General features: G+C 67.2%; 85 protein-coding genes and 2 pseudogenes (1 of these 87 running past the window's edge). 40 read left to right on the top strand and 47 right to left on the bottom strand.

Annotation, left to right across the window (positions count from 1 at the left end):
- Positions 1-2241, top strand: the 3' portion of a protein-coding gene (locus ASD87_RS21000; RefSeq protein WP_235512779.1) for a carbohydrate-binding family V/XII. Its footprint begins 360 nt before the window's first position; the window shows 2241 of its 2601 coding nt (coding positions 361-2601); the start codon falls outside the window, past its left edge; its stop codon occupies positions 2239-2241.
- A gap of 9 nt (positions 2242-2250) precedes the next feature.
- Here the strand turns inward: ASD87_RS21000 and ASD87_RS21005 are convergent, their stop codons facing one another.
- The 4 genes from ASD87_RS21005 to ASD87_RS21020 all read right to left on the bottom strand — a co-directional run bounded on the left by ASD87_RS21005 (position 2251) and on the right by ASD87_RS21020 (position 6696).
- Entirely contained in the window at positions 2251-3441 is a 1191-nt protein-coding gene (locus ASD87_RS21005; protein ID WP_056326149.1) for a hypothetical protein, read from the bottom strand.
- A gap of 46 nt (positions 3442-3487) precedes the next feature.
- Positions 3488-4225: a hypothetical protein gene (locus tag ASD87_RS21010; RefSeq protein ID WP_056326151.1), complete on the bottom strand. Its 738-nt coding sequence runs from the start codon at positions 4223-4225 to the stop codon at positions 3488-3490.
- Between the two features lie 18 nt (positions 4226-4243).
- The gene (locus ASD87_RS21015; protein ID WP_056326154.1) at positions 4244-5971 is read right to left on the bottom strand and encodes an alpha/beta-hydrolase family protein; all 1728 of its coding nucleotides are present in this window, start codon (positions 5969-5971) and stop codon (positions 4244-4246) included.
- A gap of 65 nt (positions 5972-6036) precedes the next feature.
- Positions 6037-6696: a glutathione S-transferase family protein gene (locus tag ASD87_RS21020; protein WP_056326156.1), complete on the bottom strand. Its 660-nt coding sequence runs from the start codon at positions 6694-6696 to the stop codon at positions 6037-6039.
- Between the two features lie 167 nt (positions 6697-6863).
- On the opposite strand from ASD87_RS21020, the gene ASD87_RS21025 reads away from it, so the two are divergent.
- Positions 6864-7628, top strand: a complete 765-nt coding sequence (locus tag ASD87_RS21025; RefSeq protein ID WP_056326159.1) for a class II aldolase/adducin family protein — start codon at positions 6864-6866, stop codon at positions 7626-7628.
- 6 nt (positions 7629-7634) lie between these two features.
- Here ASD87_RS21025 and ASD87_RS21030 read toward each other — a convergent pair whose 3' ends face one another.
- From ASD87_RS21030 to ASD87_RS21040, 3 genes are all read right to left on the bottom strand, one after another.
- Positions 7635-8423: a hypothetical protein gene (locus ASD87_RS21030; RefSeq protein WP_056326162.1), complete on the bottom strand. Its 789-nt coding sequence runs from the start codon at positions 8421-8423 to the stop codon at positions 7635-7637.
- Between the two features lie 166 nt (positions 8424-8589).
- The gene (locus tag ASD87_RS21035) at positions 8590-9051 is read right to left on the bottom strand and encodes an SRPBCC family protein (RefSeq protein ID WP_056326165.1); all 462 of its coding nucleotides are present in this window, start codon (positions 9049-9051) and stop codon (positions 8590-8592) included.
- Positions 9052-9162: 111 nt separating this feature from the next.
- The gene (locus ASD87_RS21040) at positions 9163-10731 is read right to left on the bottom strand and encodes an FAD-dependent monooxygenase (protein WP_056326168.1); all 1569 of its coding nucleotides are present in this window, start codon (positions 10729-10731) and stop codon (positions 9163-9165) included.
- 204 nt (positions 10732-10935) lie between these two features.
- Here ASD87_RS21040 and ASD87_RS21045 point away from each other — a divergent pair, with 204 nt between their 5' ends.
- Entirely contained in the window at positions 10936-13572 is a 2637-nt protein-coding gene (locus ASD87_RS21045) for an excinuclease ABC subunit UvrA (protein WP_056326170.1), read from the top strand.
- Positions 13573-13608: 36 nt separating this feature from the next.
- On the opposite strand, the gene ASD87_RS21050 is transcribed toward ASD87_RS21045, so the two are convergent.
- Positions 13609-14427, bottom strand: a complete 819-nt coding sequence (locus tag ASD87_RS21050; protein WP_235512780.1) for a hypothetical protein — start codon at positions 14425-14427, stop codon at positions 13609-13611.
- A gap of 126 nt (positions 14428-14553) precedes the next feature.
- Between ASD87_RS21050 and ASD87_RS21055 the strand changes: the two genes are divergently transcribed.
- Together ASD87_RS21055 and ASD87_RS21060 are read left to right on the top strand one after the other, a co-directional pair.
- The gene (locus tag ASD87_RS21055; protein WP_056326171.1) at positions 14554-15603 is read left to right on the top strand and encodes an NADP(H)-dependent aldo-keto reductase; all 1050 of its coding nucleotides are present in this window, start codon (positions 14554-14556) and stop codon (positions 15601-15603) included.
- Positions 15604-15819: 216 nt separating this feature from the next.
- Positions 15820-16878, top strand: coding sequence for a polymorphic toxin type 44 domain-containing protein (locus tag ASD87_RS21060; RefSeq protein ID WP_056326174.1), 1059 nt, complete (start codon positions 15820-15822; stop codon positions 16876-16878).
- Between the two features lie 852 nt (positions 16879-17730).
- Here ASD87_RS21060 and ASD87_RS21065 read toward each other — a convergent pair.
- Complete coding sequence (locus ASD87_RS21065) at positions 17731-18552, bottom strand: metallophosphoesterase (RefSeq protein WP_056326177.1); 822 nt, start codon at positions 18550-18552, stop codon at positions 17731-17733.
- Between the two features lie 131 nt (positions 18553-18683).
- Here ASD87_RS21065 and ASD87_RS21070 point away from each other — a divergent pair, with 131 nt between their 5' ends.
- Both ASD87_RS21070 and ASD87_RS21075 read left to right on the top strand, forming a co-directional pair.
- Positions 18684-19088, top strand: a complete 405-nt coding sequence (locus tag ASD87_RS21070) for a lysozyme inhibitor LprI family protein (protein ID WP_056326179.1) — start codon at positions 18684-18686, stop codon at positions 19086-19088.
- A gap of 185 nt (positions 19089-19273) precedes the next feature.
- The gene (locus tag ASD87_RS21075; protein WP_235512792.1) at positions 19274-19828 is read left to right on the top strand and encodes a DNA-3-methyladenine glycosylase I; all 555 of its coding nucleotides are present in this window, start codon (positions 19274-19276) and stop codon (positions 19826-19828) included.
- Positions 19829-19885: 57 nt separating this feature from the next.
- Here ASD87_RS21075 and ASD87_RS21080 read toward each other — a convergent pair whose 3' ends face one another.
- Together ASD87_RS21080 and gvpU are read right to left on the bottom strand one after the other, a co-directional pair.
- Positions 19886-20578, bottom strand: a complete 693-nt coding sequence (locus tag ASD87_RS21080) for a pentapeptide repeat-containing protein (protein ID WP_369818588.1) — start codon at positions 20576-20578, stop codon at positions 19886-19888.
- An 8-nt stretch (positions 20579-20586) separates the two neighbouring features.
- Positions 20587-21036 (bottom strand): gas vesicle accessory protein GvpU, encoded by a 450-nt coding sequence (gene gvpU / locus ASD87_RS27220; protein ID WP_180097963.1) that lies wholly within the window; start codon positions 21034-21036, stop codon positions 20587-20589.
- A 171-nt stretch (positions 21037-21207) separates the two neighbouring features.
- On the opposite strand from gvpU, the gene ASD87_RS21090 reads away from it, so the two are divergent.
- Positions 21208-21579: a hypothetical protein gene (locus ASD87_RS21090; protein ID WP_056326184.1), complete on the top strand. Its 372-nt coding sequence runs from the start codon at positions 21208-21210 to the stop codon at positions 21577-21579.
- 51 nt (positions 21580-21630) lie between these two features.
- Here ASD87_RS21090 and ASD87_RS21095 read toward each other — a convergent pair whose 3' ends face one another.
- Positions 21631-22974, bottom strand: coding sequence for a ParB/Srx family N-terminal domain-containing protein (locus ASD87_RS21095; RefSeq protein ID WP_056326185.1), 1344 nt, complete (start codon positions 22972-22974; stop codon positions 21631-21633).
- 187 nt (positions 22975-23161) lie between these two features.
- Between ASD87_RS21095 and ASD87_RS21100 the strand changes: the two genes are divergently transcribed.
- The gene (locus ASD87_RS21100) at positions 23162-23830 is read left to right on the top strand and encodes an ankyrin repeat domain-containing protein (protein WP_081100942.1); all 669 of its coding nucleotides are present in this window, start codon (positions 23162-23164) and stop codon (positions 23828-23830) included.
- Positions 23831-23886: 56 nt separating this feature from the next.
- Here the strand turns inward: ASD87_RS21100 and ASD87_RS21105 are convergent, their stop codons facing one another.
- The gene (locus ASD87_RS21105; RefSeq protein ID WP_056326970.1) at positions 23887-24993 is read right to left on the bottom strand and encodes a porin; all 1107 of its coding nucleotides are present in this window, start codon (positions 24991-24993) and stop codon (positions 23887-23889) included.
- A gap of 256 nt (positions 24994-25249) precedes the next feature.
- On the opposite strand from ASD87_RS21105, the gene ASD87_RS21110 reads away from it, so the two are divergent.
- From ASD87_RS21110 to ASD87_RS21120, 3 genes are all read left to right on the top strand, one after another.
- Positions 25250-25903, top strand: a complete 654-nt coding sequence (locus ASD87_RS21110; RefSeq protein ID WP_056326188.1) for an NUDIX domain-containing protein — start codon at positions 25250-25252, stop codon at positions 25901-25903.
- A 101-nt stretch (positions 25904-26004) separates the two neighbouring features.
- Complete coding sequence (gene prs / locus ASD87_RS21115; protein ID WP_056326190.1) at positions 26005-26862, top strand: ribose-phosphate diphosphokinase; 858 nt, start codon at positions 26005-26007, stop codon at positions 26860-26862.
- A gap of 12 nt (positions 26863-26874) precedes the next feature.
- Positions 26875-28575, top strand: a complete 1701-nt coding sequence (locus ASD87_RS21120) for a nicotinate phosphoribosyltransferase (protein WP_056326193.1) — start codon at positions 26875-26877, stop codon at positions 28573-28575.
- Between the two features lie 73 nt (positions 28576-28648).
- On the opposite strand, the gene ASD87_RS21125 is transcribed toward ASD87_RS21120, so the two are convergent.
- The 5 genes from ASD87_RS21125 to cyoA all read right to left on the bottom strand — a co-directional run bounded on the left by ASD87_RS21125 (position 28649) and on the right by cyoA (position 33594).
- Positions 28649-29428: an SURF1 family protein gene (locus ASD87_RS21125; protein ID WP_056326195.1), complete on the bottom strand. Its 780-nt coding sequence runs from the start codon at positions 29426-29428 to the stop codon at positions 28649-28651.
- Positions 29428-29853 carry a cytochrome o ubiquinol oxidase subunit IV gene (gene cyoD / locus ASD87_RS21130; protein WP_369818574.1) on the bottom strand — a complete coding sequence of 142 codons (426 nt, stop codon included), beginning with the start codon at positions 29851-29853 and terminating at the stop codon, positions 29428-29430. Before cyoD ends, ASD87_RS21125 begins: the two co-directional genes overlap by 1 nt.
- Positions 29850-30491, bottom strand: a complete 642-nt coding sequence (gene cyoC / locus ASD87_RS21135; RefSeq protein WP_056326198.1) for a cytochrome o ubiquinol oxidase subunit III — start codon at positions 30489-30491, stop codon at positions 29850-29852. The genes cyoD and cyoC overlap by 4 nt, the downstream gene beginning before the upstream one ends.
- On the bottom strand, positions 30484-32487 hold the full coding sequence (cyoB, locus tag ASD87_RS21140) for a cytochrome o ubiquinol oxidase subunit I (protein ID WP_056326200.1): 2004 nt from the start codon (positions 32485-32487) through the stop codon (positions 30484-30486). Before cyoB ends, cyoC begins: the two co-directional genes overlap by 8 nt.
- Positions 32488-32550: 63 nt before the next feature.
- A complete protein-coding gene (cyoA, locus tag ASD87_RS21145; RefSeq protein ID WP_056326203.1) occupies positions 32551-33594 on the bottom strand; it encodes a ubiquinol oxidase subunit II in 1044 nt (347 codons plus the stop codon).
- A 221-nt stretch (positions 33595-33815) separates the two neighbouring features.
- Here cyoA and ASD87_RS21150 point away from each other — a divergent pair, with 221 nt between their 5' ends.
- The gene (locus ASD87_RS21150) at positions 33816-35150 is read left to right on the top strand and encodes an MFS transporter (RefSeq protein ID WP_056326974.1); all 1335 of its coding nucleotides are present in this window, start codon (positions 33816-33818) and stop codon (positions 35148-35150) included.
- A gap of 97 nt (positions 35151-35247) precedes the next feature.
- Here the strand turns inward: ASD87_RS21150 and ASD87_RS21155 are convergent, their stop codons facing one another.
- Both ASD87_RS21155 and ASD87_RS21160 read right to left on the bottom strand, forming a co-directional pair.
- The gene (locus tag ASD87_RS21155; protein WP_056326205.1) at positions 35248-36291 is read right to left on the bottom strand and encodes a histone deacetylase family protein; all 1044 of its coding nucleotides are present in this window, start codon (positions 36289-36291) and stop codon (positions 35248-35250) included.
- Between the two features lie 53 nt (positions 36292-36344).
- Positions 36345-36923 (bottom strand): YdcF family protein, encoded by a 579-nt coding sequence (locus tag ASD87_RS21160; RefSeq protein WP_056326208.1) that lies wholly within the window; start codon positions 36921-36923, stop codon positions 36345-36347.
- A 77-nt stretch (positions 36924-37000) separates the two neighbouring features.
- On the opposite strand from ASD87_RS21160, the gene ASD87_RS21165 reads away from it, so the two are divergent.
- The 4 genes from ASD87_RS21165 to ASD87_RS21180 all read left to right on the top strand — a co-directional run bounded on the left by ASD87_RS21165 (position 37001) and on the right by ASD87_RS21180 (position 41669).
- Entirely contained in the window at positions 37001-37555 is a 555-nt protein-coding gene (locus ASD87_RS21165; protein ID WP_235512781.1) for a sigma-70 family RNA polymerase sigma factor, read from the top strand.
- On the top strand, positions 37542-38543 hold the full coding sequence (locus tag ASD87_RS21170) for a FecR family protein (protein ID WP_235512782.1): 1002 nt from the start codon (positions 37542-37544) through the stop codon (positions 38541-38543). The genes ASD87_RS21165 and ASD87_RS21170 overlap by 14 nt, the downstream gene beginning before the upstream one ends.
- A gap of 227 nt (positions 38544-38770) precedes the next feature.
- Entirely contained in the window at positions 38771-41140 is a 2370-nt protein-coding gene (locus ASD87_RS21175) for a TonB-dependent siderophore receptor (RefSeq protein ID WP_056326212.1), read from the top strand.
- Between the two features lie 127 nt (positions 41141-41267).
- Positions 41268-41669 carry a hypothetical protein gene (locus ASD87_RS21180; RefSeq protein ID WP_056326215.1) on the top strand — a complete coding sequence of 134 codons (402 nt, stop codon included), beginning with the start codon at positions 41268-41270 and terminating at the stop codon, positions 41667-41669.
- Positions 41670-41688: 19 nt separating this feature from the next.
- Here ASD87_RS21180 and ASD87_RS21185 read toward each other — a convergent pair whose 3' ends face one another.
- From ASD87_RS21185 to ASD87_RS21195, 3 genes are all read right to left on the bottom strand, one after another.
- On the bottom strand, positions 41689-42303 hold the full coding sequence (locus ASD87_RS21185; protein WP_056326218.1) for a hypothetical protein: 615 nt from the start codon (positions 42301-42303) through the stop codon (positions 41689-41691).
- A gap of 53 nt (positions 42304-42356) precedes the next feature.
- Positions 42357-42752 (bottom strand): hypothetical protein, encoded by a 396-nt coding sequence (locus ASD87_RS21190; protein WP_056326221.1) that lies wholly within the window; start codon positions 42750-42752, stop codon positions 42357-42359.
- Positions 42753-42837: 85 nt separating this feature from the next.
- Positions 42838-43731, bottom strand: a complete 894-nt coding sequence (locus ASD87_RS21195) for a LysR family transcriptional regulator (RefSeq protein WP_056326224.1) — start codon at positions 43729-43731, stop codon at positions 42838-42840.
- Between the two features lie 108 nt (positions 43732-43839).
- Between ASD87_RS21195 and ASD87_RS21200 the strand changes: the two genes are divergently transcribed.
- On the top strand, positions 43840-44826 hold the full coding sequence (locus ASD87_RS21200) for a TerC family protein (protein WP_056326978.1): 987 nt from the start codon (positions 43840-43842) through the stop codon (positions 44824-44826).
- 175 nt (positions 44827-45001) lie between these two features.
- Complete coding sequence (tam, locus tag ASD87_RS21205; protein ID WP_056326226.1) at positions 45002-45775, top strand: trans-aconitate 2-methyltransferase; 774 nt, start codon at positions 45002-45004, stop codon at positions 45773-45775.
- A gap of 13 nt (positions 45776-45788) precedes the next feature.
- Here tam and ASD87_RS21210 read toward each other — a convergent pair whose 3' ends face one another.
- Positions 45789-46595, bottom strand: coding sequence for a helix-turn-helix domain-containing protein (locus tag ASD87_RS21210; protein WP_056326229.1), 807 nt, complete (start codon positions 46593-46595; stop codon positions 45789-45791).
- Between the two features lie 131 nt (positions 46596-46726).
- Between ASD87_RS21210 and ASD87_RS21215 the strand changes: the two genes are divergently transcribed.
- Positions 46727-47977, top strand: a complete 1251-nt coding sequence (locus ASD87_RS21215) for an MFS transporter (protein ID WP_056326981.1) — start codon at positions 46727-46729, stop codon at positions 47975-47977.
- Here the strand turns inward: ASD87_RS21215 and ASD87_RS26720 are convergent.
- Both ASD87_RS26720 and ASD87_RS21220 read right to left on the bottom strand, forming a co-directional pair.
- A complete protein-coding gene (locus tag ASD87_RS26720) occupies positions 47898-48230 on the bottom strand; it encodes a protealysin inhibitor emfourin (RefSeq protein ID WP_063952390.1) in 333 nt (110 codons plus the stop codon). The two genes, ASD87_RS21215 and ASD87_RS26720, sit on opposite strands and share 80 nt — an antisense overlap.
- Positions 48227-49291: a M4 family metallopeptidase gene (locus tag ASD87_RS21220; RefSeq protein WP_056326231.1), complete on the bottom strand. Its 1065-nt coding sequence runs from the start codon at positions 49289-49291 to the stop codon at positions 48227-48229. The genes ASD87_RS26720 and ASD87_RS21220 overlap by 4 nt, the downstream gene beginning before the upstream one ends.
- Positions 49292-49472: 181 nt before the next feature.
- Here ASD87_RS21220 and ASD87_RS21225 point away from each other — a divergent pair, with 181 nt between their 5' ends.
- The gene (locus tag ASD87_RS21225; RefSeq protein WP_056326234.1) at positions 49473-50108 is read left to right on the top strand and encodes a DUF4375 domain-containing protein; all 636 of its coding nucleotides are present in this window, start codon (positions 49473-49475) and stop codon (positions 50106-50108) included.
- 244 nt (positions 50109-50352) lie between these two features.
- On the top strand, positions 50353-51255 hold the full coding sequence (locus ASD87_RS21230; RefSeq protein ID WP_056326237.1) for a prohibitin family protein: 903 nt from the start codon (positions 50353-50355) through the stop codon (positions 51253-51255).
- Here ASD87_RS21230 and ASD87_RS21235 read toward each other — a convergent pair.
- The gene (locus tag ASD87_RS21235; protein WP_056326239.1) at positions 51248-53353 is read right to left on the bottom strand and encodes a PTS sugar transporter subunit IIC/EAL domain-containing protein; all 2106 of its coding nucleotides are present in this window, start codon (positions 53351-53353) and stop codon (positions 51248-51250) included. The two genes, ASD87_RS21230 and ASD87_RS21235, sit on opposite strands and share 8 nt — an antisense overlap.
- Before the next feature lie 261 nt (positions 53354-53614).
- Between ASD87_RS21235 and ASD87_RS21240 the strand changes: the two genes are divergently transcribed.
- The 5 genes from ASD87_RS21240 (at position 53615) to ASD87_RS21260 (ending at position 58544) form a co-directional block, all read left to right on the top strand.
- A complete protein-coding gene (locus tag ASD87_RS21240; RefSeq protein ID WP_056326242.1) occupies positions 53615-53857 on the top strand; it encodes a hypothetical protein in 243 nt (80 codons plus the stop codon).
- 153 nt (positions 53858-54010) lie between these two features.
- Complete coding sequence (locus ASD87_RS21245; protein WP_235512783.1) at positions 54011-54487, top strand: sigma-70 family RNA polymerase sigma factor; 477 nt, start codon at positions 54011-54013, stop codon at positions 54485-54487.
- An 11-nt stretch (positions 54488-54498) separates the two neighbouring features.
- The gene (locus tag ASD87_RS21250; protein WP_056326244.1) at positions 54499-55500 is read left to right on the top strand and encodes a FecR domain-containing protein; all 1002 of its coding nucleotides are present in this window, start codon (positions 54499-54501) and stop codon (positions 55498-55500) included.
- Positions 55501-55644: 144 nt separating this feature from the next.
- Positions 55645-58128 carry a TonB-dependent siderophore receptor gene (locus tag ASD87_RS21255; protein WP_056326248.1) on the top strand — a complete coding sequence of 828 codons (2484 nt, stop codon included), beginning with the start codon at positions 55645-55647 and terminating at the stop codon, positions 58126-58128.
- 71 nt (positions 58129-58199) lie between these two features.
- Positions 58200-58544, top strand: a complete 345-nt coding sequence (locus tag ASD87_RS21260) for a hypothetical protein (protein ID WP_056326249.1) — start codon at positions 58200-58202, stop codon at positions 58542-58544.
- Between the two features lie 11 nt (positions 58545-58555).
- Here the strand turns inward: ASD87_RS21260 and ASD87_RS21265 are convergent, their stop codons facing one another.
- Positions 58556-60202 carry an ATP-binding protein gene (locus tag ASD87_RS21265; protein WP_056326985.1) on the bottom strand — a complete coding sequence of 549 codons (1647 nt, stop codon included), beginning with the start codon at positions 60200-60202 and terminating at the stop codon, positions 58556-58558.
- A 140-nt stretch (positions 60203-60342) separates the two neighbouring features.
- Here ASD87_RS21265 and ASD87_RS21270 point away from each other — a divergent pair, with 140 nt between their 5' ends.
- The 3 genes from ASD87_RS21270 (at position 60343) to ASD87_RS21280 (ending at position 64390) form a co-directional block, all read left to right on the top strand.
- The gene (locus ASD87_RS21270) at positions 60343-60864 is read left to right on the top strand and encodes a sigma-70 family RNA polymerase sigma factor (RefSeq protein WP_056326252.1); all 522 of its coding nucleotides are present in this window, start codon (positions 60343-60345) and stop codon (positions 60862-60864) included.
- Positions 60861-61832, top strand: a complete 972-nt coding sequence (locus tag ASD87_RS21275) for a FecR domain-containing protein (RefSeq protein WP_056326254.1) — start codon at positions 60861-60863, stop codon at positions 61830-61832. Before ASD87_RS21270 ends, ASD87_RS21275 begins: the two co-directional genes overlap by 4 nt.
- A gap of 95 nt (positions 61833-61927) precedes the next feature.
- Positions 61928-64390 carry a TonB-dependent receptor gene (locus ASD87_RS21280; protein WP_056326258.1) on the top strand — a complete coding sequence of 821 codons (2463 nt, stop codon included), beginning with the start codon at positions 61928-61930 and terminating at the stop codon, positions 64388-64390.
- Here ASD87_RS21280 and ASD87_RS21285 read toward each other — a convergent pair.
- Genes ASD87_RS21285 through acnA form a run of 3 tightly spaced genes read right to left on the bottom strand, consistent with a single transcriptional unit; the run spans position 64387 to position 69009 of the window.
- Positions 64387-65436 (bottom strand): lactonase family protein, encoded by a 1050-nt coding sequence (locus ASD87_RS21285; protein ID WP_056326260.1) that lies wholly within the window; start codon positions 65434-65436, stop codon positions 64387-64389. The two genes, ASD87_RS21280 and ASD87_RS21285, sit on opposite strands and share 4 nt — an antisense overlap.
- 49 nt (positions 65437-65485) lie before the next feature.
- Complete coding sequence (locus tag ASD87_RS21290) at positions 65486-66382, bottom strand: GntR family transcriptional regulator (protein ID WP_056326264.1); 897 nt, start codon at positions 66380-66382, stop codon at positions 65486-65488.
- On the bottom strand, positions 66379-69009 hold the full coding sequence (acnA, locus tag ASD87_RS21295) for an aconitate hydratase AcnA (RefSeq protein WP_056326266.1): 2631 nt from the start codon (positions 69007-69009) through the stop codon (positions 66379-66381). The genes ASD87_RS21290 and acnA overlap by 4 nt, the downstream gene beginning before the upstream one ends.
- 89 nt (positions 69010-69098) lie before the next feature.
- Between acnA and ASD87_RS21300 the strand changes: the two are divergent.
- Positions 69099-70081, top strand: a pseudogene (locus tag ASD87_RS21300) (Bug family tripartite tricarboxylate transporter substrate binding protein).
- 35 nt (positions 70082-70116) lie between these two features.
- On the opposite strand, the gene ASD87_RS21305 reads toward ASD87_RS21300, so the two are convergent.
- Entirely contained in the window at positions 70117-70773 is a 657-nt protein-coding gene (locus ASD87_RS21305; RefSeq protein WP_056326268.1) for a 2OG-Fe(II) oxygenase, read from the bottom strand.
- Positions 70774-70926: 153 nt separating this feature from the next.
- On the opposite strand from ASD87_RS21305, the gene ASD87_RS21310 reads away from it, so the two are divergent.
- The gene (locus ASD87_RS21310) at positions 70927-71616 is read left to right on the top strand and encodes an HAD family phosphatase (RefSeq protein ID WP_056326271.1); all 690 of its coding nucleotides are present in this window, start codon (positions 70927-70929) and stop codon (positions 71614-71616) included.
- Positions 71617-71710: 94 nt separating this feature from the next.
- Positions 71711-72229, top strand: a complete 519-nt coding sequence (locus tag ASD87_RS21315) for an MgtC/SapB family protein (RefSeq protein WP_056326273.1) — start codon at positions 71711-71713, stop codon at positions 72227-72229.
- 66 nt (positions 72230-72295) lie between these two features.
- On the opposite strand, the gene ASD87_RS21320 is transcribed toward ASD87_RS21315, so the two are convergent.
- The 7 genes from ASD87_RS21320 to ASD87_RS21350 form a co-directional block, all read right to left on the bottom strand.
- Entirely contained in the window at positions 72296-73042 is a 747-nt protein-coding gene (locus ASD87_RS21320; protein WP_056326277.1) for an SDR family oxidoreductase, read from the bottom strand.
- Between the two features lie 42 nt (positions 73043-73084).
- Positions 73085-73453, bottom strand: coding sequence for a cupin domain-containing protein (locus ASD87_RS21325; RefSeq protein ID WP_056326280.1), 369 nt, complete (start codon positions 73451-73453; stop codon positions 73085-73087).
- A 174-nt stretch (positions 73454-73627) separates the two neighbouring features.
- The gene (locus ASD87_RS21330; protein WP_056326283.1) at positions 73628-74020 is read right to left on the bottom strand and encodes a VOC family protein; all 393 of its coding nucleotides are present in this window, start codon (positions 74018-74020) and stop codon (positions 73628-73630) included.
- Between the two features lie 60 nt (positions 74021-74080).
- Complete coding sequence (locus ASD87_RS21335; protein ID WP_082586390.1) at positions 74081-75082, bottom strand: formylglycine-generating enzyme family protein; 1002 nt, start codon at positions 75080-75082, stop codon at positions 74081-74083.
- 160 nt (positions 75083-75242) lie between these two features.
- Complete coding sequence (gene alkB / locus ASD87_RS21340) at positions 75243-75902, bottom strand: DNA oxidative demethylase AlkB (RefSeq protein WP_056326285.1); 660 nt, start codon at positions 75900-75902, stop codon at positions 75243-75245.
- A gap of 1 nt (position 75903) precedes the next feature.
- Entirely contained in the window at positions 75904-76617 is a 714-nt protein-coding gene (locus ASD87_RS21345; RefSeq protein ID WP_056326988.1) for a 2OG-Fe(II) oxygenase, read from the bottom strand.
- A gap of 78 nt (positions 76618-76695) precedes the next feature.
- On the bottom strand, positions 76696-78237 hold the full coding sequence (locus ASD87_RS21350; RefSeq protein WP_156403486.1) for a phospholipase D family protein: 1542 nt from the start codon (positions 78235-78237) through the stop codon (positions 76696-76698).
- Between the two features lie 118 nt (positions 78238-78355).
- On the opposite strand from ASD87_RS21350, the gene ASD87_RS21355 reads away from it, so the two are divergent.
- Together ASD87_RS21355 and ASD87_RS21360 are read left to right on the top strand one after the other, a co-directional pair.
- Positions 78356-78931, top strand: a complete 576-nt coding sequence (locus ASD87_RS21355; RefSeq protein WP_056326288.1) for a helix-turn-helix domain-containing protein — start codon at positions 78356-78358, stop codon at positions 78929-78931.
- Positions 78932-78938: 7 nt separating this feature from the next.
- Positions 78939-79475: a GNAT family N-acetyltransferase gene (locus tag ASD87_RS21360; RefSeq protein WP_056326289.1), complete on the top strand. Its 537-nt coding sequence runs from the start codon at positions 78939-78941 to the stop codon at positions 79473-79475.
- Positions 79476-79496: 21 nt separating this feature from the next.
- Here the strand turns inward: ASD87_RS21360 and ASD87_RS21365 are convergent, their stop codons facing one another.
- A complete protein-coding gene (locus tag ASD87_RS21365; protein ID WP_056326291.1) occupies positions 79497-79829 on the bottom strand; it encodes a hypothetical protein in 333 nt (110 codons plus the stop codon).
- Positions 79830-80089: 260 nt separating this feature from the next.
- On the opposite strand from ASD87_RS21365, the gene ASD87_RS21370 reads away from it, so the two are divergent.
- Entirely contained in the window at positions 80090-80905 is an 816-nt protein-coding gene (locus ASD87_RS21370; protein ID WP_056326294.1) for an SDR family NAD(P)-dependent oxidoreductase, read from the top strand.
- On the opposite strand, the gene ASD87_RS21375 is transcribed toward ASD87_RS21370, so the two are convergent.
- Positions 80902-81657 (bottom strand): sulfite exporter TauE/SafE family protein, encoded by a 756-nt coding sequence (locus ASD87_RS21375; protein WP_056326296.1) that lies wholly within the window; start codon positions 81655-81657, stop codon positions 80902-80904. The genes ASD87_RS21370 and ASD87_RS21375 overlap by 4 nt on opposite strands.
- Positions 81654-82070, bottom strand: coding sequence for a hypothetical protein (locus tag ASD87_RS21380; RefSeq protein WP_056326299.1), 417 nt, complete (start codon positions 82068-82070; stop codon positions 81654-81656). The genes ASD87_RS21375 and ASD87_RS21380 overlap by 4 nt, the downstream gene beginning before the upstream one ends.
- A gap of 122 nt (positions 82071-82192) precedes the next feature.
- Here ASD87_RS21380 and ASD87_RS21385 point away from each other — a divergent pair, with 122 nt between their 5' ends.
- Positions 82193-83194, top strand: coding sequence for a LysR family transcriptional regulator (locus ASD87_RS21385; RefSeq protein WP_056326301.1), 1002 nt, complete (start codon positions 82193-82195; stop codon positions 83192-83194).
- Here the strand turns inward: ASD87_RS21385 and ASD87_RS21390 are convergent.
- Complete coding sequence (locus ASD87_RS21390; protein WP_056326303.1) at positions 83118-84518, bottom strand: MATE family efflux transporter; 1401 nt, start codon at positions 84516-84518, stop codon at positions 83118-83120. The genes ASD87_RS21385 and ASD87_RS21390 overlap by 77 nt on opposite strands.
- Positions 84519-84650: 132 nt before the next feature.
- On the opposite strand from ASD87_RS21390, the gene ASD87_RS21395 reads away from it, so the two are divergent.
- A complete protein-coding gene (locus ASD87_RS21395; protein ID WP_056326992.1) occupies positions 84651-85127 on the top strand; it encodes a MarR family winged helix-turn-helix transcriptional regulator in 477 nt (158 codons plus the stop codon).
- Between the two features lie 32 nt (positions 85128-85159).
- Here the strand turns inward: ASD87_RS21395 and ASD87_RS21400 are convergent, their stop codons facing one another.
- The 4 genes from ASD87_RS21400 to ASD87_RS21415 form a co-directional block, all read right to left on the bottom strand.
- Positions 85160-85651, bottom strand: coding sequence for a hypothetical protein (locus tag ASD87_RS21400; protein WP_056326306.1), 492 nt, complete (start codon positions 85649-85651; stop codon positions 85160-85162).
- Entirely contained in the window at positions 85648-86196 is a 549-nt protein-coding gene (locus tag ASD87_RS21405) for a hypothetical protein (protein WP_056326310.1), read from the bottom strand. Before ASD87_RS21405 ends, ASD87_RS21400 begins: the two co-directional genes overlap by 4 nt.
- Positions 86197-86318: 122 nt before the next feature.
- Positions 86319-89057: a cation-transporting P-type ATPase gene (locus tag ASD87_RS21410; protein ID WP_056326313.1), complete on the bottom strand. Its 2739-nt coding sequence runs from the start codon at positions 89055-89057 to the stop codon at positions 86319-86321.
- Between the two features lie 105 nt (positions 89058-89162).
- Positions 89163-90131 (bottom strand): LysR substrate-binding domain-containing protein, encoded by a 969-nt coding sequence (locus tag ASD87_RS21415; protein WP_056326315.1) that lies wholly within the window; start codon positions 90129-90131, stop codon positions 89163-89165.
- A 106-nt stretch (positions 90132-90237) separates the two neighbouring features.
- Here ASD87_RS21415 and ASD87_RS27665 point away from each other — a divergent pair.
- Together ASD87_RS27665 and ASD87_RS27395 are read left to right on the top strand one after the other, a co-directional pair.
- Positions 90238-90578: pseudogene (locus ASD87_RS27665) on the top strand (NADP-dependent malic enzyme); the annotation flags it as partial.
- A 32-nt stretch (positions 90579-90610) separates the two neighbouring features.
- Positions 90611-91276 (top strand): malic enzyme-like NAD(P)-binding protein (locus ASD87_RS27395; protein WP_369818589.1); only part of this gene is annotated, 666 nt, incomplete at its 3' end.

Consider the following 91276-nt stretch of genomic DNA (forward strand, 5'->3'; position numbering starts at 1 on the left):
GGCCGCATGGCCGTCGCCGTGGGGCCGGCCAAGGGCAATCCGACCTACGGCGTCGCGGAATTCTCCGCGCGCGCCGACGTGAACAAGCCCGCCGGGCTGGTGCGCCTGTCAGACATCCGCATCGAACGCGTGCAGGTGCCGACGGCGCCCCAAGAGGCCGCGCGGCTGCGCAGCGAGCTGGAGGCCCGCATTCCGCCCAAGGGCGTGGTCACGCCGCTGGACGGGTTGCAACTGAGCTATGCGCTGTCGCAGAACAACCCGGCCACCCGGACGGTGCCCGTGGACAACACGCCGCCGCGCATCATCTACCGCACCGTCCCGGCGATCCTGGTGCTGGTCGATGGCCCGCCCGCGTGGACGGCGCTGCCCGGCACGCCGGACTGGCGCCGGGTCGTCAACACGCGCGCCCTGATCCTGGGCGACAACGCCGGACGTCTGTACCTGCAGGCGGCAGGCCACTGGTATGACGCGGGCGGCATCAACGGGCCCTGGCGCACCGTGGCGCAACCGTCACCCGCGCTGCTGGCCGCCGCCGACGCCGCACGGCGCGGCCCTGCGGCGGACCCCTTGATGCCGCATGACGGCAAGGCGCCGCATCGCGCGCCCGATATCGAGGTGTCGACGGTCCCGGCGGAGCTTCTGATCACGATCGGCCAGGCCGAGTTGCGGCCGGTGCCCGGGACCTCGCTGCTGTCGGTCACCAATGCCGACCACGCCGTGTTCATGAATCCGGGCGATAACCGCTATTACCTGCTTGTGTCGGGCCGCTGGTTCCGCGGTCCCCGGCTTGAAGGACCGTGGTCGTATGTGCCCGGCAAGGACCTGCCGCGCGACTTCGCGCGCATCCCGGCGCGCGATCCGCAGGGCGGCGTGCTGGTGTCGGTGCCCGGCACGCCGCAGGCCCGCGAAGCCGTCATCGCATCGACCATTCCGCAGACCGCAACCGTGTCGCGCAGCGCTGCCAGGCTGCAGGTCGAATACGCCGGCGGCGCGCCGGTGCTGCGGCCCATCGAGGGCACCACGCTGCATTACGCGGCCAATTCGCAGGTGCCGGTCATCCAGGCCGAAGGCCGTTACTACGCGTTATCGCATGCGGTGTGGTTCGTGTCGGATTCGCCCACCGGACCGTGGCGCGTGGCCGACCATGTGCCCGCGGCCATCTACGCCATTCCCGCCACTTCGCCGTTGCACTACGTGACCTACGTGCAGGTCTATGGCTCGACGCCGCAGAGCGTGGTGTTCGGCTATTCGCCGGGCTACATGGGCGTGGTCGTCGCGCCGGATGGCACGGTTGTCTACGGCACGGGCTATTCCTATCCGCCCACGATCGTGCAAAACACCTGGGTCGGCTATCCGCCCAGCTATGGCTACAACGCCGCCTTCGATTCCGCGGCGGGCTTTGCCTTCGGGTTTGCCGCGGCCGAAGCCTGGGGCGGCGCGGCGCCTTACTGGGGCCCGTATTACGGCGCGCCTTATTGGGGCGGCGTCGACGTGAACAAAGTAGACGTCTATGGCGCATGGGGCGGTTCCGGCACGGTCACCCACGCGGCCGGGTGGAATGGCTGGACGGGCACCGAATGGCAGGGCGCGCACGCGGAAGGCTACAACCCGCAAACCGGCGCCGCCTTCGAAGGCACGCGCGGCGCGGCCTACAACGAATACACGGGCAATGCCGCAGCGGGCCGGCGGGGCGCCTACACCGACCCGGTCACCGGCGCATCGGGCGCGGGCCGGGCGGGCGCGGTCGAGAACGATGACGGCCAATGGGCCGCGGGCCGGCAGAACGTGCGCACCAATGCCGATACCGGCCGCACCACGTATTCCGCCGCCGGCGCGACCGGCACGGCGGGGCAGGGCGCGGACAGCGTCGACCGGCGCGGCGCCACCTACGACCGCAACACCGGCAGCGGCATGGCGTGGAACAACGGCAACGTGTACGCGGACCACAACGGCAACGTGTACGAACACAACGACAACGGCTGGCAGCAGCACACGTCCTCGGGCTGGCAGCCGGTTCAGCCGAACACGCAGTCCAACTACCTGAACGCGCAGCGCCAGGCGCGCGATTATTCGACGCAGCCGGCGGGCGGCATGAACGGCGGCGGGTGGCAGAACCGCATGGGCGAATCCGCGGGCGGCTGGCAAGGCCGTGGCGAAGGCGGATGGCAGGGGCGCGGGATGGAGGGCCGCAGCTTTGGCGGCGGGTTTGGCGGATTCAGGGGCGGCGGATTCAGGCGCTGAGCGTCTCGTTCAGTCCTGCACCAGATACGCCTCGCCGCCCGGCTTCAGGTACGGCGTGAGATCACCGAAAGGCACCTGCGCCAGCGTTCCCAGACACACGCCCGACGCGTGGCCCACGCCGGATACCGACAGGCTCAGCGCGCCGGGCGTCGTGGCGCCCAGCGCAAGGTAGGCCGGCCACAGGTCCCAGCAACCTTCCTTGGAACGGTCCTCGGTCAGTCCGGCCTCGTCGCGCGCGGCCAGGGTTTTCTGCGCCTGGCCGACGAGTGCCGTCAGCGCGGGGCGAGGCTCGCGGCTGCCCGGCTGGTAGGCATCGAACACGCGGTTCCAATCCAGGGTTTCGCCGCGCAGCAGGTCGAACGTGTAGGGATCGAAGTGGTTGTTCGGATGCGCGCCGCCGCAGTCCAGGCTGCCGGATTCGGTCACCGTCATCATGGCGCGGGACAGCCAGGGCACGGCCACGACTTCTTCCTCGTAGTTGGCCAGTGTGCCGGCCGACGGATTGCCGCTGGTGTAGGCCGAGGCCTTGCAGGCCAACGCCGCGTGGCTCATGCGCCAATGGCGTTGCTCGAGCAGGTGATTGACGCGCGCCATGACCTGCGCGTCCGGATGGCGCGACAGGCGCGGATAGCTGAACTGGGTGCGCGGGTCGCGCCACATGCGATATGCGACGGTGGCGCTGCCCACGTCGGCGCCCACGGGCACGGCGTGACCGGCAAGCTTGAGCGTGTCGTAGGGGACGCGGGCCGCGTCGATGTCTTCGTCAAAGCCGATGCTGCCATCGGGCGCCAACGCCCCGGCGTCGTATTGCGCGACCCGCTGCAGCGTGAAGGTGCGCTGCTTGCCCGTGCGCGTGTCGATCCACACGCCGTGATAGCCCTGCGCGTCGCGCTTGCCTTGCCAGGTGGCGGCCGGCTGCGCGCCGGGCGCCGTGGCGGCAGCAAAGGTCATCGGCTCTTGCAGCGCGGCTTCGCTGCCTTTCAGCGGGATGTCCACGCCATGTTCGGGATAGAAGTAGCGGCCCGTCAATTCGTTGCCGGCCGTGGCGCTGTCCAGTTCCATCACGATGTCGCCCACGCCTTGCAGCGTGCCGGTGTAGACGGTGCGTTCGGCGGCGTCGGCATGGCCTGCCTGCCACAGCATGGCCAGCGTCAGGACGCCAAACCGGAACGGACGCGTGCGTGCAAAGGGAAGGGACATCGGCTTTGGGACCCTGAGACGTGGGCCGGTCAATATACCCGACGGGTCAGAGGTCCAGCGCCGCGGGTTGCCAACGGCCGCGCTCGGGGTCCACGCTGACGCGGCGGCCGCCCGCCCACACCGCTTCTTCGTCCAGCCGCGACGCCAGCCCCGGCTCGATATCGAACGCGATCCCCAGCGCCTGCGCCACCGCCGGGTCTTCGATGGGCAGTTCCCAGGTCAGAAAGAGTTGCGACAGATCCCGCGCCGCCGGGAAGTCCGCTTCGTCGTAGCCGCTGGCGTGGCGGGCGATGACGGCGTGGGGCTGGCAGGTGTCGAAGACGATGGCGACGCCGCGCGTAAGCGGGATGCGGTGCCCGGTGCCGGGAAAGTGCACGTCCAGGCCCTTGTCGTCGGACAGGAACAGATTGCAGAACGCGGCGCCGCCGTATTGGCTGCCGTCGTGGTGATAGCGCGCGCCGCGGCAGGCCATGAGCGCCATGTCGCTGGCCGCCAGGACATCGCCCAATCCCAGCGCGCGCGTCCAGTCGCGCATCGCCTGCACGCACAGGCCGAACTCCGGCCAGCGGGCGCGGGTGCGCGACAGCGGCATCTGCTCGACGTCGCCCGGCTCCAGCGCCAGCCGGGTCCGGATCTCGCGGTCCCAATCGGCCGTCAGGCGCGCGGGTGGCGCGGGCACGTCCAGGTTAGCGGCCAGCAGGCGCGCGCTGACGCTGCGGCTGCGCAAGGCGTCATCGCGCGAAAAGAAGAACGACGTCAATCGATCCTGCATGGGGTGATTCATGAGCCGCGCCTGCCGCGCCTAGCCTCCGCGTCCCTCGTAGGCGCCTTCGTCGCCGTCTTCGTCTTCCATTGCCGCCTGCGCGCGCTCCAGCAGATAGGCCTTCAGGCCTTCGAGGGCGTCGGGCGTCCAGCCGGACACGCCGGTCACCGCGACCCAGGCGTCGACATAATGTTGCGGCGCGTAGACGTGTCCATACCCCATCGGCGTGGCGGTGCCCACCGCCATGTCCAGCGCAAGCTGCAACATGGTCACCACGGGATACCAGCGCAGTTCCGGCGACACGTCTGGGCCCATCGGCGCGTTCATCCACGCGGGCGGACGATATAGGTCGCGATAGTCGAAGAACGTGACCGGGTCGCTCGCGTATTGCAGGTAGACGACGCGCATCGGCCCCCACGGCGCGTCGGCCGGCACCGGCGAACCGTTCTGGTTCATGAAGCGCACGAAGGCGCCATCGCGCAGTTCGGGCAGCCAGGCGGGCGAGCCGGGATTGCGGGCATCGGTAATGGTGCGCCAGACGCGGCTTTCAAAGGGCGGGCCGCTCCAGAGCGCGCCCTGGATCGGGTCGCCGATCATCTCGAACAGTTCGGCCGACCCTGCGGAATTCTTCGCGCCCAGGCTCAGGCCGTGCAGGTACAGCCGCGGCCGCCGGTCCTTGGGCAGCGTGGTCCAGTAGCCATACACCGCCTGGAACAGGGCGCGCGCGGCTTCCGCGCCATATTCGGGTTGCGCCAGCAGCGACAGCGGGCTGGACAGGTACGAATACTGCATGGCCACGCTGGCCACGTCGCCGTTCAGCAGGTATTCCAGCGAGTCCGCGGCGGCGGGGTCGACCCATCCCGTGCCCGTGGGGGTGATCACGACCAGCACCGAGCGGTCAAAGGCGCCCACGCGCTTCATCTCGTCCAGCGCGAGCCGCGCGCGCGCCTCGGGGGTGGCCGCGCCGCGCAGACCAACGTAGACGCGGATGGGCTCCAGCGCCATGCGTCCCGACTGCGTCTGGATTTCACTGGCGGTGGGGCCGGAGGCGATATATTCGCGGCCGGCGCGGCCCAGTTCGTTCCAGCGGATCAGCGAGGCGGGCCCCCCTGTCTTCAGGTCGGCGGTGGGCTGCGGGCGTTCGGGCTCGAGCAGCGCGTCGAATTCGCGGAACGACGCGTCCAGCACGTGCAGCGCGCCGCGGAAGAACACGTCGGTCGCCAGCAGCCAGAAGATCAGGATGGCGATGAGCGCGCCCGTCACGTTGGCCACGCGCCGCGGCACGACGCGCCGTACCTGCCGGGCAAGGTAGCGGGCGATCAGCTTGAACAGCCGCGCCAGCGCCAGCAGCACGGCAAAGGTGGCCAGGGCAATCAGGCTGACCTTGATGGGATGGGCGCTGGTCACGGGCTCCATCTGCATCAGCGCGCGGATGGTGTTCTGCCATTCGGCGGCGCGGCCGAGAAACACGATCGCCACCGCCACGCACAAGAGGCCGATGACGGCATTGATGACCCACGCGGCGCGGCCGCGGGGCGAGGGCAGTTCCAGGTAGGTCCATAGCCAATGCCACAGCACGCCCAGGCCATACCCGGCCGCAAGGCAGGCGCCCGCCAGGACGCCCTGGGTGACGTGCGTTCGGGGAATGAGGGTGGGCGTCAGCGCCGCGGCGAAGAACAACGTGCCGAGCATGAGGCCGACGCCGGAGAGGGATTCCAGGTGCGACCGGAAGAAGGAAGGCAGGTGTCGATGCAAAGTCTGCTGCACGGTGCGTCCTCATCGGGGAGGGAATGGCGGGGATTCTCGCATGTTGCCGCGGGGGCGCGGCGTTTTCAGTCGCGGTCGGGCGCGCCCAGCGGAAACAGCGGCCGGTACGGCCGGGCTTCATCGACCGCCCGCGCGAAAGACGGCCGCGCCAGCAGCCGCGCGCGGTAGGCCCGCAGGTGCGGATAGGCGTCGGCGATCGGATGCGTCCAGTCGGCGTAGAAGAGCGCGGGGGCCGCCGCGCAGTCGGCCAGGGTGAAGTCGCTGCCCGCGGCCCACGTGCGCGTGGCCAGGAGCGCGTCGATCCAGGCGTACGCCGGTTCCAGCTTCTGCGCGGTCAGCGCCAGCGCCTCGTCGCGCTTGGCGGGGTCGCCGGTCAGCGCGCCGTTGACTGCGTGCTGCATCCAGAACATGACGTGCAGGTCGAAGTAGCGGTCCAGAAAGCGCACGTCCAGCGCGGCCATCGGGTCGTCGGGAATCAGCCGGACCGGCCCGGGGTGGGCGAGCTGCAGGTATTCGATGATGATGCTGGATTCGGCGATGTTGCGGCCGCCGTCCACCAGCAGCGGAAACTTGCGCAGCGGCCAGCGCTGCAGCCAGTCGGCGCCGTGCTGGGGCGAGTCCGGCCCGATGCCGCGAAATTCGAAGGGCGTCGCGTTTTCGTACAGCGCGACGAGCACCTTCTGGGTGTACGAGGAAAAGGGATGACCGTAAAGTGCAGGCAGCATGCTCGACGTCTCCTGGGGCGTGGCCCACAGGTTAATGGGTCCGGGCCTGTTTCACCAGACGGACGCGTGTCCCGCGCCGCGCTGCGCGTTGCGCGCGAAAAGGAATACAGTGCATGACGGATCCCGGGGCAGTGGCCTCGGGAAGACACCAACAATACGGAGACAGGATGGATACGGCAGGCAAGCAGGGCGCCAGCGTGCGCGAACAGGTCGGCGAAACGGAATGGCAGGTCCGCAAGGATCTGGCGGCGCTGTACCGGCTGGTGGCGCTTTTTGGGTGGGACGATCTGATCTTCACGCACATCACGGCCAAGGTGCCGGGCACGGAGCATTTCCTCATCAATCCCTACGGCATGATGTTCGACGAAATCACCGCGTCCAGCCTGGTCAAGATCGACCTGCACGGCAACAAGGTGATGGAGTCCGAATACGACATCAACCCCGCGGGCTTCACCATCCATAGCTGTATCCATGCGGCCCGCAAGGACGCGATGTGCGTGCTGCACACGCATTCGATCAACGGGGTGGCCGTGTCGGCGCAGAAGGCCGGCCTGTTGCCGCTGTCTCAATTCGCGTTCATCGTGCTGCGCTCGCTCAGCTATCACGACTACGAGGGCCTGGCGCTCAACCCCGACGAGCAGCCGCGCCTGGTGCGCGACCTGGGCGCCAACAACTACCTCATCCTGCGCAATCACGGCCTCTTGACCGTCGGCCAGAGCATGGCGGAAGCCTTCCAGGCCATGCACCGCCTGGAAGCGGCCTGCATGGTGCAGGTGCGCGCGCAGGCGGGCGGCGAACTGACCCACATTCCGGCCGACATCCTGGCGCGCGCGGCGGTGGAATCGCCCGCCGACCGCGCCCGCAAGGCCCAACTTGCGTGGCCGGGCCTGCTGCGCCGGCTGGACCGGCGCAATCCGGGGTATGCCGAGTAAGCGCGCCTATTTTTTCGCGGTCGGGTCGGCGGACAGGAATTCCGCGCAGTCAGGCAGCGGCTTGGACGGCTCGTAGGACGATGTGCCCGGTTGCCACGCGTAGGTCACGGTGTAGCTGCACTGGCTGTCGATCTGCGGAGCAAGCTGGGCCGGGGTCAGCGCGGGGCGCGTGCTGGAATCTTCAAAGCGGCTGGCGCCCGCCGGCGAGCGCGTCGCCTGCGTCTTGACCTGAAGATCGGGCAGTTCCTTGCCCGGCACGGCCTTCAGCGACGCCTTGAACGCGTAGATGTCGCTGCACTGGCCGGCCCGCTTTTGCGGGTCGGCCTCGTTGAAGCACGCGCGGATCGACGCGTCGGCCGTGTACGGCATGACGAGCACCAGGCTGGCGCCGGTCTGTTCGCCCAGGTTGACGTCGTACAGATACAGGTCGCGGCGCGAGAAGCCGCCGCCCGAGAACGGCGTGGACGCCTCGAAGTCCGGCTCGGCCGGACCGACCACGCCCACCAGCGCCCGTTCTTCGCTTAGCCGGATCAGTTCCGGCCACACGGTGAAATCCTTGAAGTCCGGGATCTCGGGCGAATCCCAGAACCGGTAGTCGGCACGCAGGGTCCTGCTGGTGGCAAAGGGACCGTTTTCGCCGAAAGCGCCATCCGTCTTGATGCCCACGCACCAGTCGGTCTGGGCGTTGCAGTACAGCTTGTTGTCCGCGTTGAGCTTCAAGGGCTCGGTATCGGGGGCGGCCATTGCCGCGGCGGGCAGGGCGGCGCAAAGCAGCAGGGCAAGCACTCTTGACACGATTCTTCCTTCTTGTGGGATGCGCGCGGGGCCGTATGTTACGGCCCCGCGCCACGCCCTCCGGGGGCGCGCCACATTTTGTAGGCAGTCGCACCGTTACGCGCGACCTGATGGTGTCAAAACATGAACAAACGTATCGGCGTCGACGCCGCCCGCTGCGGCGGCGTCAGTCGCGCACGGGGCCGTCGGGCGCATCGGACTCGACCAGCTGCGCCAGTTGCAGCAGCGACTCCTGCCAGCCCAGGTAGCACATCTCGGTCGGGATGACCTCGGGTATGCCTTCCTGCACGATGACCAATTCCGTTCCGCACGACACTTGCCGCAGGGTGACGGTGGTGGTCATCTCGCCCGGCAGGTTGGGATCGTTGAAGCGGTCCGTGTAGCGGATCTTCTCGCCCGGAACCAGCTCCAGGTACTCACCGCCGAACGGCTCTTCGTGGCCGGTGGCAAAGTTGTGGAACGCCATCCTGTGGCGGCCGCCCACGCGCGCGTCCAGTTCCTGGACCGAGCAGGTGTAGCCATAGGGCGGAAGCCACTTGGCTATCGCATCGGGCTCGATGAAGGCGCGATAGACGCGTTCGGGGGTGGTGCGCAGGACGCGAAGGTGTCGTACGGTTCCGGTAGTCATGGTGTAGTCCGCCTTGAAATGAGGGTGGGTGCATGACTACGACGAACGGTCGACACCCGAATCGACAAGAATTTTGCTGGGGATTTCCCTAGGTCGCGATGGGCTTTCCCATCAGGCCCGCAGCCGGTCGATGTACGCCGACAACGTCTCGGCGTGCCGCGCGTCGGCGCGCAGGCCGACGTGCCCATCTGCCCGCACCGCCAGCAGCACCATGTCGCCCACGCCCAGCCGGGCCGCCGCGGCGGGGTCCAGGTACGCGTCCACCTCCGTGACCGCCTGGCTGGCGGTCAGGGCCACCACCACCTCGATGATGTGCCCGTCCGACAGCGCCTCCAGGTCGCGGCGCAGGTCCGACAGCGCTTGCTGCGCCGTGCCGGGGCCGCCAATCAGGAGAACGGTGTGTCCGCGCCGCTTGGCATAGTCATGCAGCTTGCCCAATCCGCCAGTGGAATACCGCACGTCGATGTGGTCCGGCAGCCGCTGTCCCGGCCAGATGGCCTCGTGCCGGTCTCCCATCACGATCGGCGATCCGGCGTAATCGATATCGAGTTCGGCCTCCGACACGGCCTCGCGGTGCCGCGCCTCGGGGTTGCCGAAGGCGGCGCGGATAGCCCCGTCGCGTGCGCGCCGCGCCTGCTGGCCATGCGTCATCTGCGCACTCTCGGCCGCATCGCCCGACGCCATCACCATGTCCGCCACGGGCCGCCGTTCCGCGTGATAGCTGTCCAGCAGCGCGGGCGAACAATGCCCCTGGCACACCAGCGCCAGCTTCCAGCCCAGGTTGAAGGCATCCTGCAGGCCGGTGTTCATGCCGTGCCCCTGCGCCGGGCTGCACGTGTGCGCGGCGTCGCCCGCCAGCAGCACGCGGCCCGAGCGGAAGTCGCGCGCGACCTTGGTGTGGCATTCGAAGCGCGCCGGGTGCGAGACGTCGTCAAATTGCGCGCCGGGCAGGTAGCGCCGCAGCGTCGACAGCGCGTCCTCGACCAGGTCCGAGTCCGCCGAACTGGGCCGCAGGTAGACGCGCCAGCGCTCGCCCGGCAGGGCGGTCAGAATGACGGGAATCTCGTCCAGGTAGGCGAAATTTGCCTCGAAGGCTTCAGGCCAGTCTCGGATGGCGGCGTCGAACACGGCCCAAGGCTGGTTGATGTCGTGGCCGTCCTGCGCGATGCCGGTCAGCATCCGCACGGTGCTGTGATGTCCATCGCATCCGACGACCCATTGCGCCAGCACCTGCGACAGCTTGCCGCCGCGCTCCACCGTGGCCAGCACGCCGTCTTCCCGTTCCTGCAATCCCACCAGCTTCGTGGCGCGCGTGACCTTGCCGCCCAGCCGCTCAAGATGGTCGGCCAGCACGGTTTCGGTGACTTCTTCCGAGATGCCGATGTTGAAGGGATAGCGGCTGCCAGCAAGTTCCAGGTCGATCACGCCCAGCTCGCTGCCGTTTGCATGAATGCGGGCGCGCCGCTGTTTCACGCCCGCGGCCAGCAGGGGATCGACGATGCCCAGCGTATCCAGGATTTCCAGGGAACGCGGATGTACGACGGTGGCGCGGTCCCAGTCCAGCGGACGTTCGTGCGCATCGATCAGCAGGCAGTCGACGCCGCGGCGCTGCAGTTCGGCGGCGGTCAAGAGGCCGGCCGGGCCCGCGCCCACGACCAGGACGGTTATCGGGATCACCATGATTTGCCCTTGGAAATGGGGTCCTCGTGTCCTGCCGCATGGGATGCAGCCTGCCCGGCAGTCGGAAGCAGCGCGGTCCCGCCGAACGAGCCGGTAGCCCGGCAAGGGCGGCCTGTTGCGCCGCTCGTGCCCATTCGCGTGATGCGAAATTAAAGCAGCGCGATGCCGGCGTCAATCGCCCTTCGGTCTATTACTATTTGGGCCATGAGCCAGCGCAAGACACCTTCGAAGCCGGGCCCCGATGCCTGCATCCGCGTGCGAGGCGCGCGGGAACACAATCTGAAGAACGTCGACGTCAGCATCCCGCGCGATGCGCTCGTCGTGTTCGCCGGCGTGTCCGGGTCGGGCAAGTCGTCGCTCGCGTTCGGCACCCTGTATGCCGAGGCGCAGCGCCGCTACCTGGAATCGCTGTCGCCATACGCCCGCCGCCTGATCGATCAGGTGGGCGTGCCCGACGTCGACGCCATCGACGGCCTGCCGCCCGCGGTGGCATTGCAGCAGCAGCGCGGCACGCCCAACGTGCGCTCGACGGTGGGCAGCGTGACGACCCTGTCGAGCATGCTGCGCATGCTGTACTCGCGTGCCGGCACGTATCCCGCGCGCCAGCCCATGCTGTACGCCGAGGACTTTTCGCCGAACACGCCGCAGGGCGCCTGCCCGCACTGCCACGGCCTGGGCTATGTGTACGACGTGACCGAGGCGTCCATGGTGCCGGACCCGTCGCTGTCCATTCGCGAGCGGGCCATTGCCTCGTGGCCGCCCGCCTGGCATGGCCAGAACCTGCGCGACATCCTGGTGACGCTGGGCTACGACGTGGACAAGCCGTGGCGCGACCTGCCCAAGAAGGATCGCGACTGGATCCTGTACACCGACGAGCAGCCAACCGTGCCCGTCTACGCCGGCTTCACGCCCGCCGAGACGCGCGCCGCGCTGCGCCGCAAGGCCGAGCCCAGCTACATGGGTACCTACACCGGCGCGCGCCGGTACGTCATGCACACGTTTGCCACCACGCAAAGCGCCATGATGAAAAAGCGCGTGGCCCGCTTCATGACCGGCGCGCCCTGCCCGGAATGCGGCGGCCGGCGTCTGAAACGCGAGGCGTTGTCCGTCACCTTTGCGGGTCTGGACATCGGCAGCCTGTCGCAACTGCCGCTCGCCCGCATCGCCGAGATCCTGACGCCCGCCGCCGAAGGCCGCTTCGACGACGCGGCCGGGAAGGCCGGCTCGACCCGCAGCAAGGCCGCCGGGGTGCGCGCCAACGCGCGGCGCGTGGCGGCGGGCGGGCTGTCGCATGCGGGCAGCAGCGACGTGCGCCGCACGCCGGACGCATCGCCCGAGAAACGCATTGCCGCGCAGCGCATCGCGCACGACCTGGTCGAGCGCATTGGCACGCTGCAGGCGCTGGGCCTGGGCTATCTGGCGATGGACCGGTCCACGCCGACGCTGTCGCCCGGCGAATTGCAGCGCTTGCGGCTGGCCACGCAGATCCGCTCCAACCTCTTTGGCGTGGTGTACGTGCTGGACGAGCCCTCGGCGGGCCTGCACCCCGCGGACGGCCAGGCGCTGCACCGCGCGCTGGACCAGCTCAAGGCGGGCGGCAACACGCTCTTCGTCGTGGAGCACGACCTGGACACGCTGCGCCGCGCCGATTGGCTGGTGGACGTGGGGCCCGGCGCGGGCCAGCATGGCGGACAGGTGCTGTACAGCGGTCCGCCAGACGGCCTGCGCAAGGTCAAGGAATCGGTCACGGCCAAATACCTGTTCGATGTTCGGCCCGCCAGCCGGCGCACGCCGCGCGAGCCCAGCGGGTGGCTTGAGCTGCGCGGCATCCATCGCAACAACCTGCATGGCGTGGACGCGCGCTTTCCGCTAGGCGCGTTCACGGCGGTCACGGGCGTGTCCGGGTCGGGCAAATCCAGCCTGGTCAGCCAGGCGCTGGTCGAACTGGTGGGTGAACTTCTGGGCCAGGAGCTGCCCGCCGAGGAATCCGACAGCGACCTGCCGCAGCCCGGCAACCTGCCGCGCACGACGGGCCGCATCCATGCCGGCGCGCAAGCCATCAAGCGGCTGGTCAATGTGGACCAGAAGCCCATCGGCCGCACGCCGCGGTCCAACCTCGCCACGTATACCGGCCTCTTTGACCACGTGCGCAAGCTGTTTGCCGGCACCAAGGCCGCCCGGTCGCGGCGTTACGGCGCCGGCCGCTTTTCCTTCAACGTCGCGCAAGGGCGCTGCGAGACCTGCGAGGGCGAAGGCTTCGTCCACGTCGAATTGCTGTTCATGCCCAGCGTGTATGCGCCGTGCCCCACGTGCCACGGCAGCCGCTACAACGCCAAGACGCTCGAAGTCGAATGGAATGGCCGCAACATCGCGCAGGTGCTGGACATGACCGTGGACGAGGCGCGCGCGTTCTTCAAGGACGAGGCCGTCGTGTCGCGTCCCCTGACGCTGCTCTCTGAAATCGGACTGGGCTATCTGCGCCTGGGCCAGCCCGCCACGGAACTGTCCGGCGGCGAGGCGCAGCGCATCAAGCTGGCGACCGAGCTGCAGCGCAGCCAGCGCGGCAACACGCTGTACGTCCTGGACGAGCCCACCACGGGCCTGCACGCGGCGGATGTGGACAAACTGATGACGCAATTGCACGGCCTGGTCGACGCCGGCAACACCGTGGTCGTGGTGGAACACGACCTGCGCGTGGTGGCGGGCAGCGACTGGATGCTGGACGTCGGACCCGGCGCCGGCGAGGCGGGCGGCGCGATCGTGGCGGCCGGCACGCCGCAGGCCGTCAGCCGCGGCAACGCCGGCGTCACGGCGCAGTTTCTGCGCCCCTTCTTTGATTGAGGAAACAAGGCGTTCATCTGCCGGCCCTGAACGCGGCTAGGGCTGCTGCCGCATTTCATCGGCCAGCGTGTCCCGCATGCGTTCCATGCTTTCCTGGCCCACCTCGATCAAGCCGCCGCTCGGCTGGTCGATGTCCAGGATGAAGGTCAGCACCAGCGCGATCAGCGCGGCGAACATGCCGGTCGACACGGGCCGCCGCCGTCCATGCAGTCCAGTGCCGTAGGCGATGTAGGCCATCGAACCGGCGGCCACGATGAAGAGCAGGTAATACACCGGCTCCGGCACGTGGTTTTCCAGCGCAACGCGCCGCTTCTCGTTGATCTGCGCCATCTCGTTGATGGCCTGGATGAACATGATGGTGGAGATGGTCGGCGGGTTCTCTGCCCGGGCCGCGACCGCCGCCCGGATCTGGCGTTCGATGCGGCGCGCGGTGGCGTTGGCGGCGGCAAAGCGCGGCGAATCCTGATCGGCCAGGTGGTAGTCCAGCGACGCCGAGGCGTATTCATGCAGCATCTTGGCCACCGCAGGCCGGTGTTCGGCGGGAATGAGCTGCGATCGCCAATAGGCGTTGCCGATGGCGTTGGCCTCTTCCAGCACCAGGTTCTTGCGCGTCTCGAAACGCGTGACCGACATGGCGAACGTAAACCCCAGCAGCAAGGCCAGGAGGCCCAGCAGCGCGGTCTGCAGCGCGGTGATGTGTGTCTTGGCGGCCTCGTCGGCCGGCTTGCGCAGCCGGCGGCCGAGCCGGTAGGCAAGCTCGATGACGGCCAGGAAAATGATGAGCACGACGAAAAAGATGATGACTTCGTCAACTTCCCGCAGCATGCCGTCTTCCCCCGGTTTGGATGTGCGCATCAGCGTAAGCCGATTGCGCGGCGGCGGCAATCGGGCGTGGCCCTGACGCCTCGCCCGTCAGCGAAATGCCAACATCTTGGAGTAAGGTGTCGCTTCCCAACTTGAAGACCCCGCACGGAGCAGAACTTGAAATACCGCAAACTCGGCCGTACCGACCTGGACGTCAGCCTGATCGGGCTGGGCACCATGACCTGGGGCGAGCAGAACACTGAAGCGCAGGCGCACGAACAACTGGACTACGCGCTGGAGCGCGGCGTCAACCTGGTCGACGTGGCCGAAATGTACCCGGTGCCGCCCAAGCCCGAAACGCAGGGCCTGACCGAAACCTACATCGGCACGTGGCTGGCCAAGACGGGCCGCCGCAACGACATCGTGCTGGCCAGCAAGGTCGCCGGCCCCGTGCGCGACCCCAAGCGTCCCGGCCACATCCGCGACGGCAAAACCTTCCTGGACCGCAAGAACCTGACCGCGGCGCTGGACGCCAGCCTGAAGCGGCTGCAGACGGACTACCTGGACCTGTATCAGCTCCACTGGCCCGACCGCACCACGGCCACGTTCGGCCAGCTGAACTACCCGTGGGTCGAAGACGAGCACACCGTGCCGATCGAGGAAACCCTGTCCGTGCTGCAGGACTTCGTGCGCGCCGGCAAGGTGCGTCACGTGGGCGTTTCCAACGAAACGCCGTGGGGCGTCAGCCAGTTCCTGCGCCACGCCGAAAACCAGAACCTGCCGCGCATCGCCTCGATCCAGAACGCCTACAGCCTGCTGAACCGCGTGTTTGAGATCGGCCTGTCGGAATTCACCCACCACGAAGGCGTGGGCCTGCTCGCGTATTCGCCGCTGGCGATGGGCATGCTGTGCGGCAAGTACCTGGACGGCGCCAAGCCGGCCGGCGCCCGCCTGACGGTCTTCTCGCGCTTCACCCGCTACAGCAACCCCCAGGCCGAAGCCGCCACGCGAGAATACGTGGAACTGGCCCGCGCACACGGCATCTCGCCGACGCACCTGGCGCTCGCGTGGGTCAACCAGCGCCCCTTCGTCACCAGCAACCTGATCGGCGCGACGTCGCTGGAACAGCTCAAGGAAAACATCGACAGCGTCGATGTGACCTTGCCGGCAGACGTGCTGGACGCGATCAACCAGATCCACGCGCGGCATCCGAATCCGGCGCCTTGAGGCGTGCAAGGTGTGAAGGGCAGAAAGAATTCAATGCCCTGATCGGACGCTATCGATCTCCGTAGTGGTCTACGTGCAAAAGCTCACTTGCGAAAGCGGTGGGCTTTTTGCTTTGCATGAGGGGAGGCCAATGCGTCGGGCCATTTTCGTGTTTCTCTGATTCAAGCCGCTTTCTTCGGCGCTCAAACTCCGGTGCATCAGCAATTGCCAGGAGCCATGATGACAGGGCGCCCGATCATTCGTGTAGGCGACAAGACAACCCATGGCGGCACGGTGTTGGAGGGATTTTCGTCCTACTCCATCGACGGCCGAGCGGCGGCCGGTCTCGGTCATAACGTGGACTGCCCGAAATGCAATGGCGCATTTCCAATCATCGAGGGCGCACCTAGCTTCGCCGTCGGTGACAGCCTGGTTGCCCTGGAGGGGATGAAGACCGCCTGCGGTGCTGCGTTGATGGCGAGCCAAGGATTCGCGCGGGTGGATCCCGGGCCGGGCGGGATCTTCCGCGATGTTGGCTACGGAATCGGTTTGTCGAAGGGCGTCTCAGCTGGCGCGACTGGGCGATTCCAGCAGTACGCGCAATCACTGCGGCCAGCCATATGCAATCACACCGACACGGCAGTGCCGCTGGCTGAATACATGGTCCGTGAAATGAAGACCAATCCATTTTCCATCGAGGGTAGGGCGATTCTCGCGGCGAACAGCGAGGATCCTCAAGCCCGCCGTGCGCAGTGGCAGCAGTGGCCGTGGTACCTGCGTCTGGGGGCGCCACCCGACTTCGAGGCAGCCGCCGCAGCGCGAAAGGCGGCTGCATATGGGTTATGGACAGAAAGGGTCGCGCCCGGGCGGCCGTGGGACCACAAGCCGGTATTGCGAGAGCGGTTCCTCGGCGAAATTCACCCGCGCTGGCACAAGTACAAGAATCATGATTACTTCTACGACATTTGGTCCAACATTCACTATGGCTATGTGGGTGCGGCTGTTGGTTTCAGCGCGGCGGAATTGATCAATGGCGCTGGTATCGCGCAGGCGCTAGATGACTTCAGAAGAGGTGATCCGCAGCAACATCACCCGGAAAACGGTTCATGGCCTGCCAGCGCCGATGACGTTCCCGATCACATTTCGATCAAGCTTGGCACGGATCTGTACGAGCAAGTAAAGCCATGTGCGTTGACGGTCGGCATTTTGCTGGAGCGTGTTGCGGCAGTGCCCGTACCCTGGGGGAAAGGTAGGGATTGGGCCAAGAAACTGCATGATTGTCGTGGCCCGCGATGAAAACCGGGCCTATCCGGATCGGCTGCGCCACGGTGGCAGGATTGCTTTGCGCGCTGACGCTGTTTTGGTATTTCTGCCGACCGGTCGTGGTTATTCACTATTCGGCTGCGGGAGGTTCCCCGATAGGCTATGTCTACGATACCGACGTATACCTCGCTAGAAGAACGCTACACCCCGGTGAGTCGGCGATGTATTACACCGATTGGCATCACGCTTCCGACTACTGGACCTCGGTCAGCTTGCCAGCGGAAAGCGGAGATTATGTGGAAGTAGACGGCCCGTTCAGCCGAGTGGATGTGTACGTGGGTCCGGATGCGAAGGTGCAACGAACCGCCATTCGACATGGCTTTTTTTCGCGGTTCAGCGAGCCAAGCGAACCCTGCGAGCCTACGGAGCACGAACCGAACGACAACGGTAGTCCGGGTAGATGACGGCGATTAGCGCCGGTTACCCGGGGCGCGTTCTTCTGAAGCTATGTGCCGCCCTGTGTGCTCTATTGGCAACGCTATGCGCGAGTCTTATCCTTTGGGGACTTCTGACGCCTCCTGTAGTCGTTCACTACGCGCAAGACGCCTTAGAGCCGGTGGTGGTTTACTTCAATGACAATCACCGTCTGAGACGAGAAGCCTTTGATCCCGGCGAGTCAGTCAGATTTTCGACCGCGATGTTCGCGTCGCCGGATTCATGGATTGATGTAAGCGCGCCATTCGTCAATCGCCGAGGCTTGGAGATTACAGGCAAGTTCAGTCGCGTCGATGTGTGCATCGATGCGCAAGCACGGTTCAGCGCCCAAACAAGGTACCCGTATTTCGCCCGCTTCACGTCGCCAAGTGAGCCCTGCAATATTGCCGATCACGGGCGGTGATCGGCCGGCACTTCCCACAACTTCCCCGGCGCGAAGCCCTCCTGTTCCCCCTTCTTTGCATACCCCAGCGGATTCGCAATCACCCGGCAGCCGTCCTTCACGTAGTCCTGCGGACAGTGCAGATGTCCGTGTATCCACACGTCAGCCAGCGGCAGCAACCCGTCCAGCGCGTTGCAGAATCCCGCTGTCCCCGGCGTGACCCCGTAGCGCGGATCGGCGCTGGCTAGCGTGGGTGCAAAGTGCGTGATCGCTACCGTCGTGCCGTCGAAGGGCACGCGCAACGCGGCGTCCAGCCATTGTTGGCAGGCCAGGCCCTGCTCGCGCATCTGTTCGGCCATGAAGGGTGCGCCGTGGCGGCGCATTTCGGCCTTTTCCAGATAGAAGTCCGCGGCCCGGAAAGCCTTGGCGCGTTTTTTCAGGACTTCCCCCAGCGCGTCGTCCGGCGCGGCAAGCGCGTCGAAGTCCGTCCACAGCGTCGTGCCCACGAACCGAACGCCGCCGATCACCGTGGTCTCCCGTTCCAGCCATTGGATGCCCAGGGTCTCGCACAGGTCGCGCAGGCGCTCATGCGTCTCGTCGAAATCCACGTTGTCGTATTCGTGGTTGCCCGGCACGAAAAGAACAGGCGTGGGCCAGCCTTGGCGGGGCGAATAGTCGCCCAGGCCGAAATCGTCCCGCTCCAGCCGTGAGCCCTGGCGATACGAACCGATGTCGCCGGCCAGCACCAGCAGGTCGGCCCCGGCCGCAGGTTGTGCCACGAAGGTGGGATCGGTTTCAAGATGCAAATCGGAAAGCAATTGGATCTTCATGGGCCCTATCTTAGGCGACGAGCGGACGCGCTGCGCCGGGCCGGCATCCGTGCGACACTTTCCCCCAAGCATTTGCCGACCCAACGGCAATCACCCAAACCCACCACCCACCGAATTCAGGAGGAACTCCCATGCGTATCGTGTTTGCCGCCGCAGCGCTCCTGCTTGCAGCGGGGGCGCAGGCCCAAGTGCTCAAGTGTGACCAGGCCTCGACCCAGACCGACATGAACCTGTGCGCGGACCAGGCTTATCGCAAGTCCGACGCCGACTTGAATGCCGCGTACAAGGAAGTGACCGAGCGTCTGAAAGACAGCAAGGCTGCCTTGACGCAATTGCAGGCCGCGCAGAAGGCGTGGCTGTTCTTTCGCGATGCCGAATGCGCGTTTTCGTCAGCAGGCGTTACGGGCGGCAGCGCGTATCCGATGGTGCTGAGCCAGTGCCTGGACAAGCTCACGCAGGCCCGCACCAAGGAATTGCGCGCGTACCTCGCGTGCGAGGAAGGCGACACCAGCTGCCCGGTGCCCCGCAAGCCATGAGCGCCGCCAGGCAGACTGGCGGGGATCAGCGCAAGCCGGACCCCGGCAGCCCGGACACCGCTAGCCCAGACGCCGGCAGCCCGGACGCCGGCAACCCCGATGCCGGCAACACCGATGCCGGCAGCCCCGATCCTGGCCTGATCGTCGACGAGTACGGCCTGCCGCGTTGCTTCTGGCAGCCGTCCATGCCGGACTATCACGACCATGAATGGGGCCGGCCCGTCACCGACGACAGGCGCCTGTTCGAAAAGATCTGCCTGGAAGGCTTTCAGGCCGGCATGGCGTGGATCACCATCCTGCGCAAGCGCGAGGCGTTTCGCGAGGCGTTCGACGATTTCGACATGGAACGCGTGGCGCGCTATACCGAGCGCGACGTGGAGCGCCTGATGGGCAATGCCGCCATCGTGCGCAACCGCGCCAAGATCGTGTCGGCCATCAACAACGCGCAGCGCGCGCGCGAACTGGCCGATGAAACCGGGTCGCTCGCCGGCTGGCTATGGTCGCACGAGCCGCAGACGCGTCCGGCGGCCGTGGACCGGCACTACTGGGACAACAATCCCACATCCAAGGCGTCGATCGAACTCTCGCGCGCGTTGAAGCGGCGCGGCTGGACATTTGTCGGGCCAACCACCATCCACGCCTTCATGCAGGCCGTCGGGATGGTGAACGAGCACATGAGCGGCTGCGTCTGCCACGCGCAGATCGAGGCGGCGCGGGCGCGCTTCCGGCGTCCCGGCTGAATCAAAGCGCCGCAACGCCGGCCTGCGCCCGCGCAGACGCGGTGCATCGGAAAGGCGTCACACCACGCTGATGCGCAGTTCAGCCAGCAGCGCCGCCGCCTGGGTCTTGGAGATGGTGGCGCCCGCCAGCCGGGCGGCGGCCGTCAGGTCCAGACCGCCCAGATCCGCCTCGCGCAGGTCCGCGCCTTCGAAGTGAACGTTTTTCAGGGTGGCGTTGCGCAGGCTGCCGCCGTGAAAGACCGTCTCGCGGAAATCGCTGCCCGACAGATCCGCGTCCGAGAAATCGAGCTGGAGCAGGTTGCACTTGCGAAACGACACGCCGCGCAGCAGGGCGCCGACCAGCAGGCATTCCTCGAGCGACCACCCCAGGCACGCAATGCCATCGAAATCCGAGCCCGTCAGCTTGCATGCCCGCAAGCGCGCGCTGGCCAGCCGCGCACGGCGCCAGTTGGCGTTGTTCAGGTCGCAGTTCTGGAACAAGGCCTCGCTGGCGTCGGCCGATGCGAAATTGGCCGATCCGCCGCGGCAGCGCAGCCATTGCGTGTCGGTCAGGTCTGCACCTTGGAACGAGGCGCCGGCGATCGCGCAGCCGCTGAATTGAAAGCCGCGCAGATCCAGGCGCGAAAAGTCCGCCTCCTGGAAGTCGCAATCCACGAATGTCAGCGGGACGCCCGGGGCAGCCTCGATCAGGGCCAGCATCGCCTTGCGGTCGATGTCCTGGCCCTCGATCGGTGGCGGTACGGTTTGCATCATGCGGATCAGGCCGACGCGTCGGACTGCATGCGGCCCAGGATGAATCCGTCCACGGCGCTGGTGCGGCCGCGCCACAGGGTCGGCTGTCCAGCAATGGGCGTGCCGTCAGCGGTGAAGAACAGCGCGTCGGCCAGGTGGATGTAGTTGGGCAGCGGGTCAACGGGCTGCGGCAGGCGGAACACATCGCCCAGCTCGGCCAGCGAAGCGTGCACGGTCTGGCGCGTGTCATCGTCCATCGACGCCAGCGAGCCCGAAAAGCTGGCGGCGAAGGTGTCGAAGTACTCGGCGCCCGAGACGATCGAGCCGGACACCAGCATGCCGCCCATCTGCAAGGTCACGCCAATGCTCTCGATCTGGCTGCCGTTGTTGACCAGGTTGACCAGGAACTGCAGGAACGCGTCCGCGGTGGGTGCGGCGGCAGCAGGCTGGCTGGCGGCGGAGGGGTCGATGCTCATGAGAGGGGTCTCTGAAAGGTTTGCAAGAGGCACAAGATACTCGAAGGACGCTGAAAATGGTCGCGCGGCAATCCCGCGAGAAGCGGGCCGATCGGGCGCCTGACCGGGCCTTCCGGCGGCGCGGGCGGGGAGTATGTTGGCAGCCTGACCGCCATTCCCTTTGGAGCCTCCATGAGCAGCGTGAATTTCCTGGGTATCAATGCCGGCGCCGGCCAACCCGCGTCCGCCCGTAACGCCAACGCCACTGCCGGCGAGGGCTTTCGCGCGGCGTTCGCCGACGCCACCGAGCGCAACCGTTCGGCCATGGGCCGTGGCGTCTCGGGCGCCGCGCAATCCGCGCCGTCGCAGGCCGAGCAGGAGTTCATGGACTACGCCGCGATGTCGATCGAGGACAAGATGTTCTACGCGGCCTTGGCAAGCCTGGGCATTTCCAAGGAAGAGTACGACGCCATGTCGGCCGCCGAACGCCTGGAAGTCGCCCAGAAGGTGTCCCTGGCAATGCAGCAGCTAGCCAAGGCCGAAAATACGAAGGAAGTGCTCTGAGGTCCTGACGGCCCAATGCGAAAAGGCCCGCTTGCGCGGGCCTTTTTCACATCACCATCCCCAGCAGGTGCCCGCCGCCGGCTTGCCGCAGGTGCGGTAATTCACCGCGAACCACAGCTTGCCCGCGCCGCGCGGCGTGCCGTCTGACGTCTTGACGTCGTTGCGCGGCAGTTCTTCCAAGGTGTCGCGCGCGGTCTTGGTGGGCGAGCCGCTGGCCGCGTTGGGCGCCAGCACGATGCGGCCCAGGCTGGCGGCATCGCGGTCCTCGAACACGATATCCGTGTCGTTCAACGCGCTCATCTTCAACGAGGCATCGCGCACGGCGGCGGCGTAGCTGTCGCTGGCGCCGGTCGGCAGGATGTCCTTGTTCAGCGTGCTGACCGCCAGGATCTCGGCGGGCGTGGCCGGCGCCTGCATCTTGTACTGATCCAACCCGGGCAGCTGGCCCGCCGCGGCCTGCCGGCGCAGCCAGTCGCCCCATAGGAATTCCGCAAACTCGGGCAGGTTGCCGTTGCTGTAGGCGATGTCGCGGGTGAAGTACACCAGCGAGCGATAGCGGTCTTCCTGCATGCCGCCGGGTTCCTGCGCATGGGACAGCCCCAGGCGCGTGGGCAGCTGGTCGACGGTGATGGGCTGATTCTGCCCGTCGCGCAGCCACGCGCGGCGCTCGTCCACCAGGCGTTGCCAGAAGGCGGCTGCGGTCGTCAGGTCGCTGTAGTTGGCGTCGACCTTCACCCACACCGGCAGCTTGGGGCCGCCGTCAAAGATCTCGCGCAGGGACGAGAACGTGTGGTGGCCGTCGGTCAGGTACAGATTGCCGTCCCAGCCCACCACCACCGTCTTCAGGTTGGCGGTGTGGGTGCCCGGCGCGTCCAGGCAGGCGAACGTGTCGGGCTGGTCCAGGCGGGCGGCGCGGGCCTCGGCGATGCTCTGGAACTTCTGCGCGCGCTCGGCGCCACCCACGTCTTCGCAGTAATCGTCGAACTTCTTGCCGACCGTGCGGTTCAGGTAATCCAGTTGCAGCACCGGATCGGCCGCCCAGGTGGCGCGGTCGAAGTCGCCCTGCCAGCGGCCCAGCTTGTAATAGATCTGGTCATAGCCGATCGCGGCCTGCGTGGGGTGCAGTTCCTCGATGCGGACCTGGATCACGTCGCCCGGCTTGGTCTGCAGGTAGGCCGTATTGCGCGGGGGCGTCTCAGGTTGCGGTTCCGGGGCGGGCGTCTGCGGCGGCGCCGGGGTTTCGGCGACAGGCGGCTGGACGGCGTCATCGTCATCGTCGCCGCCGCCATTGCAGGCGGCCAGGGCCAGCGGCAGCAACGCCAGGGCCAGCGCGCGGGCAAGGCGCGTTTGCGGACGGAATACGGGCGAGAACTCGGAAGGGGAACGAGAAGGCATGACAGTTCGTGGGAGGCTGCGATCAGTGAGGGAGGCCGATCATGCCGGACGCGTGTTTCCTGCGCATTGCACGTCACCATGAATCTGACCGAGCATAGCTTGCACGGTGCGCAGCAGGGAGATAATGGCAGCGCGCCCGGCGCAGGACCGTGGCGCGATACCGGAAAAACCAGGGAGGCTGCCGGCAATGGCTTACATCAACTTCTGGCGCATCTGCTTCGCGCTGACGCTCAGTGCAATCGGCTTCGGTGCGGCGGCGGACGACCGGGGCGCGCAACTGCTGGAGGCGTCCGGCAAGGGCGACACGGCGCGGGTGCGCCAATTGCTGGCCGCAGGCGCGCCGCTCGAGGCGCGGGACGGGCAGGGCAACACGCCGCTCCTGCGCGCCACGCAGGGCAACCACGAAGCGGCCGCGGCGGCGCTGATCCAGGCCGGCGCGGACGTGAACGCCAAGAACGGCATGCAGGACAGCGCCTATCTATTGGCGGGCGCGCAGGGGTATCGCGAGATCCTGGAACTGACGCTGACGCACGGCGCGGATCTGAAAAGCACCAACCGCTACGGCGGCACGGCGCTGATACCTGCTTGCGAGCGGGGCCATGTCGAGGTCGTCAAGCGTCTGCTTCAGGCCGGGGTGGATCCGAACCATGTCAACCGGTTGGGTTGGACCGGGCTGCTGGAAGCCATCATTCTGAGCGATGGCGGACCGCGTCATCAGGCCATCGTGGGGCTGCTGATAGAGGGGGGCGCGGACGTGAATCTGCCGGACAAGGACGGCCGCACGCCGTTGCAGCACGCCCGCCAGCGCGGGCAGACAGAGATCGTCCAGATGCTGGAGCGCGCCCGGGCGCGGTAGCGGCCCGGGCGGCGGGGTGGGCCGGCGCCGCGCAAGCGGACCGGCCCGGCACACGCTTAGAACTGGTGGCGGATGCCCACGCCGGCGGCGGTGCTCTTGACGCCGTCGATGAACGCGTAATCCGTGCCGTACGAACCGTAGGCGTACAGATTGGTGCGCTTGGACAGGTCGTAGGTGTAGCCCACGCTGTAGACGTTCATGTTGGCGTCGCCGCCCGTCAGCTTGTCGTTGGACGGGGCCACGTGCTGCCAAGAAGTGAACAGGCTGCCGGCTGCGCTGACGGGGAACGTTGCGCCCAGCATGTAGGAATTGGCCTTGAAACCGTCCACGAAGCGGTTGATGCCGAACTCATCGCTGAACGGCGTGCCGGCCGGCAAGTCCTGGCCGACGAACCAGCCGTCGGTGGTGCGGCCGTAAGCGGCGGCCAGCTTGACGACTTCCAGGTCGTACGACGCGCCGATGGCGTACTGGCGCGGCGTGGCGCCGTTGTCGATGGAGCCGCGGTTGGCGCCGTTCAGTTGGTCATACGTCAGCGTCACGTTCAGCGGACCTTGCACGTAGCGCAGGCCGGTGGTGATGCCGCGCGTGTTGTCCGCGGTCTTGAAGCCGGTCTGGTCCGTCGTGGTGTCGTCCACGCTGAACGAGTAGCCCACGGCGAATTCAAAGCCGTTCACCGACGGGGTGCGGTACATGACCATGTTGTCCCAGCGCATGGTGTTGGCCGCGCTGAACCCCAGGCCCAGGTTGGACTGGGTGTAGCTGGTGTAGAAGGGATCGATGTCGGCCAGGTAGTTCGAGCCGACCGTGGCCTGGCGGCCGAATTCGAGCGAGCCCCACGCGTCGTTGGCCAGGCCGATGGTGGCCTGGCGGCCGAACAGGCGGCCCGACTGGCCGCGGCTGCCGTTGGCGGAGTCAAAGCCGCTTTCCAGCTTGAAGACGGCGCGCAAGCCGTCGCCCAGATCTTCGGATCCGCGCAGGCCCCAGCGGGAGCCGGCCTGGATGCCGTTGATCATGCCGACTTTGGAACCACTGTAGCCATCGCCCTTGATCTTGTTGTAGCCGAGGCCGGTGTCGATGACACCGTAGAGGGTGACTGACGGTTCTGCCTGGGCAACGCCTGCGAAAGAGGCCAGCATTGCCGCGGCGAGCAGCGTCTTTTTCATCCGGAAAACTCCTGTGTTGCAGTTGAAGAAAAAAAGCAAAAGGAACACGGCGCCAAGCATCAACCCGGCGGTGTTCCTCGGGGCATAGTGTAGAACAATGCGTTAATTGTCGTTATCCGCCGTCAATTTTTGCCAAAATTCGAAGTTGTTCTAGTGGCGCGCGCGTTTGAAACCTGCGCAGGCGGATCGGGGCCGGATTGACCTGGATCCGTCATAGTGGCATCTTGCCCAAAACCCCAATCTTGGAACCCTCGTCTTGGAATTTCCCCAGCCGCTCGTCACTGTCGACGCCGTCCTCCTCACCCTGCGCGAATCCGGCCTGGAAGTCGCGCTGCACCAGCGCGACCGCGAGCCCTTCCAGGGCGCGATGGCGCTGCCCGGCGGCGTGGTGCACGCCGACGAGGACGCGTCCACCGAAGACAGCATCCGGCGCGTGTTGCGGGAAAAGACCGGTTTCGAGCCGCGCTACCTTGAGCAGCTGCAGGTGTTTTCGGGCATGGATCGCGACCCCCGGCAATGGTCGCTGTCGGTGGCCTACGTGGCCCTGGTGCCCGCCGCCGAACTGGCCGCCGCCACGCGCGCCGAGTTCCGCTTTGTCAGCGTGGACGCGCTGCCGCCGCTGGCGTTCGACCACGCCGCCATCGTCCGGGCGGCCGTGGACCGCCTGCGCAGCAAGTCCACCTATTCCACGCTGCCGTTCTTCCTGTTGCCCGAGCGCTTCACGCTGACTCAGCTGCAGCACACCTACGAGGCGATCCTGCAGACCCGGCTCGAGAAGTCCAATTTCCGCCGCAAGATGGAAGCGTGGGGCGCGCTGGAGGCCACCGACGAACAGGTCGGCGGCGCGCAGCGGCCGGCGCGCCTGTATCGGCTGAAGGACTTCACGTTTTTCGACCGCAGCGTCGGGTGATGCATGAGCGCGCCCATTCAAACGCAAAGATAGTTGCATAACGACAATAAGTAGGCTTATACTGGCGTCACTTAGTTTTGAAATGCCACTAAGGGACGATCATGTTCACCATCACTGCGGTCATTGAAGGACAACGCCTGACCGATACGCCGGCAGCGTTCCGGTTTCCGGGCGGCGAAATGCAGGTCACCATTCCGGCAGGGTTGCGCGAGCAGGCGGACGCCGCCCGCGAACTTCGCATCCATGCCTTGTTGAAGTCGGCCGCCGACGTGATGCAGTTGTTGCTGTTGACCGATGCCCTGCGCCGCCTGAACCCCGCCGTGCCGGTGCACCTGGACATGCCCTACGTGCCGTATGCCCGCCAGGACCGCGTGTGCAACCCGGGCGAGGCGCTGGGCGCCGCGGTGTTCTGCAAGCTGATCAACGACCAGCAGTACGCCACCGTCACCATCGTCGAACCCCACAGCGACGTCACGCCCGCGCTGCTTGCGCGGGTGCGGGTCGTCGATGCCGCCGCCTACTTGAAAAAGGCGCTGGCCGCCCCGGCCTTTGCGCAGGGTGTCACGCTGATGGCGCCGGACGCCGGCGCCCGCAAGCGGGTGCAGGCGCTGGCCAAGACGCTGGGCGTGGCGGATGTGCGCTACGCGGAAAAGGTCCGCGATCCGCAGACCGGCCGCATTACTGAAACTCGCGTGCCCGACGATATCCCGGCCCAGCCGGTGCTGGTGGTCGACGACATCTGCGACGGGGGCCGCACGTTCCTGGAACTGGCCGCCGCCCTGCGCGGCAAGACCCGCCAGCCGCTTTACCTGTATGTCACGCACGGCATCTTCAGCAAGGGTCTGACCGAACTGAAGGCCAACTACGCCGAGATTTTCACCGCCTACGACTGGACTCGCACCGAAGACGCCCCTGTGCCGGGCGCCGCCGCAGCCGTCCTGGTCAACGAAGCAGCCTAGAAGGAAAACGCCATGAATGCCCCCGACACCCTGGCCCCCGCGCTCAAGAACGGCCTGAATCCCTTTCTGCAGGCGGATTTCTACAAGACCGGCCACCCGTTCCAGTACCCCAAGGGCACCAACAAGATCCTTGCCAACTTCACGCCGCGTTCCGCGCGCCTGGCGCCGGTGCTGCCCGAACTGTTCGACGAGAAGATCGTCTGGTTCGGCCTGCAGGGCTTCATCAAGGAAATCCTGATCGGTCTTTTCAACCGCGAGTTCTTCGGCAAGCCGGCCGCGACGGCGGTGCGCCAGTACCAGCGCCGCGTGGACAACGCGCTGGGCAAGGGCGCGGTCACGGTGGACCACCTGCAGGCGCTGCACGACCTGGGCTACCTGCCGCTGGAAATCCGCTCGGTGCCCGAAGGCGCCCGCGTGGACATCCGCGTGCCGCCCGTCACCTTCGTCAACACCCAGCCGGAATTCGCCTGGCTGGTGACCTACATCGAAACCCTGTTCAGCTGCGAATCCTGGAAGCCGTCCACGGTCGCGACCATCGCCTTCGAATACCGCAAGCTGCTGACCTACTTCGCGCAGGTGACCGGCAGCCCGATGGCGTTCGTGGACTGGCAGGGCCACGACTTTTCGATGCGCGGCATGGCCGGCCTGTACGACGCGCGCAAGTGCGGCGCGGGCCACCTGTTGTCCTTCACCGGCACCGACACGATCCCGGCCATCGATTACCTTGAAGACCTCTACCTCGCGGATTCAGATCGGGAACTCGTCGGCGGCTCGGTGCCGGCAACTGAACACTCCGTGATGTGCCTGGGCAGCAAGGAAGGCGAGATCGAGACCATCCGCCGCCTGGTCAAGCAGGTCTATCCGGCGGGCATCGTGTCCGTGGTGTCGGACACCTGGGACTTCTGGCAGGTGGTCACGGATTTTGCCGCGGCGCTCAAGTCCGAGATCATGAGCCGCGAGCCCGATGCGCTGGGCAACGCCAAGGTCGTGTTCCGCCCGGACTCGGGCGATCCCGTGAAGATCCTGACCGGCTACTTCTGCACCGATGTGCCGGGCGTAGACGACCGCGCTGCCTTACAAGCGGCGCAAGCCGCGGGCTTTGAGGCCGTGCGCGATGCGGCCACCGGCAACTACTGGCTGCTGGGTGAAGACGCCAGCGCGCGGCAAGCCCTTCGCGCCGCCGAGGTGAAGGGCGCCGTGCAATGCCTGTGGGACACCTTTGGCGGGGTAGAGACCGAGCGCGGCTACAAGCTGCTGGATCCGCACGTCGGCCTGATCTACGGCGACTCCATCACGCTAACCCGGGCGCGCGACATCCTGGTGCGGCTGGAGCGCAAGGGCTTTGCCTCGGGCAACGTGGTGCTGGGCATCGGGTCATACACCTATCAGTACCTGACGCGCGACACCTTCGGCTGGGCGCTGAAGGCCACATACGCCGAAGTCAACGGCGAACCGCAGGAACTGGTCAAGGACCCGGTCACCGACTCCGGCGTGAAGAAGTCCGCCAAGGGACTGCTGCGCGTGGAAGAGACGCCAAGCGGCTACGTGCTGCACGATCAGCAGACGCCCGAGCAGGCGGCGGGCGGGGCGCTGGTGCCGGTGTTCCGCGACGGCGAGCTGCTGGTCGAACAGAGCTTGGCCCAGATCCGGGCGCGGCTGCAGGGATCGTGGGTGTGCCCCGATCCGGGCAGCATTCGCTGGCCGGCCTGCTGATGCCGCCGGCGTGAGCCGGCCGCCCAAGCGAAACGGCGCCCGAAAGGGCGCCGTTATTTTTACCGCATGAGGTTCAGGCCTGCCGGCGCGCGCGCTTTTCCTCGCGCACGAAGATCACCACGCCCACGATCACCATCAGCGCCAGCGCATACCAGGTGATGGCGTACGTCAGATGGTTGTTCGGAAAGTTGAGCATCGTCAGGCCGCCTACCGGTTCCCGCGCGGGATCCTTGCCGGGGCTGGACGCCGCATCCGCATCGATGAAGTAGGGCGCCACGTCGGTCAACCCGCGCGCCGCCGCGATGCCGGGCAGATCGCGTGAGTACCAGAGGTTGGCGGCCGGGTCGTTGTTGCGCAGAAAGCCGCTGGCCGGCTCGCCCATGCGCAGCAGGCCCGTCACCTGGCCCGGGGCGGCGGGCCGGGCGGCATTGGCCGGGTCCTTGCGCCATGCCGGCAGCACGAAGCCGCGATTGACCAGCACGGTGCCGCCGTCCGCCAGCTGCAGCGGGGTCATAACCCAATAGCCGCTGCCCAGTTCGGTCGCGGCCTGCACCAGCGTCTGCTTGTCGAAGTGGTACGTGCCGGCGGCGGTGACGTGGCGGTATTCCGCGTTGTCCTGGGTCAATTGCGCCCATTCGCTTTTGCCGGGGGCGGGCGTGGCGGGCGCGTGGGCCCGCTGATCCACCTGCGCGATCAGGGCGCGCTTCCAGGCCAGCCGGTGCACCTGCCAGGTGCCCAGGGCGCAAAGCCCGGCAAAGAGGGCGACAGCCAGCAACCCCAGGATGACCAGGGTTGCCTTGCTGCGCGGATGTCGGGAGGTGTCGCGTGAAGAAATGTCTTTGACTGCTGCCATCAGGGCATCTTGCGCATGTCATGCGGGGACATGGGCATCATGTTGGAGTTCAAGTGATACATGATCCAGATGGATCCGCTGAGCGTAATGACGACCAGCACCAGCGTGAATATTAACGCCAACATGTTCCAGCCGCTTTCGGACTTGGTGTCCATGTGCAGGAAGTAGACGATGTGCACCACGATCTGCACGACGGCGAACGCCAGGATCACCAGGCCCGTGACGCGCGAGCTGTCGATGACCCGGTCCATCACCAGCCAGAACGGGATCGCCGTCAGGATGGCCGCCAGCACGAATCCGGTCATGTAGCTCTTGAAGGTGCCGTGGGCGGCGGCGTCGTCATCGTCATGGTGGCCATCGTGATGATCGTGGCCATGATGGCCGCCGTGGCCGGTGTCGGCCAGGTTATCCATGTGCGACGTCATGGCAGCACTCCCATCAGGTACACAAAGGTGAACACGCCAACCCAGATCAGGTCCAGGAAGTGCCAGAACATCGAAAGGCACATCAGGCGGCGGCGGTTTTCCGGGATCAGGCCGTGCAGGCGGACCTGCAGCATCATCGTCACCAGCCAGACGATCCCGAAGGTGACGTGCAGCCCGTGCGTGCCGACCAGCGTGAAGAAAGCCGACAGGAAGGCGCTGCGCTGCGGGCCCGCGCCCTGGTGGATCAGGTGCCAGAATTCGTAGATTTCCAGCGACAGAAAGCCCAGGCCCAGGATGCCGGTGACCGCCAGCCACAGTTGCGTGGCGCCGATGCGGTTGCGCCGCATCTCCAGCATGGCAAAGCCGTACGTGATGGACGACAGCAGCAGCAGCGTCGTGTTCACCGCCACCAGCGGCAGGTCGAACAGGTCCGCGCCGGACGGCCCGGCCGCGAAGCTGCGGCCCAGCACGCCGTAGACCGCGAACAGGCACGCGAAGATGAGGCAGTCGCTCATCAGGTAGATCCAGAACCCGAGCAGCGTGCCGTTCTTGGGATGGTGTTCGCCAGGAACGTAAAAGACCGGTTCCTGGGCCGGCGCGGCGCCGCCGGGCATGGGGTGGGCGAGGGTATCAGACATGTTGCGCTAGCAGCCTTGTGCGGGCGTCTTCCGTGGCGACGACCTGTTCGGCCGGCACGTAGTAGTCGCGCTTGTAGTTGAAGGTATGGATGATCGACACCAGGATCAGCGCGGCAAACGCCAGCACCACCAGCGGCCACATGTGCCAGATCAGCGCAAAGCCCAGCACCACGCTGATCCCGGCCAGCACGATGCCCGCCCACGTGTTCTTCGGCATGTGAATCGGAATGAAGCCCTGCTGCGGACGCTGGTAGCCGTGCTGCTTCATCTGCCACCAGGCGTCCAGGTCATGCACCCGCGGCGTGAACGCAAAGTTGTACACGGGCGGGGGCGACGACGTGGACCATTCGAGCGTGCGGCCATCCCACGGATCGCCAGTGGTGTCGCGCAGCTGGTCGCGGCGGCGGTAGCTGACCACGAGCTGGATGATGAAGCTGGCGATGCCGCACGCGATCAGCAGCGCGCCAAAGGCCGCGATCTGGAACCAGATCTGCAGCGACATGTCCTCGAAGTGGTTCACGCGGCGCGTCACGCCCATCAGGCCCAGCACGTAAAGAGGCATGAAGGCCACGTAAAAGCCCACCAGCCAGAACCAGAACGAGCACTTGCCCCAGAACGGATCAAGCTTGTAGCCGAACGCCTTGGGGAACCAGTAGGTGATACCGGCCATCAGCCCGAACAGCACGCCGCCGATGATCACGTTGTGAAAGTGCGCGATCAGGAACAGGCTGTTGTGAAGCGCGAAGTCGGCGGGCGGCACGGCCAGCAGCACGCCCGTCATGCCGCCGATCACGAACGTGACCATGAACCCGAGCGTCCACAGCATCGGCACTTCGAAGCGGATGCGCCCGCGATACATGGTGAACAGCCAGTTGAAGATCTTGGCGCCGGTCGGGATCGAGATGATCATTGTCGTGATCCCGAAGAACGAGTTCACGCTGGCGCCGGACCCCATGGTGAAGAAGTGGTGCAGCCACACCAGGTACGACAGCACGGTGATCACGACCGTGGCGTACACCATGGACGCATAGCCGAAGAGACGCTTGCGGCAATAGGTGGACACCACCTCGGAGAAGATGCCGAACGCCGGCAGGATCAGGATGTAGACCTCGGGGTGGCCCCAGATCCAGATCAGGTTCACGTACATCATGGCGTTGCCGCCAAAGTCCGCGGTGAAGAAATTGGTGCCGACATAGCGGTCCATGGACAGCAGGGCAAGCACCGCCGTCAGCACCGGAAAGGCCGCCACGATCAGCACGTTGGTACACAGCGCCGTCCACGTGAAGATGGGCATGCGCATCATCTTCATGCCGGGCGCGCGCATCTTCACGATGGTGACCAGCAAGTTCACCCCGGATAGCAACGTGCCCACGCCCGCTATCTGCAAGGCCCATATGTAATAGTCCACGCCTACGTCGGGACTGTGCAGTATCCCTGATAACGGCGGATACGCCAGCCAGCCGGTGCGGGCAAATTCCCCGACGAACAGCGACATCATCACCAGGATCACGCCGCCGGCGGTCATCCAGAAACTGAAGTTGTTCAGGAACGGAAACGCGACGTCTCGCGCCCCAATCTGCAGCGGCACGATGAAGTTCATCAACCCCGTGACCAGCGGCATCGCCACGAAGAAGATCATGATGACGCCGTGCGCCGTGAAGATCTGGTCGTAATGGTGCGGCGGCAGATAGCCGGTGGAATCGCCAAAGGCCACGGCCTGCTGCGCCCGCATCATGATGGCGTCGGCAAAGCCCCGCAGCAGCATCACGATGCCCAGGATCACGTACATGATGCCGATCTTCTTGTGATCGATGCTGGTGAACCATTCGTGCCACAGATATCCCCACTTCTTGTAGTAAGTGACGGAGCCCAGCACGACGATGCCGACGATCGCCACCACGAAGAACGTGACCAGCAGGATGGGCTCGTGGTAAGGAATGGCGTCCCAGGTCAGACGGCCGAAGATCAGCTTGGTGAGGTCAGGTTGATCAGGCATCTCGATTCCAGCAAAAAGACCGCGTTTACATGGCGCACGTGCCGAGCTGAAAAACCTGCCGCGCTACAGCAGCAATCCTTCGGTGGCCGTGCACATGGCGCCCACGTACTTGCGCGGCGGCGTGTCCGTGAGCCCCAGGCGCTCGCGCGTCTGGTGATCCAGGGTGGTCAGGTTATGCGCGCCCGGAATGCCGGCGCCGCCTTGCGAGTCGATCGCCATCGCGTCGCGCATGCACATGCGGTTGGGCTCGACGCATCGGTTCACGATGGCGTCGAACAGGCCCGGCGCAACGGTGGCGTAAAGCTGCACCGGGTTGCGCTCGCTGGGTTGTTCCAGTTTCAGGTACGCCGCGCGGTCCAGCGTGGCTTGCGACTTGCGCGCCTGCGCGACCCAGTCGTCAAAGCCTTTCTGGTCCAGGCCATGGAAGCGAAAGCGCATGCCGGAAAACCCCGAGCCGCTGTAGTTGGCGGACAGGCCCTCGTATTCGCCGGGGTGATTGATGACCGCGTGCAGCGTGGTCTGCATGCCGGGCATCGCGTAGATCTGGCCGGCCAACGCGGGCACGAAGAACGAATTCATCACCGACGACGAGGTGATCTTGAACTGGATGGGACGATCCACCGGAGCGGCCATTTCGTTCACCGCCGCCACGCCTTGCTCGGGATAGAGGAACAGCCATTTCCAGTCCAGCGCCACCACTTCGACCACCAGCGGCTTGGTGTTGGGCGGCACCTCGCGGCCTTCGGACAGGCGCGCCAGCGGGCGGTAGGGATCGAGCTGGTGGGTGCTGACCCACGTAAGCGCGCCGAGCGCGATGATGATGAGCAGCGGCGCGGCCCAGATCAGAAGCTCCAGCATGGTGGAGTGGTTCCAGTCGGGATCGTAGGCGGCGTCCTTGTTGCTGGCGCGATAGCGCCATGCGAACAGCAAGGTCAGGATGATCACCGGCACGATGATGATGAGCATCAGGCCGGTGGAGATGATGATCAGGTTGCGTTGTTGCACGGCCACGTCGCCCGACGGCGAGAGCAAGACCGCATTGCACCCGGCGAGCAGCGGCAGGGCGGCAAACAGGATCAATCCGCGAAGCCTTGCGAAGGACGACATAGTCATACCCCGAAACGTAACCGTGCGAAGTAAACGAAACACTACGCTGGAAGCCGCGAAAAATCTAGGGTAAAAAGAGCAAAAGTATGCACGGCCGCGCATGCGGAGCCGTCCTGGGCCGTAAGGCTTGCGGCGTGCGGCATGATGCGCGTACTGTCATGCAGGTGTGTTGCAAGATCGTAGACAAGGCGTATTCAGATCCTTTTTTTGCGAGCGAATCCATGTCGACCACCACGCAATATCCTGGTCATCCCTCTCCCGTTTCCGGACCTGGGGCGATCAGCGGCGGGACCAGCCACGCCAAGGTGGCGCCTGGTGAGATCGCCGTGGGCGTGGTGGTGGGACGCGCCTCGGAATACTTCGACTTCTTCGTATTCGGCATCGCCTGCGTTCTGGTTTTTCCGAAGGTGTTCTTTCCCTTCGAAGCGCCGCTGGAAGGCACGCTCTGGGCCTTCGTCATCTTCTCCTTTGCCTTCATCATGCGTCCCATCGGCACGGCCGTGTCGATGGCGATTCAGCGCCGATGGGGCCGCGCCACCAAGCTGACCGTTGCCTTGTTCGTATTGGGCACCGCGACCGTGGGCATGGCGTTTCTGCCGGGCTATGAATCCATCGGCGTGCATGCGATCACCTTGCTTGCCGTGTTCCGCTGCCTGCAGGGGCTGGCGTTCGGCGGATCGTGGGACGGCCTGCCATCGCTGCTGGCGCTGAATGCGCCGCCCAATCGCCGCGGCTGGTATTCGATGATGGGACAGCTGGGCGCGCCGGTCGGGTTCATGGTGGCCAGCGCGCTTTTTCTTTATCTGCACGTGACGCTCACGCAGTCGGACTTTCTGGAGTGGGGCTGGCGCTATCCGTTCTTCGTGGCGTTTGCCATCAACGTGGTCGCGCTGTTTGCGCGGCTGCGGCTGGTCGTGACCGAGGAATACACGCAGCTGCTTGAAGAAGGCGAACTTGAACCCATCAGCATCCGCGAGATCGTCAGCCAGCAAGGCTACAACCTCTTCATCGGCGCCTTCGCCGCTTTGGCCAGCTATGCGCTGTTTCACCTCGTCACCGTTTTCCCGCTGTCGTGGATCGCTGTCAGCGGCACGCAACAGATTTCGGATGTGCTGATCGTGCAGATCATTGGATCGGTGATCGGCATCCTGGGCACGATCGCCTCCGGCTGGCTGGCCGACCGCATCGGCCGGCGCACGACGCTGGGGCTGCTGGCCATGCTGATCGGCGTGTTTGCGGTGGTGTCGCCCTGGCTGCTGGGCGGCGGGCCGAAGGCGCAGGACGCGTTCATTCTGATCGGCTTCGCGCTGCTGGGACTGTCCTACGGCCAGGCGTCGGGCACGGTCACCGCCAACTTCACGCGCCGGTTCCGCTATACCGGCGCGGCGCTGACGTCCGATATGGCATGGCTGGTCGGGGCGGCCTTCGCGCCGGTGGTGGCACTGGGCCTGTCCGCGCGATTCGGGCTGGTGGCGGTCAGCGTGTACCTGCTGTCGGGCGTGGCGTGCACGCTGCTGGCGCTGCGGATCAACAAGGTGCTTGAGACGCGCGATTGAATGGGTGCCGCGGTTTTGCGGCGGTGTCTGACACCCTGGGGAGACGGTCTTGGGTTTGCCGCGGTGTGCATAGGGTGTCAGACACCTTTCAGACGGTTCAGCCCCGGTACCCTTCCAGCACATTCGCCACGTTGACACCCACGTCCGCGACCGCATAGCCGCCCTCCATCGTGAACACCACGGGCAGCCCCAGCCCAGCCAGCATCTGACCGACCTGCAGATAGTCGGCGCTTTTCAGCTTGAACTTCGAAATCGGATCGCCTTCGTAGGTGTCCACGCCCAGCGCGACGACCAGCGCGTCGGCCTTGAACGCGCGCACGGCGTCTATCCCCTGCTGCAAGGCGGCCGTCCAGGCCGCGAAGTCGCTGCCGGCGGGCAGCGGCAGGTTCAGGTTGCAGCCCTGGCCCGCGCCTTCGCCGCGCTCGTCTGCATAGCCCAGATAGAACGGATACTCGGTGGTCGGATCGCCGTGGACCGACACGGTGAACACGTCGCCACGGTTGTAGAAGATGCTTTGTGTGCCGTTGCCATGGTGATAATCCACGTCCAGGACCGCGACGCGTTGTGCCCCCGCGTCGCGCAGCGCCTGCGCCGCCAGGGCCGCGTTGTTCAGGAAGCAGTAGCCGCCAAAGAAGTCCGGGCCGGCGTGATGGCCGGGCGGCCGGGTCAACGCCATCGCCGCGCGCGGGCCCTGGCCTGCGGATACGGCGCGCGCGGCGTCGATGGCGCAGGCGGCGCCCGCGGTGGCTGCCTCCCAGGTGCCGGCCGTCAGCGGACAGCCGCTATCGAATGAGAACAGGCCCACGCGCGCCGCGAAATTGGTGGGCTCGATATCGTGGCGAAATCCGCGCACCGGCCAGATCGACGGCAGCACGTCGATATCGGCATTGGCCGGATCCAGCGCCACCCATTCGTTCCAGGCGCTTGCCAGAAAATCCACATAACGCGGCGTGTGCACCTGTTTGATGAGATCCATGTCCGGGTTGCCGGGCACGCGCAGTTCGCCGATGCCGCGCTGGCGCAGCGCGTCCAGCACGAACGCCAGCCTTGCCGGCGTTTCATGGCAGGGCACCAGTTTGCCGCGGAACATTTCGTGGCGGCCGCTGTGTTTGTTGTGAACGGGGTTGTGAAAGATCAGCACGATGGGAAGTCCTGGATGGATCAGGCGGGCGGATGCGCCCTGATGGTTCGCCCTTAGAGCGGCCGGAAAATATACAGCGCCACGGCGGGCAGCTCACGGAAAACGGAATAGAGGTCGCGCATTTCGAAAAATGCGGGATAAGCGCCGCTGACCTCGGCCACGCCCTGGCGCTTGAGCGCGAGCATCGTGCGCGGCACATGGAAATACTGCGTCACGGCCAGGGCCCGTGTGTAGCCGTGTTCGCGCATGTAGGCGCTGGCGTGACGGGCGGTGGCCCACGTGTCCACGCCCGCACTGTCGACGACGATTTGGTCCGCGGGCACGCCGCGCGCCAGCAGGTAGTCGCGCATGGCGGCGGCTTCGTCCGTGCCGGCCGGATCCACGCCGCCGCTGACGAACAGAATGCGGCATTGCGACGCGGCATAGCAGTCGTAGGCGCGGTCCAGCCGCGCGGCCAGACGCGGCGAAGGCTGGCCGTCGGGTTCAACCTTGTTGCCCAGCACGACGGCCACGTCCGCGTGGCGTGCGCCGGTCATCAGGCCAATCGCGGCCAGGGCAAAGGCGGCCAGCAGCACCAGCGCGGCCAGAATCGTCACGGCGCGGGTCGCAAATCGGTAGATCGAAAATGTCATGGCGTATGCCGGAGAGAAGGCGAGGGCAGGAGCTTACGGCAAAGGGCGTCGAGGTCTCATTTGTCGTAATGAGAATCATGATTGATAATGCGACCCTTTCCGCCTGCGATTTTCTGCTGCTCTCCATGTCCCGTCCACCGCCCTCCGAAAAAGGTTGGCTCGCGCATTACCGCGAGCTGATCGGGACGTGGACACGGCGCAGCACGAGCCGGCACGACGCGGAGGATGCCGCGCAGGACGTCGTGGCCAACATGCTGCGCAATGGCGAATCCGCCGTGCTGGACCCGAAGGCCTACCTGTATGGCGCCAGCCAGAACCGTCTGAATGGCGAGTTCCGCCGCCAGTCGCGGCGCGAGGTGCTGAGCCTGGATGCATTGTCGGATGCCGAGCATCCCGTCCAGGCGGATCCGGAGTCCTCGATACGCGCGGCGCAGCTTGCCGATGCGCTAAAGTCGGCGCTGGCCGAGCTGCCCCTCAAATGCCAGCAGGTGTTCTTGTGGAACAAGCTCGAAGGCTTCACCCAGGCCGAAATCGCCGAGAAACTCGGGTTGACGCAGAGCATGGTCGAAAAACACATGAAGCGCGCGCTGACCCATATCCATGACCGGTTGCAAGATCATGCCCCGCACTGATTCCCGCGCGGACGCCTCCCGCACGCCTGCGACGCCGCGCGACCAGGCGGCGCACTGGTTCGCGCGCGAGCGACTGGGCGCGCTGGATGGGGCAGAACGTCGGGCGCTCGACGCGTGGCTGGCGGCGGACCCGGAACACGCGCGCCAGTACCGCGCGATGCAGGCCGTGTGGCGTGTCGCGGATAGCTTGCCGCAAGACGAGATGCGCGAGATCCTGGCGCGGTCCGACGAGGCGCCCGCCCGGCCGGGCCGCCGCAGGTTCGCCGCAGGGCTGTCGGCGGCCTGTGCCTTGACGCTTGCTGCCGGTGTGATTGCCCCGCGGCTGTGGTCGCCGTCGCCCGATTTCTCGCAATCGCTGGCGACCGCGCGGGGCGAGCGCAAGCGCGTGGCCCTGCCCGATGGCTCCCTGGTGGAGCTGAACACCGACACGCAATTGCAGGTGGCGCTGTACGCGGACCGGCGCGAGGTCGAACTGCTGGCGGGCGAGGCGTTGTTCACGGTCAGTCCGGACGCGGCGCGGCCCTTTACGGTGAATGCAGGGGCGGCACAGGTGCGGGTAACGGGTACGCGTTTCAATGTGCGGCGCGAGGGCGATGCCGTGGCGCTGGCGGTGGACGAGGGCAGCGTGGCGTTCTCCGCTGGCGCATGGTGGAACAGGACCACACGCCACCTGACGGCAGGCTACGCCGCGCGCTACGCGCCCGGCGGGCCCCTGGATGCGCCGCACCAGGAAAACGTGGCGGCGGTCACGGCCTGGCAGCGCGGCCGGCTCGTGTTCCGCGATACGCCGCTGGCACAGGTGGTGGCGGAGCTGAACCGCTACCTGCGTAATCCGTTGCGGATCGACGACCGCAAGCTTGCGCAACTGCGCGTGGCTGGCACCCTGCCTATCGACGAGCCCGAATCGGTGCTGGACGTGCTGCCTCACATCGCCCCGGTGATCGTGCTGTATCCAGCGGTGGGCGGCGCAGTCCTGGCGCCGCGCTAGCGCCGCTGCTGGCCACTCCCGCTTTCAGAAGCGGAAGGGCGATCGTCGCTGTTCAGAATTATTTTGTTTCAAATATTCTATCGAGAATCATTCCGGTTTTTTCCGGCTTGCGGCGTCTATCCGATGAAAGGGGTCGTACGCGAGAGGCCGATCGACCCTGGAAGCAACCTTTGGCCAAGGGTGACGGGCGCTCACAGCGCGGGCAGTTGTACCGGAATTTTCTTCTGATGATGGACAAGCAAGTTAAGCAGCGCGCAGCGGCGCGTAAGGCCGCAAGGCGCGGTGCGCACGGCGCGGGCGGCGCGCTGGCGATTTCCCTGGCATTGGCGTGGGGCGCCATGCCCAACGATGCGGTGGCGCAGACCGCGCCGGTGCAGATCAGCATCACGGCGCAGCCGCTGGGCGATGCCCTGCTGCAGTTGGGCGAGCAGGCGTCGCTGGTGATCTTCTATCTGCCCGAGACCGTGCGCGGCCGCACCGCGCCGGCGGTAGCGGGACAGTTGACGCCGGACGAGGCGCTGCGCCGGTTGCTCGCGGGCACCGGCATTGCCTTCCAGCGGGATGGCCGCAATGTATCCCTGACCGCGCCGTCCGGCGGCTCCGCGCAACTCGAGCCGGTGACGGTGCATGGCGTGGCGGTGGGAACGGCGGACAGCTACGTCGCCCTGTCCAGCCAGAGCAGCAAGCTGGACGTGCCGCTGATCGAGACGCCGCGTTCGGTGTCGATCGTGACGCAGGAGCAGTTGAAGGTGCAGGCGCCGCGCAACCTGGAAAGCGCGCTGGCCTACACGCCCGGCGTGCAGACGGAGGTGTCGGGCTCGAGCGATGCGCGGATGACGGGCGCCGTCATTCGCGGCTTCAGCGACGGCAGCGCCTATTTCAAGGACGGCTTGAAGCAGCTGTCGACCGGCACCTATGCGTCCTGGAACGACAACATCGAAGAGCTCGACAGCATCGAAGTGCTGAAGGGGCCCGCGTCGGTGCTGTTCGGCCAGGGGCGGCCGGGCGGTGTCATCAACGTGGTCTCCAAGCGGCCCTCCGCGGATCACGTCAACAGCGTCGGCGCCAGCTACGGCACGTACAACCGCCGTCAGCTCACGGCAGACCTGGGTGGTGCTTTCGACGGCGAAGGAAAGGTGCTGTATCGCCTGAACGTGCTGGGCCGCGACAGCGACGGCCGTACGGACGGTTCGCGCGACGACCGGATATCCGTGGCGCCTTCGATCCTGTGGAACATCACGAACCAGACCCGGGTGACCCTGCTGGGCACATACTCCAAGGAGCGTGCGACGCCCAAGAGCTGGTGGCCCAATCTGTATACCTATCCGGAGATCGGCGACCTGCCGCTCAGCCGCACCGCGGGTGATCCGGATTTCGACCGCTTCGACCGCGACACGAAGTCCATCGGCTACGCCTTCGAGCACGACACGGACAACGGCTGGCGTCTGCGCCAGAACCTGCGCTATTCCGAGATCGACATCGACTACCGGCACATCTACGCGATGGACCTGCTGGATGACCGGCGCACGGTCACGCGCGGCAGCCTCGCCCAACGCACCAACGGCAAGACGTTCGCCGTGGACAGCCGCGCGTCTCGCGACTTCAAGTGGGGCGGCCTGCAGCACACCTTTGCGCTGGGCGTGGACTACCTGCGCTACAAGGAGAACGATGCGCTGGGCTTTGGCTGGGACGTGCCCAACCTGGACATCTATGCGCCGGTCTATGGCCAGAACATCGATTATCCCGAGCTGGACCCGTCGCGCACGGACCTGAAGCAGACCGGCATCTACACGCTGAACCAGCTCAAGTGGAACAATTGGGTCGGCAACGTCAGCCTGCGCCGCGACTTTGTGCGCACCACCCAGACCAGCACCACGCAACCGCGCATCAGCGACTCGGCCACCACCGGCAGCGTGGGCCTGCTCTATCTCTTTGACAACGGGGTGGCGCCGTACGTCAGCTATTCGACGGCGTTCGATCCGATCACGGGCAAGCAGTTCGACGGCACGGCGTTCAAGCCGCGCGAGGGCAAGCAGTATGAAGTCGGCGTGAAGTACCAGCCGCCCGGCACGGATGCGCTCTTGACCGCAGCCGTCTTCGACATCCGCCAGACCAATGTGACAACGCAGGATCCGGACCATCCGCGATTCAGCGTGCAGACGGGCGAGGTGCGTTCCACCGGCGTCGAACTGGAGGCCAAGTTTCCGCTCTCGCGTGAACTCAGCGTGATGGCCGGCTACACCTACATCGACCCGCGCACGACCAAGAGCAACCGCCTGCAGGACGTGGGCCGCCAACTCACGCAGACCGCGCGTCAGACGGCAAGCCTGTGGCTGGATTACCGGCCGCAGCAGGTTCAGGGCCTGATGCTGGGTGGCGGGTTGCGCTATCGCGGCAAGGCGCCGCTGAACACCGCGGCGGACGGCACCACGCAATACAACCCGGCCTTCACGCTGGCCGACGTTGCCATCGCCTATGAAACGCCGCGCTACCGCATCGCCCTGAACGTGAACAACGTATTCGACAAGCGTTACTACACCTACACGTTCCGCGGCATGGAGCGCGAGGCGATGCTGAGCATGAACTATTACTGGTAGAGGAAAAGGGGTGGGTGCGGCCCGCGCTTGCGGGTAAACGAGCAGTGCGCGTGGGCGGGCGGTCGTTCATCCTGGTTAGAATCCGGAAGATACCGTCCCGCGCCGTCGTGGCTGGCGCACCGTCCCCATGAACCTGCCGTTTCCCATCCGCCAAGAATGTCCTCCCGGCGCCTGTGTGTGCGACCGGGACCGGTTGCTGGCCAATCCGGCGTCCGACCTGCGCGTGCTGCGGCTGACCCGGGAAGAAGAAAAACGCCTGGTCGCGCGGCTGGAAAACATCACCAGCCTGGACGACCTGCGGGCCATGCAGGGGCGCATCCAGGCTCAGCTTGGCATCGTGATCCACATCACGCCCAGCGAAAACGAGGTGCGGACCTCACGCGGCATCTCGATTCAATTGGAAGAATTGCCCGGCCTGTGCCGCAAGACGCGGGCGTCGCTGCCCGCCGCGATTCGGCGCGGTTTCGACAACCGGCCCGAGATCGTCTATGCGCTCCTGAACGAGCGCGACCTCTTGAGCGGCACGTGATCGCGGTCAAGGACCGCGGTCAGTTCCCGCGAACGGCGGGGCAGGGCGCAAGCGGCACCACGTCCGCCGGCGCGCGCCCGGCGTCGGGTCGCGTGACGTCGCGTTTCTTGCCGGTGCGGGCGGGATAGATCAGCAGCACGGCGTTGCCGGGTTCCAGCTTGGGACTCTGCGCCGTGCCATAGGCCACCGTCCAGCCGCGCAATGCCAGCGGCGCCAACGTGTATTGCAGGGCCGAGCCATGCGCGACATGGGCGACCTTGCCTGCGTAGAGTTCCTGTTGGGGGGTGTCGACGCCGTCGATGGTCTGGTAGGTGGCGATGCTGACCAGCGCCGCGGACTCGCCAGGGCGCGCCAGCACGGCGGTCTTGTATTTGCCGGGCGGCACGTCCTGCAAATTGACGGTGACCTGGGCGCCGCCCTGGCCGGCGGCATCCAGGTGCACGCCCACCACGTCGGCGTGCGAGAGCGTCCTGTCGCTGGTGTTGCGCACCCGCACGCTGTACTGCCCCGATGTTCCCGTCACGGTGCAGACCGCCACGCCGTGGGGAGACGCTGCCTGGGCGGACGCCGCGCCGGCGCAGGCCAGCAGCGCCGAAAACGGCAGGGTCAGGCAGCGGGTAGATCGAGACAGCACGGCACGCTCCGGGTAAGGGCAGCGTACCGGGCGGCGCGTTGCCTGCCCCCTTTTTACACCACTTGCCGCCCCGGGGCCTGCTGCTCGCGCTTGCCAGCCAGCCAGTGCAGGATCAGGGCAACGACCAGCAGGCCGGCCATGATGAAGCCCCAGAAGATCCAGCCGAGCACGGAGATCAGCGTGCCGAGGCTGCCTGCGAAGGGCAGCACCTGGTTAAGACCCTGCGCGGCCCAGACCAGGCCGCCCTGCAGCGATTCCAGCCATGCCGGATCCACCCAGGGGGCCGCCCAGGCCGGCGCAACCCATTGCGAGGTGTCGACGGCGGAGCCGGGCACCTGCGTCGTGGCAATGGTGGCCAGCACCCAGTCGGTCAGTTGCAGGGTCAGCGCCACCAGCCCGGTCCAGAGCGCCGCGAGGACGGCAAAAGCGAGCCAGATGATTTTCTTCATTGATGTGGTACTCCGATGACTCAAAAAGAACCGCCACGATAGCGGCGATTCTATTTCCGAAAAACCAGAGTGAATGTGACAAACATTAAGATAAAACCGAAGTCTTGGCCTGGGAAAGAATCTCTCGGACCAGGGGATGGTGCTGGCCGCGGCGGTTGCGGATGGCGTGGATTTCCTCGTGCACGTCCTCGCAGCGCGCCAGCGGCCGCAGACCGCGCAACAGCGCGACGTCGTCCCCGCCCAGGCGGCTCAGGGGAAACACGCCCAGGCCGCGGGCCGCGAATACCGACATGAGCGCGCTGTCCTCGAATTCGCCCACCACGTTCGGATACACGTTCTGTTCGGCAAACCAGCGGTCCAGCGTCTGTCGCAGCACCGAGTGGCCCGTGGGCAGCAGCACCGGCAGCCGCTCCAGGCAGCGCGGAAAATCCAGCGTGTCCGACTTGCGCACCAGCTTGACGGGGCCGTACCAGTCCACCGGCGAGGACACCAGGCGGTCGCTGGTCAGCCGCAGGTTGGGGTTGGCGGGGGCGCCCTGGCCGGCCAGCACCAGATCCAGGTGATGCCGCGCCAGCTCGCCCAGCAGCTCCTCCACTTCGCCTTCATGGCAGGTCAGGTGCAGATCGGGCGTGTGCAGCACGGGGCCCAGCAAGGCGTGGGCCGCCAGCTTGGAGATGCCGTCCGACAGGCCCACCGACAGCCGCACGACCGGCTTGGTGGCGGCCGCGCGCACTTCCTGCGGCAGCACTTGCCCGATCTGAAAGATTTCCTCGGCGCGGGCGAACGCCGCCTGGCCGGCGTCGGTCAGCGCCACGCCACGCCCGGCCGGCTTTAGCAACTGATGGCCCAGGTTTTTTTCCAGTTCCCGGACCTGGGCGCTGATCGTCTGGATGGCCATGTCCAGGCGCTCGGCGGCGCGGGAAAACCCGCCCTCCTTGGCAACCATCCAGAAGTAATACAGGTGGCGGTAGTTCAGCATGGGTGTCGGCTCACTTCGGTTTTTTCGAACCTTAACTCACTTTCAGGCTGATTTCTCCATTCCAGGCACAGCGGGATCATGGGCACCTTCGAATCTAGCGGGGCAATCATGGACACTTTGATCACCTTCTTCAACGCCGATTTCCTTGGCACTCCAACCTGGAGCTGGCTGCTCTTCATCGGTATCGTCGTCAGCCTCCTTGCCTTTGACCTGGGCGTGCTGCACAAGGAAGACCGCGAGATCGGCGTGCGCGAAAGCCTGTTGCTGTCCGCCGGCTACATCACCGCGGCCGTGCTGTTCGGCGGCTGGGTCTGGTGGAACATGGGCGCGGAAAGCGGCATGGCCTACTACACGGGCTTCATGATCGAAAAATCGCTGTCCATGGACAACGTGTTCGTGATCGCGCTGATCTTCAGCTTCTTTGCGATCCCGCGCCAGTACCAGCACCGGGTGCTGTTCTGGGGCATCCTGGGCGTGATCGTGCTGCGTGCCACCATGATCGGCCTGGGCGCCGCCCTGGTCAGCAACTTCGGCTGGCTGCTGTATCTGTTCGGCGCGTTCCTGGTGTTCACGGGCATCAAGATGTGGATGATCGCGGACCAGACGCCTGACATCGCCACGAATCCGATCCTGAAGTTCCTGAAGCGTCACATGCGTGTCACGGACGACCTTCGCGGCAACGCGTTCATGGTGACCGAGGTCGATCCGGCCACGTCCAAGAAGGTGCGTTATGCGACGCCGCTGCTGCTGGCGCTGGTGCTGATCGAGTTTGTCGACCTGGTGTTTGCCGTGGACTCGGTGCCCGCGATCTTCGCCATCACGACCGACCCGTTCATCGTGTACACGAGCAACATCTTCGCGATCCTGGGCCTGCGTGCGCTGTACTTTGCCCTGGCGGCGATGATCCACCGCTTCCATTACCTGAAGTACGCCTTGGCTCTGGTCCTGGTGTTCATCGGCACAAAGATCTTCCTGGTCGGTTTCATCGGCAAGGTGCCTCCCGCGATTTCGCTGGGCGTGACCTTCAGCCTGATCCTTGGCGGCGTGCTGTTCTCGCTGTGGAAAACCCGCTCGGATGAACTGAAGCCGCAGTAACCCTGGCGTCCCGCCTTCCAACCGCCCGCCGGCGACAACCGGCGGGTTTTTTTATGGCGGCCTTTTGTGCAGTCCATATGCAGCCGATATGGCAAGCGACGCCACTGTGAATTTGTCAGCGGAAAAGGCGAGGCGTACAGTCGGCGCTACCCCCATCGCCACGCAAGGAACGATCATGAACAGCTGGTCCGCCAAGCAGTATTCCGCCTTTGAAAACGAACGTACCCGCCCGGTGCGGGACCTGGTGGCGGCCCTGCCCAATCTGCTCGTCAAGCGCGCCGTGGACCTGGGCTGCGGGCCGGGAAATTCCACCGAGGTGCTGGCCAGCCGCTATCCGGACGCCGAGATCTCGGGCATGGACAGCTCGCAGGACATGATCGATGCGGCGCGCAAGCGCTTGCCGGCGCTGTCGTTCGAGCTGGCCGACATCGCCACGTGGAATCCGCCGCAGCGCTATGACGTGATCCTTGCCAATGCCGCGCTGCAATGGGTGCCCGACCACGAGACGCTGTACCCCGCGCTGGTGGCCAAGCTGGCCCCCGGCGGCAGCCTGGCGGTGCAGACGCCCGACAACCTGGAAGAACCCGCGCATCGTCTGGCCAGGCAGGTGGCGGGCGAGGCGCCGTGGGCGGCCAAGACGGGCGGCGTCAAGCATCCGCCGCGTCACAGCGCGGCCTGGTATTACGAACTTCTCAAGCCGCATTGCGGCACGCTGGACGTCTGGCGCACGACCTACCACCATCCGCTCGCGGGCGCCGCGGCCGTGGTCGAGTGGTTCAAGGGGACGGCCTTGCGGCCCTATCTGGACAAGCTGGATGCCGCCGAGCAGGCCAGTTTTCTGGCGCGCTATCAGTCGTTGATCGAGCAGGCCTATCCGGCGCTGGCCGATGGCACCGTGCTGCTGCCGTTCCCGCGCCTGTTCATCGTGGCCGGTTCCAGACAGGCGTGACCCGCGCGCGCGTTCATGGCGGCGCGGCCTGCGGGTCGCTCTTGTCCGCGAAGTAACGCGCGGGCGTCTTGCCCAGCGTCTTCTTGAACATCGTGATGAAGGCGCTGACCGACTCGTAGCCCAGGTCTTCGGCCGTGCGCTGCACCGACACGCCCGCCGACAGCCGTTGCAGCGCCAGGATGATGTGCAGCTGCTGGCGCCAGCGGCCGAAGCTCATGCCGACCTCCTGCTGCACCAGCCGCGCCAGCGTGCGTTCGCTCATGGCGACGCGCTTGCCCCACTGTGCGACGGTGCTGCGGTCCGCCGGGTCCGCGTTCAACGCGCCGGCGATTTCGCGCAGGCGCGGATGATCCGAGATGGGCAGGTGCAGGTGCTCGGTGGGCATCTGCGACAGCTGGTCCATCAGCACGTCGGCCAGTCTGCGGTTGGCGGGCGCCGCCGCATCGGCAGGCGCCAGGTTGGCCAGGTGCACGACCAGTTCGCGCACCAGCGGGGTGATTGCCAGCGTGCAGCATGCCGTGGGCAGGCGCGGCGCGTCGGCCGGCACGAACAGGAAGCAGACGCGGCCATTGGCCGTGACCCGGTTGCTGTGCGGCACGCCGCCGGGGATCCACACGGCGCACTGCGGCGGCACCATCCACAGGCCTTGCGGCACAGAGCAGGTGACGCCGCCGCGCAGCGCCAGGACAAGCTGGCCCATGTGATGCCGGTGCGTCGGCGATTCGTTGTCCTGCTCGGCCGCATGCACTGGCATGGCAAACGCCCATTGCGTGGCGGAATCCGGATCGAAGGGGGCGGGCGGCGTGTCGGGCGTGCGCATGGGCGTCGGCGCTGCAAAGGGGGAATGTGGCCGAATTGCGGGAAAGGTTGTCATTATCTCGAAATTCGGTAAGGCGCGCGGCGCGTAAGCTGGTGGCCTTTCCGTTTCCCTTTGCCGACGCCCGAGTGACCATGCACGTATCCCGCCCTTCGACGCCACCCAGCCGCCCGGCGCTGCTGATCCTGGGCATACTCTGCATTGCGATGGCCCTGCGCGCGCCGTTCACCGGCCTGCCGCCGCTGATCGGCCTGATCCGCGCCGAGCTGGACCTGTCGTCCGCGGCGGCCGGCATGCTCATCACGCTGCCGCTGCTGGCCTTCGCGGTGGTGTCGCTGTTCGCCGCGGGGCTTGCGCGCCGGTTTGGCCTGGAGCGCACGCTCTTTGCGGCGATGCTGCTCGTCGCTGGCGGCATCGTGATCCGCACGCTGGGCGCGGCGGCGGGGCTGTACGCGGGCACGGCCATCATCGGCGCGGGCATTGCGTTGGGCAACGTGCTGCTGCCCAGCCTGTTGAAGCGTGACTTCCCGCAGCGCCTGGCGGGGCTGACGTCGGCCTACGTGCTGACGATGGGCCTTGCGGCGGGACTGGCCTCGGCCATTGCGATTCCGCTTGCCAACCTGCCTCTGGGCGGCTGGCGGTTTTCGACGCTATGCATGCTGGCGCTGCCGTTGATCAGCCTGCTGTTGTGGCTGCCTCAGCTTGCGGGCCACACGCCGCCCGCCGCGACCACCGCGCACGCGCCGCACGGCGTGCGGCTGTGGCGTTCGCCACTGGCCTGGCAGGTCACCGTGTTCCTGGGCATCAATTCTTTCGTGTTCTATGTGGCGGTGAGCTGGCTGCCCGCCATTTTGCGCGACGCGGGTTACTCGGCCGAACGCGCCGGATCGCTGCATGGATTCATGCAGCTCGCGTCCGCGGCGCCCGCGTTGTTCATGGCGCCGCTACTGCGCCGGTTGACGGACCAGCGGGTCGCGGCGTTCTGCGCGGCGGGCGCGTCGTGCGTCGCGTTCGCGGGCCTGATCGCGGCGCCCACGTGGGGCGCGTTGTGGATCGCGCTGCTGGGCCTGGGCACCGGCGCGGGCATCATCTTGGGCCTGGCGTTCGTGGGACTGCGCGCCAGCCATGCGCAGCAGGCCGCGGCGCTGTCGGGCATGGCGCAATGTGCCGGCTACCTGTTCGCCGCGACCGGCCCCGCGCTGGTGGGCGGCTTGCATGACAAGCTGGGCGGGTGGGGCGCCGCGTTGGGCGTGTGCGCGGCGTTGTGCGCCGTCATGGCGGTGACCGGGCTGTATGCGGGGCGCGCTATTCAGATTGGCCGGGCGGGCGCTTCCAAAGACGCACCAGCGTTTCCGGCGCATCGGCCTCCGGCACGTCAAAAGTGACCCGCGCGGTATCCGCGCCTTCGAATTCCACTTCCACGTGGAAGTAGCGCTGATCGCCGCCCGCGCCGGCGCTGCCGGGCATGGCTTTCGGGGCGGCATGCAGGATCGCATCGCAGACCTCCTGCCGCACGCCAGGCGGGCAGGTGGCCATGTCGATACGGCGCGGCTGGGCAAGGCCGGGCAGGTATGCCAGGCCGCCCTCGCGGCTAAGGCGCACGAGCTGGGCAAGGTCGAGGGGCGGCAGTTCGATCATGGCAGCACGCCCACGGCCTTCCAGGCCTCGTCGATGGCGCGGCGCACGTCCGCTCCGTGTTTCTCGCCGGCGACCAGCAGCGTCAGGCCCGCAAAATCCTTGAACGCGGCATCGTGGCGCAGGCGCTTGTCGCACAGCGTGTCGTACCAGACGTGCCCCGCGCCGTTCCACGCATTGCCGTCCAGCGCCGTGGCGGCCAGATAGAACGCGCGGTTCGGAATCCCCGAGTTGATGTGCACGCCGCCGTTGTCGCGCGGCGTATCGACGTAGTCCCGCATGTGCGCGGGCTGGGGGTCCGCGCCCAGCACGGGATCGTCGTACGCGGTGCCCGGCTCGGCCATCGAGCGCAGCGCGCGCGCTTGCACGTTTTCCGTGAAGAGACCCTGCCCGACCAGCCAGTCCGCCTCCCGGGCCGTCTGCCCCAGCGAATACTGCTTGACCAGCGCGCCGAACACGTCGCACAGCGATTCGTTCAGCGCGCCGGGCTGGCCTTGGTAGAGGAGGGCGGCCTCGGTGTCGATCACGCCATGGGTGAGCTCGTGGCCGATGATGTCGACCGCGACGGTGAAGCGGTTGAAGATCTCGCCGTCGCCATCGCCGAACACCATCTGCGCGCCGTTCCAGAAGGCGTTTTCGTAGTCCTCGCCGTAATGCACCGTGCCGATCAGCGGCAGGCCATGCGCGTCGATGGAGTGCCGCTTGTACACATTCCAGAAAAGCTTGTAGGTCGAGCCCAGATGCGCGTAGGCCTCGTCGACCGCGGGGTCGCCGCTCGGCCGTGCGCCTTCGGCGCGAACCAGCTTGCCGGGCAGCGTGGTGCCGTTGCCGGCGTCGTGCACGGCGCGGTCGGGCGTGCCCGCCGGCGCCACCTGGCGCGCCGGCGCCAGCGTCGCGCGAGGCGGCTGTCCCGCCATCTCGCGCAGGCTGCGCTGCTGCTGATCGATGATCATCGTCTTGACGGCAGGCATGCTGACGCGCGCATCGGTGTGCTGCGCAAGCCGGTCCAGCATGTATGGCGGGACCACTCCGATGAGGGGAGCGGACTCGGAAGGGCGGGGCATGGTCGATCTCCGACAAGCGCACCGGATGGGACCCCAGCGCGGTCCTATTTAACGTAGCAGATGGGTGAACAGGGAGCCGTAACAGGATGCGGCGCGATGCGCCCCGGCAACGGGCGCGCCTCGACAGCGCGGCGCCGATCCGGTAGGGTCTTGCGCTTTCCTGTCATGCCGGACCCTTGCAATGCCGACTCCCGACTACCGCATCACTGCCCTGACGTTGACCGATACGCACGTGCTGCTGACGCTTGCCGACGGCCGCGAGGTCAGGGAGCCGATACGGCGGCATATCCGCCTGCATGAGGCCACGCCCGAGGCGCGGCAGGCGTGGCAACTGGTGGATGACGGGCACGGCGTCGTGTGGCCCGCGCTGGCCGAGCCCGTGCCGCAGGGCATGCTCAACGTGCACGATCTGCTGTGGGACTTGCGATACGAGCAGGCCATGGCGGCGTTGCAGGCAGCCGGATGGAAGCTCGACCGCTTGTCCCCCACCGACCAGGAACTGGTTGCGCTGTGGCGCATGGAGGCCGACATCAACAATGGCGGCTTCATGCAGTTTCTGTGCAACTGGGGCGACGAGACCTGCCAGCTTGCCTTGCAGGCGCTGCGCAAGATCGGGGCCGTGCACATGCTGGACGTGCTCTCGCGCATGCGCGCGCTGATCGACCGCTTCGAGGCCTCGCCCGAGGTGGTGCAGCTCAACGATATCTACGGGGCGATGACCGAGGCGGAGCAGGAAGAGATGGAGACGCTGGACCACGCGTTCTGGGACTATCCCGATCCGCTGTCCCGGTTGGGGTTGCGCTGGTACGGGGCGTAAATCCGCCGAAATCACGGCCGGCGAAACGTTCGGAAACGTATCGCCACATTACGTTGAAACCCGCCTGCGGCAGCGCGTCCGCTGCGGGCTAGAATCCCGTCCTTCTTTCCCGGGGGGGACGCTCGATGCGGTATTTCCTGATCTTGGTGGGGGCGGCGGTCATCGCCTATCTGCTCGCGCGCGGCATCGCAGCGGTGCTCTCGGACCGTAAACGCAAAAGAACAGACAGGGATTGGAAGTGAAGATGAAGCCGACAGATATCCAGATGGTCAAGACGATCGGCGCGGTCAAGCCGCGCAAACTGACATTCGCCATTGGCACCGCGCTCATCTTTCTGCTGATCCTGTTCATCGCGTTCGGCTCGTGGTTCCAGGTGGATCAGGGCGAGCGCGGCGTGGTGCTGCGTAACGGCAAGCTGGTGCGAGTGGCCGAACCCGGCCTGGATTTCAAGACGCCGTTCATCGACAACGTGATGACGGTGTCCGTGCGCGACCACACCTTCGTGTTCGAAAAGCTCGAGGCCTACAGCTATGACCAGCAGCCGGCCACGCTGCGCGTGTCGGTGACCTACCGCGTGCCGGCCGAGCACGTCGCAGAGCTCTATTCCGAATACGGCACCATCGCCAATCTGCAGATGCGCGTGCTGGAGCGCAAGACGCCGGACGCGGTGAAGAACGTATTCGGCCAGTACACGGCCGTGCGCGCCATCCAGGAACGCCAGAAGCTCGGCCTGGACGTGAACAACGCCGTCCTCAAGACGATGGAAGGCGCGCCGGTCCAGGTGGTGGGCGTTCAGATCGAGGAAGTGGGTTTCTCGCAGGCCTACGAGCATTCGATCGAACAGCGCATGCTGGCCCAGGTGCAGATCGAAACCACGCGCCAGCAAAAGGAAACGGCGATGATCACCGCCGAGATCCAGGTGGTCAAGGCCAAGGCCGAAGCCGACGCGCGCCGTCAGCAGTTCACCGCGGAAGCCGACGGCATCCGCATGCGCGGCGAAGCCGAGGCGGCCTCGATCCGCGCCAAGGCCGAGGCGCTGGCCGCCAACACCAACCTCGTCAGCCTGAACGCCGTGGAAAAATGGGATGGCGTGCTGCCGTCCACCCAGGTGCCGGGCGCGGCGCTGCCGTTCATCGGCATCAAATAGCCTTTGCTTCGGGCAGATTCGCCGGCAGGGCAGGCCCTTCCTGCCGCCGGCGCGCGAAGTCCACGACAAGCTCGCCCGACACCGCCTTGCTGTAGTACCAGCCTTGCACGATGATCTCCGCGCTGGACGCCAGCGCGGACAACTGACCATCGGTTTCCACACCCTCGACAATGATCTGCAGGTTCAATGCCTCGCAGAACCGCAAGAGGCCGCTCATCACCAGCGCGCCCCGGTCATGGCTTTGCGCCATCACGAAGCTGCGGTCGATCTTGACCGCATCGATCTGGAATTGGTGCAGGTAGCTCAACGCGGAATAGCCCGTGCCGAAGTCGTCGATGTAGACTCGGGCGCCGATGCCGTGGAGCCGGTCGAAGGCGGTGTGCAGCGCCTGCGCGTCCTCGACCAGCGCATCTTCCGTCAGCTCCACCGATACCTGGCCCCGCGTCTGGTCCAGCACCTTGATCAACCGGTCCAGGTAAGCCGGCGAGGTCAGCGTGGCGCTCGTGACGTTGATCGTCATGGGCAGCGAGAAGCCCTGCGCGCGCCAAGCCAGGCATTGCCGCACCGCTTGCCGCGCCACCCAGAGATCCACTTCGCCCATCAGGCCAGCTTGCGCCAGCCATCGCAGGAATTCCAGCGGCGCCTGTTGCGTGCCTTCGGGGCCGGTGGCGCGCAGCAGCGCCTCGCAGCCGGTGCACTGGCCCGTGCGCAGCGAGACCTGCGGCTGATATTCCAGGTAGAAGTCGTATTCGCTGATGGCGCGGATGCGTGAGACCTCGGCGCGGCGCCGCGCGCGCGTGGCGTAGGTGGACGCGACGGGGTCGTGCGCGTACAGCAGCGATTCTTCCTGCAGTTGCGGAAACGTCGCGTCCAGCGACTTGAAATACACCGTGGAATCGGCCTTGCGCTGCCGCTCCAGCGCGATCAGAAAGGGCGCATAGATGCACGCGCCCAACGCCACCAGCGCGCATTGCAACGCGATCCCCGCCACCTGTTCGCCCGCGCCCAGATAGGCGTTGAACAGCACGGGCGACGTCAACGGCAGCGCCACGGTGGCGGGCGCAAGCCAACCCAGTTGCACCGCTGCCAGCGCCATCAGCACGTTGATGACGGGCGTAAGCACGAAAGGCAGCAGAAGTCGCGGGTTCAGGATGAGGGGCAGGCCGAACAGCAGAATCTCGTTGATGTTCAGGAGCGATACGGGAATGCTCGCCAGCGCCAGTACCCGCAGCGAATCGCTGCGCGAGAACAGCAGGATCGCCACCACCAGCGACAACGTCGCACCCGAGCCGCCGATGAAGACGAAGGCGCCCAGTAGCGTGCCGTTCAGCGCATAGACGCCTTCGTAGCCGGCGGCGACGCTCGTGGCGTTGAGCCGCGTGGCCTGGTCCAGCACGTCCATGATCGGCGCCATGGCGTGCGCGCCGTGGATGCCGAAAAACCAGAACATCGAATTCAACGCGGCCACGATCGCGCCGGCGCTGTAGGGACTGTCCAGAGACGCCATGCTGAGCGGGATGTCGACCTGCGCCACCGCCGGGATCGAGAGCGCCGCGGACAACGCCGCCATCACCAGGCCGGCGGTCAGCAGGCCGGGGACGATCATGTTCAGCGAGTCGCGCACGTTCTCGCCGATAAGCCCGTCCGGCGCAAGCTGCGTCCAGCGGCGCCGGTACAGCCAGGCCATCAGCGGCACGGCCGCGATCGGGATCACGATCGCGATGAACAGGGTGAGCGTGGACGCCGCGCGGGGGTAGGGCGCCAGCAGGCGTTCTGCGATGACAACGAGGCACAGGCACAGCAACGCGGTGGGCAGGTGCGGCAGCCGGTGGCGGATCGACAGCATGTAGCCGATGGCCGTGCCGGCCAGGAGCGGCATGACGGCGGACAGCGCGCCGTGCAGGTCGGCCAGGGCGTCGGCAATGCCGCCCGGCAGGCCCAGCAGCCGGGCGCAGACGGACAGCACCAGGAACAGCGCGGACACCAGCAGGCAGGGCATGACCCAAAGCAGGCCTTCGCGGATGGCGCGCAGGGAATTGGCGCTTGCCAGAGCGGCCAGCCGATCCCTCGGGTACTGCGGGAAGATCGATTTCGGCATTGCCGTCGTAGGGCGCAGGGGGAGCGGGCGGCCCGTGTCCGTCCGGCGGGTAGAAATCCGTTGCCGCATGCTAGCGCCTGAATTCGGGCTTTAGCAATTCAAAAAAATGCGCTCGGCCTAGGGATTCCCCTCTGTCAATAATGCGTTGTCCCGGCTTTTTGACCGGGGACAAGTCTGGCCGGACGCTATACGATCGGAGAAACGCCGCTCTTTCGTAGACGGCGGCGCCTAGCGCACACGCTTCACCAGGAGGAGACCTGGATGTCTCAGTTGGATTGGACGCCCGGCGATACCGTGCCGGATCGTCAGGGTTATTACGAGACGCGGCTGGACACGGGCGGCACCGCGATTTCGCTGTACAGCGTATTGGGGTGGATGCCCGTGAAGACACCGGGCAACCTGGTGAGCTGGCGCGCCTTGCCCCCCGCCGTCGAGCGCCAGGAGGCCGAACGGCATCTGCAGGAGATCCGCGCCGCGCAGAGCCACGTGCCGATGGATTACTAGGCTGCGCGGCCTGACGGCTGCTGGCGGGCCACGCCTTGCAAAGACGAAAACCGCATTTATAATTGCGAATCATTTTCATCTTGTCTTTGCTCTCAGGCGGTGACGCCGGGCCGCACCGTCATGCCATCCTCCTCGTTTGCCTCTCATGCAGAGGTGCAGTCCGTTTACCAAGCCCATCACCAGTGGCTGCGTGGCGTGTTGCAACGCAAGCTGGGCAATGCGTCGGACGCGGCCGACCTGGCTCACGACACGTTCGAACGACTGATCCGCGCCAATGTCCGCGAACCGCTCAATGAGCCGCGCGCCTATCTGCGCACCATCGCCACGCGTCTGCTGATCGGCCGGGCACGCCGCGCCGCGCTGGAGGCCGCCTATGCCGAGACGCTGGCGCTGCAGCCCATGGCGGTCGAGCCTTCGGTCGAGGCCCGCGCCCTGATTCTGGAGGCGCTTGCCGAGGTTTGCGAACTGCTGGACACCTTGCCCATGACCAGCCGCCGGATCTTCCTGATGGCGCAGATCGACGGCCTTTCCTATGCCGAGATCGGCAAGGCGTTGGGCCTGACGCCCAACGCCGTGCAGAAGTCGCTGGCGCGCGCGCTGGTGCACTGCTACACGGCCGTGTACGGCTGAATCCCCGTTCCATGGACAACGCCAAGCTGCTGCGGCCGCACGCACCCGAGGCGGGCGCCATCGACCCCAAGGTGATCCGGCAGGCGGCGGACTGGTGGGCGCGTCTGCGCGAAGACGCCAGCGCCGCAGACCGGGATCGCTTCGAGCAATGGCGTCGGGCGGCGCCCGCCCACGAGCTGGCTTGGCAGCGGCTTGGCGCATTGACGCGCGACGTGGCGGCGGGCGTGGCGCAGGCCGGGCCGTCGGTGGCGTCGCGCACCCTGGCGCAGGCGCCGCTGATCCAATCGCGTCGCACGGCGATTCGCCTGATGGTGGCGGCCGTTGGCATGGGCCTGGGCGCCTGGGCCGTCGGCGAGCGTGAAACGATCCGCCAGTTGTCCGCGGACCTGCGCACCGGCACCGGTGAACGCCGGTCGGTGACGCTGCCCGACGGCACGCAGGTGCAGTTGAACGCAGGTACTGCGGTCGACCTGCGCTATACCGCCAGCCAACGCGAACTGGTGCTGCTGCAAGGTGAGATCCTGATCGAAACTGCGCCGGACGCGAATGGCCGGCCGTTCCGCGTACGCACGCGCGGCGGCGTGCTTACGCCGGTGGGCACACGCTTTGTGGTGCGCGATCTGGAAATGGGCCGAATGCGGGTGGCGGTGCTGCAAGGCGCGGTGGACGTTCGCGGCTTGGCGCAGGACGCGGCGCCGCGGCGCGTGCGGGCCGGCGAGCAGGCGGACTTCACCGTGGACGGCGGCTTTACGGCGCGGACGCTGGAACCGGGCGTGTCCGCCTGGCTTGACGGCATGCTGATCGCGGATGAAATGCCCTTGTCGGAATTCCTGAATGAACTCGGACGCTACCGGCCGGGCCTGCTGCATTGCACCGGCGAGGCGGCCGGGCTGCATGTGGTGGGCGCGTTCCCGCTGGCTGACACCGACAAGGTGCTGGCCATGCTTGAGGAAATCCTTCCGGTGCGGGTGCGCCGCTACACCCGCTACTGGGTGACGGTGAGCCGGACGTGAGCCGCCTCGTTGCAGGCCGATTCCCGGTGGCAGCGGGCTTTTTTGTAACAGCAACGGCGGATATCCCGACCTCGCGCTTCATGTGGGAAAAGCAGCCCGTGTCTTGAGGCTGCGCCGATCCTTCATGAGCCTGGGAACCCTTTCATGTCACCTCGTCCTGTCCGCGCCGCGAGCGCCGCGGCGCTTGTCCGTCCATCCCTGCGGCGCACGGCGCTGAACATCGCATTGCGCCGTCTCGCGCCCTGGGTTGCGGCGGCCGTGTTGGCGCCGGCGCCGGTGCACGCCCAGACCCAGGCGCAGACCCAGGCCCCGGCGCCGCGCACCGTGGCGTTCAGCATTCCCGCCGGTCCGCTGAGCGCGGCGCTCGGCACGTTTGGCGTGCAGGCGGGCGTGATGGTGGCGTCCGATCCCGGTCTGACGGCCGGCGCCATGACGGGGGGACTGACGGGCACGTATGGCGTGCAGGCCGCGTTGGAGCGCCTGCTGGCGGGCACGGGACTGCAGGCGGTGGCACGCGCCGAAGGCGGATACCGCCTGCGGCAGGCGCCCGCCGAGACGACCGCGACACTGGCGCCCGTGATGGTGACGGGCACCTACAACACCACGACAGACGGGACGGGTTCGTACACGTCGCCAGCGGTCACCATCGGCAAGACCGCGCAGGCGCTGAAGGACATTCCGCAATCCATCACCGTGCTGACGCGCCAGCGGATGGACGACCAGGACATGACCAGCCTGCCCGACGCCGTCAACAACACGGCGGGCATGGTGGGCGTGCAGGGCGTGGGCGCCGGCGTCGCGATCAATTCCCGCGGTTTTCCCGTTGACCTCTTGCAATACGATGGCGTGTCCCTGCTGCGCAACAGCTACAGCCTGGGCAACTGGGAGCAGGACTCGCTGGTGTTTTATGACCGCGTGGAAATCCTGCGCGGCGCAGCCGGCCTGTTGCAAGGCGCGGGCAGCCCGGGCGGGGCGATCAACCTGGTGCGCAAGCGGGGTGGCGCGGAGCCGTCGGTGGTCGTGACGGGCAAGGCTGGGTCGTGGGATCACTATGGCCTGACGCTGGACGCGGGCGGCCCGCTCAATGAATCGGGCACGCTGCGCGGGCGGGTCGTGCTGGACGAGGATCGCAGCCATTCGTACATCGACTACGTGTGGGACAAGACGCGCAACCTGTACGCCGCGCTGGATTTCGACGTTACCGAAGCCACGACGGTAGGCCTTGGGGTGAGCAACCGGTACAGCCGGTCGCGGCCGATGTTCGTCGGTTATCCGCGGTTCGAAGACGGTGGCAGCATCGACCTGCCGCGCTCGACGTTCACCGGCTCGACCTGGAACCGCGCCACCAACGACCAGACCATCTTCAATGCCGACGTCACGCATCGCTTGAACGCATCGTGGCGTTTCAGGCTTGCCGGCGTGGCGATGGACGAAGACAACACGACCGTGCACCAGCGCGTTGCCGGGGCCGTGCAGCGTGACGGCAGCGGTCTGGACTACGGCAACTTCGGCGTGGATTTCAAAAGCCGCCAGCGCGGGATGGACATGTCGGTGGCGGGCGACTTCGACGCTTGGGGCATGGCGCAGGAAGTGGTGGTTGGCGCCAACTATTCCAAGCTCACGACGAATGACCGGTTCACCCGTGCCTGGGAGAGCGGCGGCAACATTTTCGATCTTGACCACCACCGTCCGTGGCAGGACATGGACTCCATCGCCCAGGCCAGCGGCTACGATTCGCGCAGCGCCTACGACATCCGGCAGAAGGGCATCTATGGCACGTGGCGCGTCAAGCCCATCCAATCCCTGGCGCTGATCGGCGGCGGCCGCGTCGGCTGGTTCGATTACAGCTACAGCGGGGACGGCGACACGACGACATCCACCACGTCTGGCCGTTTCATTCCCTACGCCGGGATCGTGTATTCGCTGACCGACAACTGGTCGGTCTACGGCAGCTACACCACGGTGTTCGAGCCCCAGACCCAGCGCACCGTATCGGGCAGCCTGCTCAAGCCGATCGAGGGCAACAACTACGAGGTCGGCGTCAAGGGCGAACTGGCCGACGGCCGGGTCAACGCCCTGCTTGCGCTGTTCCGCTACGACCACAAGAACCGCGCCGTCAACGATTACGACGCCGGATTTGCCTGCAATGGCTGGTACTGCTCGCGCGCGGCCGGCAAGGTCCGCAGCCAGGGCGTGGAAGCCGAGATTTCCGGCGAGGTGGTCAAGGGGCTGGAACTGTATGCGGGCTACGCCTACAACACTACGAAGTTCCTGGAAGATCCGGACAACCAGGGCAAGGTCTTCAGCACCTGGACGCCCAAGCACATGCTGCGACTGTGGGCCAATTACAGGCTGCCGGGCGCGTTGAACCGCCTGAGCGTGGGCGCCGGCGTGAATACGCAGACCGCCACGATCAGTTCGGACCGTGCGTTCAAGCTGGCGGGATTCACGATCTGGAATGCGCGCGTGGGTTACCAGGCCACGCCGGAACTGAGCTTCGGACTGAACGTGAACAACGTGTTCGACAAGAAGTACTACGTGCCGTCCTACAACACGCTATCCGGCAACAACTACTATGGCGAGCCGCGCAATGTGATGCTGACGGTGCGCTACGCGCCCAAGCTGTAAGGATGCTCTCGGCGGCTCGTGTATAACCTCCTGGACGGCGCCACCGGTGCGCGCTGTGCAAGGAGCTGATTTTGCGCGAGTTTGTTGCGACGTTCCTGGATGCGGGCCTGCTGGTGCTGGCGGTGCTGGCCTTCCTGTTGCCGGCGCTGTCGGCACTGGCCCTGGTGCTGCGCGCAAAGGCCGGCAGGTTTCCCCGTCTGAACACGCCGGGTTGGCGCCGCGCAGGCATCGTGGTCCTGTGGCTGCCGTTCATCGTGATGGCCGTGTATGGCGGCACGGCATGGTGGGCGGCCAGCGTCTACGACCGCTACTATTTCTTCGGCCTGCTGATCTGCTTTGCGTATCTGCTGTGCGCCATGCTGTTGTCGGCCGCCGGCCTGTTCTGGATCCGCACGACGCGGGGCCGGCAGCCCTGAGCACCGGCCCGTCAGCGCATCAACGCATGCACCTGGCTCGACAGGTCATCGAGCATGAAGGGTTTGAGCAGCACCGGCGCGTCGCTGGCCGGAACATTGGCGCCTTCGCCGCCTTCGCCGTAACCGGTGATGAACAGCACCTTCATGCCGGGCCGCATCGCGCGGCCGGTTTCCGCCACGCGCCGGCCGTTCACGCCGCCCGGCAGCGCCAGGTCGCAGACCAGCAGATCAATTCGCGGCAGGGCGGTCAGTTGCCGCAGCGCGCTGGAGCCATCGGTAGCCTCGACCACGTCGTAGCCGATTTCCCTGAGCACTTCGGCCGTGACTTCGCGTACCGCGGGGTCGTCCTCGGCCAACAGGACCGTGCCCCCTTGCAGGACGCGGGGCGGCTGGGCCGCCGCCGCGACGGCCGAGGCCATGTCAATGTCGGCGCCGCGGTGGCGCGGGAAAAACAGGTCGATGTCGGTACCCTGGCCCGGTTGGGAGCGCACCTGCACGTGCCCGCCCGATTGCCGGACGAAATCGTGCACCAGCGCCAGGCCCAGACCCGTGCCGCGGTCGGCCGGCTTGGTGGTGTAGAAGGGCTCGAACATGCGTTGCACGGTTTCCGCCGTCATGCCGCAGCCCGTGTCGGAGACGCGCAGCAGCACGTGATCGCCGGCCTGCAGGCCACGGTCGCGCGCCGCTTGCGCGTCCAGCGTGACGTTGCGCGTTTCGATGCGCAAGAGGCCGCACGCGCCGAGGGCGTCGCGCGCGTTCAGGCACAGGTTCAGAAGCGCGTTCTCGAGCTGGTGCGAGTCGACCCATACGGGCCACAACCGGGGCGCGCAGTCCATTTCCAGCGTGACGGCGGATCCGGCGCTGCGCGCGATCAACGCTTCCATGCCGGCGATGACGCCATTGATGTCCACCACCGTGCGCTCGAGCGGGTGGGTGCGCGAGAAGGTCAGCAGGCGCCGCGTCAGGACGGCCGCCTTTTCGGCGCCGCTTTTTGCCACGGCGATGTGGCGGTCGAGGTCGTCGGTGTGGCCGCGCGCAAGACGTTGCGAGAGCAGTTCCAGGCTGCCTGAAATCCCCGTCAGCAGGTTGTTGAAGTCGTGCGCGACGCCGCCGGTCATCTGGCCGATGGCTTCCATTTTCTGGCTTTGCCGCAGGGCCTCTTCCGTCAGGCGCAGCGCATCGGCCTGGGCCTTTTCGGCCTCGACCCGCGCGGTGGTCTCGATGACGGTGTCGATCATGCCGACGACCTTGCCATGTTCGTCGCGCACCGGGCTATAGCAGAACGTGAAGTGCGCCAACTCCAGGCGGCCGTACCGCGCGAGCTCGACGGGATAGTCCTCGATGAAGGTGGCCTCGCCGGCAAAAGCGCGTTCGGCGATGGGGCCGATCTGGGACCAGGCTTCGCGCCAGACATCACTGAACGGGCGGCCCAATGCATCGGGCTTGGCGCCCAGGATGGGCACAAAAGCGTCGTTGTAGATGGAGATCAGGTCCGGGCCCCACACCAGACAGGACGGAAACCGGGACGACAGCACCATGCTGACGGCGATGCGCAGGGAGGGGGACCAGTCGGAGAGGGGGCCGAGCGGGGTGGCCGACCAGTCATGGCTGGCGACCCGGGCGCCCATTTGCCCGCCGCTGGCAAGGAACTGAGGCATGGACGGGGCGTTCGGCATGGCACTCGTGGCTGTGGCGGGAAGGTGTCCGATTCTATCGCACCACCCCGAAGCACGCGCGGGTGAGGACGGCTCGTATAGAATAAAAACAATTCCTATTTGCATGAAAGCCGAGGTGCGCCTTGCCTGCGCCGCTAATTCCATCCGCCGACAACGTCACGAAGCTCTATCGCGAACACCACGGCTGGCTCTCGGCATGGCTGCGCAAGAAGCTGGGCAGTTCCTTCGATGCCGCCGACCTGGCGCACGACACGTTCGTGCGGCTGATGGCCGGGCGGCGCCGGGAAGACACCGGCGCCGAGCCGCGCGCGCTGCTGGCCCACATCGCCAAGGGCCTGGTGGCGGACCACTGGCGCCGCCGGTCGGTCGAAGACGCCTACCTGGCCGCGGTGGCGCAAGTGCCGCCTGCCGAAGCCCCCTCGCCGGAGGCGCGCGCACTGATCCTGGAAACGTTGCACGCCATCGACGCCGCCCTGCATTCGCTGCCGTCGCGCACACGCGAAGTCTTCCTGCTGTCGCAGTTCGACGGCATGGGCTATGACGAGATCGCCCGGCAGCTTCGCGTGTCGCTCTCGACCGTAAAGCGCCACATGCAGGCTGCTTTCGCCGCCTGCCTGATCGCCTACCAGGCGGATGCGGCATGAACGCGGTCATCGACCCCGCCATCCTTAAAGAGGCGGCCGGCTGGCTGGTGCGCGTGCAGTCCGAAACGCTGTCGGCGGCGGATAGCGCGGCGCTGGACCGTTGGCGGGCGCGCAGCGCCGATCACGAAGCCGCGTGGCAACGCGCCGAGACGATGTTGCGCAGCTTCGGCCAGGTACCGCCGCACATCGGCGGGCAGACGTTGCGCCAGGCGCACCGCGCCGGACGCCGGCAGGCCGTGCGGGCGCTGGCCGGGTTGCTGGTGCTGGGACCGGCGGCCTGGATGGGCGCGCGCGAACTGCCCTGGCGCGAATGGCGCGCGGACCTGCGCACGGCCACGGGCGAGCAGCGCCGCATCGCGCTGGCCGACGGCACGCAGCTGGTGCTGAACACGGCCAGCGCCGTCGACGTCGACTACACCCCTGCCCAACGCGTGCTTTGGCTGCGCGCGGGAGAAATCCTGCTGACCACGGGGCAGGATCCCGCGCCCGTGCGGCGCCCCTTCCTTGTGCAGACGACCCAGGGTGTGCTGCGTGCGCTGGGAACGCGCTTCATGGTGCGCGACGAGGGCGCCCGCGTCCGCGTGGCGGTGTACGAGGGCGCGGTCGAGGTCCGGCCTGCCCGGGAAGGCGCAAACCCGTTGGTGCTGGCCGCGGGCGACCAGACCGTCTTTTCCGCCGGGGGGGCCGCCGCGCCCGTCTCCGCCGATCCGCTGGCGGCATCGTGGGCGGACGGGATGCTGGCCGCGCGCAACTGGCGGCTGGCCGATCTGGTGGCCGAGCTGGGCCGCTACCGCCACGGCGTGCTGCGCTGCGATCCCGCGGTGGCCGGCCTGCGGGTGTCGGGGGCGTTCCCGTTGAACGACATCGACGCCAGCCTGCGCCTGCTGGAAAAGACGCTGCCGGTGCGGGTGAGCCAAGTGACGCCGTGGTGGATCACGGTCGCGCCGCGCGCCGCCGTTACACATTAATCGCCAATCGGCTGACACTTTTTTCCGCTTCGTCCGGTGTACCGGGTGAACCGCCGCGACATGCGCGCCACCCCATACCCACGAAGGATCGCTTGATGGTTTCCCGACTCTCCCGTCCGCCCCGCCTGCCGCGCGGCCTTGCCGTTCTATCGCCCGCGGCGTCGCTGGTCCGGGCCGCCGGCCTTGGGCTGGCGCTGATTGCGGCCACGGGAACGCTGGCGCCGGCACACGCGGCCGAGCCCGCCGCTGCCGCCGCGCGCAAGTCCTACGCCATCGCGGCCGGACCGCTGGGCGACGTGCTGGCGCAGTTTGCCGCCACCGCGGGGGTGCCGCTGTCGTTCGATCCCGCCCTTGTGGCGGGCCAGCATAGCGAGGGCTTGCAGGGCGCGTACACCGTGCGCGAAGGGTTCGCCCGCCTGCTGTCGGGGTCGGGCTATGCGCTGTCGGAACAAGGCGGCGGCGCGTACTCGTTGCGCAAGCTGCCGGTGGCCGCTGGCGAGACCACCGTGCTGCCCGCGGTGACCGTCGCCGGGGCAGGCGTGAGCCCGTCCGCGCTGCCCGCCGAATTTGCCGGCGGCCAGGTGGCGCGCGGGGCGCGTCTGGGCCTTTTGGGCAATCGCGACGTGATGGATACGCCGTTCAATGTCACCAGCTATACGTCGGAATTGCTGGCGAACCGTCAGGCTGTGACGCTGGCCGATGCGCTGACCGTGGAGCCGTCGGTGCGCTTTACCGGCCAGATCGGCGGCGTGACCGACTCGTTCTACATCCGCGGCTTTCCAATCGGGGAAGGCAACCTCGGTGAAATCGCCTTCGACGGCGTCTATGGCGTGGCGCCCAACTACCACGTCTTTACCGACTACATCGAACGGGTGGAAGTGTTGAAGGGGCCGGCGGCGCTGCTGTACGGCATGTCGCCCAACAGCGGCGTGGGCGGCGTGATCAACATGGTGCCCAAACGCGCGCTGCCCGAGGACCTGACGCGCGTGTCGGCCGATTACGTCGGCGACTCGCAGTTCGGCGCCCGGGTCGACCTGAGCCGCCGGTTTGGCGACGCTGGCGAGTGGGGCGTGCGGGTCAACGGCATGCAACGGCAGGGCGATACGCCGCTGGACAACATGTCCTCGCGCACGACCATCGGCGCGCTGTCGCTGGATTACCAGGGCGAACGGCTGCGCGCCTCGCTGGACCTGCTGACGCAGCACGAGAAGATCGACGCCCCGACGCGGCCGTTCCTGGTGGCGCCCGGGATTGCCGTGCCCCGCGCGGCGGACGGCCGCCGCAATGCCACGCAGCCGTGGGGATGGTGGAAGTCCGACGGCCAGTCGGCGCTCTTGCGCGTGGAGTACGACATCAGCGACAGGCTGACCGTCTTTGCGGACGCGGGCGGTTCGGACACCGCGGTCTCGCGCCTGTCGGACCAGACGCCCACCATCGTGAACGAGGCCGGCGACACGGTGGTGACGCCCAACAACTTCCGCTTCCAGGTCGACCGCAGCACCTACAACGCCGGGTTGCGCGCCAAACTGGACACGGGGCCGGTGCGCCACACCGTCAGCTTCATGGGCAGCCTGTACAGCGACCGCAACAGCCAGGCCAGCGTGAGCGGCACGCCGCTCACGTCCAACATCTACCGTCCGATCACCCGTCCCGAGCAGCATATTCCCGCCCCGGCCAACGTGCCCAAGGTGTCCTCGTCCGACCTGTCCGGGCTGGCGCTGGCCGACACGCTCAGCATTCTTGACGAGCGCGCGCAGCTGACGCTGGGCCTGCGCCACCAGCGCATCGAGTCACGCAACTTCAATGGCGCGACGGGCGTGCGCACCGTCAGCTACGACGAAAGCGCGACCACGCCGCTGGCGGGCCTGGTCATCAAGCCCTGGCACAACGTGTCGCTTTACGCCAACTACATCGAAGGCCTGAGCAAGGGCGACGTGGCGCCCGCCACCGCCATCAATGCGGGAGAGGTCTTCAAGCCCTACAAGGCCAAGCAGAAGGAAGTGGGCGTCAAGGTGGAGCTGGACAGCGCGATGGTGACGCTGAGCGCCTTCGAGATCACCAAGCCCAGCGGGCAGCTTACGAACGGGGTGTATGCCGCCGACAGCGAGCAGCGCAACCGCGGGCTGGAGCTGAATGTGTCCGGCGAGCCGTTGCGCGGCCTGCGCCTCTTGGGCGGCGTGACGCTGCTGGATGCCGAGCTGACGCGCACCAGCAGCGCGGCCACACAGGGCAACCGGCCGGTGGGCGTGCCGACCGTCGCGGTCAATCTGGGCGCCGAGTGGGACACGCCGTGGGTGACCGGGCTGACCTTGACGGGCGGCATGGTCTATACCGGCCGCGAATACATCAACCAGGCCAACACGCAGTCCGTGCCGTCGTGGACCACGTTCGACCTGGGCGCGCGCTATGCGCTGAAGGTGCAGGGCCGGGACGTCACGCTGCGCGCCAATGTGGTCAACGTGTTCAACCGCGCGTACTGGTCCGGCGTGGCGTCGTACGGCACGATCTCGCAAGGCGTGCCGCGCACCGTGATGCTGTCGGCGTCGATGGACTTCTAAGCGCCGGCGAACACCATGCACACCGGGCTGCCAATGGGCAGCGCGTAGTCGTCATGCGTCAGCGTCCCGCGCGCCGGATCGACGCGAAAGCGCTGCAGCGTATCGCTGTCTTCGTTCAGCGCGAACAGAAACCGGCCATCGGGCGACAGCGTAAAAAAGCGTGGCGTGCGGCCTTGGGTGCGAGCGTGCTGCACCGGTGCGAGCCGTCCGCTGGCCGGATCCACGCTAAACACCGCGATGCTGTCGCCGCCCCGGTTCGACGCATACAGATGCAGGCCGCCCGCGCCGAGCGCGATGCCGGCGGCGCGGCTGTTGCCGGTGTAGGTGTCGGGCAGGGTGGGCAGCACTTGAAAGGGTAGCAAGACCCCTTCCTGCACGGCGTACGCGGTAACGGTGTTGTCCAGTTCGTTGACGACATAAAGCCATTGGCCGGAAGGATGAAAGACGGCGTGGCGCGGCCCCGCGCCCTCGCGCGTGGCGACGGCGCTGGCGGGCTGCGCGGCCAGGCCGCGCGCGTCGGCCGCATACAGAAAGACCCGGTCCAGTCCCTTGTCCGGCACCGCGACATACCGGCCCGAGGGGTCCAGCACGTTGAAATGCGGCTTGGAAAACGGCTGTTCCTTGCGGTGCGGTCCCGGCTCGCCGGCCAGCGGCACGGTCTGCGCCACGGCCTGCAACGCGCCGTCCGCCGCCACCGGCAGCACCGCCAGCGTGCCCGTCAGGTGGTTGGACACCATCAGGTAGCGGCCCGAGGGCCCCAACGCCAGGTGCACGGGATTGCGGCCTTCGCATCCTTGCGTGTGCCACGGCGTCAGCGTGCCGTCGCGCGGATCGCGGCGCAGGGCGCTGACCTCGCTGCTGTCGCCATGCACGGTGTAGAGCACGGCAAGGGTGGGGTGCGGCAACAGATACGACGGGTTGTGCAACCCGCCCACGACCTGCTTGAGCGTCAGCGTTCCCGCGCCGGGCGCGTAGTCGTACACGCTGATGCCCTCGCCGCGGGCGTTGCGTTCCCGGGTGGTCCGGGAGCCGATGTAGACATGCATGGCGCGAGCCTCTTTTCTGCCAGTTGAAAACGGCCGCGCCCCGCGCGGCCTACGAAGTCAGGATGCCGCTGATGCGGGCCAGGTTGTCGAGGGTGCTGCGCAGATGGGCGGCCAGCGCGTCGGCCGCTTCGTCGTTGCGCTCGCGTTCCAGCAGGTCCAGGATGGCCAGGTGCTGATCGCAATGCTGCTTGTAGCGGCTGCGGTCCTGCATCGAGCGGTACGACAGCAGGCGGCGCACGCGATTGACGCGTTTGATCGTGTCGATGAAGAACGGATTGCCCGAGGCTTCCACCAGCGACTCGTGGAATCGCACGCCGCGATCGTGCAACTGATCGGCCGTGTCGGTGGCAATGCCGCCCTCGAGCAGGTGCATTTCGGCGGCGCGGCAGCGCGCCAGCACGGATTTGTCGATGTGAAAGCCCGGTTCGCGCAGCGCCGCCGGCTCCAGCGCCAGGCGCAGCCGGTAGGACTGCAGCAGGCTGTCGGGCGTGGTCATCATGGACGAAAACTCCCACCCGTAGCCCGGCCGGCGCTGCGCCCAGCCCTCCTGCGAGATGCGGGCCAGCAGCGCTTGCGTCTGCGCCTGCGTAAGCGCGTAGCGCGTGCGCAGCAACGCTTCGCTGCACTGCATGGGCAATTCGCCGCGCAGCAGTTCGTCGGCCAGCGCGAAGTACGTCTTCGTGACGATGTCGTCCGCCGACGGGGGCGTGATGTCCGCGGGGGCGTCGCCCGTCGCGTCGAAGTCGCGCAACAGGAAATACCCGCGGTTGGGCTTGCGCGCCACGACGCCGTGCTGCGCGAGGATGCCCAGCGCATCGTTGACAGGCGACCGCGACAGCCGCAGGCGGTCGGCGATCTGTTGCGCGCGCAGGTGCGCGCCCTCCAGCAGGCGGTCTTCCCGGATCAGGTCCAGGATTTTTGTGACGGTATTGGTTTGCGCGCTCATGGGTGGCGGACGGCCGATGACAGGGTGTCCGACAGGATAGCGGGAATGACGCCGCCCAACTGCAACAGGCGGATCTCCAGCCGCGTTTCGACCGCGGCCGTGGCGGTTAGCGGTTCGGTCCCGCCCTGTGCGCGCAGGATGCGCACCGGGATGGCGGCGCGGGGCGTCAGCGCGGCGGCATCGGCATCGATGTCGATCCGGTCGCCCGCTTCCAGCCGCAGGGTGCCGGGCGTTACGCCGTCCGGCAGGCGCAGCGGCAGGATGCCCATGCCGATCAGGTTGGACCGGTGGATGCGTTCGAAGCTGACAGCCAGCACCGCGCGGATACCGAGCAGGCGCTGGCCCTTGGCCGCCCAGTCGCGCGACGAGCCCGTGCCGAAGCGTGCGCCCGCCACCAGCACCACCGGCTGGGAGGCCTCGGCGTAGTGCGCGGCGGCCTCCCAGATGGGTTCCAGCCTGCCGCTGGGCGCGTGCAGGGTGTGGCCCACGGGCGCCGGCGGACAGAGCAGATTCGTCAGGCTCTTGCTGTAGAACGCGGCGCGCATCATGACTTCCCAATTGCCGCGGCGCGAGGCGAATACATTCAGGTCATTGCGGTCGTCGCCGCGTTCGACCAGGAAGTCCGCGATCAGGCTGTCCGGCGGGATCGCGCTGGCCGGCGACAGATGGTCGGTCGTGACGTCGTCGCCCACCACCAGCAGCGGATACGCGGTGTAGCGGCCAAGCTGGCTGCCCGCCTCGGTGCTGGCAAACGGCGGCCGTTGCAGCGCGGTCGAGGCGGGGTCCCACGGAAATCGGGGCGTGTCGGGCGATTGCAGGGCCTGCCAGGCGGGATTCGCGCTGGCGATCTTGAAGGCTGCGCGATAGTCCTCGGGACGCTGCCCCGCGGCCAGGGCCGCATCGATCTCCGCTTCCGCCGGCCACAGGTCCGCCAGATGCACCGCGCGGCCATCGGGCGTCACCTGGATGGGGTCGCGGCTCAGGTCCCGTTCCGCGTCGCCCGCCAGCGCGAACGCGATGACCAGCGGCGGCGACATCAGAAAGCCCAGGTCCAGGTCGGGATGAATCCGCCCCGTGAAATTGCGGTTGCCGGACAGCACCGCGACGGGGTGGATGGCGCCGTCGGCCAGGGCGTCGCGCACCACCGCCGGCAGCGGGCCCGAGTTGCCGATGCAGGTGGTGCAGCCGTAGCCGACGATGTCAAAACCCACGGCGGCCAGGTCGTCCAGAAGACCCGCGCGCGCCAGATAATCGGCGGCGGCCGGCGAGCCCGGACCGAGCGAGGTCTTGACCCACGCCGGCGGCCGCAAGCCGGCCTGGCGCGCCTTGCGTGCCAAGAGGCCGGCGGCGGTCAGCAGGCGCGGATCGGACGTGTTGGTGCAACTGGTGATCGCGGCGATGGCGATGGCGTGGCGGGGCAGGGCCGCGTGCGTGCGCGGCGTGAAATTCAGCGCGGCAAGAATCGCGCGGGTCTGGCCGTAGGGATGCAGGTCCTGCGGGCGCTTGGGGCCCGCCACGTGCATCTGCACGGCGTCCAGCGCAAGGTCGACCACGCGGGTATAGCGCGGCTCGGCGTGCGGATCCAGCGCGATGCCGGTGCATCGCGCGTAGGCCTCGATGCGCGCGATCTGCGCCTCGTCGCGGCCCGTCTGGCGCAGGTAGGCCAGCGTTTCCCCGTCGATCGGAAAGTAGCCCGTGGTGGCGCCGTATTCGGGCGCCATGTTGGCGACGACGCAGCGGCTGCCGGCGGGCAGCGTGGCCACGCCCGGTCCGAAGAATTCGACGAATTCGCCGGAGACGTGGATGGCTCGCAGGCGCTGCGTGACGGTCAGCGCCAGATCGGTGGCTGTCACGCCCGGCTGTAGCGCACCGGTCAGCCGCACGCCGATCACATCGGGAATGCGCAGCATCGTCGGCATGCCGAACATGACCGTCTGCGCCTCCAGTCCGCCCACGCCCCAGCCCAGCACGCCGATGCCGTTGATCATCGGCGTGTGGCTGTCGGTGCCGATCATCATGTCGGGATACAGCGCGATGCCGTCGGGGCCGGGTTGCTGGCAGACCACCGTGGCCAGCTGCTCCAGGTTGATGGTGTGCATGATGCCGGTGCCCGGCGGGTGGATGCGCACATTCGTCAGCGCCTTGGAGGCCCAGCGCAGGAAGCGGTAGCGCTCGGCGTTGCGGCGCAACTCAAGGTCAAGGTTGCATTGCGCCGCGTCGGCGCGCGCATAGGCCTCGACGGCCAGCGAGTGGTCGACCGACACGTCCACGGGCAGCACGGGGTTCAGGACCGCCGGATCGACCCCGGCCTCGGCCAGCGCGTCGCGCATTGCAGCGATGTCGACCAGCGCGGGGGTGCTGGTCGTGTCGTGCATCAGGACGCGGCCGGGTTGGAAGGCGATCTCCGCTTCGCTGGTTCCGTGCGCCAGCCAGCCGAACAGGGCGGCCACGGCGGCGTTGCGCTCGGCGCCCTGCATGTTGCGCAGCGCGTTTTCCAGCAGCAGGCGCAGCACGACCGGCAACCGGAAATAGTCCGTGCCGAACTCGGCCGGCAGGTCCGGGCAGGCGTACCGGGTGCCGTCCAGGGTGAATTGCGTGCGGCGCAGCGGGGCATTGGTGTTTTCCATAGCTGCCAGTTTTGCATATTGAATGCATAAAATGCAATTAAGGAAAAACCCGGCCGCGCAATGACGCTGGCCCCACCGGAGACAAAACCATGCCCCCCATTCGCATCCTGGCCGCTGCCGCGGCCCTGACGATCGCCGCCTCATCGCCCCTGCACGCCGCAGACCTGCCGGCAAACCGGCCGATCACCTTGATCGTCCCGTTTGCGGCGGGCGGCGGCGTGGATGGCATGGGCCGGCTGCTGGCCGAGCGGCTGCGCAGCGAACTGCCGCAGGGCGTCGTCGTGGAGAACAAGCCCGGCGCCAGCGGCATGCTGGGCGCGGCGGCGGTCGTGCGCGCCGCGCCGGACGGCGCCACGCTGCTGCTGGGGTCGGCCGGCGAGACGCCATCAATCCCCTCGTCTTCAAGACCAAGATGCAGTACCAGCCGGAAAAGGACCTGGCGCCCATTGCGCTGATCGCGCGTGTGCCCAACGTGCTGGTCGCCAATCCCAAGCTGCCGGTCGCCTCGGTCGAACAGCTGGTTGCCTATGGCCGCGCGCATCCCGACAAGCTGACGTATGCGACCAGCGGCGTGGGCAATCCGCAGCACCTGAACGGCGAGCTGCTGCAGTCGCTGGCGGGCATCAAGATGGTTCACGTGCCGTACAAGGGCGCCGCGGCGCAATTGGTGGACGTGGCCGCGGGCAGCGTGGACCTCACCTTCGTCAGCCTGGCGGGCGCCTTGCCCTTCATCAAGAGCGGCAAGGTCAAGCCGCTGGCGGTGACGTCGGCCAAGCGCGCGTCGTTTGCGCCGGACATTCCGGCGCTGGCCGAGTACGCGCCGCTCAAGGACTACGCGCTGGAAAACTGGTTCGGCGTTTTCGTCCCGGCGGGCACGTCGCCGCAGGTGCAGCAAAAGTTGGCAGCCGCCATCGACGGCGCGCTGAAAGATGAGAAATTCGTGGCCAGCATCCGCGAGTTGGGCGGCGAAGTGCAGCCCATGAGCCAGGACGCATTCCGGGCATTCATCAAGGCGCAGACGGCGGTGTTTGCCAAGGTCGTGGCCGACGGCAACATCACGGCCGAGAATTGATCCGAACGCGCGGCGCGCCGCTGCGTGGTTTGCGGCTAGGGCGCGTCGTGCAGCATCAGATTCAGGCTGACGTGTTCGCCGCTGCGCACGCGGCTGATGGCCTGGCGCGCGGTGACGCGGTAGATGCCCTGCGCGCCCTGCACGGGGCGGTGCGACGTCGCGATCACCGCCGCGTCGCCCATTCCCATCGGCAGCACCAGGGGACGTGACTGCATCCGAGGGCGCTGCTCGGTCATGACCAGTTCGCCGCCCGTGTGGTCAACACCGGGCTCGGACAGCAGGACGATCAGCCGGAGCGGAAATACGCAGGTTCCGTCGGCGTGCTGCAGCAGCGGCTGGTAGCCGTCCGTGGGGATGCGCTGGAGGGCGGACAGGCTGCGCGATTGGCCCGCCTGGCGGTTCATTTGCGTGTAGGCGGCCAGCGCCTCGGGATACGAGGCGTCCAGGTCCAGCGCGGCCGCCCACGCGCGCGCGATGGGAAGCAGGCGGTCGTAGAGGCCGGCGCGCAGGCGGGCAAGCGGCGCGGGCAAGGGGTCGGGCAGCGGGCCGGACTGCGGGAAAGCCTGAGCCAGCGCGCGCGCGTCGTCCGGCGCGTAAAGCCCGGGCAGCATCGTCCAGCCCTGCGCGTTCAGGTCCTGGGCAACGCAAGTCCAGTCGTAGTGGCCGAGCGGCCGGGAATCAGGCGTGGTCATGGTCGGTTGGCGGGCAGGTCGAACCGACAGCTTAGCCACTCCCGCCGGCCCTGGCACTCCGTGGCTTGCTGCGTGGCGGCCCCGCCCGCCCGGGGAGGCCGTGGCCGTGCAGTATGCTTACCCGCTTCATGGACACTCCCTTCGCTGCCCCCAATGACTGATTTTCCCTTTGACGCCGTGCTGTTCGACTGTGACGGCGTGCTGGTCGATTCCGAACCCATCACCAGCCGCGTGCTGACCGAGATGCTCAATGAGCTGGGCTGGGGCATCACGCACGCCGAGACGATGGAGATCTTCACGGGCAAGGCGGTCAAGGACGAACTGCCGCTGATCCAGGCGCGTACCGGCGCCACGATCACGCCAGCGTGGTTCGACCAGTTCCGCCAGCGGCGTAACGACGCGCTGGACCGCGACCTGGTCGAGATTCCCGGCGCGCCGCATGCCGTGCGCGCGTTGCACGAGGCGCTGAGCGGACGCATTGCCGTGGCCTCGGGGGCGGACCGGCGCAAGGTCGAGCTGCAACTGGTCAAGGTCGGGATTGCCGACTGCTTCGAGGGCCGGGTCTTCAGCGGCCACGAAATGCCGCGCAGCAAACCCTTCCCGGATGTGTACCTGGCGGCCGCGCAGGCGCTGGGTGTGGATCCGAAGCGTTGCGCGATCGTGGAAGACACCGTCACCGGCGCGACGGCGGGCGTGGCCGCCGGCGCCACCGTGTTCGGGTACAGCCCGGGCGAACCCGGCCACAGCGGCGCACAGGCGCTGCGCAGCGTGGGCGTGGCGCACGTCTTTACCGACATGCGCGCGCTGCCGGCGCTGCTGGCGGGTTGGCAAGCGGCCGCCTGACACGCAACGGCCGCGCCGCACGCGGGCGTCCGGGCGTGGCGGACTGCCGGCCGCCTGCTATGCTCGGTTTCTCCTCGAATCCAAGGACTCGTCGATGTCGCAAATCTGGCTGGAAATCTGGACTGCCGTGCGCACTGAATTTGCCGATATTCCCGATGTGGCAGAGGCAACGCGCATCGTGCTGCGCTTGAGCATGGCCGTCCTGTTGGGCGGCCTGCTGGGTTACGAACGGGAACGCAGCGGCAAGGCGGCCGGGTTGCGCACGCATATGCTGGTCGCGCTGGGCGCGGCCATTTTCGTGCTGGTGCCGTTGCAGGGCGGCATGGACGTCGGCGACCTGAGCCGCGTGCTGCAAGGCGTGATCGCGGGCATCGGCTTTCTGGGGGCGGGCGCCATCATCAAGCTGGGCGCCGAGCGCGAAATCCACGGGCTGACGACGTCGGCCAGCATCTGGATGACGGCCGCCATCGGCGTGGCCGCGGGCATGGGACGCGAGGCCACGGCTGTCGTCAGCACCTTGATGGCGCTCTTCGTGCTGGCCGTGCTGCGGCGCGTCGAAGCGCGCATTTCGGAAAGCCAGGCGAAGCCCGTGATTTCCACGGACGACAAGTAGCCGTCCCGCATTGCAGGCCTGGCCGGATGCCGGTGCCGGCCCGGCACAAGCTTGCCGGGCCGCGCGTTAGCTGCCGCCCGATACCTCGATGAACGATCCGCTGGTATAGCCGGCCTCGTCCGAAAACAGCCACATTACCGCCCCGGCCACTTCTTCCACCGTGCCGCCGCGGCGCAGCGGAATGACGCTTTTCAAGCGGTCCACGCGGCCCGGTTCGCCGCCGCTGGCGTGCATCTCGGTGTAGATCGTGCCCGGGCGCACGCCATTCACACGGATGCCTTCGGGCGCAACTTCCTTGGACAGGCCAATGGTCAGCGTATCCATCGCGCCCTTGGACGCGGCGTAATCCACGTATTCGTTGGGCGATCCCAGACGGGCCGCGGCCGAGGACACGTTGACGATGGCGCCGCCCTGGCCGCCGTGGCGCGGCGACATCCGCCGCACCGCTTCGCGCGCGCACAGGAATGCCCCGACCACGTTGGTGGACAGCACCCGGTGCAGCCGGGCGGCGTCCATGTCTTCGACGCGCATCTGCTTTTCCAGGATGCCGGCGTTGTTGACCAACGCGTCGATGCGGCCCAGGCGCTCGTCCAGCGTGCGGAACATGCGTACCACCTGATCCTCGTCGGCCACGTCTGCCTGGATGGCAACCGCCTTGCCGCCGCCGCGTGCGATCTCGTCCACCACGGCTTGCGCGGCATTGGCATTGGCATGGTAGTTGACGCCGACGGCGTAGCCGCGGCGGGCCGCCAGTTTGGCGATGGCGGCGCCGATGCCGCGGCTGCCGCCGGTGACCAGCATGACTTTGGACATGGTTTCCTCCTGTTGGGGCATCACGTTAGCAAAGCCTGACGCTCAGATCCATACGTCGTTGGGCGCGCGGCGCTCCTCGCCCGCGTCGCCCGTGTTGGCCACGCCGCGCGGCTCGATCAGCATGACTTGCGTTTCCTCCAGCGCACAGGGCTTGTGCTCGACGCCCTTGGGAATCACCGTCATTTCGCCAGGGCCCAGGTCGATCTCGCCGTCCCGCAGCGCGATCCGCAGCCGGCCGGCGATGACGATGAATGTCTCGTCCGTGTCCGCGTGCGCGTGCCAGACGAAGTCGCCCTTCAGCTTGACGAGCTTGAACTGGTAGTCGTTCATCTCGGCGATGACCTTGGGCATCCAGTGGTCGTGGATGAGGGCCAGCTTGGCGGCCAGATTGATGGGGGCGGGAGCGGACATGGCGTTGCCTCGGGATGGGAAAGCCCCACGATACGGCCATGCCGCTCAACGCGTCTTGTACGATCGAGCAAGTTTGCCGGGCCCGCCCCGGCGCCGCCCGTCAGGCGTACAGCATCCGCCGCCAGCGGTCGGGCGCCATGCCGTAGGCTTGCACGTGGCGGCGCGTCAGATGGTTCAGGCCGGCTGCTTCAACTGCACCAGCACGAACTCGTTGCCGTACAGGTCGATGAAGTGCGCGTAGGCGGCGGTTTCCTCGTGCACGGGCTCGCGGGTAAAGCGCACGCCCTTGGCCGCAAAGTGGGCGTGATCGCGCAGCACGTCGTCCGTGTAGAACACGCCGACCGGCTGGCCGCCGGTCTGGTCGCCCACGCGATCGCGCTGCGCCTGCGTCTGGGCTTGCAGCAGCCACACGCCCACCGAAGGCTGATCGTGCAGGCGCAGGTGCACATAGCGCTGCTGGCCGACAGGCATGTCGACAGACACCTCCATCCCGAGCTTGTCCCGGTAGAAGGCGATGGCGGTGTCGTAGTCGTTTACAAGCAGGACGAGACGGCCCAGCGTGTGCATGTGAGGATTCTCTTCAAATGGATCGTGCGGCCATGCTAACCCACCAGGCAGTCTTTTTCTTCAGTCGGCGGCGTGGGCTTCGCGCACGAGGCGCACGCCGACCAGCGGATAGCGCGTTTCCTGCGTGTTCCAGTTGCGGTACGACGCGCGCGTGTACAGCGCCCAGGTGTGCCAGGAGCCGCCGCGCCGCACGCGCACGTTGCCGGTGTCCGGACCCTGCGGGTCGTCCGTGGGGGACTTGGCGTAGTAGTCCTCGCCGTACCAGTCCGCCACCCATTCCCAAGCGTTGCCGTGCATGTCGTACAGGCCGAATGCATTGGGCGCGTAGCTGGCGACGGGCGCGGTGAAGGTGTTGCCGTCGTGGCGTGGCGAGGCGAAGGCCTGCCATTTCGGCCACAGCGGGCTGGCGTCGGCATCGAAGCCGTTGCCCACGTCCGGCATCGCGGCCGGGTCGTCGCCGTTCTGGTAGCGGGTGCGCGTGCCGGCGCGGCAGGCGTATTCCCATTCGGCTTCGGTGGGCAGGCGGTACACGCGGCCCTCCGTCTTCGTCAGCCACTGCGCCAGCGCGGTGGCGTCGTTCCAGCTGATGTTCACGACCGGGTGATCGTCGCCCTGCGCGAAACCGGGGTTGCGCCACGAATACCGGCGGTCGCGGCCTTCGAAGGCGTCGCCCGAGGCAGACGTTTCCGGGTCGTAGGCGGCGTTGTAGCCGTAGCCGCCCGTGCCGTCGGCCTCGGACTCCGGCACGTAGCCGGACGCTTCGATGAACCGGCGGAACTGGCCCACCGTGACTTCGGTGCGTTCCAGGTAGAACGGCCGCGTGATGCGGACGGTGTGCACCGGCGCTTCGTCAAAGAGCTGGGCGTGGCGCTCCGGCGGATATTGCGGATAGGCGGCGGCCAGCGTGCGGGGGTCTTCGTCGCTGCCCATCTGGAACGTGCCCGCCGGCACGCGCACGAACGTCATGCCCAGCGAGTTCTCGATGATGTCGGGCGGCGTGGCCGCCAGGACGGGCGCGCAGGTCAGGGTGCAGAAGAGGGCGATGGCGGTGCGGGTACGCATGGGTGTCCGACGGGTTGGGCCAGAGGGTGCGCCATAGTAGGGCCGCCGCGCGGCCGCCGCCAGACATGGTGAACCCTCATGTTGCAGGCATCGGACGGCCAGCATGAGCATCCTGCCAAGTCGCAGCACGGCGTGCGGCCACGTCATGGCCGCCGCGCGCCTAACCCGCCTTGCGGATCGTGAAGTTGATGCGCTGGCTGCCCAGCCGCGGATGCGGCAGGTCTTTCAGCGGCATCACGCCGTGAAACCGCAGGCGGTCCACGCCGCCCCACACGACGACGTCGCCATGAAACAGCGGCACCCGCGCGGCCCGGTCCGCGCGGTCGTCGCCGCCGAACAGAAACATCGCCGGCATGCCGAGCGACACGGAGACAATCGGCGCGCCGTAATCGCGTTCATTGCGGTCCTGATGCAGCGACAGCCGCGAGCCGGGCGCGTAACGGTTGACCAGGCACGCATCCGGCGCGAAGTCCGCAAAGCCGGCTTCCCGCGCCGCGTCCTTGGCCAGCTGCCTGAAGGCCTGCGGCATCGGCGGCCAGGGTTGGCCGGACACGGGGTCGATGCGGCTATAGCGGTAACCGCGGGCATCCGTCGTCCAACCCAGCTCGCCGCAATTGGTCAGCGCCACCGACATCGTGTAGCCGCCGGGCGTCTCCATGTGGCGGAACGGGGCCTGCGCGATCACGTCGTCCACGCCGGCCAGCAGCGCGTCCACGGCGGGTAGCGCAAACCCGCGCAGCACCACCGATTGCGCACCGAGCGCCACGCGGCCGTGCTGGGCGGGATCGTCGCCGCCGAAGAGGTCCAGGGTCGAGGTCATGTCACACCGCGTCGTGAAAGATGATGCCCAGTGTGTGGCGCCGGCCCGCGCGCAGTTCGCTCACGCCGTGGCGCATGGCCGCCTTGCGCCAGCCGCGCACGCCTGCGACGGGGCGCTGGTTCACCGTGAAGATCAGCGCATCGCCTTGCTGCAAGGGCAGCACGTCGGCGCGCTGCTCGCGGCTGCTGGCCTCGGTCATGACGAATTCTCCGCCGGTGAAGTCCACGCCGGGCGCCGACAGCAAGAGCGCGACCTGCAACGGAAAGACGTGTTCGCCGTACAGGTCCTGATGCAGGCAGTTGTAGTCGCCCGGCCCGTACCGCAGGATCAGCGGCGTCGGCCGGCGCTGTCCGGCCGCGTGGCAACGCGCCAGAAAGACGGCGTGGTCTGCCGGGTACTGCACGTTGATGCCCATCTGGCGGTTCCAGCGGTTGGCGATGGGCGCCAGCCGGGCATACAGCGCGCCGCGCAGCCGGGCAATCGGGCCGGGCAAGGGGTAGCGGAAATACTTGTATTCGCCGCGTCCGAATCCGTGGCGCGCCATCACGACGCGGCTGCGGTAGCGGTCGTCCTGGTCGTACGCATTGGACAGCACATTGCATTGCGCGGGCGTCAGCAGGGCGGGCAGGATGGCATTACCGTGCGCGTCGAGGTCTGCGGCGGCGCGGGTCCAGTCTTGCTGCGCGAGCAAGGCGTCGGCGGGCGTCAGGGTCATGATCGGCAAAAAAAGGAATATCGCTGCGTCCAGTCTACGCCTTGCGCGTGCGCCGGCCACTCCGCTTGTTGCGGCCGCCTAGAGCAGCGGTTCCAGCGGCAGCTTCGATGCAACCCACACGGTCGCGCGTTGCAGCAGGGTGGCGCCCGGCTCGCGGTCGTGCCGCACCGACTGGCCGTCGCGTTCCTCCAGCCAATAGAGCTTGCCCATGTCGTCCAGCCGGACGCGGTAGGCGGTGCGGGGCAGCTCCTTGTCGAATGCGTTCTCGATGCCGCGGGCCAATGCGGGGCTGTCGATCACAAAGCCCAGCTCGGTGTTCAGCCGCGCCGAACGCGGGTCGAAATTGAACGAACCCACGAAGACGCGTTCACCGTCCACGGCGAAGGTCTTGGCGTGCAGGCTGGAGCCCGAACTGCCGAAGGGGCCCATGCTTCGGTTGCGCTCGACGCCGTGCGACGCGCGCTTCATTTCGTAGATCTCGACGCCGGCGGCCAGCAGATCCTTGCGGCGCTTGGCGTAGCCGGAATGCACCACCGCCACGTCGGTCGCTTCCAGGGCGTTGGTCAGCACCCGCACCCTGACGCCGTTGCGCGCCATCTTGGCGAACGCGCGCGTGCCGGCGGCGGTGGGCACGAAGTAGGGCGACACCAGCAGCAGATCCTTGGCCGGCACGCCCACGATGTCGTGCAGCTGGTGCGGCAGCATCGCCTCGGGCGGCGCGGTGCCCAGCGTCTTGCGGGGATCGTCACTGACCATGCGTGTCTTCGACCATTCCAGGGGCAGTTCGCCCCTGAGCAACTGGCGGATGAACGGCAGGTCGCGCATGGCCTGGGCATAGGCCGCGGCCTGCGGCGATCGCTCGACCGTGGCGGCATCGGCTTCCAGTTCCTCCAGTTCGTTGGAGGCCGCCTTCTTGACCAGGCCTTCCACGGGATAAGCGGAATCGCTGCACCAGTAGCGGTCGAAATCGGCCGACACGTCGCTGACCGTTTCCCCAATGGCCAGCACGTCCATGTCCGTGAACACGACGCCGTCGGTGGCGCCAAAGTATTCGTCGCCGATGTTGCGGCCGCCGACGATGGTCACCTGGTTGTCGGCGGTGAACGACTTGTTGTGCATCCGGCGGTTCAACCGGTTGAAGTCGGTCAGGTAGCCGAGCGGCTTTGGCCAGCGCACCGCAAACGGGTTATAGAGGCGGACTTCGATGTTCGGATGCCCGTCCAGGGCGGACAGCGTCCGGTCGAGCCCTGCCGTGCCGTTGTCGTCCAGCAGCAGGCGCACGCGCACGCCGCGATCGGCGGCCTCGTGCAGCGCCTCGAACAGCATGATGCCCGTCATGTCGTCGTGCCAGATGTAGTACTGCACGTCCAGGCTGCGCTCGGCCGCGCGCGCCAGCATGATGCGGGCGGCGAACGCGTCCAGGGGGTTGGCAAGGGCATGGATGCCGGATTTGCCGGGATGCGCGGCGGCCAGCGGCGCAATCGCCTGTCCCAGCGGCGTGGTCTGGGCCTGGTCTTCGGGAAGCGCCTGCGACACGCTGCGCTTGTCGAGCGAGGGAAGGGAACAACCGGAGGTCAACGCGCAAAGGATGGTCATGTAGAGGAGTTTGCCCAGTTGCATGACCGCTATTGTGCCGAATCCTGCGCGGGTCCTCCGTAGTGTCCGGCGGCCGAACGAATCGCGCATTGGGGAAACCACGCAGTCGACGGTTTTTCATATGTGGGATAAATTCCCAAATATGGAAAACACAAACGCTTCTGCCGACGCCGGGCTGGACCTTCGTCTTGCCGCCCGGCTCAAAACGCTGCGCCAGGAACGCGGCTGGTCCCTGGACGATCTGGCCGGCCGGGCCGGCATCAGCCGCGCCACGCTGTCCCGGCTGGAGAATGGCGAGGTCAGTCCCACCGCCAGCGTGCTCGGCAAGCTGTGCGCCGCCCATGGCATGACCATGTCGCGCCTCATGCTGATGGTCGAGGACGACTTTGCCGCCTGCGTGCCCGAAGCCGCGCAGTCCGTGTGGGTGGACGACAGCGTGGGCTTCACGCGCCGTTCCGTGTCGCCACCCTCGCAACGCCTTGCCGGCGAGGTGCTGGCCTGCGAATTGGCGGCCGATGCCCGCATCCATTACGAGCAATCCCCCCGGCCCGGTCTTGAACACCACCTGCTGATGCTGGACGGCGAGCTGTCCGTCACGGTGGACGGGCAGGCGCACCGCCTGCTGCCGGGCGACTGCCTGCGCTACCAGTTATTCGGCGCCAGCGCTTTCGTCACCCCGCCGCATCGCGGCGCCCGCTACCTGCTTTTCATCGTCTGAGCCCCTCATGTCCCCTTCAAATCTTGAATTGATCCTGCTGCCGGCCGACGCCGCCGCGGCCGCCGTGTCCGACCTTGCCACCTTGCTGCACGCGTGCGTGCAGGGCGGCGCCAGCGTCAGCTTCGTGCTGCCGTACAGCCATGACGACGCGCAGGCGTTCTGGCGCAGCAAGGTGCTGCCGGCCGTGGAAAGCGGCGGGGTCAAGTTGTGGGTGGCGCGGGTGGACGGGCGGGTGGCCGGTTCCGTGCAGCTGGATGTGGATACGCCGCCGAATCAGCCGCACCGCGCCGAGGTGCGCAAGCTGTTGGTGCATCCGGATTTCCGGCGCCAGGGCATTGCGCGGCGGTTGATGGGCGAGGTCGAGGACATGGCGCGGCGGCTGCATCGCAGCCTGCTCACGCTGGACACGCGCACGGGCGACTCGGCCGAGCCGCTATATGCGTCGCTGGGCTACCAGACTGTGGGGGTGATTCCGGGCTTTGCGCGCGATCCGCTCGACCCGGACAAGGTGGATGGAACGACGATCATGTACAAGCAGCTATGACCGGCGTTCGGGGCGGGGCGATCAGGCCAGCGGCTTGATGCCCACGCTGTAGGGCGGCGCGTTGCCGCGGGCGGCGGCCTTGATCTTCAGCATGGAGCCGCCCGGCGTGAACTCGAATTCCTGGTAGGGCACTTCGAACCACTGGTGAAAACTGGTGCGCGAGAACTCCGGCACCCACACCTTTGCGCGCTTCGCATCGCAGTGGAATTCCACCAGCGTGCGGTCGATGCCCAGCGGGCGGGTGTTGCCGATGCGGTAGCTGACGCGCAGTTCGGCGCGTTCGGCTTGGCCGGGCCGCCAGGTCAGGCCAATGGATTCCATGAAGTGTTCGATCGCCTCAATGCCGCGATACATAGCTGACTCCGAAAGCAGCGGGGGCGGTTGCCCCCGTGATGATCCGCCGCGCAAGGCGGCGGCAAACAGACGGATTATCCGCCATATCGCATTGCCGTAGAAATAGGCAGGTTTCACGCAAGATCCTGCCTGTACGCCCGCGCGGGCGATTCTTACTATCCTGTCCAGGGCCGCGCCGGCCGTGGTTTTGCCAAGCGCGGCGGCATCGGCCGGGCGGCACGGCATCTTGCCGGCCGCCGCAAGCAAGGAAAGGGAATCGCATGAATACCGAAAAAATCTGGTTGGTGACGGACGTATCGGCGGGCCTGGGCATCACCCTGGTCAAAATGCTGCTGGACCAGGGACACAAGGTAGCCGCCACCTCGGGTGATGGCGATGCGTTGCTGGAGGCGGTGGGCGCCAAGCTCGAAGGGCGGTTCCTGCCGCTGACGGTCAACCTGGCCGACGAGCGCGCGGCGCGCCGCGCCGTCGATGCCGCCGTCGCCGCGTTCGGCGGCATCGACGTGGTGGTGAATGGCGCCGGGCAAGGGGTGCAGGGCGCGCTCGACAGGTTGACCGACGCGCAGTTGCGCGGCACGTTCGATACCCACGTGTTCGGGGTGCTGAACGTCATCCGCGCCGTGATGCCGCGCCTGCGCGCGCAGCGCGGCGGGCATGTGTTCAACATTTCGTCCATCCTGGGCTTCGACGGGCGCACGACGGAATGGGGCGCCTACAGCGCTGCCAAGTTCGCCGTCAGCGGGCTGACCGAATCCTTGGCCGCCGAAGCCGCGCCGCTGGGCATCCGGGTTTCGCTCGTCTATCCCGGGGCGATGCGCACAGGCGAATCCGAGGTGTCGCCAGAGCTTTCCGCGCGCGGCGCGCAGGGGTGGGATCAGAGCGGCGATCCGGCCAAGGCGGCGCAAGCGCTGATCGATGCCGCGCAGGCGCAATACGCGCCGCTGCATCTGTTCCTGGGCCGCGATTCCTTCGACCAGGCGCGCAGCAAGATCCAGTCGGTGCAGCAGGAGCTGGCGCGCTGGCGCGAGATGTCGGTCTCGATCGGTTTTGCCGACGCAAGACGGCTGGCCGCCTAGACGCCCAGCAGACCGCGTCCGGCCTGATAGGCGCCCAGCAGCGCCAGGCTGACCATTAAGCACAGCTTGAAGGTGCGTGCGGACATCCGGTTGCGCAGCCGTTGCCCCAAGGCCATGCCGGCCAGCGCGGGCAGCAGCATCAGAAGGGACGCGCTTGCCGCGCCTGCCGTGTAGCCGCCGTTGAGCCACAGCCCCGCGGCAAGCGCGACGGTCGACACTGTGAACGAAATTCCCATGGCCTGGATGAGCGCGTTCTTGTCCAGGTTCAGCGCCTGCAGATACGGCACGGCGGGGATGACGAAGACGCCCGTGGCCGCCGTGATGACGCCAGTAACGGCGCCGGTGGCGATGCCCAGCCAGGGTTCGAGACGGGGCTGCACCGTGGGCGGCGCGCCAAACAGTCCCCACCCGGCATAGGCCACCAGCGCCAATCCCAGGCAGATGCCCGCCCACTCGCCCGAAGGCGGACCCAGCCACAGCGCGCCCGCCACCGTCCCGGCGCAGACGCCCGCCTGCATGCCCGCGATCCGGCCAAGCACCGCCCGCAGCGTGACCCACGGCCGCGCCTGCCACAGGTTGGTGATGAGCGACGGCACGATGAGCAGCGCCGCCGCCTGCGCGGGCGCCATCACCAGCGCCAACAGCGCCATGGAAATCGTGGGCAGGCCCAGGCCGACCACGCCCTTGACCACGCCCGCCAGGACAAACACCGCGGCAACGGCGGCCAGCAAAACCGGATCCAAGAGATTCATGCGGGCTCGCAGTGCGCGGTCAGCGCATCCTTGGGGCGGCCGAACAAGGCATAGGCCACGTCCTGCGACGGGCCCTCCTTCTGGCGGGCGGCGCGCAGCAGCCACGCGCGTCCTTCGCACAGATCGGCGGGCAGCGATGGACCATATAACGCCGGGCCGGCGATCAGGACGACGCCCAGCATCCGTTGCGCGGGCGCGTGGTCCCCGCGCGCCGCGGCGCGCAGCCACGCCAGCATCGCGGCATGATCGCCCTGGGTCTGCGCTTCCAGCGCCAGCGCGTATTGTTGGGCGGGCGTGATGGCGCCGCCAAGGCCGTTGTTCGATTCGGCCACGCCTGAGGCCGGCAGCGCGAGTGCGATCGCGGCGGCGCCCGTCCAGCGCGCGGCGCGGGTGCGCAAGGGTGCGAGGTTCATGTGTTTCGCCTGTTCTGAAGGGGGGTGAACACATTCTGCCGATCGCGCCCCGCTACACCTATCGGGATCTGGCTTACCCAGCCTATGGATGCGCCTGAGGCTCGCGTGCTACGCTTTTTTCCATGCGTTTCGACCTGACCGACCTTCGCCTATTTCTGAATGTGCACGAAACCGGCTCCATCACGGCGGGCGCGGGGCGTTCGCACATGACGCTGGCCTCGGCCAGCGAGCGCATCCGCGGCATGGAAGACGCGCTGGGCGTGCCGCTGCTGGTGCGCGAGCCGCGCGGCGTGCAGGTCACACCCGCCGGGCGCACGCTGGTCCACCATGCCCGGCTGGTGCTGGGCCAGATCGACCGCATGCGTGGCGAACTCGACCACTACGGGGCTGGCCTGAAGGGGCACGTTCGCGTGCTGTGCAACACCACGGCGCTCAGCGAATACCTGCCGCCCGTGCTCGGCGCGTTCCTCAAGGACCACCCGCATATTTCCGTCGACCTGGAAGAGCGCCTCAGCCACGAGATCGCCGACGCGCTGCGGGCGGGCGCGTGCGACATCGGGGTGCTGGCGGACTCGGCCGACCTGCATGGCTTGCGCACGCGCATATTCCGGCACGATCCACTGACGCTGATCGTGCCGCGCGGCCATCCGCTGGCGGCGCAGTCGCAGGTGCTGCTGCAGGACGTGGCCGGGCATGACTTCGTGGGACTGGTGCAGGGCAGCGCGCTGCAGGAACACATTGCGCATCATGCGCGCCGCAGCGGCAGGCCCCTGTCCTATCGCGTGCGGCTGCGCAGCTTTGACGCTGTGTGCCGGATGGTGGGCCAGGGCGTGGGCGTGGCCATCGTGCCGCGGGCAGCGGCCCTGCGCTATGGCCGCGCGGCCGGCGTGAGCCGGGTGGCCCTGGCCGATCCCTGGGCCGCGCGCGACCTGGTGCTGTGCGTGCGCGACGATCTGCCTGCTTACGCGGACGAGCTGGTGGCGTATGCGTTGCGCGATGCGCCGGAAAATGTGCGGGCAAATGCGCCGGAAAATGCGCCGGCAGGCGTCACCGCGCGAACAGCCGTCGCCCCGGCAGGTGCCCGGGGCCGAACCAGGACCCCGACGCGACGGCGGCCAGGATGACCAGGCCGTAGACGCACATTGCCACGGCCGCAATCACGAAGAATACGGTCAGCGACCCGGTCAGGTGCAGCGCAACGCCGCCCGCCCCGATGCCGATGAGCAGCCGCAGAAATCCCGCGGTCAGCGGCCACTTCAGCCGGCCCGCGCCCTGCGACGCGAAGTACAGCGAAAAGCCGAGCGCAAAGAACCCGTACACCGGGCCCACCGTGCGCAAGTAGTCGGCGCCCGCCTGCAGCATGTGATCCTGCGCGCCAAAGAGACGCAGCCATGCCTCGGGAAAACACGCCGCGGCCAGCCCGATCGCCTCGGCCAGCACGAAAGCCATCGCCCCGCCGGTCAAGGCGATGCGCATGGCGCGCTCGGGCTGCCCGGCGCCGATATTGGATCCCACCATCGCCACCATGGGAGCGCCCAGGCCGAATGCAATCGGCATCAGCAGGTACTCAAGCCGGACTGCCACCCCATAACCCGCGACGGCCGCCTCGCCCGCGTAGGCGCCCACCAATGCGGCGGTCAGGGCCACCAGCGCGTTGGTCAGCAGCGGGTTGATGGTGGCCAGCGCACCCACGCTGAGGATGTTGCGCATCAGCGTCACGTGCAGCCGGCTGGCCACGAGCCGCGCCGCGTTGCGGCCGCTGGCGCAGTACGCGCCCAGGATGAGCGTGCCCACCGCGTAGTAGGTCACCAGCGCCCAGCCGCCGCCGGCCACGCCCAGCGCGGGGAAGGGACCCCAGCCGAAGATGAGGCACGGCGACAGGGGAATCAGCAGCAGCGCGCCGCCGCAGATGACCGCGCCCGGCACCAGCATGTTGCCGGTGCCGCGGATGGCGCTGGCGAAGGCATTCATCAGCCACATCAGCACGATGCCGCCGAAGATGACGTTGGAATAGGCCAGCGCCGCGTCGAGGGCCGCGCCCTCGGCGCCCAGCGCCCGGTACAGCGCCGGACCGAAGGCCAGCAGCAGCACGCAGAACAGGACCCCCAGCAAGGCGTTGAGCACGACCGCGTGCAGCACGAGCTGATCCGCCTCTTGCTGGCGGCCGCCGCCCAGCGCCCGCGCCACCGCCGCGGATATGCCGCCGCCCATCGCGCCCTGCGACATGTTCTGCATTAGCATCAGGACCGGCACGACCAGCGCCACGCCCGCCAGCACCGGCGTACCCAGCCGCGCGAGAAACCAGGTTTCGATCAGGCCGGTGGACGACTGCGCCAGCATCATCAGGATGTTGGGCCACGCCAGCCGCGCAAGCGTGGGCGCGATGGGGGCGTGCAGCATGGCCTGCAAACGCGCATTGGCGGGGCGAGGCGGAACGGTCGCGGTCATGGGACAGGCCGGTGAAAGGGGTCGGCAAAATTTACGTGCATATGCCAATATCTGTCAATATCGCGCTGGACGCGGCGCTGCCCCGGCGTTAGCGTTATGTCCTTGCCCGCACACTTTCCTTCGCCGCTCGCCATGTCCGACGCCCCGCTCCCTGGCCCCGCCGTTCCTCCGGATCCGCTCATCTGCAACGGCGCGGCGCTGCGCAAGGCGACGCGCCGCGTGTCCCAGTTGTACGACACGGTGCTGGCGCCCTGCGGGCTGAAGGTGTCGCAGCATTCGATCCTGGTGCACATCGCGCGCGCAGGTTCGCCCTCGATGACGGATCTGGCCCGCGCAATGGTGCTGGACCGGTCCGCACTGGCCCACAACCTCAAGCCCCTGCAGCGCGACGGCTACGTGCGCATGATGCGCGACCCGCTGGACGGCCGCAGCCGCCGGGTCGAACTGACCGAGACCGGCCGCGCGAAGCTGGCCGAGTCGCGCCGCCTGTGGAAAGACGCGCAGAACCGTTTCGAGGCCGCCTACGGCGCCGAGCGCGCCGCGGCGCTGCGGCACGCGCTGGCCGACATCTTTTCCGACGAGTTCGCGCTGGCCTTCAGCCGGGGGTAGCAGCCGCCCGGCGTTTGGCCCATTCAAGCGGGCTATTGCAGCCCGTTCCAGCGCGCCACCGAGGGCTCGGCAGCGGCCCACTTCCATTGGCCGTCCGGGCGCTGGCAGATCGTGCTGGCGTAGGCCGGGGCGGCGCCTTCGACCTCGACCGTGAACAGCACCTCGCGGCAATGCGCCAGCGGCGTCTTGATATCGCGCACCGCCTGGATGCTGCCGCGCTCGTTGCCCACTGGCAGCGTTCGCTTGACCTGCCATTGCCGGACTTCGCCCAGGGGCAGCGCGCCCACCGCGTTGGCCATCACGTTCTGCTGGTCGTTCTTCCACTCGCGCAATACGTACTTCACCGTGGCGTCGACCGCGGCTTGCACCGAAACGCCGATGGCGAAGCCGGCGACGGGATTGGCCGTGGCCGCTCCGCTCAGCGTGCCGACCACCGCACCCGTGGCCGGACCGATGGACGAACTCTGGCAGCCCGCGAGCGCGAGGCTGGCGGCCAGCGCCAGCATCCCAAACGCGCGCGTCACTGGAGCGAACCCCAGCGGGCGGTCGCCGGTTCGGCGCTGGCCCAGCGCCAGTGTTCGCCGTCGCGGCAGACGGTCGTGACATAGAACTCGCGCTCGGGATCGGCGCCGGACTTGTCGGCGGGGGTGTCCACCGAGAACACCACCTCCTTGCATTGGAGATCGCCGCCGCCGATCAGCCGGCTGACGGTGACCTGGCCCCGCGCGTCGTCTTCGATGGGCAGCTTGTGCTTGACGTTCCAACTGGCGACCTTGCCCACCGCGAGCGGGCCGGCGGCCTTGGCGATGGCGTCCTGTTCTTCGCCGCGGGTCTGGCGCTGCGCATAGGCCAGCGCGGCCTTGGCGCCGGCCTGCACGCCCAGGCCGATGCCGGTGGCGACGGTGGCGTTGTCCGTGACTTTATTGGCGATGGCCGTGCCGGCGATACCTGCCGCGGCGCCCGTGCCTTCGCCGAGCATCGAGCTGCAGCCGGAAAGCGCGGCCAGCGCGGCGATGCCCACGACGGTAAGCGCGCGGCGGCTCGCAAGGATTGGCGAGATGGTGAACACGCTGCGTGCCCTCCTGCGTGAAACTTGGCGGGCGCAAGTATAGGAGCGCACACAGCCTTGCGGCCGCGGGCTTTACATTTGTTGGCATTTTTGTGGGCGGGCGCCTTACCCCGCCGGACGCTTCACGCCGCCGTACGCTGCGCCAGCGCCACACGGTCGCGCCGCGCCCGCCACGTGCGCAGCACCAGCTTCTCGGCCTCGACCACGCAGAACAGGATGCCGGCGGCCACCAGCGTCAGCGTCCAGTACTCCGGCGGCAGCGGCACGGTGCCAAAGACGCGGTTCATCACGGGCAGGTAGATCAGCGCGCCTTGCAGCACGCCCAGCATGATCGTCACCAGCCAAAGCGCCTTGTTGCGGAACATGCTGGGCGTGAGCGGAAAGCGGTCCTGCAGGCGGCAGTTGAACAGGTAGGTCCATTGCGCCGTCACCAGCGTCTGCAGGATGACCGTGCGGATGAAGTCCGGATCGCGGCCGGCGGCGATCAGGCTCTTTTCGATGACGAAGGCCGACGCCATGAAAAGCAGCCCCACGAAGGCGATGCGCCAGATGGCGAAGGCGTCCAGGATGGACTTGGCCGGATCGCGCGGCGCGCGCTGCATCACGCCGGGCTCGGCCGGTTCGAACGCCAGGCCAAAGGCCAGCGTGATGGAGGTGGCCATGTTCATCCACAGGATCTGCAGGGGCGTCAGCGGCGCCTGCGCGCCCGCCAGCAGCGCCGCGATGACGAGCAGCCCTTGCGCCAGATTGGTCGGCAGGATGAAGAGGATCGTCTTTCTCAGGTTGTCGTAGACGCGGCGCCCTTCGCGCACCGCGTAGGCAATCGAGGCGAAGTTGTCGTCCGCCAGCACCATGTCGGCGGCTTCCTTGGTGACCTCGGTGCCCTTGATGCCCATGGCCACGCCCACGTCCGCCTGCTTGAGCGCGGGGGCGTCGTTGACGCCGTCGCCCGTCATGCCGACCACTTCGCCCATCGCCTGCAACGCGCGCACCAGGCGCAGCTTGTGCTCGGGACTGGTGCGGGCAAAGATGTCGTGGTCGCGCGCCAGCGCAGCCAGCGCTTCGTCGCTGGTCTGCTCCAGCTGCGCGCCGGTCACCGCCTCGCTGACGTGCGTCATGCCCAGCATCGTCCCGATGGCCAGCGCGGTTTCGGGATGGTCTCCGGTAATCATCTTCACGCGGATGCCGGCCTGGTTGCACTGCGCGATGGCCTCGATGGCTTCGGGCCGGGGCGGATCCATGATGCCGGCCACGCCCAGCAGTATCAGGCCGGTCTGGAAGTCCGGATGGTCCAGCGCCGTGGCGCCGGCGGCGCTGGGCTTGTAGGCGGCGGCCAACGTGCGCAGGCCCTCGTGCGCAAAGGCCTGCAGCCCGCTTTCCCAGTAGTCCAGCCGCAACGGCTGCGGTCCGTCTTCGCCCTGTTCCTGCGCGCACAGCTGAAACAGCACGTCGGGCGCGCCAGTGACGTAGATGACGTTCTGGCCGTGGTCGTCGCACCGGCGCGCCATGTATTTGTAGCCCGAGTCGAATGGCACCTTGCCATGCTTGGCCACGCCATCCAGGCCCTGGCCCGCCTTGGCGGCCAGCACCATCATCGCGCCTTCGGTGGGGCCGCCCACGATGCGCCACTGCCCGTCGGCGTCTTCGTGCAGCTGGCTGTCGTTGCAAATGGCCGCCGCGCGCACGAAGCGCGTCAGCGCGTCCTCCTGGCTCCAGTCCACCGGCATGCCGTCGGACTCGCGGGTGACCTCGCCGACCGGGCGGTAGTTGTCGCCCGACACACGATAGACGCCCTGCGCCAGCAGCACATTCTTGGCGGTCATCTCGTTCATGGTCAGCGTGCCGGTCTTGTCCGAGCAGATCACCGTCATCGCGCCCAGCGTTTCCACGGTGGGCAGCTTGCGGATGATGGCGCGATTGCGCGCCATGCGCTGCACGCCCAGCGACAGGATGATCGAGATGATGGCCGGCAGCCCTTCGGGCACCGAGGCCACCGCGATGCTGATCAGCGACAAAAGCAGGTCGGGCAGGGGCATGTCCAGCACGTAGCGGCCCAGCACGAACAGCGCCGCCACCATCACCAGCACCACCTGGAAGATGCGCTTGCCCAGCAGCTGCATCTGCCGCAGCAGCGGCGTCTGCAGCGTCCGCACGTTGCTCATCATCCGGTTGATGTGGCCGATCTCGGTGTCGCTGCCGGTGGCCACGACAATGCCGCGCGCGTTGCCCGCGCTGACGTTCGTGCCCGAGAAGCCCAGATTCAGGCGGTCGCCCAGCGGCGCCTCGCCGGGCAGCGGCGCATCGTGCTTCTCGACGACGGTGGACTCGCCGGTCAGCATCGATTCCTCGACGCGGAAGTTGTGGGTGTCAAAGAGCCGCACGTCGGCCGGGATCTTGTCGCCGGGCCGCAGGATCACGATGTCGCCCGGCACCAGGTCGCGGGCGTCGATCTCTTCCTTCTGGCCGTCGCGCACCACGCGGGCGTGGTTCGACAGCATGTTGCGGATGCCGTCCAGCGAGCGTTCGGCGCGGCTTTCCTGCACGTAGCCGATGACCGCGTTGATGACGGCCACGGCCAGGATGACGATCGTGTCCAGCCAATGGGCCATCAGCGCCGTCACCACGGCCGCGGCCAGCAGGATGTAGATCAGCACGTCGTTGAAGTGGCCCAGAAAACGCAGCCAGGCGCTGCGGCGGGCGGGCGGGGGCAGGGCATTCGGGCCGTGGGTTTCCTGCCTGCGCCGGATCTGGTCCTGCGTCAGGCCCGACGGGCTGGTCACCTGCGCGTCCAGCGTCTCGTCGACAGAGAGCTGGTGCCAGGGGCGAGGAGTTTGCGGAGCCTGCGTGTGCGCCTGCTTCATTGCGACGGCCTCCCGGGAGGACCGGCGCCGTGGCCGGGCCGGGGGTCGGGGGCCGCACGCGTCAGTCCGGCGTCCATGATACGACGGCCAACTGCCCGTGGACGATCAGAGCGGCGGGCGGGCGCCCTTCAGATAGACCTCGCGCAAGGCGGCGGCGAAAAGGGCTTCAACGTTGCGCCGCAAGCCATCGGACCGCGTGAAAAGCGAGATCGGCGGCAGCGTCCAATCGAACGAGTACGGCACGATGGCCGCGCCCGCGATGCGGACCAGTTCGTCGGCGATGTCGGCCGGCAGGATCGTGACGGCGCGGTCGCTGGCCACGATCATTTCGCCAATCAGTTTGGACGAGTCGCTTTGCACGGACGGCGGCGGGGGCGCCAGGCCGGCCCGCAGAAAGATGTCGGCCACCTGCTCGCGGATCGGGCTGCCCGGCGTGCCCAGGATCCAGTCCAGGTCGGCCAGCCGGTTCCATTCCAGGCGCGACCGGCCCAGACGCGCGGCCAGCCGGCGGCTGGCGATCAGGCGCGGCTGCTGGTGATACAGGACCTCGAAGCCGATATGGGTCAGGTCCACCGAAGGCGTGGCCCAGCCCACCACCACGTCCAACGTGTGGTCACGCAGCTGGCGCAGCAGGGCCGGCCCCTGGCCTTCGTGGATGGTGGCCGTGAGCTGCCGGCCCTGCGGCAGCGTGCGGCCGATGGCCGCCGACAGCATCTGGCCCGACACGAAGGGGATGACGCCGATGTGCAGGTGGGCGGCGTGCCCGGCCGCGACCGTTTCCATTTCCTGCACCAGATGCCCCAGATCGTGCACCAGCCCGCGGGCGCGCGCCAGCACCACCGCGCCCATCGGCGTGGGCGTCATGCCCCGCACGGAACGGTCGAACAGCGGCACGCCGAACATGCTTTCCAGTTCGGCCAGTGCGTTGGTCACGGCCGGCTGGCTGGTCGCCATGTGTTCGGCCACCCGGGTCAGCGATCCGTGCTGCTCGATTTGCAGCAGCAGCATCAGGTGGCGCATCTTCAGGCGCGAGGTCAGTTTCCGGAAGACGGCATCCGGGTCGAAGGCTGTCATAGACAAGGCATTAGGAAAACATAATGGAACAATATTAAATCCGAATGATCGCCTTATGTCTTAACGCCTAGAATTTTGCTCATTCAAGACAGCGAGGCCACAGCCCATGAACAACCCCTCCGACCGCCAGGCAGCCCTGGACTATCACGAGTTCCCCACCCCGGGAAAGATCTCTGTCGTGGCGTCCAAGCCGCTCGTCAACCAGCGCGACCTGGCGCTGGCGTATTCGCCCGGCGTGGCGGCGGCCTGCGAGGAAATCGTGGCCGATCCGGCCAACGTGTACCGCTACACGGCGCGCGGCAACCTGGTGGGCGTCATCACCAACGGCACCGCGGTGCTGGGCCTGGGCAACATCGGCGCGCTGGCCTCCAAGCCCGTCATGGAAGGCAAGGCCGTGCTGTTCAAGAAGTTCGCCGGCCTGGATGTCTTTGACATCGAAATCAACGANCAACATCGGCGCGCTGGCCTCCAAGCCCGTCATGGAAGGCAAGGCCGTGCTGTTCAAGAAGTTCGCCGGCCTGGATGTCTTTGACATCGAAATCAACGAGACCGACCCGGACAAGCTGGTCGAGATCATTGCCGGCCTGGAAGCCACCTTCGGCGGCATCAACCTTGAAGACATCAAGGCGCCCGAATGCTTCACCGTCGAGCGCAAGCTGCGCGAGCGCATGAAGATTCCGGTTTTTCACGACGACCAGCACGGCACCGCCATTACCGTGTCGGCGGCCTTCATCAACGGCCTGAAGGTCGTGGGCAAGGACATCAAGCAGGTCAAGGTGGTCACGTCCGGCGCAGGCGCCGCGGCGCTGGCGTGCCTGGACCTGATGGTGGACCTGGGCCTGCCGCTGGAAAACATCTGGGTGACCGACATCGAAGGCGTGGTCTATGAAGGCCGCACCACGCTGATGGACCCGGACAAGGCGCGTTTTGCGCAAAAGACCGACGCCCGCAAGCTGGCCGAAGTGATCGGCGGCGCGGACGTGTTCCTGGGCCTGTCGGCCGGCGGCGTACTCAAGCCGGAAATGGTTGCCGCCATGGGGCCGCGTCCGCTGATCCTGGCGCTGGCCAACCCCACGCCGGAAATCCTGCCGGAAGTGGCGCACGGCGTGCGCGACGACGTGGTGATGGCCACGGGCCGGTCGGAC

It is taken from the genome of Achromobacter sp. Root170 (assembly GCF_001428165.1).
Taxonomy (GTDB): Bacteria; Pseudomonadota; Gammaproteobacteria; order Burkholderiales; family Burkholderiaceae_B; genus Achromobacter; species Achromobacter mucicolens.

What these genes read in the sequence shown, in the direction of transcription:
- ASD87_RS21005 (WP_056326149.1), bottom strand. Translation starts at nt 3,441, where the DNA reads ATGTCCCTTCCCTTTGCACGCACGCGTCCGTTCCGGTTTGGCGTCCTG.
- ASD87_RS21010 (WP_056326151.1), bottom strand. Translation starts at nt 4,225, where the DNA reads ATGAATCACCCCATGCAGGATCGATTGACGTCGTTCTTCTTTTCGCGC.
- ASD87_RS21020 (WP_056326156.1), bottom strand. Translation starts at nt 6,696, where the DNA reads ATGCTGCCTGCACTTTACGGTCATCCCTTTTCCTCGTACACCCAGAAG.
- ASD87_RS21025 (WP_056326159.1), top strand. Translation starts at nt 6,864, where the DNA reads ATGGATACGGCAGGCAAGCAGGGCGCCAGCGTGCGCGAACAGGTCGGC.
- ASD87_RS21035 (WP_056326165.1), bottom strand. Translation starts at nt 9,051, where the DNA reads ATGACTACCGGAACCGTACGACACCTTCGCGTCCTGCGCACCACCCCC.
- ASD87_RS21040 (WP_056326168.1), bottom strand. Translation starts at nt 10,731, where the DNA reads ATGGTGATCCCGATAACCGTCCTGGTCGTGGGCGCGGGCCCGGCCGGC.
- ASD87_RS21045 (WP_056326170.1), top strand. Translation starts at nt 10,936, where the DNA reads ATGAGCCAGCGCAAGACACCTTCGAAGCCGGGCCCCGATGCCTGCATC.
- ASD87_RS21050 (WP_235512780.1), bottom strand. Translation starts at nt 14,427, where the DNA reads ATGCGCACATCCAAACCGGGGGAAGACGGCATGCTGCGGGAAGTTGAC.
- ASD87_RS21060 (WP_056326174.1), top strand. Translation starts at nt 15,820, where the DNA reads ATGATGACAGGGCGCCCGATCATTCGTGTAGGCGACAAGACAACCCAT.
- ASD87_RS21065 (WP_056326177.1), bottom strand. Translation starts at nt 18,552, where the DNA reads ATGAAGATCCAATTGCTTTCCGATTTGCATCTTGAAACCGATCCCACC.
- ASD87_RS21070 (WP_056326179.1), top strand. Translation starts at nt 18,684, where the DNA reads ATGCGTATCGTGTTTGCCGCCGCAGCGCTCCTGCTTGCAGCGGGGGCG.
- ASD87_RS21075 (WP_235512792.1), top strand. Translation starts at nt 19,274, where the DNA reads ATGCCGGACTATCACGACCATGAATGGGGCCGGCCCGTCACCGACGAC.
- ASD87_RS21080 (WP_369818588.1), bottom strand. Translation starts at nt 20,578, where the DNA reads ATGCAAACCGTACCGCCACCGATCGAGGGCCAGGACATCGACCGCAAG.
- gvpU (WP_180097963.1), bottom strand. Translation starts at nt 21,036, where the DNA reads ATGAGCATCGACCCCTCCGCCGCCAGCCAGCCTGCTGCCGCCGCACCC.
- ASD87_RS21090 (WP_056326184.1), top strand. Translation starts at nt 21,208, where the DNA reads ATGAGCAGCGTGAATTTCCTGGGTATCAATGCCGGCGCCGGCCAACCC.
- ASD87_RS21095 (WP_056326185.1), bottom strand. Translation starts at nt 22,974, where the DNA reads ATGCCTTCTCGTTCCCCTTCCGAGTTCTCGCCCGTATTCCGTCCGCAA.
- ASD87_RS21100 (WP_081100942.1), top strand. Translation starts at nt 23,162, where the DNA reads ATGGCTTACATCAACTTCTGGCGCATCTGCTTCGCGCTGACGCTCAGT.
- ASD87_RS21105 (WP_056326970.1), bottom strand. Translation starts at nt 24,993, where the DNA reads ATGAAAAAGACGCTGCTCGCCGCGGCAATGCTGGCCTCTTTCGCAGGC.
- prs (WP_056326190.1), top strand. Translation starts at nt 26,005, where the DNA reads ATGTTCACCATCACTGCGGTCATTGAAGGACAACGCCTGACCGATACG.
- ASD87_RS21120 (WP_056326193.1), top strand. Translation starts at nt 26,875, where the DNA reads ATGAATGCCCCCGACACCCTGGCCCCCGCGCTCAAGAACGGCCTGAAT.
- ASD87_RS21125 (WP_056326195.1), bottom strand. Translation starts at nt 29,428, where the DNA reads ATGGCAGCAGTCAAAGACATTTCTTCACGCGACACCTCCCGACATCCG.
- cyoD (WP_369818574.1), bottom strand. Translation starts at nt 29,853, where the DNA reads ATGACGTCGCACATGGATAACCTGGCCGACACCGGCCACGGCGGCCAT.
- cyoC (WP_056326198.1), bottom strand. Translation starts at nt 30,491, where the DNA reads ATGTCTGATACCCTCGCCCACCCCATGCCCGGCGGCGCCGCGCCGGCC.
- cyoB (WP_056326200.1), bottom strand. Translation starts at nt 32,487, where the DNA reads ATGCCTGATCAACCTGACCTCACCAAGCTGATCTTCGGCCGTCTGACC.
- cyoA (WP_056326203.1), bottom strand. Translation starts at nt 33,594, where the DNA reads ATGTCGTCCTTCGCAAGGCTTCGCGGATTGATCCTGTTTGCCGCCCTG.
- ASD87_RS21150 (WP_056326974.1), top strand. Translation starts at nt 33,816, where the DNA reads ATGTCGACCACCACGCAATATCCTGGTCATCCCTCTCCCGTTTCCGGA.
- ASD87_RS21160 (WP_056326208.1), bottom strand. Translation starts at nt 36,923, where the DNA reads ATGACATTTTCGATCTACCGATTTGCGACCCGCGCCGTGACGATTCTG.
- ASD87_RS21165 (WP_235512781.1), top strand. Translation starts at nt 37,001, where the DNA reads ATGATTGATAATGCGACCCTTTCCGCCTGCGATTTTCTGCTGCTCTCC.
- ASD87_RS21170 (WP_235512782.1), top strand. Translation starts at nt 37,542, where the DNA reads ATGCCCCGCACTGATTCCCGCGCGGACGCCTCCCGCACGCCTGCGACG.
- ASD87_RS21175 (WP_056326212.1), top strand. Translation starts at nt 38,771, where the DNA reads ATGATGGACAAGCAAGTTAAGCAGCGCGCAGCGGCGCGTAAGGCCGCA.
- ASD87_RS21180 (WP_056326215.1), top strand. Translation starts at nt 41,268, where the DNA reads ATGAACCTGCCGTTTCCCATCCGCCAAGAATGTCCTCCCGGCGCCTGT.
- ASD87_RS21190 (WP_056326221.1), bottom strand. Translation starts at nt 42,752, where the DNA reads ATGAAGAAAATCATCTGGCTCGCTTTTGCCGTCCTCGCGGCGCTCTGG.
- ASD87_RS21195 (WP_056326224.1), bottom strand. Translation starts at nt 43,731, where the DNA reads ATGCTGAACTACCGCCACCTGTATTACTTCTGGATGGTTGCCAAGGAG.
- ASD87_RS21200 (WP_056326978.1), top strand. Translation starts at nt 43,840, where the DNA reads ATGGACACTTTGATCACCTTCTTCAACGCCGATTTCCTTGGCACTCCA.
- tam (WP_056326226.1), top strand. Translation starts at nt 45,002, where the DNA reads ATGAACAGCTGGTCCGCCAAGCAGTATTCCGCCTTTGAAAACGAACGT.
- ASD87_RS21210 (WP_056326229.1), bottom strand. Translation starts at nt 46,595, where the DNA reads ATGCGCACGCCCGACACGCCGCCCGCCCCCTTCGATCCGGATTCCGCC.
- ASD87_RS21215 (WP_056326981.1), top strand. Translation starts at nt 46,727, where the DNA reads ATGCACGTATCCCGCCCTTCGACGCCACCCAGCCGCCCGGCGCTGCTG.
- ASD87_RS26720 (WP_063952390.1), bottom strand. Translation starts at nt 48,230, where the DNA reads ATGATCGAACTGCCGCCCCTCGACCTTGCCCAGCTCGTGCGCCTTAGC.
- ASD87_RS21220 (WP_056326231.1), bottom strand. Translation starts at nt 49,291, where the DNA reads ATGCCCCGCCCTTCCGAGTCCGCTCCCCTCATCGGAGTGGTCCCGCCA.
- ASD87_RS21225 (WP_056326234.1), top strand. Translation starts at nt 49,473, where the DNA reads ATGCCGACTCCCGACTACCGCATCACTGCCCTGACGTTGACCGATACG.
- ASD87_RS21230 (WP_056326237.1), top strand. Translation starts at nt 50,353, where the DNA reads ATGAAGCCGACAGATATCCAGATGGTCAAGACGATCGGCGCGGTCAAG.
- ASD87_RS21235 (WP_056326239.1), bottom strand. Translation starts at nt 53,353, where the DNA reads ATGCCGAAATCGATCTTCCCGCAGTACCCGAGGGATCGGCTGGCCGCT.
- ASD87_RS21240 (WP_056326242.1), top strand. Translation starts at nt 53,615, where the DNA reads ATGTCTCAGTTGGATTGGACGCCCGGCGATACCGTGCCGGATCGTCAG.
- ASD87_RS21250 (WP_056326244.1), top strand. Translation starts at nt 54,499, where the DNA reads ATGGACAACGCCAAGCTGCTGCGGCCGCACGCACCCGAGGCGGGCGCC.
- ASD87_RS21255 (WP_056326248.1), top strand. Translation starts at nt 55,645, where the DNA reads ATGTCACCTCGTCCTGTCCGCGCCGCGAGCGCCGCGGCGCTTGTCCGT.
- ASD87_RS21265 (WP_056326985.1), bottom strand. Translation starts at nt 60,202, where the DNA reads ATGCCTCAGTTCCTTGCCAGCGGCGGGCAAATGGGCGCCCGGGTCGCC.
- ASD87_RS21275 (WP_056326254.1), top strand. Translation starts at nt 60,861, where the DNA reads ATGAACGCGGTCATCGACCCCGCCATCCTTAAAGAGGCGGCCGGCTGG.
- ASD87_RS21280 (WP_056326258.1), top strand. Translation starts at nt 61,928, where the DNA reads ATGGTTTCCCGACTCTCCCGTCCGCCCCGCCTGCCGCGCGGCCTTGCC.
- ASD87_RS21285 (WP_056326260.1), bottom strand. Translation starts at nt 65,436, where the DNA reads ATGCATGTCTACATCGGCTCCCGGACCACCCGGGAACGCAACGCCCGC.
- ASD87_RS21290 (WP_056326264.1), bottom strand. Translation starts at nt 66,382, where the DNA reads ATGAGCGCGCAAACCAATACCGTCACAAAAATCCTGGACCTGATCCGG.
- acnA (WP_056326266.1), bottom strand. Translation starts at nt 69,009, where the DNA reads ATGGAAAACACCAATGCCCCGCTGCGCCGCACGCAATTCACCCTGGAC.
- ASD87_RS21305 (WP_056326268.1), bottom strand. Translation starts at nt 70,773, where the DNA reads ATGACCACGCCTGATTCCCGGCCGCTCGGCCACTACGACTGGACTTGC.
- ASD87_RS21310 (WP_056326271.1), top strand. Translation starts at nt 70,927, where the DNA reads ATGACTGATTTTCCCTTTGACGCCGTGCTGTTCGACTGTGACGGCGTG.
- ASD87_RS21315 (WP_056326273.1), top strand. Translation starts at nt 71,711, where the DNA reads ATGTCGCAAATCTGGCTGGAAATCTGGACTGCCGTGCGCACTGAATTT.
- ASD87_RS21320 (WP_056326277.1), bottom strand. Translation starts at nt 73,042, where the DNA reads ATGTCCAAAGTCATGCTGGTCACCGGCGGCAGCCGCGGCATCGGCGCC.
- ASD87_RS21325 (WP_056326280.1), bottom strand. Translation starts at nt 73,453, where the DNA reads ATGTCCGCTCCCGCCCCCATCAATCTGGCCGCCAAGCTGGCCCTCATC.
- ASD87_RS21330 (WP_056326283.1), bottom strand. Translation starts at nt 74,020, where the DNA reads ATGCACACGCTGGGCCGTCTCGTCCTGCTTGTAAACGACTACGACACC.
- ASD87_RS21335 (WP_082586390.1), bottom strand. Translation starts at nt 75,082, where the DNA reads ATGCGTACCCGCACCGCCATCGCCCTCTTCTGCACCCTGACCTGCGCG.
- alkB (WP_056326285.1), bottom strand. Translation starts at nt 75,902, where the DNA reads ATGACCTCGACCCTGGACCTCTTCGGCGGCGACGATCCCGCCCAGCAC.
- ASD87_RS21345 (WP_056326988.1), bottom strand. Translation starts at nt 76,617, where the DNA reads ATGACCCTGACGCCCGCCGACGCCTTGCTCGCGCAGCAAGACTGGACC.
- ASD87_RS21350 (WP_156403486.1), bottom strand. Translation starts at nt 78,237, where the DNA reads ATGCAACTGGGCAAACTCCTCTACATGACCATCCTTTGCGCGTTGACC.
- ASD87_RS21355 (WP_056326288.1), top strand. Translation starts at nt 78,356, where the DNA reads ATGGAAAACACAAACGCTTCTGCCGACGCCGGGCTGGACCTTCGTCTT.
- ASD87_RS21360 (WP_056326289.1), top strand. Translation starts at nt 78,939, where the DNA reads ATGTCCCCTTCAAATCTTGAATTGATCCTGCTGCCGGCCGACGCCGCC.
- ASD87_RS21365 (WP_056326291.1), bottom strand. Translation starts at nt 79,829, where the DNA reads ATGTATCGCGGCATTGAGGCGATCGAACACTTCATGGAATCCATTGGC.
- ASD87_RS21370 (WP_056326294.1), top strand. Translation starts at nt 80,090, where the DNA reads ATGAATACCGAAAAAATCTGGTTGGTGACGGACGTATCGGCGGGCCTG.
- ASD87_RS21375 (WP_056326296.1), bottom strand. Translation starts at nt 81,657, where the DNA reads ATGAATCTCTTGGATCCGGTTTTGCTGGCCGCCGTTGCCGCGGTGTTT.
- ASD87_RS21380 (WP_056326299.1), bottom strand. Translation starts at nt 82,070, where the DNA reads ATGAACCTCGCACCCTTGCGCACCCGCGCCGCGCGCTGGACGGGCGCC.
- ASD87_RS21385 (WP_056326301.1), top strand. Translation starts at nt 82,193, where the DNA reads ATGCGTTTCGACCTGACCGACCTTCGCCTATTTCTGAATGTGCACGAA.
- ASD87_RS21390 (WP_056326303.1), bottom strand. Translation starts at nt 84,518, where the DNA reads ATGACCGCGACCGTTCCGCCTCGCCCCGCCAATGCGCGTTTGCAGGCC.
- ASD87_RS21395 (WP_056326992.1), top strand. Translation starts at nt 84,651, where the DNA reads ATGTCCGACGCCCCGCTCCCTGGCCCCGCCGTTCCTCCGGATCCGCTC.
- ASD87_RS21410 (WP_056326313.1), bottom strand. Translation starts at nt 89,057, where the DNA reads ATGAAGCAGGCGCACACGCAGGCTCCGCAAACTCCTCGCCCCTGGCAC.
- ASD87_RS21415 (WP_056326315.1), bottom strand. Translation starts at nt 90,131, where the DNA reads ATGACAGCCTTCGACCCGGATGCCGTCTTCCGGAAACTGACCTCGCGC.